We start from the raw sequence: 96,066 nt of genomic DNA on the forward strand, positions 1-96,066 counted from the left end.
TCTTTTCTTGTAATCATCCATAAATCCCCCTAAATCATGATAAACACAGTTAAATTATCCCATATTTATCAAAATTTAGGGGGTATGGTAATTGAAATTATCTCGAAGATTTTTTACTCCTCAAGGCTGACTCGAAAGTCCCAAATAAAAAATGAGCGGATCGTCCGCTCATTTTTTATTCTGTATATGATTCATAATGATATTGGCTGTTTCTTCAACGGCTTTACTTGTTACGTCAATGACATGGCAGCCAATTTTACTGGCAATTTGTTCAAAGTAGTTGATTTCCCTGCGGATTCTTTCTATGTTGGCATAGATCGCGTTATCATCCAACCCGAGTGTGATCAGCCTTTCCCTTCTGATTTCGTAAAGCTTTTCAGCACTGATTTTTAATCCGATACACTTGCTGGAATCAATCTTGAACAGTTCCTCGGGCGGATCGACTTCCGGGACAACAGGCACGTTCGCCACTTTGTATCTTTTATGCGCCAAATATTGGGACAAGGGTGTTTTGGAAGTACGTGAAACACCTATCAATACAATGTCGGCCTTAAGCAAACCCCTCGGATCCCGGCCGTCATCATATTTCACCGCAAATTCGATTGCTTCAATTCTTTTAAAATAGTCTGCGTCCAATTTTCGGACAAGCCCCGGTTCACACGAAGGCTTTTGGCCAAACACCGTTTCAAAAATATTCATGAGCGGGCCCAGCACATCGATTGCATGAATTCCCGACTGCTCCGCTTGATTTTGTAAGTACATTCTGATATCAGGCTTCACGAGTGTATAAATAATGATGCTTCGGCTCATTTTTGCCAGTGATATGACATCATCAATATTCTCCTTTACTTCCACGTACGGAAACCGTTTAATAACGGCATTGGAGCCCTCGAATTGCGTGATTGCCGCCTTCGTAACGAGCTCCGCCGTCTCGCCTACGGAATCCGATACGACATAAATGATTGGTTCCGTCATCCTGATCACCTTCTTCCATCATGTAAACTATTCCCCCTGGTCGGCAAGCGCAACAAATGCTTTCGTAATGTTTGTTTTGGTCAGCCTCCCGATTACTTCAAACCCTGAATTCGTTTCTTTTACTACGGGAACCGCATCTATTTGAACATCGATCAATTTTTTGGCCACGTCAATGAGCAAGTCTTCTTTTTTGCACATCGTGATATTTGGCATCCTGGTCATGATAATGTTCACGGGCAATGTAGATAATTCCTGCTTTCCAAGACTCGCCCTCAACAGGTCTTTCCGTGAAAGGACTCCGGCTAAATGATGGTTATCATCTGTAACAAACAATGTACCGACATCTTCCAAGAAAATTGTAACGATGGCATCATAAACTGAAACGTTTTCATGGATGACGACAGGCATGGACTGGTAGTCCTTGACAACAAGTTTTTTCATTTTATCCGTCAGGAGCTGGGTCCCTGTTTTTCCCGTATAAAAATAACCAACACGCGGCCGCGCGTCCAAATAGCCGGCCATTGTCAAAATAGCCAGATCAGGCCTCAATGTTGCCCGCGTCAAATTCAGCTTTTCCGCTATATGTTCTCCTGTAATCGGACCGTTTTCCTTGACGATTTCCAATATGCGTTCCTGTCTTTTGCTCAGTTCGATTTTGCTCACCACCCATGGACATGGAATATGACATACTTATTATCATTTAGTATATACTATATCGCATTCAATGAGAATCACTTCAATAAAGGGAAAAGGGGTTTTATGTCCCCTTTTCCAATTATTTCACAATAATTTCATTCATTTGGGCAAATGAGCCAATCAAATCAGCAAGTTTTTTCATTTGCGCTAGCCGATTGTTTCTGATGGCGATATCATCTGCCATGACCATTGTATGATCAAAATAATTGGTGATGGCAGGCTTCAATTGTTTCAATGCCGAAAAACGGGATTTTGCACCATGCCGGGCACGGAAAGTGTCACTTAGTCTTATATATTCTTTATAAAGATTCTGTTCTTCACTGCTCTTGAATAAAGCAGGGTCAATCTTATCCTCTTTCCCGGCCTTTTGAGCGATATTCAATACGCGGGCCAAAGATTCAATTGTTTCTTTAAAGTCGGGGTCATCCTTCCTTTCCTCCAACGTTTGGGCCCTTTCCATTATATCCGGCACTCCGTCCATCGCTCCCCCGAGTACAGCATCGATGATGTCATGACGGATATCATGTTCCTGCAGCATGAATTTCATGCGCAATCGGAAAAACTGCAATACATTTTCAAGCAGCCCTTTGCTCTCTCCGATCGAGTCCTCTTTCGTAATGGCAATTGTTTTTTCCAGCAGGTCTGTTAAGGAAATATTCCAGTTTTTATCAATCAAAATATGGATAATCCCGGAAGCGCTTCTGCGTAATGCGTACGGGTCTTGCGAACCTGTCGGTATTAAACCGATGGCAAATGATGAAACGATCGTATCCAGCTTATCGGCGATACCAACGACAGCCCCGATTGTCAACGCGGGGACACTGTCACGGGCATGTCTTGGTTGATAATGTTCCCGGATCGCCCGCGCGACATCAGCAGGCTCCCCTTTTTGCAGGGCGTATTTTTCCCCCATGATGCCCTGAAGCTCCGGGAATTCATCCACCATATTCATGACGAGATCAAACTTGCATATCGCCGCCGCCCGGTCTGCCAATCCCTGTTCGTCTTTTGGCAGGTGCAGTGCCAGGCAAATTTCCTTCGTCATTTTCCGGATTCGTTTTACCTTCCCGGCCAAGGTGCCGATTTTTTCATGATAAATAATCGTCTCCAGTTTTTTAAGAGCATCGTCAATCTCCATTTTTTTATCTTCTTCAAAGAAAAATTCGGCATCGGCGAGTCTTGCGCGCAGTACTTTTTCATTCCCCTTCGTTACTGTATCGATATGATGGGAATTACCATTCCGAACGGACACGAAGTACGGGAGCAGCCGTCCGGACCGGTCCCGGACCGGAAAATACCGCTGATGCGATTTCATGGAGGTAATAAGGACCTCTTCCGGAAGGCTTAAAAACTTCTCCTCGAAACTGCCGAAAAAGACCGTCGGATATTCCACAAGATTGGTCACTTCCTCAAGAAGATCTTCTTCGATTGGAATCACCCAGTTTCGTTCCTCTTCCAACTTTTTCATTTGTTCGAGGATCAATTGCTTTCTTTTTTCAACGTCCGCGATCACATACTGGTCCAATAAGCGCCCTTCATACTCGGCAGGCGCGACAATGGCAGTCTTGTCTCCGAGAAAACGGTGGCCCCTCGTCACCACGTCCGTTTGGACTCCTGCTATGGAAAAAGGAACGGCTTCATTTCCGAACATGGCCACAAGCCAGCGGATTGGCCTGACATATTTAAGGGAATGGCCGGCCCAGCGCATATTATTTGGAAAATGGAGGCCCGCAGCAATATGTTCGAGTTCGGGAAGCAAATTGCTTGTTTGCTCCCCTTTGACAAACCGCTTTACATGGGCATATTCCGTTCCTTTTATTTCTTTAAAATAAATGTCGTCCGTCGTCATCCCGTTCGAGCGGCTGAAGCCAATGGCAGCCTTTGACCAGTTGCCATTTTCATCCAGCGCTATTTTTTTGGCAGGTCCTTTTATCTCTTCTTCACTGTCTTCCTGCCTTTCGGCTGCATCATGGATGATCACTGCCAGCCTTCGCGGCGTGGAGAAAGCTCTCGCTTCGCCGTGCTTTATCTTTTTTTCATCAAGCCAGCCGATCACTTTTTGTTCCAGCTGGTCGATCGCTTCACGGATAAACCTTGCGGGCATCTCTTCCATTCCGATTTCAAGCAATATGTCTCTTTTATTCATGCCCACATTCCTCCTTCTCGGTTTGTAAAATCGGGAAGCCGAGCTTTTCTCTTTCTTCGTAAAAGGTTTTTGCAACACGGCGTGCCATGTTTCTCATTCTTGCGATATACGCGGTTCTTTCCGTTACAGAAATGGCCCCTTTCGCATCAAGCAGGTTAAAGACATGGGAGCATTTTAAAATGTAATCGTATGCCGGGTGAACAAGACCGCCTTCCATTTGCCGCTTCGCTTCTTTCTCATACATCGTAAAAAGCGTAAACAGCATATCCTGATCTGATGTTTCAAAGGCGTATTTGGAATGTTCGTACTCGGGCTGATAGAAGATATCGCCAATTGTAAATCCATCCGTCCACTCCAGCTCAAACACGTTGTCTTTTTCCTGAATATAGGCGGCAAGCCGTTCAATGCCATAGGTCAATTCGACGGAAACCGGCTTGCATTCCAAGCCCCCTACTTGCTGAAAATACGTGAACTGGGTAATTTCCATGCCATCAAGCCACACTTCCCAGCCAAGCCCTGCGCAGCCAAGCGACGGATTTTCCCAGTTATCTTCCACAAACCGGATGTCATGCTCCAGCGGATCAATCCCCAGCTTTTGCAGAGAGTCCAAGTACATGTCCTGAATGTTTTCTGGAGATGGCTTCATGATGACTTGAAACTGATGATGCTGGTACAGCCTGTTCGGGTTTTCCCCGTAGCGGCCATCCGCGGGACGTCTTGATGGTTCCACATATGCCACGTTCCAAGGCTCCGGGCCGATGGCGCGCAAAAATGTATACGGGCTCATCGTTCCTGCACCTTTTTCAACATCATAAGCCTGCATTAAAATGCAGCCGTAATCTGACCAGTGCTTTTGGAGTGTCAAAATCATTTCTTGTATATTCACACATATCACCCTTTCTCATGATAAAAACGCCCGTCCCCATGCTTACAGTCATAAGCATAGGGACGGGCGTTCGCCCGCGGTTCCACCCTATTTGCCGAAAAATCGGCCACTTTCTTTCACGCCTGCTCGGGACTGCCTTCTTCAACGTTCCATCCCCCGGCTTTCACCGTCCCGGGTTCGCTATCATGGAATTGGATTGAATACTACTTTCCTTCTTTGCAGTTTATGTTTTACTAACCACTAAAATAAACGAAAACAAGTTCGTTGTCAACTGTCCATTACAGTTTCCCCCGCAATGAATCAAGCTGGTCCAGAAATCTTTTCGATTTTAAATAAAGGCCGGAATATTCCTCATAATACAGGTCAATGGCCATTTTGAGTTCTTTTTTTGTTTCGGGTTTCACTGAAATCGATCCGAGCCGGTTTAAATCCAAATAATAAAACAACCTGAGAAGCCTGATCGACTGCCGGGAGAGCGGCAGACAGTGAGGATCATGATCCATGCAGCGATGGCAAATCAATCCGTTTTCCCTTATGGAAAACGAGAATGTGCCTTCCGTGCTCCCGCAAATGGCACATTTTCCCATTTCCGGATACAAGCCGAGAACAGGCAGCATCTTCATTTCAAATATAAACGTAAGAATATCGGGATCCAGGCCCTCATCAATATATTGCAGCGTTTGAAGAAGCAATTCAAACAAATAGGGGTTCGGTTGTCTATCCTGTGTGCCCTTATCAACCATTTCCACTATATAGGCGGTGTAGGCCGTTTTAAATATGTCTTCTTTTATACCCTTGAAGGCGGCAATGATTTCTCCCTGCTGCAAGGTGCCCAATCCCTGGCCGGCCTGGAGCAAAAAATGGCCGTATGTAAAGAGCTGGGAAATGGCCGAAAGGCGGCTGTTTGGCTTTTTTGCGCCTCGGGCCACCCCGGAAATTTTCCCCGCTTCCCTGCTGAAAATGGCGACAACTTTATGAGATTCTCCATAATCTGTGGATCTGACCACAATTCCTTCTATTTTTTGCAGCATGCTCATAACCCCTTTAGAGGTATCATACTGCATTGGGCGTTTGAAGAAAAGCAGAAGGTGACGAAATCAAGTCTTTTGTAAATGGTTCATCAAGATACAGGATAATCCACCTCGTCTGGTTCTTCCATCGGCAGAGCATTCATATGTTCCTCTTTCTCAAGTTCCTTTAGAAGCAGGTATGTGTCAATATTTCCTGTCTTCTTAAAAACTTTCCAAGTAAACTCATACATTTGAATCCCGCCTTTCTTGAGTGGTTTCATGAATATGTTTGTCCAGGCAGACCAGGAAGATTCCACGTAAATTTTGTTAAATGACAAACGACCTTTTACGGGATCATTTAGTAATTGTCGTCTGTAAATCCAAAATCTTTCAGGTGTGAAGCTTTATTTCTCCAGTCTTTTTGGACCTTGACCCAAAGTTCTAAAAATACTTTTGAACCAAGCAGGTTTTCAATCTCGATTCGTGCACGTTGTCCAATCTCTTTCAGCATCTTTCCTTGTTTTCCAATGATGATTCCTTTTTGCGAACTGCGTTCCACGATAATCGTGGCCATAATGTGAATGATGTTTTTATTTTCTTGTACTTTCATTTGATCAATGACAACTGCAATGGAATGGGGAACTTCTTCCCGGGTCAGATGCAGCGCTTTTTCCCGAATCAGTTCGGATACAATAAACCTTTCCGGGTGATCTGTCACCTGGTCGGCAGGATAATATTGCGGTCCCTCCGGCAAATATTCGTTTATAAGCTCAAGCAGTTTCCCGACATTGTTTCCTTCCAGTGCCGAAATCGGAATAATCTCTTGAAATGATAGCATATCTTTATATTCTTCGATTGTGGCAAAAAGCTCATCAGGATGTATTTTATCGATTTTATTGATGACGAGAAAAACAGGTGTCCGAACACTTTTTAATTGTTCGATGATAAACTCGTCCCCTCGGCCAAGTTTCTCTTCTGCGTTGATCATGAACAAAATAAGATCCACTTCATTAAACGTATTCATGGCCATCTTGATCATAAAGTCGCCAAGCTTATGCTTTGGCTTATGAATACCAGGCGTATCAATAAAGATCACCTGAGCTTGATCGGTCGTCAGTACACCCTGTACTTTGTTTCTTGTCGTTTGTGGTTTATCGCTCATGATGGCGATTTTTTGGCCAATCACCCGGTTTAAAAATGTTGACTTCCCGACATTCGGCCTCCCAATAATAGAGACAAAACCAGATTTAAACGTTGAATTCCTTTCAATCATGCTGCTCATTCAAATCCTCCCGGGAAAACGCAAACGGAAGCAAGTCCATCACCGTGCATTCCTGAATGTTCCCTTTGCTGTTTGACATGATGATTTTCATATTTTTTGGGCAATGTTCCGCAATGACTTGCCGGCATGCACCGCACGGGGATACCGGGCGGTCTGCATCGGCTGTTACAGCGAGAGCGGCAAACTCACTCACCCCTTCTGAAAGCGCTTTAAATATTGCAACCCTTTCCGCACAGACCGTCACGCTGTAAGCCGCGTTTTCAATATTGCAGCCAAGATACACAGTGCCGTCTTTTGCCAACAGTGCCGCACCCACCAAAAATTTGGAATAAGGTGCATACGCATTTCCCCTGGATCTTTTCGCCTCTTGAATCAATTGCTCAATATCCATCCAAATCTCCTTTGCGTCCTTATCATTATTTTACTACATTTTTCATAAAAAAAGTGATATTTTCCCGGAAAATTTTTTAGATCATTTCATCATTTTTCCCAAAGGAAAAGTGTGCCATTATTTTATCGCATTACAAACGATGTTTCAAATGAGGCCCTGAATGAATCAATAAAACTTAGCCGGCATCTCGTATGTATGCGCTCCCCTTCCTATAATGCATAAAATTTTCCCTAACGTAAGAAAAGCGCAAGCGCCTTGCCCATCGACGTACAGACTGGAGTGCCTCCGACGAGATAAAGGAAACACGGCGACGAAGGCAGGCTCAAGCAGCGACGTCCTCGAAAAAGCTTCGCTTTTCCTTCGTACGATGACGATGCTGCCTAAGCTTTCCTTGTCCTGTCGCTTCGCCTGCACTAGCACATCCTGTGCGTCGGAGCTAGACAACTAAGGGCTTTGTTCAAAATGTTAAACCCTAAAAAAACTTATACTTTCTTTAAAAGCAAAAAAGAAATACCCAAAAGGTATTCTTTCGTCAACCAAATATTTTGGGCAAGAAAATAACGAGCCCGATGATCACTGTCATGATCGTATACATAAAAACCGCACCGGCGGCTAGGTCTTTGGCCTGTTTGGCGAGCTGGCTGTATTCCTCTGAAATCAAATCCACAATCCTTTCAAGCGCTGAATTGATCAGTTCCAGAACAAATATGCCGAAAATACAGATCAATATAAACAGCCATTCCACTTTATCAAGCTGGAATACGAAGCTGCAGACGGTGACCAAGATGGCTGCTGCAATATGAAATCGGAAATTCTTCTCATTTGAATAGGCATGTGCAATGCCCTGGAAAGCGTATTTGAACGAATAGGCGAGCCGGCGCCACGAAAATACGTTCCTATCTTTCCAGGCCATGGCTCTTCAGTATTTCCTCTTGTTTTTGAAACATTTGCTTTTCCGCTTCAGCAGTCTCATGATCGTATCCGAGCAGATGCAAAAATCCATGTACCGCCAAAAATCCCAGCTCTCTTTCGAGCGAATGGCCATATTGTTGTGCCTGCTCTCGGGCCTTGTCAAACGATATGACAATATCCCCGAGTATCCTTGGGATTTCGGGATCGTGTGTAATGTCCACCTCTCCTTCACCCGACTCCTCCATTGGAAACGACAGAACATCCGTCGGGGCGTTTTTGCCCCGGTATGAATGGTTCAGCTCCTGTATCGCTGCGTTGGAAACAAAGGTGACAGACACCTCACCATCGCTGCCTTCACCCATTTCCAATGATGCCGCTCGTTCCAGCAGGCGTTTTATGAGCTCTAATTGCCTTGTCTTTATTTCATTCGTTTCGTCCAAAAAATCAATTTCCAGTCCCATCTAACATCACCTTCTCCTCTTTATTGCCAGGATACTCGATACGCGAATGGAAAATACCGCTTAATGTTTCGCAAAATGTGGCTTTTATTGTCTCAAGCTGTTTTAACGAAATGTTGCACTCATTTAGTTGCCCGTCAAGCAGCCGATCTTGCACAATTTGATGGACAAGTTTTTTTATTTCATCCTGTGTGGGATTTCTCAGGGACCGTACTGCGGCTTCCACACTGTCGGCAATACTGATCACAGCTGCCTCCATCGACCTTGGTTTCGGGCCGGGATAACGGTAGTCTGATTCTGCTACATGTTCATTCATCTTTTTTTCCTTGTGATAGAAAAATGTTAACAAGCTCGTTCCATGATGCTGCTCCGCTATTTCGACTATTTCCTTCGGCAATTTATGTTTTTTCAATTCTGCCACTCCATCCGGCACATGAGCAATGATAATGTCTTTGCTTCTTGACGGGGGCAGCCTGTCATGGGGGTTTTCCATATTTATTTGGTTTTCGATAAAGAAATGCGGCCGTTTTGTTTTACCCACATCATGATAATATGCTCCCACTCTGGCAAGCAGTCCGTTCGCACCGATTGCTTCACACGCGGCTTCGGCCAAATTGGCGACCATGACGCTGTGATGGTACGTTCCCGGGGCTTCCGTAAGAACCTTTTTCAATAACGGGTGGTTGGGGTTTGACAGTTCAATCAATTTAATCGTTGATAAAATGCCGAACGCCGCTTCCAAAAACGGCAAGACACCAATGGCCAAAACGGCAGAAAGAATTCCGGAAACGACTCCGTATATCACGTGGAAAAGGTATTCCATTTTGGCAAACTGTCCGCCCCCGACAAATTGGAGAAAAGAAATGATTAAAATGTTGATGATCGAAACGAGTACTCCCGCCCGCAAAATATTGAATCTTTCCCCTTTATTCGGCAAAAATATGATAGCCGCCACACCGCTGAGCAAAAAATAAATGGCAATTTCCATATTTATCGTTCCCGATATTTCATCCCGAAATACGAGACTCCCGCAAGCCGCTAAAATAGCCGTCATTATTAATGCAAACCGTTCATTCACCAAAACCCTGATCAAAAATGGCGCCATGGCCGCCGGAAAAATATAGCCGATCTCGAAGCGGTCCACCGCTTCCATCAAACTGACAATTTTCATGATCAGGATGGAGGCAACAAAAATAATGCTGATGATAAGCAATAAATTTTGTTTTTGATCTTCAGCCAATTTCAATTTCGTAAAGGGAACGTAAATTGCCCCGACAGCAAGGAAGACAAAAATCGAAAGTCCAATAAAAGGCAGAACGGAAGGCGTATTTTTTAAAAGGCCAAGCAGTTCCAGGTGGCGGTATATCTCCCGGTCGATCAAATGGCCTTCTTGCACGATAATTTGGCCCTGTAATATCTTATAAGGCTCCACCTCTTCCATTGCTTGCCGTTTTCTTTCTTCTGTAAGCTGCGGGTCATACAATTCGTTCGGAACAATCGAATACTTCCCAAGTTCCACTGCAGCCAGTTCAAGTTCTTTCGGCAGCCCCGAAGAGGAGAGGCGACCGGCCAGTTCTCTTTTTGCACCCGTTACCTGCTCATCCCGGATTTTGTCACTCATAATCGCTTCTATGTGGCTGATTAACAAATTCCTTGCCCTTTCCAGTTCGTCTTCATTTGCATGGAGGAGCCGAAGGAGTGATTGATCCGATATGGTCTCGGTCACATTCTCCGTTACATCGGCAGAAAGCTTCTCTTTCAGCAAGCCGAGTTTATCCGGAACTTTCTTTTCCTGTTTTTGATTCTCTTTTTCCGCGTCTTTTGTTTCCTGATTCACTTCTTTTACAAAATCGAAAATGGAATTTAACAGCAATATTCGGTTTTGGGCGATCTCTGTTTTATGAACGTAGACCCTGCCGACTTCATCTGCCGCTTTTTGCCGTTCTTCTTCGGTTTTCACTTCATCCTCTATCGTCTTTGGTGAGCGAATGGTCTTTTCAGCTACGGAAAACAGCTCCATATCATATGTTTCGGGTTTGACATTCGTATAAAGCAAGGCGAACATCAGGATGCCCAAGACGATAAAAATTAGTGTCGTAAAAAGCTTGTAGCTAAGGACTGTCCGTACTTTACCAATTAATTTTTGAAAATCCATATTATCCCCCATAAAACGTTCGGTTATATTCCAAATGATATCAGTTTTATGGCGCAAAAACACGAAATTTTTTTGACAAATGAAAAACCCCGGACTTTTTAACGTCCAGGGGTTGTCTCATTTTGGGCGTAAGCAGTAATAATGCGTCCCACAAGCGGATGTCTGACAACATCACTGTGGTCAAGATGGATAAAAGTGATGCCTTCCACACCTTGCAATATGACTTCGGCTGCAATCAATCCGGATTTGGCTCCCTGGGGGAGATCCACTTGTGTAGAGTCGCCCGTAATCACCATTTTTGAACCAAAGCCGAGCCTGGTCAAAAACATTTTCATTTGCGCATGGGTCGTGTTTTGGGCTTCATCCAGAATAACAAAAGCATCATCAAGCGTCCTGCCGCGCATATATGCGAGCGGAGCCACTTCGATCGTATCCCTTTCTACCAAACGCTGTGTATGTTCAGCCCCCAGCACGTCGTGAAGGGCATCGTAGAGCGGGCGTAAATACGGATCCACTTTTTCCTTTAAATCACCGGGCAAAAAACCGAGGCTTTCTCCTGCCTCCACGGCCGGACGGGTTAAAATGATTTTGTTGACTTTTCCGCTCTTTAACGCATTGACCGCCATGACTACCGCCAAATACGTTTTTCCCGTCCCGGCGGGACCGATGCCAAAAACGAGATCATGTTTTCTGATTGCTTCTATGTATTGGCGTTGTCCAAGGGTCTTTGCCCGAATCAATTTGTTTTTGGCATTCCGCCCGATTTCTTCATGAAACAGTTCTGAAAAATAGTCAATTTTACCCTGCCGGGACATTTTTGCGGCATACGCGGCGTCGCGCGGTCCAATATGAATGCCGCTTCTCGTTACAGCCAAAAGCTGCCTGATCGTCTCTTCGGCATGGGTTACCGCTTCTTCATCGCCGGAAATATTGATCGTTTCTCCGCGCGTGACAATTTTTACTTGAAATTCATCTTCCAATATTTTTAAATTGTTGTCCCCGCTGCCAAAGAGGACGAAAACTTCATCATCGTTCTCAAGCTGAATCTGTTTCTTAAACAAATCCTCTGTCATATACTAATCTCCTTGGGTGATCGGTTTTTCTTTAGCAATGTTTTCTATCACTTGAAAATATACTGTTAGCTTAACTTTACCATTCTCCACTTTCTCATGCAAAACAATTTCCTTGTCGATTTTGGCGTCGTCGGGAATGTTTTTTAGCAAGTCATTTTTCGCCAATAATATTCCTGCCTGAACCGCTTCTTTCTTCGTCAGCTCCCGCTCGAAGCCTTCCTTTTCCCGGACTGTTTTTTCCACATAAGAAATCGGCAGCTGCCATCCCAAAAATCGGACCGGATAATTATTTTTTTCTATTTTCCTGTTTTGGAATGCGATGTTCCCAAAGCCCCAAACAGGAAACTCCACCGAACCGATTTTGATTTCGTGTATGATCTTTTCATTGCCTGTAAACACCTCAAAATGGGTTGTGAGCGGATATTCCACCTCGGACTGATACCATGTTTTGCCCCACACTTCCCCTTTGGCCGGAACAAGCTGTTCCTCGTCTTCTTTGCCGATCATGCCGGATACAAGCATTTGCCCTTTTTTTACAAACTGATTGACCTTAACAAGCGGCTTGCCTTTTTCAATAAACATTTCGGCGATCACTGCTTTTTTGTTGGCAACAAGGTGCTGGGGACCCGGAGGTTTGGACTTTTTCGGCTCATTTTTTTCAACAACCTGAAAGTGGAAGGTTGTCCCTTTTAACTCCACGCCAATCCAGGTAATATTGTTCACGCGGTCCGTTAATTCCCGCTGAAGCTTTTCCAGGTCCTGATTGAAAAAATGAAAAGTGCCGACTTTAATGCCGAGTTTGTCCAGCTCTTTGCGAATATGGTGCTCCGTTTCCGGATTTGCTCCGTTGATTTGTATTCCCCATGTCATGTTGGACAATACGGTAATGAGGGCAAGAAACAGAAATACACCGATGAAAAAGCCGCTGTTTTTTAACAGCCGCTTCCAAAGAAACGGCAGTCCCTCTCCGCGAATAAAGGAAACATTGCAGTCAAAATCACGGGCGATATGCCTGAAATGATGTACATCATGCAGTGAAATATAAAAAAATACGGTTCCTGTTTTCAGTTTCCGGACAGACCATAATGACACTCTTTTCCGCGCACAAATATTGATAAGGCGCTCCACGCCTTTTCCTTCAATTTTTACGAGCACCCTCCCCATTATAAACGTAACCCACCGGTTCTTCATCCGTGCCCCTCCTTACTGTTTCAGGTACAAAACTTCTTCAATACGCCCTTCCAGCAAAATTTCTTCCGGAAGGATCGTTTTTATGACAAATGATTTTCCTTTTATTAAAAGCTGGCCTTGTTTGAGCAGAAGACGGAGTTCACGATCGGAAAAAGCGAGAAGACCTTTGTGGTTTTCTATATATATGTGAATTTGTCCGATAATCGTTACACGCGGGAGATCCATCAGTACATCAGGCGGAAGTTCCATTTTATTTGTCATCCATTTACGGAATCGGTCTGTCATTTTATTGGGCATAAAAAAGAACCTCCCTTCATCTCATATGTATGAAATGAAGGGAGGTTTCATCACTTGTTTCAACATTTAACCAGAAAATTGCCCGCGTCTTTGGCAACATTTTCGTCCGTGCCCTGCTAGCGGATCCGCCGTTTCAGCGCCCTTGGGGGACCGAGCACTTCGTGCATTATGATCCCCCGGACAACATCATTTCGCTGTCCGAATAACAATCCTTGGTGAGCTGGATTTGTTTCTGTCTTGGGAACGGAGGTGTTTTCGGCAACCTTCCTTTGAACAGCCCGGATTTTTTGCTCATAGGCTTCCGCTTGTTTTTTCAGCTCTTCCAATTCCCTTTCGGCCCGAACCTTTTCCTCCTCAATGGCAGGGTTTGATTCGACCTGTGTCAATAATATTTCAGCCGCTTCCCGAAGATTGCGGGGCATTTCGATTTGCTCCATTTTTTTCCTTGGCGATTTTCTTTGTTCCTGCGCGGCATATGGACGGGCAGGCTTCTGTACCGCAGGACGGGCCGGTTTGTTCTCGTTCGCTTTTTGCGGGGCTTTCTTTTTACTGTTCAGCAAAAAACTGATAATGGCTATTGCGATGATTGGCAAAAATTGTTCCAAAGGAGCATCCTCCTTTCAAAGAGCTGCCCAGCTTATTTCTGTTTGTCATCATTTGCCGGTTTCGTCATTTTGCCGATGGAATCACGCATATCCGTATCTGCATCAATATTGCGGAGAGACATGTAATCCATGACACCCAAATTCCCCGATTTCAGGGCTTCTGCCATGGCAAGCGGTACTTCTGCTTCCGCTTCGACCACTTTTGCCCTCATTTCCTCGACTCTTGCCTTCATCTCCTGCTCGCTTGCAACAGCCATTGCCCTTCTTTCTTCGGCTTTTGCCTGGGCAATTTTCTTGTCGGCTTCCGCCTGGTCCGTCTGGAGCTGGGCTCCAATGTTTTTCCCGATATCAACATCGGCAATATCGATCGAAAGAATTTCAAAAGCGGTTCCTGCATCAAGTCCTTTAGAGAGTACCGTTCGTGAGATCATATCGGGATTTTCCAGGACCTTTTTATGATTGTCGCTGGAACCGATTGTAGAAACAACCCCTTCCCCGACACGGGCAATAACGGTTTCTTCACCGGCCCCCCCGACAAGGCGGTCAATATTGGCACGCACTGTAATTCTGGCTTTCGCTTTCACTTCAATCCCATCCATTGCCACACCGGCAATAAACGGTGTTTCAATTACCTTTGGATTTACACTCATTTGAACTGCTTCCAAAACATCGCGTCCGGCAAGGTCGATGGCAGCAGCGCGTTCAAAAGTAAGTTCAATATTGGCACGCTGTGCAGCAATCAGAGCATTGACAACCCTGTCTACATTACCGCCAGCCAAATAGTGGCTTTCCAACTGGTTTGTAGCAACAGGGAGCCCGGCTTTATGGGCTTTAATGAGCGGATTGACGACACGTCCGGGAATAACCCTTCTCAGCCTCATTCCAATCAGTGTAAAAATTCCGATTTTGACTCCGGCCGCAAGGGCGGAAATCCAGAGTCCCACCGGTACAAATGTAAATAGTACGGCAAGTGCAATAATGCCTAAAACAATCATAACCAATAAAAAAATGGTGTCAGGGCCTAACATCAAAATTATTCCTCCTCTTTATTTGTGTTTTCTACAGGGCGTACGACGATGCGGGAGCCTTCCACTTTCACCACTTTTACATCTGTGTTGTTGTCGATGAAACTTCCCTCTGCAACGACATCCACCCTTTCATCGTCAATCAGGACGGTTCCCGATGGCCGAAGCGGCGTTACGGCGACTCCTTTTCTTCCAATTAACTCCAATCTGTTTACATTTGATACATATCCTCTTTCAGTGCTCGTTGAATCCGTTAAAATGAATCTTTTGAAAATATTCATGCGTTTTCCAAACACCTTTACAAGTATAATCATGAAAAGAATGGCCAAAAACAGAGCAGTAATAATGGAAACAGCCATATGAACAATATTTTCGCCCGCAAGCAGCATGCTGCCGATGACAGCAACAGTGCCAAGAATCCCCAAAATGCCTCCAGCCACAAAAAATTCGGCTGCAATTAAAATGAGTCCAAGGACGAAAAGAAGCAATGATTCATATCCGGCCAGTCCGGCGACATAATGCCCGAAAAAGAATAACAGCAAGGCAGACAGTCCCATGAATCCGGGAACCCCGAAACCAGGAGAATACAATTCAAGAACAAGACCCAAACTGGCAATTGTCAGGAGAATGGGTACAACAATGGGGTTTGTGATAATTCGGGCAAGCGATTCGGCGAAAGTCGGCTCAACCGTATGGATTTTTGCATCGGCCATACCGATTTTTGCCAAAAGTTCATCGACATCCTTGACCGTTCCTTCCGAATAGCCTACCTTCAAAGCCTGATCCGCTTCCAGCGTCAGCAGCTTGCCCTTTTCTTTCAGCCCGGGCAAATCAATTTTCCCGCTTGCCATCGCCTTTGCAATTTTTGGGTCGCGTCCGCTTTTCTTTGCAGCGCCTTCCATAGCCGCAAGCCACATGCTTTCGGCCTTTTCCCCGGCGGTATTCCCCGATTGGTCAATGACGGCCGCCGCTCCCATCACTGCATTGGGCGTCATATAAATTTCACCGGTATGAAGTGCAATATAAGATCCGGCGGAGATTGCCCACGAATTGACGAAGGTAACCGTTCTTATTTTTGTTTTGGCAATCCGGTTTCCGATATCCCGCGCGGCATCTACCGCTCCGCCGGGTGTATTCATTTCGAAGATAATCAAATCAGCATTATTTGCTTCCGCTCTGCTGATAGCCCGATCCAGGAATGCATACAGCCCTTTTTCCACATCGTTTTGGATCGGGATGACATATACATTGTTTTTTTCAGCAGATGCCCCTGCCGGCAAAAGCATCAAAAACCCGGCAACAAACAGAAAGACAGCGGTCACGATCTTTTTCATGATATCCCTCCCTTCCAGGTCCACCTGACTGTAATACGAGAGGCTTCTTAAAAAAGTTTCAATCTTTGTCTTTATTATATCGAAAAAAAGCTTCTTTAGCCCTTACCGCGCCACTTAGGTATAGAAAAACCGGAAAGCATTTGCTTCCCGGCTTTCATCATGATAGCAAAAGTTTTTGGACAAGCTTGCTGACAAGCGCGCCGTCCGCCTTTCCTTTCAATTTGGGCATCAGGACGCCCATTACTTTGCCCATATCCGCTTTTGAAGAAGCGCCCGTTTGCTGAATGGCTTCCTGGATGATGTTTTCCAATTCTTCTTCGGTAAGCTGCTCAGGCATATATAAATTGACGTATGTGATTTCGTTTCGCACTTTATCGGCAAGGTCTTCACGTCCTGCCTTTTCAAACTCATGGAGGGAATCTTTGCGTTGTTTCAATTCGCGAGAAAGGACCGTTAATTCTTCGTCTTCAGACAATTGCGCTTTTCCCAGCCTGATCGCTTCATTTTGCAACGCGGCTTTAAGCATTCGAATGACAGAAAGCTTTTCTTTTTCCTTGCTTCTCATCGCTTGTTTCATATCTTCATTCAAACGTGGCAGAAGATTCATGATTTCACCCTCTTAATACTTGCGCTTTCTTGCAGCTTCAGACTTCTTTTTGCGTCGGACACTTGGTTTTTCATAAAACTCGCGCTTTCTGTATTCCTGAAGAGTTCCAGTTTTGGAAACTGTTCGCTTAAAGCGGCGAAGAGCATCTTCGAGCGATTCGTTTTTACGCACAACTGTTTTTGACATCTCTCTTTCCCTCCCTCCGAACATAGCAATTACATGTTCATGCATGGAAAAATCCATGTACTTAGCCATTATATTATAACGGGAAATTCAGGTCAATCCATACATCATGCCACTACAATTATTCGGCATGTCCTCAGGAACTTTCCCATATGATTCATAAGGGGGGAGGACATGCTGTATATTTTTTTGTTTTTTTTATTTGCAGGATGCTTTTTGCTGGGTATGACATGGATGAGGGTCGGACTGTTTAATCTGTCCGGAAGTACAATGGAAAAATGGCTCAGGCAAGTGACGGCAACCCCGCTGAAGGGCATGGCGGCCGGGGTTGCAATGACACTTGTCCTCCAGAGCAGCTCTGCTGTAACGGTCATAGCAGTAGGGCTTGTCTCCGCACGGATACTATCCTTTCCCCAAACAATCGGAATTATTCTTGGAACAAATATTGGAACAACCGTTACATTGGAAATTTTGTCTTTCGAAATGACGAATTTGATCATCCCTTTTTTAGGGATTGGCTGTGTATGCCAACTGTTTAAAAGCGCCAAAACAAGGAGTGTCGGATTTATATTGTTGGGCATCGGCATTATTTTTGCTTCCATGAAAGGGTTTGGATGGCTGTCGGGTCCCCTTTCCGACATGGAAACGGCCCAAGGAATACTTGGGAAAATTCAGGAAAGCATGCTGTGGGCTTTTTCGGGCGGAATGATTTTGACAGCCATCATTCAATCGAGCACCGTTGTAACAGGGATTGCGATGAGCTTTTTCGAAAATCACGTCATTTCTTTGGAGGCAGGCATTCTCATCATGATCGGTTCCAATATCGGGACATGCTCCACAGCGTTATTGGCCGGGATTGGGGCAGGCCGCGAAGCAAGATTGACGGCCTATGCCCATTTATGGCTCAACGTGATGGGCGGTTTGCTGTTTATTCCTTTTATAGATGATTTGGCCGGCTGGAGCCGTTTTCTGACCGGCGATCCCAAAACGCAGCTTGCACACGCCAGTGTCATATTTAACATTCTTTGCTCACTTGCTGTTTTGCCCTTTGCCGACAAATTCGGGAAATTCATCATGATGCTTCATCAACGGTAATTCATCAGTATGTATTTTTCCCTGTCTGTCCCTGGATGATTTTAACGCCAGAACTTGTGCCAAGCCTTGTTGCACCCGCTTCGAGCATTCTTTTGGCGTCTTCCGGGCTGCGGATTCTGCCTGATGCTTTTACGCCCAGTTTGCCGCCGACTGCATGTTTCATTAACATGACATCTTCTGCGGTCGCTCCGCCCGTGGAAAATCCGGTGGAAGTCTTAACAAAATCTGCTCCGGCTTTTTGTGCCAGCTGACACGCCCTCACCTTTTCCTCATCAGTGAGAAGGCACGTTTCAATAATAACTTTTACAATGGCCTTGTCTCTTGCTGCCGTTACAACTGCTTCGATATCCTTCATGACAAAGTTGTCATCACCGCTTTTTAATGCACCGATGTTTAGTACCATATCGACTTCCCGGGCGCCGTTTTCAATCGCATTTTTTGTTTCAAAAGCCTTCGTTTCCGGAGTAGATGCACCAAGAGGGAAACCAACGACCGTACACACGCTCACACCTGATTGATGTAAGAGCTGCGCCGCAAAACCCACCCAAGCCGGGTTTATGCAAACGGAAGCAAACTGATTCACTTTCGCTTCCTCACACAATGTTTGAATCTGCTGTTTGGTTGCATCCGGTTTTAATAAAGTATGGTCAATGCAATGCGCAATATTTTGAACCATTCATGTTCCTCCTCCCGACATTTCCTAGCATAAGTGTACCATTTTTGAAGGCGAACAGTTGGCCTATAACAATAATAAAAGATTGCAGCCTGTTAAGCTGCAATCTTTTCAAATTTTTACCCGACCATGGCTGGAGCGTCGCCTTCTCCCATGACACGGACAAATTGTCCTTTACAATATGGGTATCCGGCTTTTGTAATTTTAACTTTGACCAATTTGCCGACCATTTCCTCGTTTGCAGGGAATACTACTTTCAAATAGTTGTCGGTATATCCTTCATACAGCCCGCTTTCCGGATTTTCCTTGAATGGTTCTTCCGGAATGACTTCAAGCACTTCTTTTTCAAAGCGGGCAGCATATTCTTTTGCCAATTGATCGGAAAGGGCGATTAACCTCTGTACCCGCTCGTGTTTGACGGATTCATCGATTTGGTCTTTCATTCGCGCCGCAGGTGTTCCGGTTCTCATGGAGTACGGGAATACATGGAGCTCGGAAAATTTATGTTTCTGAATAAATTCATATGTCTCCATAAATTCCTCTTCCGTTTCACCCGGAAAACCTACGATGACGTCCGAGGTAACCGCCAAATTTGGCAGAGCTTTTTTCAGCAGTTCAAGACGTTCAGCAAAAAATTCCATTGTATATTTTCGGCGCATTCTCTTTAATACCGTGTTTGAACCGGACTGAAGCGGGATATGCAAATGTCTGACAACGATGTTCGACTTGTCAATGACCTCGATTACTTCGTCTGTAAGCTGGCTGGCCTCGATCGAAGAAATTCTCAGCCGCTTTAAACCTTTCACGTTGGCCTCCAAGTCTCGCAGCAAAGCAGCCAAATTATAATCTTTCATGTCTTCGCCGTAACCGCCGGTGTGAATGCCTGTCAGGACGATTTCCTTATACCCCGCATCCACAAGCTGCTGGGCCTGGCGGATAACCTCCTGCGGATCACGTGAGCGCATTAAGCCGCGTGCCCACGGAATAATGCAAAAAGTGCAGAAATTGTTGCAGCCTTCCTGGATTTTAAGGGAGGCGCGTGTACGGTCTGTAAACGATGGCACGTCCAATTCTTCATAAACGCGATTTTTCATGATGTTTTTGACGCCATTAATCGGCTGGCGTTCCCGTTTATATTGTTCAATATACTCAAGCATTTTTACGCGGTCTTGTGTACCAACGACAATATCAACACCGGGAATGGCCATGATTTCCGCAGGGGATGTCTGGGCGTAACATCCCGTGACACAGATAACGGCATCCGGATTTTTCCGGATCGCCCGGCGGATCACCTGCCGGCTTTTTTTATCTCCCGTATTGGTTACGGTGCATGTATTGATAACGTAAACGTCAGCCGTTGATTCAAAATCAACGCGTTCATATCCACTCTTTTTAAACAACTGCCAAATGGCCTCTGTTTCGTAATGGTTTACTTTACAGCCCAATGTATGGAAAGCTACTAGAGACATGATATCACCCCATTAATTCAAAATGATAGGAAATGGCGGCCAATGCATAGAGCGGCGCCGTTTCCGTCCTCAATATCCTGGGCCCCAATCCGCAGGATATAAAGCCATTGCTTGTTAACAGCTCCACTTCCTTTTCTTCCCATCCGCCTTCAGGGCCAAAAAGAATAATGATTTTTTCCCCTTTCTTTACACCCGCAAGCATATTGGCCAAATTGCTTTGTTCACCTTGTTTGGCTGCTTCTTCATGGGCAACGATCTTGCGGGAAAGGTTGTCGCTCAATGCCAGGATCTGCTCAAAAGTCATGGGCGAAAGCACATCCGGCACGACTTGACGATGGCTCTGCTCCGCTGCCTCCATGGCAATTTTTTTCCATCTTGCCAGCTTCCTTGCTGACTTTTTCTCATCCCATTTTACTACGGAGCGGGCTGCTTTGAAAGGGACAAACTGTGAGGCACCCAACTCGGTCCCTTTTTGGATCACCCATTCCCATTTATCCCCTTTAGGCAGGCCGCTCGCAACGGTCACATGAACAGGAAGTTCAGTGGTCCGTTCTTCCCACTCCATTATCCGCACTTTAACAGCTTGATCTTCCAATGATATAATGGTTGCCTTTGCAGCCAGTCCGTCATTGAATACGACCCAAATTTCGTTTCCCGGCTTCATTCTCATGACGTTGGCAATATGGTGATAATGGTCTCCGGATAATAGAACGGTATCCCGCCCATCATATGGGGCATCCATAAAATAACGCTGCATGTTACACCCTCTCATTTGCTCTTCTGGCGATGATCGCCGTCCAATCTTCCATGATCATTGTTTCCTCTATTTCAAATCCGGCTTCATGGAGCGCATCAGCGACGAAATCTTTTTTCTGCAGAATGATGCCCGAAACAATAAAAAATCCATCGTGCTTGACTGTTTGGGCCGCTGTTTTGGCAAGGCGGACAATGACTTCTGCCAATATGTTGGCCACAATAATATCTGCGTTGCCGTCAACGCCTTCAAGAAGGTTGTTTCGCTTTACAGAAACGCTGTCTTCTACACCGTTTAATGCCGTATTTTGCCTGGCAGCTTCCACTGCCACTTCATCAAGGTCAAGGGCCGTCACCTGTTCGGCCCCCAATAAGGATGCAGCAATGCTTAATATACCGGAACCGGTCCCTACGTCAATGACATAGTCTCCATGCTTGACTGTTTTTTCAAGTGCCTGTATGCACATGACAGTCGTTGGATGGGTTCCGGTGCCAAATGCCATTCCCGGATCCAGTTCAATGATTAACTCGGCACTGCTTTCAGGTTTATAGTCTTCCCATGATGGAACAATGGTCACACGTTCTGATACTTTTACAGGATGGTAATATTTTTTCCAAGCCGTAGCCCAGTCTTCTTCCTTTACTTCCGAAACTTTGACAATATTTTTGCCGATATTTATTTGGTATAGCGGAAGTTCGGAAATTTTTTGTTGAATGTTTTTGATCGTATGTGCATGTTGGGCATTAACAGGTAAATAGGCTTTAATAATCACGCCATCGACCGGAAAATCGGCCGGATTCAATTCATACATTTCCCCGAACTGATCTTCCCGCTTCTTTTCCAGATCGGCACTGTCTTCTATCGCCATGCCGGAAATACCCGCTTCATGCAAAATATGGCTGATCGGCTCAATCGCTTCATTTGTCGTATAAATGCTTACTTCCGACCATTTCACGGTATTAATCCCCTTTAAAAGCGCGCTTCATTTTATCAAAAAAACCTTCATGCTGGTCATCCAGTGATTCCCCGCTCTCTTCGGCAAATTGGCGAAGCAAACTTTTTTGCTGTTCGTTCAATTTGGTAGGCGTCACAATTTTCACGGCGACATGCTGATCTCCTCTTCCGTAACCGCGCACATTTTGCACGCCTCTGTCACGCAGCCGGAATCTCGTGCCAGTCTGGGTCCCGGCGGGTATTTTCAGCTTGACCTTTCCATAAAGTGTCGGCACTTCAATTTCATCCCCGAGTGCAGCCTGCACAAATGTGATCGGCATCTCGCAATAGATGTCATCTCCGTCTCTTTCAAAGAACTCATGCGGACTGACCCGGAAAACAACGAACAAGTCTCCCGGAGGACCGCCATTGATCCCGGGCTCCCCTTGGCCTGGAACACGCATCTGCTGGCCGTCGTCCACTCCTTTTGGAATTTTGACATTGATTTTTTTCCGTTTTTTCACTTTGCCTTCTCCGTGACATGTACGGCACTTTTCTTTGATGATCTTTCCCGTTCCTTGACAGTAGTGGCAAACCCGCCGGTTGACAATTTTTCCGAATGGCGTATTTTGTTCAATGTTTAATTGGCCCGTGCCGTGACAATGATGACATGTATCCGGCTTGGTGCCTGGCTTGGCCCCGCTGCCGCCACAAGTATCACACGTTTCTTCCCGGGGAATTTCTATGATTGTTTCTTTCCCGAAAACGGCTTCTTCAAATGTCAAATTCATATTATATTGCAAATCGGCACCTTGGCGCGGCGCATTCGGATCTTTTCGCCCGCCGCCAAAAAAAGTGCTGAATATATCTTCAAATCCCCCGAAGCCGCCGAAATCGGCACTGTCAAATCCGCCTCCGCCAAAGCCTTGCGGGCCATCGTGGCCGAACTGGTCATATTGGGCCCTTTTTTGGTCGTCGCTCAATACTTCATATGCTTCAGAGATTTCCTTAAACTTTTCATCTGCGCCGGGTTCCTTGTTGATGTCAGGATGGTATTTTTTGGACAAGCGGCGATATGCCTTTTTGATTTCGTCTTTTGTAGCGTTTTTCGATACACCCAACACTTCATAGTAATCACGCTTACTCATGTTTCCACACTCCCGAATCTTTTCACATAACTTTCATATTACCATAATGGACAGACTGGTTAAAAGGGGAATGACTTCCATGATCAAAGAAAAGTCAAAGCCTGTCAATTTGAGGCTTTGACTTTTCCCATCTGCAAACATTTTATTTTTTAGCCTTGTCGTCATCCACTTCTTCAAACTCGGCATCTACGACATTGTCGTCGTTCCCGGCGGCGTTTTGCCCCTCGGCTCCTTGTTGGGATTGGGCTTGCTTGGCAGCCTCTTCATATAATTTCATGGACAGGTTCTGCACAATTTCCTGTAATGCATCTTTCTTTTGTCTTACTTCGTCCATCTCATTTTTCTCAATGGCCGCTTTTAGGGCATCTTTTGCTTCTTCCGCTTTTTTCACCTCGGCTTCATCCACTTTGCCTTCGAGGTCTTTCAATGTTTTTTCGGTTGTGAAAATCAGCTGGTCGGCTTCATTTCTCAGTTCAACTTCCTCTTTGCGTTTTTTGTCTCTTTCCGCATTTTCTTCGGCTTCTTTGATCATGCGCTCAACTTCTTCTTCAGATAAACCGGACGAAGATTTGATGGTAATATTTTGTTCTTTTCCGGTACCGAGGTCTTTGGCGCTCACATTGACGATGCCATTTTTATCGATGTCAAATTTGACTTCGATTTGCGGGATGCCGCGGGGTGCCGGCGGAATGTCCGTCAATTGGAAACGGCCGAGCGTTTTATTGTCGGCAGCCATCGGACGCTCACCCTGGAGTACATGTATATCCACGGCTGTCTGGTTATCCGCAGCAGTTGAAAATACTTGGGATTTGGATGTCGGAATGGTTGTATTGCGTTCAATCAATTTTGTAAATACACCGCCCATTGTTTCAATTCCAAGCGAAAGCGGCGTAACATCAAGAAGAACAACATCTTTGACATCTCCCGCCAAAACACCGCCTTGGATGGCTGCCCCCATGGCGACGACTTCATCGGGGTTAACGCCTTTATGCGGATCCTTTCCTGTCTCTTTCCGGATTGCTTCCTGAACGGCCGGAATGCGGGTCGATCCCCCAACAAGAATGACTTTATCAATATCCGCTGCCGATTTTCCCGAGTCTTTGATTGCCTGACGTGTAGGGCCCATCGTTCTTTCGACCAGTTGGGAGGAGAGTTCTTCAAATTTCGCACGCGTCAACGTAACTTCCAAATGCAATGGGCCTGCTTCACCAGCCGTGATAAAAGGCAGGGAAATTTGCGTTTGAGTGACACCAGATAAGTCTTTCTTTGCTTTTTCAGCGGCATCTTTCAAACGCTGAAGGGCCATTTTGTCCTGAGACAAGTCAATGCCATGCTCTTTTTTAAATTCCTGAACGAGGTAGTCAATGATCACTTGGTCGAAGTCGTCTCCGCCCAATTTGTTATCCCCGGCTGTTGCCAATACTTCAAATACGCCGTCACCAAGTTCAAGAATGGAAACGTCGAAAGTTCCCCCTCCAAGGTCATAAACGAGGATCGTTTGGTCTTCATCTTGTTTTTCCAAACCGTAAGCAAGCGCTGCAGCCGTCGGTTCGTTGATGATCCTTTCAACCTGCAGGCCGGCGATTGTCCCGGCGTCCTTTGTTGCCTGGCGCTGGGAGTCGTTAAAATAGGCAGGGACGGTAATGACTGCTTTTTCAACTTTCTCTCCGAGATAATCTTCGGCATAGGACTTTAAGTGCTGTAAAATAATCGCCGACAGTTCTTGCGGCGTGTAGCTTTTCCCTTCAATATCCATTTTGTAATCCGATCCCATGTGGCGCTTGATGGAAATGACCGTATTGGGATTCGTAATCGCCTGTCTTTTGGCGACTTCGCCGACTTGGATCTCACCGTTTTTAAACGCGATTACCGAAGGCGTTGTCCGATTTCCTTCCGGATTGGGAATTACTTTCGGTTCTCCCCCTTCCAGGACGGATACGCATGAGTTTGTTGTTCCCAAGTCTATTCCGATAATTTTGCTCATTGTGGAAAAACCTCCTTAACAATATGTACCAGCTAAAACACACTATTTGTTTACTTTTACCATTGCCGGGCGAATCACGCGGTCTTTTAAAATATACCCCTTCTGCAATTCCTCAACCACAATGTTTTCGCCTGCTTCATCGTCTTGCGTTTGCATGACAGCCTGGTGGAGATTCGGGTCAAACTCTTTTCCCACTGCCTCGATTTGTTTTGCTCCTTCATTTTTCAGGGCCTCGATGATGCTCTTGTAAACCATGCCAACCCCGTCCAGCAATGCTTTCGTCTGCTCATTATCCGCCTCAATCTGCATCGCCCGCTCAAAATTGTCCAATGCCGGAAGCAAGTTTGTAATCAAATGTTGGGCTCTATATTTTTCATCCGCTTCTTTGTCGATCTTAACGCGCCGGCGGAAGTTATCGAAATCGGCAAGCAGGCGCAAATAGCGGTTTTCGCATTCTTCCAATTTGGCTTCTAGCTCTTCTATTTTTTTAACCTCGGCCCCGGAGTCACTTTCCTCTTTTTGATCAGTCTCCGGATCCTTTTCCTTAATATTTTCATCATGCTCTTCGCCGGATTCCGCGCCATTCTCTGCGGTTTCATTGCTTTCATTCATTTCTTCCGGCTGCAATTGTTCTTGCTTTTCCTCTGGCATGTCTTCACCTCCTTAAAGCCAAAATTTGCATAAAAAAACGCGAAAAGCGGAAATCAGCAGAAATCTGCCGATTTCCCGGAGCCGTTCCATTTACTGTTATCATTCATTAAATAGTTTTGTCAAGGCATCACTCATATCTTTTCTCAAGTAGTCCAGCAAACTGATCACGCGTGAATACTCCATTCTTGTCGGTCCCAAAATGGCAATCGTTCCAACCGGGTCGTCTGCAATCGAATAGGTGGCGGTAATTAAACTGCAGTCCTCCATCGCAGTCATTTCATTTTCCTTGCCGATTTTCACGTGGATGCCGTCCGGAATTTGCCGGAACAGTTCATAAAAGCCTTCTTCCTGCTCAATCATGTTTAATAAAGATTTGACTTTATTAATATTGTGAAACTCGGGCTGATTGAGCATATTTGTTTTTCCGCCAAAGAATATTTTTTCATTTCCCGGTATATCGATGGATTCCAAGATGGATCTTAATATGAAATCATATTGATGAATATTCCTTTGGAGCAATTCCGCCACTTCATGCTGTATTCTTTCTCTTAATTCAGCCACCGGCACTCCTGCCAATTTTTCATTTAAAATATTGACGAGCTTTTCGATATTGCCGGCCGCATAATTTTCCGGCAAGTTAAAGATGCGGTTTTCCACATGACCGGTATCCGTAATGATAATGGCTACGGCTTTTTCTTTGGAGAGCGGCACGATCTGCAATTGCTTTAGCTTGTTTTCTTTGACGGCGGGCCCAAGAAGAATGGCCGTGTAATTGGTCAATTCCGACAAGATGCTGGCTGATTTTTGAACGACGTGCTCCAGTTCATAGATTTTTTCCGCAAAGATGGAGTGAATCATTTTTATTTCGTGATTAAGCAATATTTGCGGGACGAGTAGATGGTCGACATAATATCGATATCCTTTTTCTGATGGAATCCTGCCGGAAGACGTATGGGTTTTTTCAAGAAAGCCGAGCTCCTCCAAGTCTGCCATTTCGTTTCGGATCGTAGCGGAGCTAAGATTGATTCCTTCTTTCTTGGAAAGGCTTCTGGACCCAACCGGCTGGGCGGATCGGATAAAATCATCAATAATCACTTGTAATATAAGAAGTTGACGATCCGTCAGCATTATCGATCACCTCTGTTAGCACTCTCTTTATTTGAGTGCTAAATCTAATATAAAAGTATCAAAATGGCGTGTTGATGTCAACGATATTTGACTCATTACCGAGCAGAATCATCATCCTTTCAGGAATGACTGAAACACTTCATTTCCCAGAAAAAACCCCCGCTTTGTCAATTGGATCCGACCATCTTTTTCGATTAAAAGCCGTTTGGAAATCAACTCTTCGATTTCCTTTCCAAAAACTTCTTTCGGATGGACGGAAAATTTCTTCTGAAAAAACGCGATATTTACCCCGGCCGTTTTCCTAAGACCAAGAAACATTTCTTCTTCCATGGCTTCCCTTGGCGTCACTTCATGTTCCGTAAAAACGGGCAGTCTCCCGCATCCCAGCGGCTCCATATATTTTTTTAACGGCCCGTAATTGGAATATCTTTTGCCATTTACATATCCATGCGCACCTGCACCAAAACCAAAATAGGGGGCATTGTTCCAGTAAACAAAGTTATGTTTGCTTTCAAAGCCCGATTTGGAAAAATTGCTGATTTCATATTGATGGAGGCCGTGATTGACCATATTGTCCATCAGGTCTTCATACATCCGTGCTTCCGATTCTTCGCCCGGCAGGTTCAGTTTTCCCTTTCTCAATAAATTGTAAAACACAGTCTTCGGCTCCACGATTAAAGAATATCCCGAATAATGCGGCAGTTCAAGCGCAAGCGCCTCCCGAAGCGTCTTTAGAAAATCTTCCTCCGTTTGCCCGGGCAAAGCATAAATTAAATCAATGCTGATATTTGTAAATCCTGCCCTGCGGGCCAATCTGATGGTGCGATGCACATCTTTTGCACGATGGGACCGGCCGACCTTTTTTAAAAGTTCATCATTAAACGATTGGACACCGATGCTTAAACGGTTTACCCCAAAACTTTTCAGGATCTTCAGTTTTTCTTCCGTCAGATCGCCGGGATTTGCTTCAAATGTAAACTCCCCTTCCTTGTATGGAAGGAGGTCCCGGATGGCTTGGCAAAGTGTTTCAAGCTGCCGCCCGTTCAAAGATGTCGGAGTCCCCCCGCCGACAAATACGGTTTCCAAACAGGCCTCCGGATACATTTCCCGATAGATGACAAACTCTTTTTTGAGCATGTTCAAATACTCGTCTACAGGCTGGGTATGAAGAAAAAACTTATTAAAATCACAATAATGGCAAATGTGCTCACAAAACGGTATATGGATATAGGCGGCCTTCACTTTGTCACAACCTTGCTTTTAAAGTATGGGGAAAGGGAAAGAGACGGAAACCGTTCCGCCTCCATCCCTTTCTCTGTTATTTGGAACTTTTCCCCGGGTCATCCATTTTCAACACGGCCATGAATGCTTCTTGGGGAACCTCGACGGATCCAACTTGCTTCATCCGTTTTTTTCCTTCTTTTTGCTTCTCCAGCAATTTGCGTTTACGGGAAATGTCTCCTCCGTAACATTTGGACAGCACATTTTTCCGCATCGCCTTAATCGTTGATCTGGCAATGATTTTGTGGCCGATGGCCGCCTGGACCGGCACCTCGAATTGCTGGCGCGGGATAATATCCTTCAGTTTTTCCACAATCACCTTGCCGCGTTCGTATGCAAAATCCCTATGGACAATAAAGCTTAACGCATCCACTTTTTCGCCATTTAATAAAATATCCATTTTGACGAGTTTGGATGGCTTATATCCGACAGGCTCATAATCGAACGATGCGTAACCTTTCGTACTCGATTTTAATAGGTCAAAGAAATCGTAGACAATTTCTGCAAGAGGAATTTCATATACGACGTTCACCCTGATGTCATCCAGGTATTGCATGTCGATAAAATTGCCCCGCTTTTCCTGCGAAAGCTCCATGACGGCCCCGACATAATCATTCGGCACCATCATGGATGCCCTCACATAGGGCTCTTCCACCCGTTCAATTTGTTGGGCGTCAGGCATATTTGCCGGGTTGTCGACATTTATTTCAGTGCCGTCATTTAAATATACTTTATAAATGACACTTGGTGCTGTCGTAATCAAGTCAATTTTAAATTCCCTTTCGATCCGTTCCTGGATGATTTCCATGTGCAAAAGCCCCAGAAATCCGCAGCGAAATCCGAAACCGAGAGCCTGGGAAGTTTCCGCTTCATATTCCAATGAAGAATCGTTGAGTTCAAGTTTCTCCAACGCTTCCCGCAAATCATTGAATTTAGCCGAATCGATCGGATAAATCCCGCAAAAAACCATCGGATTCATTTTCCGGTAACCGGGAAGAGGCTCCGATGCAGGGTTGTCAGCACTTGTAATCGTATCACCTACTCTAGTATCCCCGACGTTTTTAATAGAGGCCGTCATCAACCCTACATCCCCTACCGTCAATTCATCTACAGTAATTGGCTTCGGAGCATGAACTCCCACTTCAGTCACTTCAAATTCTTTTCCTGACGCCATCATTTTGATGCGGTCACCGGCTTTAACCGTGCCTTCCATAACCCGGATATAGGCAATGACACCACGGTATGGATCATAAAGCGAGTCGAAAATAAGGGCTTTTAACGGTGCTTCCGGATCCCCCATCGGTGCCGGAACTTTTTCAACAATTTGTTCCAAAATCTCGTCGATTCCGATTCCTGCTTTTGCCGAAGCCAGAACAGCCTCGGATGCGTCCAAACCGATCACGTCTTCAATCTCTTGCCGGACTCTTTCCGGATCGGCTGCGGGTAAGTCAATTTTATTAATAACCGGAAGAATTTCAAGGTCATTGTCCAGCGCCAGGTAGACATTCGCCAATGTTTGTGCTTCAATGCCCTGTGCAGCATCCACAACAAGAATGGCCCCTTCGCATGCCGCTAGGCTCCGCGATACTTCATACGTAAAATCGACATGTCCCGGCGTATCAATGAGGTGAAGGATATACTCTTCCCCATCTTTCGCTTTATACGTTAACTGAACAGCATTCAATTTTATCGTAATGCCCCGCTCCCGTTCCAAATCCATGGAATCAAGCAGCTGGTTTTTCATCTCACGCGATGAAAGGGCTTCTGTTTTTTCCAATATGCGGTCTGCCAAAGTGGATTTCCCGTGGTCAATATGGGCAATAATCGAGAAATTTCGTATTCTTTCCCGTCTCTTTTTTCTCTCTTTTGGATCCATTATGTTCTTCACTCCTGTTAATCGGCGCATGTACACTAGGATAAATTATACCAGCCGATTATTCAATAAACAAAAAAAAGCGCATGCGCGCTTTACGGCAAGATGCCAGATGATGGCGGATGGATACTAAAATGCATTGACGAAAAGGTCAACCAACTTTTTTGCCGCATTTGTCACGGTATTGCCAAGTGCTTTCCCAAGCGAAGAAAAAAAATTGAAAGACTCCATTTCCTCCATTTTTTGCTTTTTTTCTTCCAATGTTTCCATGGATTTCACTTCATTTCCAAGCAAGGCGGCTTCTATATCCCCGTTATCTCCTTTTTCCCAATAAACGGGCGGCGGGAGTGCGGTGTCCTCGTACCCTTTCATCGAGCGCATTCCTTCATTTGCTTTTTCCATCCCGATCATGACTCCGACGAATAACAGGAGCACTGAAAGGACGCACTTCAGGAAAAACTTCCCCATATCATTACCTCTCTCATAACATGGCTCTATTTATTATTTATATGAATCGATAGAATCGATAGAACAAATCGCCTTATCTTGTTTTAAAACCGGTATCCTCCTGGTCGACGTTCGTATGAAGGGCCGCATTTAACCCGGAAGCAATCAGATTTCCCATGTCTTCAATAAATATATCAACTTCCTTTGGCGTAACCATCAAATTATGGCCCAGCGGTGCCAATACTTCATGAATAAGCCTTCTCTTTTCATCCTCATCCAGCATGCCAACGATCCCCAAAAACGTTTTTCGCCCGGATTCTTCCGGCAAATCTTTGTTCGTCAGCTTTCTTTTTTCCCCAAAAGAGAGACCCGCAGGGGCCAATGAACGGGATGGCCTTCCCGATTCATCCATTTCCCTGCCGAAATGCTTGAGAATAAAATCAATGGTATCACTCGTAATCGTAACCGCATCGACCACAGTGGGCACCCCGATGGAAATAACGGGTACGCCAAGGGTTTCTTTGCTTAACTCTTTCCGCTTATTACCGATCCCGGAGCCGGGATGGATGCCCGTGTCGGAAATTTGAATGGTGCTGTTTACCCTTTCGATCGACCGGGAAGCGAGCGAATCAATCGCTATGATGAAATCAGGCTTGGACTTTTCAGCAACACCAAAAATAATATCACTCGTTTCAATACCTGTAAGCCCCATTACACCGGGGGCAAGCGCACTGACCGGCCGATACCCTTCATCGACCCGGTCCGGCTGTAATTCGAACAAATGCCTTGTAATGATTAAATGTTCACAAACGATCGGACCAAGTGCATCCGGCGTTACATTCCAATTGCCGAGTCCCACAACTAAACAGCTCGCCGTTTTGGAAATATGTAAAGCCCTTAAAAAACGGCTGAATTCCGCAGCAAAAATTGCTTGCACCTTTTGCTGGAGTTCAGTATCCTGAGTGCGGATTCCCTGAACCTCAATGGTTAAATAATGACCGGCTTTTTTCCCGATTTGCTCTTGGGCTTCCTCTTTGATCGTCACTTGGGATATTTTTATCCCATCGACCTCCCTTTCTTCAGTGATGACTCCTTCCAGCCGCTGCTTTCCGGCTGCGTCCTTTTTCTTGCTTGCATGGAGGTCGATGGCCATTTCGTATGCTTCCTTCGCCAGGTCCGTCCTGACGGAATAAGCGCTTAAATCCAACTTTTCCTCTTTCAAAATAACTTGTGCCTCCTTCTGCCAGTTTATTATGATCTCATCTTCTCCTTTCTGCCATGAATTCATTCACGCCTCGGCGGGATGACGATTTATATTGCAATATAAAGGCCTCTTTGATAAAATACTCTTGTTCTATTAAGCAGGGAAACCAACCTCGATGGTGTCAGGAGGTGAATGAAATGCCAAACATTAAATCCGCCATAAAACGCGTGAAAATCAACGAAAATAAAAATGCCCAAAATTCAGCTTTCAAATCAGCAATGCGGACAGCCGTGAAAAAATTTGAAGCTGCTGTTGAGCAAAATGACGATAATGCAAAAGAACTCTTCAGAAATGCTGTCAAGCAATTGGACAAAGGCGTAACAAAAGGGATTATCCACAAAAATACCGCCAACCGTCAAAAAGCACGCTTGGCTAAAAAATTAAGCAGTTTAGGTGCATAATCAAATACAAAAACGACCGCGAAGGTCGTTTTTTATTTAGGCTATTTAAGCTGTACAAGCTGCATCAGGAACAGTTCAATGACGACTTTTTTATCCATGCCTGTCGATTTCAGCTTCAAATCACTCTCTGCCAGCATATCCATAATCCGGATCAAATCTCCGGAAGAAAAAGACCCGGCCTGCCCGGCTGCCAATTTGACACGATAGGGATGGACCTTCAGCATGCCGGCAATTTGCTTTTGGCCGTAACCGCGTGCCGTCAATTCCTTTACCTGGTAAATGAGCCGAAACTGTCCGGACAGAACCGCAAGTATTTTGATCGGTTCCTCATTTTGCTTTAACAAATCATAAAATATCCGTAAAGCTTCCTTGATATCCCGTTTGACTACTTTGTCAACAAGCGCAAATATATTTTGCTCAAGTGAACGGGAAATCAGCTTCTCTACCGCATCTTCGGTAATCCGTTTGGAGTCGGCGGCATAAAGCGCCAGCTTGGAAATTTCTTCGCTCAATATCATTAAATCATTGCCTGCCAATTGCCGCAGCAGGTCGATTGCCCGTTCTTCAATCATGACATCCAGGGAAGCTGCCCGGTTTTTCACCCATTTTTTTAAACTTTTTTCTTCAAGCGGCTTTGCTTCCAAAACTTCCGCATTTTTTTTCAACAGCTTGACCAGCTTTTTTCGTTCATCCAGCTTTTCATATTCGCCCGTAAAAACAAGAACAGTAAAAGGTGCAGGGTTTTCTACATAGGCTTCCAATTTTTTTAAGTCATGGGTTACTTTTTCTTTTGCTTTCAAAGCCGTTAAAAAAACGGGATTATGTAACATAATCAGCTTTTTATCACCCATAAACGGCAATGTTTCCGCATCTTCAATCGCTTCATCGACACTGGCTTCTTCCAAATCGTAACTTGAAAAATCAAACTCCATCTCTTCTTCCGTTAACACATTCGCCATTAATTTCTCTTTTGCCTCATTGATTAAAAATGGTTCGGTTCCATATAATAAATAAAGCGGTGAAAATTTCTTTTCCTCGATTCTTTTCAAAAACGCCATGAACAATCCTTCTCTCTTCGTCATCTTTTAATTCCATCGTAAGAAAAGAGAGAGAGTTTGACAAGTGCAATGGGGACTCCTGCGCTTTTGGCGAAGGGTCCCCCAATCTATATGAACGCTTGTGAATACGGCCTAGGACACGCATTCAGAAGCGGAAAAACGTTTCATTACATAGTGTGACCGCAAGTGAACAAAGTATATGTGTCAAGTCTTGTCAACAGTGGCAATGAAACAGTGGATTTTTTTTGGGCATTCATCTATACTAAAGTGGAAACAGGAGGGGTAGTTGTGAAAGAATTTGAATTTGAACAGAATGTTCAATCAAAAAGAAATGATGCGATCGATTCCGGAGTCGGGTTTATAGTGTCATTTGTATTCTTTACAGCGATTTTTGTGATTGGAACAGTCATTGAAGTGCTTGGAAAATAGCGAGAATAAAGAAGAAGTTTGCACCATGCAAGCTTCTTCTTTATTCTCGTTTGTTTTTTTTATGCAGAACATCATTTTCTGTAATATCATATTGCAAAACAGTCTTAAAGGTTCCCTTGCTGGCGCGCCCAAATATAAAATGGACGGCACCTTGCCGGTCCGTACGGTAAACACGGACGCCGTTGTTCTCAAGAATGTCCAAAACTTCCGGATGCGGATGGCCGTACCGGTTGTTCAGCCCTGCGGAAATAACTGCGTATTGCGGCTGTACCTGTTCTATAAAAGACTGCGTCGACGAGGTTCTGCTTCCATGATGGCTGACTTTGATGACATCCGCATGGAGAGTGGAATAAGCGGATAATAATTCCTCTTCTGCCTCTTTTTCAGCGTCCCCCATAAACAGCCATGTCATGCCGCCAAATCGTCCGTATAAAACGAGCGAGTCATTATTCCCTTCGTATTCCTCATCGAATGGAAAAATAAATTGGAATGTACCTGATTTATTTTTCCAGCCGAATCCAGCCTTTACTTCCCTTACAGCGATGTTTTTCTCCTTTGCCAGCCGGACTGTCTCCAGCATAAGCGGTTTTTCCCATGACCTTGGAGTAATGTATATTTTCCCGATTGACATTTTCCCGATGAGTTCCTTTGCGGCCCCAATATGGTCTGCATCGCTGTGGGTTAAAATAAGCTTGTCAATCCGATTGATCCCATGGCTTTTTAACACCGGAAGCAAAATATCTGTTCCCACTTGAAATGTCTTTTTTCTTTTCTGCCATTCTTCCGTTGGAAAAAAAAGCTGGCCGCCGGTATCAATCAAGTACGTGCCCCGGTTATATGGAAGCCTTATCAATATGCTGTCCCCCTGTCCGACATCAATAAAAACAACCTCCCCGTATGGTGAAAAACGGATGGCAAAACAATGGATGAAAAGGACCAAAACAATCGGCACAGCCGACAAGGCGGGATGGTATTTTCTTTCAGCCAGCAGAAAGTAAAGCAAAACACCGCCAGCCATCAAAATGACACCGATGATGGAAGGCTTCCCTGTCAATACGGTTGCAAACGGAAAAGAACCTGCCCAAATGGCTGCACTTTCCGATACTGCCAACACTTTTTCCAATAAAAAAGCGGGATGCGCGGAAACAGGCGGAAGGATAAAGCTCAAGAAAAACAGCAAAAAAACAGCGGGCAGAAGGAATAGTGTGTAAAAAGGGATAAAAACAAGATTGGCAAGCAAACTGATCACAGAAAACTCATGAAAGTGGAAAGAAAGAATAGGCAGGGAACTTAGCGTGGAAACCATCGAAATGTGAAGCGTCTGCCAAAAGGAAGGAAGATGCCGAAAAAGAGAAACCGATAAAATGATCCCAAAGCTGACGGCATATGAGAGCTGAAACCCAATATCGTAAACCAAATAAGGGTCAAACAATAAAAAAAGCAAAAAGCTGATTGAAAAAGCATCCAGCGTCGACAGCGGCAGCCGCCAGCTTTTGGCAGAAAAAATCAATAGTGCCATCAGCACAGCCCTCACAACAGGCGGGTTTCCGCCACTTAAAAAGCCGTATAACGGAAGCCAAATGTACATGACCCCATACACGGTTTCCCGGGTCCATCCTGCCCGAAGCAGCAAAAAAACGGAAGCGCCTGCAATCAAGCCTACGTGCAGGCCCGAAATGGCGAGCAAATGAATGACTCCGAGCCTTCTGTATCCTTCATTCGCCTCTTCAGAAATGGAGCTCCTATCTCCAAATATCAAGGCTTCTCCATATGCCGCAAGCCTTTCCGGGAAAATCGCATTGATCCGCTTAATCCCATCACTTCTCAAATTTTCCAGGAAATACAGTAATGAAAAAGAAGAAGGTTGACAATCAGCCAGCGGGATGCTGTCCGGCTCAAAAAGCCAGTGGATGTTTTTCCTCTTTAAAAATTGCTCATAATGAAAAGCATGCATGTTTCTCTTGGGCTGGGGCCGGCTGAGCGTACCGCTTAAGTTGCAGGCTGTACCAGCCTGCAAAAGCTGTTGAAATTGATTTTTTTCCGCTTCGCTTTTAATCGTATAGGTTAGCATCAGTTTTTCCTGTTCAGGAGTTGTCGTGACGGCAGTCATTCGGTTGCCGTCGATTTGCGGGGGCTGCTTGAAGGTAACCGAAAGATGGACAGTGCCCGGGGAGGCGAAGTGTGTCACATGAAGGGATTTTGCTTTTTCGGCTGCAAGAAAACAAAACAGAAAGGATCCCGCAGCAAAAATGAGAACATGGCGATTCCGGGTGAAAAAAATTCGGGCCGCAATCAAAGCGGTAATGATATAAACGAGAAAATGGTTTTCCAAAGCGAGCAAAATGCCGGCGAGCGCTGACATTGCGAAAAATATCCATTGACCAGCCATGAATTCCCCATTCCTTTTTGTTTTTGGGGGAGAAGCTGTCAAGCTTCCCCTTCGTCATTGGCAAATGCCAAAAAGATCTTTTTATTGAGGGGCACTTGTTCAACATGAACCCCTGCCTGTCCAAACAGTTCCACCGCGTAAGGATGGTTCCGATAATTTTCAGCGTAATAGACTGACTTGATACCAGCCTGGATAATTGCTTTCGCACATTGAAGACATGGAAAATGTGTCACATATATTTCCGCACCTGCAGTGGCAACCCCAAACTTGGCACATTGGATAATAGCGTTCATTTCTGCATGGATTGTCCGGACACAGTGCCCGTCGATTACGTAACAGCCTTCGTCTATACAGTGGACACCTCCGGCAATCGAACCATTATAACCGCCGGCAATGATGCGGTTATCGCGGACAATCGTGGCACCGACCGTGAGTCTTGTACAGGTGCTCCGATAAGACAATAAATGGCTTTGGGCCATAAAATATTGTTTCCAAGAAATTCTTTCCATCTTTTTCTCCCTTTCCCCTCATATCTTTCATGAATGATTTTCTTAAGTGTATCCGCACATCACCGGACAAGTCAACGGACCGTTATGGAATCCTGCAGCTTTTCAAACGTTTTTTCCCCAATTCCCGAAACATTTTTTAAATCTTCCTCTTGTTTAAAACCTCCCTGCTGTTCGCGATAATCCAAGATGGCTTTCGCCTTGGCAGGCCCTATGCCTGGCAGCGTTTCCAACTGGGAGGCATCGGCTTTATTAATATTGACTTTGCCGCCCTCTTGCCCGCTGGCAGCCTGGCTTCCTCCGCTCTGCTGGCCGGTTTGGGGATAATCCTCAGGCTTTTCCCCTTTTTCCGGAACATAAATGACCATTTCATCATGCACCTTTTGTGCAAAATTTAACTGCTTCTCATCCGCCTTATCGGTCAAGCCTCCGGCAAGAGTGATGGCATCAATCATGCGGTCCCCTTCTTCCACCCGATACAACCCCGGCGTTTTAACGGCCCCTTTTACATCCACATACATCGGCTCGTTTCCTTCTTCCGGCGCGGCCGATCCAGCATCCTGAACTTGTGGTTCTTCAAATAAAGGAATTTCGCTTTGGGCGACGGGTTCCTCTTTGGGCTTGCTGATGAATAGAAAAAGTCCGATGGCCATGGCAGCCCCTGCAATCAAAATGGTTTTATATTTTTCCAAAAAGAGCAACTTATTTACCGCCTTTCTCTAAAAAGCATATTTTTTTACGGTTGAGCATATAGTGTCAGGAATAGTAAATGTGAAGGGGGGAACAGCATGAAGGTTGGCATCATAGGAACCGGCAATATGGGAACCATTCTTACAGAGGCCTTAATCAATGGCGGAGCGGTTTCTCCTTCAGAATTGATCATCACAAACAGGACAATCGGAAAAGCTTACAAGCTGCAAACCAGCTATGAAGAAATCACCGTGGCTCAAAGGCCGGATGAAGTAATAAACGAAGCGAAGCTAATCTTTATTTGTGTAAAACCTCTTGATATTGTGAAAGTCATTCAGGAGAATCGGAAGTTTTTTACCGGGGAAAAGTGCCTCGTCTCGATCACGAGCCCGATTGAGGTGAAGTGGCTGGAAAAGTCCGTCGCATCTTCCTGTGCAAGAGTCATACCAAGCATTACAAACAGGGCACTGTCGGGCGTTTCGCTTTTAACCTTTGGAGAGGGATGCAAAGATCCGTGGCGGGTCATTTTGAAAGAAATGTTTTCGAAGGTGTCAGTCCCGGTGGAAATTGATGAAAGCATCGTTCGGGTTGCTTCGGATATTGTCAGCTGCGGGCCTGCTTTTTATTGCTATTTAACAAGAAAGCTGATTGATGCAGCAGTCAAAGAGACAAATATTGATGAAAAAACGGCGACAATACTATCTGAAAGCATGCTGGCCGGGCTGGGTGAATTGTTGAAAAAAGGTTATTATTCTTTGCCGGCTTTGCAGGAAAAAGTGTGTGTGAAGGGCGGAATCACCGGAGAAGGAATCGATGTGTTGCAGCGGGAAACCGGAGATATGTTTGAAAAGCTTTTCCGGGCAACCCATAAAAAATTCGCGGCAGAAGCGGATGTGATTGAGAAGGCATTTTTCTCTTAATGTATATTTTATATGCTTTTTAACATTCTGGCAATCCTTTCTTGCCATTGGGGAAGAATGCCGATCATATGCAATCGGCATTGCTTCTGCGTTTATTGTTTTCTGCATGTAAAAAAGATCCTTTTCGACGTTTCTACCGGGGGATCATCTGAAAAGTCGGCTGTTACCCGAAGAACATCGAATCCGGCCGCTTCCAGCCAAGCCCTGTATTGTTCAATCGGATACGTCTGCTGATAATGCCACTCATCGATCCGGTCATATTGGCCTGTCTTATGATCCAAAACAAAAAAAGTGAGTTCATGTTCAATAGAATGGCGGGCTGTTCCGGGATAAGAATGCCAAATGTATGAAATATCCTTTTCATTGAATGTGAATGTCCTGTTCGAAAACCCGTGAAATATTTGGAACATGGAGTGGATATCGAACATGAAAAGCCCGCCATTTTCCAAATGGCTATGCACACGCCTGAATGTTTCGTTAACCTGGTGTTCCGAACGCAAGTAGTTTAAGGAATCACAAAAAATGGTGATGAAATCAAAGGCAGGCAGGCCTTCCAACTTGCTCATGTCCTGCTGAAACAAAGGCAGTTGAACCCCTTTTTCGGCTGCCTTGGAGGCAGCCATAACCAACATGCTGTCGGACAGGTCAACGCCCGTAACCTGAAATCCATCCTTGATCAGCCTGATGGATAACTCCCCTGTACCACAGGCCAAATCGAGCAGCCGATTTCCGGAAACTTGAAACCGGCTTTTTTCTTTGTGGACATATTCAACCCATTTGTCATACGGAGCATCATTCATTAAACGGTCATAAATACAGGAAAATTGTTCATAGCTCACGGAGAAATTTCCTTTTGAATGTTTTCCAATGGCGCGTCTCCCCAAAGCCGCTCCAAATTATAGTAATTTCTTTCATCCCTGTGGAAAACGTGGGCAATGACGTCACCCATATCTATAAGGACCCATCTGGCTTCGTCCATGCCTTCAATTCTTTTAATGTCCAAGCCCTTTTCTTCGACAGAGCGGACTACTTCCCTGGCGATGGCCTGCACCTGCTTTTCCGAGCTGCCATGACAAATGAGAAAATAATCGGCAATCAATGAAACGCCCTGCATATTCAAAACAACAATATCTTCCGCTTTTTTATTATCTGCTGCCATAAACGCAGCTTTCAATATTGATTTTGCATCCAAAATCGGAATTCCTCCTTTTTATTTTACCAAGTCGTTATAGGCCTCAAATGTATCCGGAAAAATTCGGGCTGATTTATCGATCAAAAATTTGATTGTGTTGCCAATGGCTTTTTTCAAAGCCAAATCGAGATCCGTTTTGGCAAGATCCCTGACTTCTTCCAATCCGGGAAACTGGCGCCCCGGCTCTATATAGTCAGCCAAATAAATGATCTTTTCCAATAATGACATGCCTGCCCTTCCGGTTGTGTGATAGCGGATGGCATTTCTCACGTCATCATCGCGAATGCCCAACTCCTCTTGAACGATGAACGCGGCCGCCGGCCCATGCCATAGCTCCGAATGGTAATCCAACAATCGTGAATCAAGTTTCTTTTCCACAATGATCGATTGTAATTCACTAACCGGCCGGTGCTTCTCATAATCGTGAAAAATGGCTGCGATCTCTGTTTTTTTCTCATCCGCACCATATTGTTTCGCCAAGTCCAGCGCGGTTTCAAGCACGCGGACCGTATGGTCAAACCTTGGGCCCGATATTCTTTTTTGAACGATTTGTAAAGCTTTTTCACGATCCATACAACCGATTCCCCTCCATATAACGAATCACCTTGTCAGGCAATAAATATTTTACCGATTTTCCTGTCTTTATCCGGTTTCGAATCAAGGAGGAAGATATGTCTACCTGCGGAACTTTGACATATTGAATTGGGTACGGTGTTGCCAGCCGGAAATGGGGGCGGTTCGTACCAACGAATCGAACAAATTTTACGAGTTCATCAATTTTATGCCAGTTCGGCAAGTACTCCACCATGTCCGCACCGATAATAAAATAAAAATCAACGTCCGGATTTTTTTCTTTTAATTCATTCATCGTGTCATACGTATATGAACGTCCCTGACGTTCCAATTCAATTGTTTCCAATGAGAACTTCGGGTGGTCTTCAATGGCAAGTTCCAGCATTTTTAAACGGTCCGACGCATTCGTTCCTGTATTTCTTGTTTTGTGGGGAGGCTCCTGATTTGGCATGAATTTTACTTCATCCAGCCCCAATTGATCAAGCACTTCATTGGCTATGATTAAATGCCCGAGATGAGGCGGATCAAATGTCCCTCCCAAAATCCCGACTTTTCTTTTCATGCTGTCACCCTTTACAGTTAACCTGGCAATTCTATCGTTTTGTTTTCCTTCGATTTTTTATATAAGATGATGATTTTTCCGATCAATTGGACAAGTTCAGCACCGGTGCTTTCGATAATGGCGGCTGCCACCGTCTCCCTGTTTTCTTCACAGTTTTGCAGAACACTGATTTTGATCAGCTCACGGGCTTCCAATGCTTCGTTAATCTGTTTGATCATATTCAAATTCACACCGCCTTTTCCAACCTGAAATATAGGGTGGAGATGGTGTGCCTTTGATCGTAAAAAACGTTTTTGTTTTCCTGTTAACATATTATCCTCCCATATGTGCTTTCACAACCTCGGCCATCCGGCCTGCATCGGGTGTGATGCCTGTCCATTTTTCAAACGCGAGCACACCTTGATGGACGAGCATCCCAACCCCGTTTTGCGTTTTTGCCCCTTTACGGGCTGCCTGCTTTAAAAATGCCGTTCGTCCAGGGTTATAAATAATATCGGATACAAAGGCACCGGCCGTCAACTTGTCGAGCGAAACGGGGCTTTTGCCCTCGGTTGAAGCCATTCCGATCGATGTCGTCTGGATGACTAAAGAATAGTTCCCCATTTCCTTTTCGGCTGCTTCAAGGGTCAGCGCGCGGGAACTGGCCTCATATGGGCTGGATTTAATTATTTTTTTCGCCTTTTCAATGGTCCTGTTGCATATGTCGATATGTTTGACGCCGGCCGAAAGCAGCGAAAAGTAAATGGCCTGTGCCGCTCCTCCGGCTCCGATGATAAGGGCCGGTTCGTCTGCCAAATCTTCTTTCCAGTCCATTTGCAGCGCCCTTACAAATCCCAAGCCGTCCGTGTTATGCCCGACAAATTTGTCATCCTGCCGTACAACCGTATTGACAGCCCCTATTTTTTGCGCAAGCGGGTCTATTTCATCAAGAAGCGGGATGACAGCCACTTTATGGGGTACCGTTACGTTGAATCCTTGGACGCCTATCACTTTCATTCCCTCGATCCCGGAAGGCAAATCCTTTTTAGCAATCCGAAAAGGGTGATAATAAGCGGCGATTCCCAATTTCTCAAATTCTTGATTGTGCATTTGCGGTGATAATGATTGACTGACCGGATCCCCGATAATTCCATATAATTTCTTCACAGTCCAACCCTTCCTCTCCCGATTAAATGAGTGATTTACGAAGCATGACGCCAACGCCTTTCGGAGCGTATGCCGCTACAACCGCGCCTTCGTTGACAGTTACCCAGCCAAGGCCCGAAAACACGATATCCATTTTTTCTTTTTTAATCTTGAATTCGTGGCGGACTAGTTCCGGAAATGTTTCAAGGCTTTTCTTGCCCGGAGGCTGCAGCAGCTCTCCGGCATGGGCCTTATACAATTCATCCGCTTTTTCAAGTTTTGTGCGGTGGATATCCAAGCTGTTCGCCAAATAACAGACAAGCGGTCTCCGTCCGCCCTTTACATAATCAAGGCGGGCAAGCCCGCCGAAAAAAAGGGTCTGTCTCTCGTTCAATTGATAGACCCGCGGCTTGATTTCTTTTTTTGGCGTAATGGCCTTCAAATCTTCTTTCCCGATAAAATGGGCCATTTGATGATCATTGATGATGCCCGGGGTATCGACGAGATGTTTGCCGTCCTCCAGCGGAATATTGATCATGTCCAATGTAGTGCCGGGAACCGGAGAAGTGGTAATCACATTTTCTTCCCCGGCAGTTTCCTTGATGATGCGGTTGATAAAAGTCGATTTCCCTACATTGGTGCATCCGACAACATATACATCCTTCCCATTCCGGAATTTTTCGATCTGTTCCATGGCTTCCCTGATTTGAAATCCTTTTGCCGAACTGACGAGCAGTACATCGATGGGATTGAGCCCCATTTCCTTCGCTTCTTTCTTCAGCCATAATGCGAGTTTTGATTTGTTCGTCGATTTCGGCAGCAAATCCACTTTATTTCCAATCAGCATGATCGGGTTATTTCCGATAAATCGCTGCAAGCCGGGAAGCCAGCTTCCATTTACATCAAAAATGTCTATCATGTTTACAATTAAGCTGTCCGTTCTCCCAAGCTCGTTCAATATGTGCAGAAAATCATCGTCATTCAGGGAAACGTCCTGCACCTCGTTATAATGTCTTAACCTGAAACATCTTTGGCAGATGATTTCTTCCTTTTCCAATGCGGAAGGGGGCGTATAACCCACTTTTCCGGGTTCCGCAGTTTGAATTGCTGCTCCGCAGCCTACGCAATGCATGTCACTGCCGTGATTCACATCTCTTCCTCCCATTGAATCAGCCCTTTTCGTTTTAAGCTGGCCATAATTTTTCTTTCAATCATCCGGTTAAATCGGGTAAAAAATCCATCCGACTGTGCTACAGGAACGACAAGGATCGTGTAAAAACCGGCGCGGTTTCCGCCAAATATATCTGTTAAAAGCTGATCGCCCACGATGACGGTTTCTTCCCTGGACAGCCCCATTTCTTTTGCAGCCTTCCTGAACCCGGAGCCCAATGGTTTTCTTGCTTTATGTATAAATGGTATACTTAGCGGTTCCGAAAAAGCTTTCACACGGCTCTGATTATTATTCGATACAATCGTTATTTTCATGTTATTTCTTTTCATCTCTTCCAGCCAGTCCACAAGTCTCGGTGTGGCATTTGGACGGTCCCACTCAACAAGGGTATTGTCCAAATCTGTAATAATTCCCTTTATACCCTGGTCTTTCAATTTTTCTGGCTGTAAATGAAATATGCTTTTTAAGTACTCGTTTGGCAAAAATTGTTTTAACAAATGCGTGCACCTCGTTATTTCTTTTCATATGTTCATCATATATAATCTTTATGCTTCTTTCAAAATGTAACAAACGGCAAAAAAACGGATGAAATTTTTCGACAAATTACAGCAACTTTCAAACTGTGGGTAACTTTATAAACAGAAAAAAGGTTTCCTTGGCAAGGTTGTTAAATCTTATAAACAAATTAACAACAGTTTATCCACCGCCGGTTGTGGATAAAGGAACGCTTGTTCCAACGCCTTTTATTTGTTAAAGTGAATATAGCATTCAATGTACTAGTGTATTCTTGAAACAACAACTTTAGAACTTGAATTCCTCTGGAGGTGGAGCGGTGAAAAAGTTGTCAGATGAACTATTGATCGAAACGTATTTTAAGGCAAAAAAATTAAACTTAAACCGTGATTTCATTACGTTGATGGAATTGGAAATCAAGCGGCGTTCATTGGCCTCGCAAATAGAAGTATCATGTTGAGTTCCTATGATGTTTAAGCACCTGCTGTTCTCAGGTGCTTAATGATTTTTATCGGAATGAAATTGTCCGATCGGGGTTCCCATTTTTACCTCGAATTTCGGCTTGATCTTATCATTCAGTTTGAATCTGTTTTTTTCAAACAACAGGATTACCGTAGATCCGAACGAAAAATAGGCCACTTCCTCCCCTTTTTGCCACATTTTGTTGTGATTTGTCACGATGACCGAATTGATGAACATGGCCCCCACTTTTATCATGGCGACTGATCCGCCATCCGTCATCATTTCTGTAATGACCCGGTAATTTTTCGACAACGCCGACTTGCCGTATTTTAACCCGAACCGGTTTACCGGGTAAGACCTGCTTCCCCTGGAATAAACGGCCGCCACTTTTCCATTGACCGGACTGTGGATCCTGTGATAATGGGAAGGGCTCAAATAAATGATCATGAAAATGCCGCCCGAATATTTTTCTGCTTTTTCTTTGCTCCCAAGCATTTCGGAAACCGAATAAGTTTTATTCTTTACTATAATTTCCTTCGTCGGATGAATCAACCCGACTTCCTCCAAAACACCATCCACGGGACTCGTAACGATGTCAGGTCTCCGGTCAACCGGGCGTACCGCCGCCTTAAGCTTCCTTGTAAAAAAAGCATGCAAGTTCGGGTACTGGGCTATATCTTCCAACATTTCTTCATGATTAATCCGATAAAACCTCGCATATGATTTAATGAATGGCCTGCTTAACCGGGAACATGAAAACCTTTTAAGTGCCCTGGAAGTCAAAGGCCCGTTCGATAACTCAATGAAAAAGCGATACAGTCTCGCCCTCAACAAAAAATACCTCCAAACAAAATTCTTCTTAACTTTCTGTTATAGAAACCATATAATGATATAATAAAAAGGCTTATTAAAAAAGGGGGAACCACCTATGTTTTTATCAGAAGTCGTCGATCATACAATAAAAAAATTAAAGTCCCAAGTTGCCAATGTGCTTTCCTTGATCAATTTGGGCCTTGGGGGATTTGCCATTATTGCCGGCATAAACGGCCAACTCCACTTAAGCCTTTTACTTATCTTTGTCGCCGCTTTGACCGATCGTTTTGATGGAATGGCAGCCAGAAAACTGCATATTGAATCGGACTTGGGAAAACAGCTGGATTCAATGAGTGACATTATTTCGTTCGGTGTTGCTCCCGCCTTGCTATTATACCAAGGAATTTTGAATTTGTTTGGTTTTCCGGGAATATTTTTTACGGTTTTTTACATTGGCTGCGGGGCATTCCGACTTGCCAGATTTAACATAACCGAGAACAATTGTTACTTTACGGGGCTCCCCATTACTGCCGCGGGCTGCCTGCTGACATTGAGCTTTTTAGCCGTTCCCTATTTACCGCCCTCATCATTTTTATTTATTACCCTTATACTGTCCTTTCTGATGATCAGTACTTTTACCCTAAAAAAGATATAACAAAAAGCCAGTTGCGCGACATGAAGTGCGAACTGGCTTTTTTATTGTGCATGTGCATTATCCGCTTGCATTTTCCGGTTTCCTGCTGTCATAAAGGGCGTCTGTCCTAATCGGCAATTCCTCAAAAACACCTCCTCCCTCATAAATCATCCTTTCCACTTCCAGCTTATATTCAATGAAATGATCGGCATCGGGATGATTGATGATGATCACCCTTCCCTGGTATTTACTTATGAATGCTCGCCTTTCTTTTTAATCTGATTCATTTTATCTTTTTCCGCCCGGTAAAATTCGTGAAACATTTTCATCAAAGCTCTTTTTTCTATCCGGGATACGTAACTTCTGGATATCCCCAATTCTTTTGCTATTTCCCTTTGGGTCCGCTCCTTCTCAAGATTTAAGCCGAATCGGCCGATAATGACTTCTCTCTCCCGTTCATCCAAAACATTAATATATGCCATTACCTTCTCAAGTTCCATATTAAGCTGTATCGTTTCAAAAATATCTTCTGCGTCAGATTTCAACACATCCATCAGGGAAATTTCATTTCCTTCTTTGTCCTGGCCTATGGGGTCATGGAGCGATACGTCTTTCTTTGTTTTTTTCAGCGCACGCAAATGCATGAGAATCTCATTTTCTATACAGCGCGCGGCATAAGTTGCCAATTTTGTTCCTTTACCAGTGGAATAGCTCTCAATTGCCTTGATTAATCCAATCGTACCGATTGAGATCAAGTCTTCGGAGTCTTCCCCTGTATTTTCAAAATTTTTGACGATATGGGCGACAAGCCGAAGATTATGCTCTATTAGAATATTTCGAGCTTCTTCATCTCCGGCTTCCATTCTTTTTAAATATTTTTTTTCGTCTTCAGGAGAAAGCGGCTGAGGAAATGCATTATTCTTTACGTATGAGACTAAAAAAATAAGTTCTTTCCATAACAGGCCGATTGCCGTCAAGATTCCGGACAATTCCTCACCCCCATTTTTTTAAGACTTACAACAAGTATATGTGTATTTGGGGAGACACTTGCTTGTCCTGGCAAAATAGGCCTGATTGCAACATTCACTTCGTTTTTTAAACAAGTATGGAAAACAGCTTTTAAGCATAAAAAAACGGGGCGGTCCTTTGGATCTGTCCCCGATTTCCTTTTACAAAATCTTGATCATTTCAATGACAAGTGCAGCGGAATTGGCCGATGCCTTTTCAATGAATTGATCAAATGATATTTCAGATTTTTTTCCGGCAATGTCAGATAATGACCGAATAATCACGAAAGGCGTTTTAAACTGAAAGGCAGCTTGTGCAATGGCGGCCCCTTCCATTTCAACCGCCTGGAGATCCGGAAATTTCCCCCGGACAAATGCAACCTTTTCCGGGTCGCTCATGAACGAATCCCCTGTTGCGATCAACCCTTGTTCTGTACGTATTCCCATAATTTTTTCCGCTGCTTTAAGGGCCGCTTCCATTAATGCCGGGTCAGCTTTATAAGCAGCCGGCATCTGCGGCACCTGCCCATACTCGTAACCGAATGCAGTCGCATCCACGTCATGGTGGCGCACCTCATCCGAAATGACCAGGTCCCCGATGTTTAGGTCCGGATTATATCCCCCGGCAGATCCGGTGTTAATGACCAGATCAGGTTTGTATTTTTCCAAAAGAATCGCCGCCGACATGGCTGCATTAACTTTTCCAATGCCAGATTTTAACAATACGGCCTCTTTTCCTTCAAGAAGCCCTTCCGTAAATTCAAAGCCGCCAATTACATCCGTCTTTGCATTGTCCATCTTATTTCGCAATAAGGCAACTTCTTCTTCCATTGCCCCGATAATTCCTATTTTCATGGAAACATGACTCCCGCCTGTCTATTGTTTTTTATCATTTTGTATTAATTTTTTTACTTCAGTCGGCTTCCAGCCTTCACCATCGACCCATTCTATAAAGACTCTGTATGTATCTTCACTGCCCCTGGCTGACACAGTGGCGATGGCCTGATTTTGACGGTCTTCCCCGCCTTCAATCCACCACAGAATCATGTTGTCTTCCGGAATGTCGACAGCATGGGAAACTGCCTTTAACTTTTCGTTCCAATCCACTGTACCTTTGTTGTATGATGGCTGATGACCGTTGGTCTGCTCCGTCCCGACCGGTTCCCAATTCGGATCAATGATGACCTTTTCTACATTCGGTTCATCACTTTCCTTTTCAATCTTTTCTTCCGGTTCCTCCTCGGATTCTTTTGGCGCTTCATTTTCTTCATTTAATGATTTTTTTGTTTGATCATTTTTCTCCTGATCCGCTATCTTTTTGGAGTCCGGCGGGTTAGCAGCCACATCCGGTTCATTCGGGTTGTCTCCGCCGAAAAAAATTCTTCCGCCCACAATGAGAATAAGGATGATAACGATCGCAATAAGCGTATTTAAAATGATGTTTGTCTTTCTTCTTTTTGCCCTGAGTTCAGACCGTGAACGCTGATTAAAGTCAACCGGCATAATATCCCTCCGTTTCTCATTGACAATATCATATCATGGCCCGGGATGTACGTGAATTATTTTTATTGGTTTGGAGAAAAATTCGCATGAACCTGATTTTCCTCGTAAATCATGGAAACGATATCAGCGAACAGCTTATTGATCCCCCCTTCATTTGGAGGGACATCCAAATTGACAACTACAAGAGCATATTTCGGATTGTCAAATGGAAAATAGCCTGCAAACCATTTATTGTGAAGCTGCTCCCCATCCTTCATCCTGGCTGTTTCGGCGGTTCCGCTTTTGCCTGCCACTTCATAAGGCAGGTTTTGGAATACATTCCCGGTTCCGTTTGGCTCTGTAACGACCTTCCTTAAAAGCCGTTGTAGTTGGATCGCGGTATAGGGAGCCAATTCCTCCCCTTTTAATCTCTTTTGGTCAAATTTGGCCATAACTGTTCCGTTCCCGTATTGAATTTCCGAGACTGCCTTGACAGTCATCTTTTTACCCCCGCGGGCAATTGTGGCCATCATGTTTGCCACCGAAACGGGTGATAAGCGAACCTCCTGCTGTCCAATCCCGGTTTGAAAAACGTAATTTCGGTCACGTTTGCTCTTTTCATCTGCAAATATTCTCCCTTCATCATGGCCAAATTGCCGAAAATGCTCTATATGGAAAAGTTTGTCTTCCCAAGCGACAGAATCGATAACACCCATTTTCCTGGCATATTTCTCCAACTTCGCCGGGTCTTCTTTAACCAATTTCCATGCGAGTTCCGCAAAGGCGATGTTGCAGCTTTGGGCAAAGCTGTCTTCAAAATTCAAATTGCCCAGTTGTCTGTTGGCGGCTTCCCCCCTGAGACCTTCATCGCAATGATATATTTCTTCTTCCTTGACAAGCCCTTCTTCTATTGCTGCAGCCGCTACCACTGTTTTAAACACCGATCCGGGGATGAGCTGCTTGAACATCCAATTCACCGAACCTTCATCCGAGTATGGGTTTTTCGGATTGATATGAGGCCGGGAGGCTGCAGCCAAAATTTCATTTGTCTGTACATCAAGCAAAATGGCCCCGCCTTTTTGAATGTAATGAAGATCAAGCAATTCTTCTATCTTTTCCTGATAGGCGCGCTTGATGGTTGTCTTCACTTGCAAAGGATAAAAAGGGTTTCCGTCTCCCGTATATTTTACCTGAATACCGAATAACGGGTGACCGAGACCGTCCACATGGTAAACAAGTTTTGATTCTCGTTCGGGAAGCAAAAATTCATCAAAATGGTATTGCAAACCCGTAATTCCGAGTTTTATATTCGTTCTGTCCTTTTTTGGATAACGCCCTTTAAACATTTTTTCATTTTCACCGTAAACGCCGATAAACTGTCCGGCCAGCGGTTTGGCAGCGGGAAATTGTTTTTCCACGGCAAAAACACCCGGCACACGCAGACGTTCTATTTGTTTCTTTTGCTCTTCCGTCAATATGTATGGCTGGTCCAATCCGGCAACAAACGGTTCCTTGGCATTGGCCACCTGCCTTTCCAGTTCCGCCTGCGGAATATTCAATATCCGGGCCAATTCCCCGCTTTTCCAATCAATTGTGTTTATGAAAGGGAACAGTACGAGAACGGGTTTCTTTTCAACTGAGAGCGGGTTTCCCTCCGAATCCAAAAATTGTCCCCGCCCGTCATCAAGCACAAGCTCCAATGTCCGCTGTTTGACACTTTCCTTGATCAGATTCACACGATGCTTTGAAAAATGCTCCGTCTGAAACAATTGTATTTCCATGAGCCTGCCCAGCAACACCGTAAACATAAAAAATATGGCAATGGCCATCACAAGAATCCGTCTTTTCATGGTAAAGCACCTCATCCCCATTGTTGCCGCGGAAACCTTGTGATAACCATTTAATTTAAGAAAAAACGCTGAGGCGTTCTTTCGGAGAAGTGAGTGGTGAGAGGTTGGATTTGATTAAATTGGCAAACTGCCCATTTATACTTTGCTGATCTTCCAAAAAAAACACGGCCCGCCATTTTTTTGGCTGCCGTGCTTTCCTTATTTGATAGATACGATTCGAACCCTCATTTCACCGCCCGGCGTTTGGACGGTTACTTCATCATCGACCTTTTGGCCGATTAAGCTTTTGGCAATCGGGGAGTCATTTGATATTTTTCCCTCAAATGGATCCGCTTCTGCACTGCCGACAATGGTATATGTCTCTTCATCACCATCGGGCAGTTCAACAAATGTCACCGTTTTTCCGAGCGTTACCAGATCGGAATTCAACTCATCATCCTCAATGATTTTCGCATTGCGGATCATGTTCTCCAACGTGGTAATTCGCCCTTCCACAAAGGCCTGCTCTTCTTTCGCCGAATCATACTCCGAGTTTTCGGATAAATCCCCGAAACTCCTTGCGACCTTGATCCGTTCGACGACTTCTTTTCGTCTTACAGATTTTAAATATTCAAGTTCTTTTTCAAGCTTTTCTTTTCCGTCTTTTGTCATAGGAAATACTTTTTCCGTTGCCATAACCCTCACTCCTTATTCATGTCATTTCCCTTTGTATCCGGGAAATGGTCCTTTTAATACATGACAGCGCGCCAAATGAATGGCGCGCCTGCGTTTCCTGCCCATTTCTATATATTATCTATGCTATCGTAATATAAAAATGACTTTTGTTCAAGGAAATTTACCCTGAACGGTGAAAACCGATTTTTTTGCTGACTGCAAGCCCGTCACCCACCGGAATAATGGTCGTTATAAAGTCTGTTTTTTCCATTAACGTCTGATTATATTCCTTCAACTTTTTTACAATTCCTTTCAGCCGTTTATTTTCAACAGATTCTTCTGCAACAAGTCCCTTGAATAAAACGTTGTCTGAATAGACACAACCATTATTTGTCAACAATTTGCTGTACATGTTAAAAAAATTCATATATTGACCCTTCGCTGCATCGATGAAAATGGCATCGTATGGACCAAATGCCGCCGCCTCATCAAACAATTCCAACGCATTTCCCCCAAGCAATGCAATTCTTGCTTCCAGGCCTGCACGCTGAAAGTTTTGTATAGCTTCCTTTGCCCTCTGTTCATCCAGTTCAATCGTGACAATCTTTGTTGCAGGCAGGGCATAAGCCATCCTTAAAGCGGAATATCCGATCGCCGTCCCTATTTCCAATATTCGTGCCGGATTTTGGATTCTCATGATTTGAAGCATGACATTGATGGACATTGGCTCCATAATCGGAACATTGTCTTTTTCGGCAATGCGTTCCAATTCCCGTAAAAGCTCATTTCTTGGAGGAAGAAAAGATTCCACATATTGTCGGACTAATTCATTCATGGGAAAACCTCCGGTCCTAATCTCTTTTGTCTGTAATATATTTTGCCTTTAGCTTGTTATGCTCTTCCAATGTTTTGGCATAATGAACTTCCCCTGTTCCGTACTCCGCCAAGAAATAAAGATATTGGCTTTCGGCGGGGTTTAAGGCTGCCTCAATGGAAGATTCTCCCGCATTGGCGATCGGGCCGGGGGGGAGGCCTTTCATTTTATACGTATTATACGGAGAATCGACCTCCAAATCTTTATACATTGTTCTTTCCTTATGCTTGCCCAATGCATATAATACAGTCGGGTCCGTTTGGAGAGGCATGTCCTTTTGCATCCGGTTATGAAACACACTCGAAATAAGATGGCGGTCGGCTTTTTCAGTAGCTTCTTTTTCAATCAAAGAAGCCAAGGTAAGCAATTCATGAACATCCACCTTTTTTTCCGTCATTTTTTCATTATATTTGGCCACTACCCCGTATGTTTTTTTGATCATCGGATCAATGATTGATTCCAATGGCGGATTTTCTTCATAATAGGAATAGGTTGCAGGATACAAATACCCTTCCAGCGGATGTTTTATATTTTTGTGAAACATATCATCCGTCAGCAGTTCCGGATATTTTGCCTGGAACTGTTTGATCGTTTCTTGATCATCCAGCTTCTCCATAATTTCTTTCTTTGTGTAGCCGGTATGTTTTTCTATCGTTTCGGCAATTTGCTCCAATTGATATCCTTCCGGAACAGTAATTTTAAAAATCGCTTCCCGGGCCAAAATGCCCGTTTGCAGTGTTTTGGATATCTCGTTCAGTGTCATGGATGGCGCCATGTCATAAACACCCGCCTGAAAACCGGAAACATTATTCAGCTTTACGTAATATTTAAATACTGTGGCATTTTTGATAATGCCTTTTTCCTTAAGCAGCTTTCCGATTGAAGTGGTTGACGATCCGATCGGAACCTCTATTTTGACGGTTTTATTGTTTTCCGGATCAACCGGTTTTAAGGCAGATTTGATATAAAATATGCTTCCCAGGACTGTTGCTGTCATCAATATAACCGTAATAAGGGCGATAATAGCCACTATTTTTCTAATGATCATCGCCTCATTTCTTCTTTCAAGCAAATTTTTTCTGATCAGTTCCGCCCTTTTTTCTTTATCCAGTTTTTGTGTCCCCTCTTGCATAGACGGGAATCCCCTCCCGGTATTCTGTCTTATATACCTTTTCTATTATACAATAATTATGGAATTTTTCATTTTTAACGCGATAAAAAATGAATAAAACCGACCCCGGTAACGGGATCGGTTTGTCATGGAAAAATTTACTCTTCATCTTCAGCCAAAAAAGTGTTGAGCATTTCTTCGATCATATCCCATTCTTCTTCGGTTTCAATGGGCTGCAGGCTTCCTTCTTCGCCTTCTTCATTCGGAATAAAGGCGGAAGCATGAATTTCAATTTCATCATCTTCGTCCTCGTCGGCGCCTGCCGGAAAATACAATACATATGACTTATTAAATTCATCGGAGTCAAATGTAAAAAGGATTTCATGCAATTCTTCATTTCCTTGTTCATCTACGACAGTAAAATATTTTTCATCCATTTCCATTTTTTCACCTCATTTTTGTTGGCTGTCCAAGAAACTTTGCAGGATCATGGCTGCCGCCATCTTATCGATGACTTTTTTTCTTTTCTTTCTGCTTACATCCGCTTCAAGCAATACTCGTTCGGCGGCTATCGTACTCAGGCGTTCATCCCAGAGCAGTACCGGGAGTTGAAACTTTTTGGCGAGAAGATCAGCATAGGCCATGGAGGCCTCGCCACGCGGCCCAATCGTGTTATTCATATTTTTTGGCAGGCCCACAATGATTTTCTCGACACCGTATTCTCTTATAATTTCACCAATCCGCTTGAATCCAAACATTTTTTTTTCTTCATTAATCGATATTGTTTCAACTCCCTGGGCAGTCCAGCCCATTTCGTCACTAATGGCCACTCCCACCGTCCTGGAACCAACATCAAGGCCCATCATGCGCATTATTTTTCCTCGCGATGTTGAGATAAATATGATTTGACCAGCTCTTCAATAATCTCGTCCCGTTCCAGCTTTCTCATAAGATTCCGTGCGTCATGATGCCTTGGAATATAGGCCGGATCCCCGGAAAGCAAATATCCGACGATTTGGTTAATGGGGTTATATCCTTTCTCCTGAAGCGCCCTGTACACATGGAGCAAAACCCCTTTTACATCATGGTCCATCGGATCTTCTTGAAAATTGAACCTCATCGTTTCGTCAAAAGAGCCCATTTTTACAACACCTCTTTCATGCGGCCGTTCACGAATGACCTGTCTTCATTGTACATGATTTCGACTTGGAATCAAATGGATTTTATCCAATCACCGACGAAAGATAAAGCCTCGTCCAATTGGCCGGGATTTTTCCCTCCTGCCTGGGCCATGTCGGGCCGTCCCCCGCCTCCGCCGCCGCAGCGGGCAGCCACTTCTTTGACAAGTTTTCCGGCATGGTATTTATTAGTCAAATCCTTCGTAACGGCGGCAATAAGGTTTACTTTGCCGTTTTGGACAGATCCCAGTACAACGATACCGGATCCGATTTGCCCCTTCAGGTCGTCAGCCATGCTTCTTAGTGTGTTCATGTCGGCACCCTGCACCTTGCTGGCGATCACTTTGATGCCGTCTATTTCAGTTGCCTGTCCAAGCAAACTTCCAGCCTCCAGATGGGCCAGTTTATCCGAAAGGGATTCATTTTCTCGCTGAAGCTCTTTTAGTTCGTTTAACAAATTTTGGGTTCTTTCCTCAACATTGTTCGGCTTTATTTTCAGCATGTCGGCCACCATGCGAAGCTTCCTTAATTGCCCGCTCATGAAGCGGTACGCATGTTCGCCTGTCACGGCTTCAATTCTTCTGATTCCGGCGCCAATTCCGCTTTCAGCAACAATTTTAAACAGTCCAATTTCAGCTGTATTGGATACGTGGCAGCCGCCGCATAATTCCAGGCTGTCTCCGGCCTGGACAACCCGGACGGTCTCTCCGTATTTTTCGCCAAAAAGGGCCATCGCTCCCATCTTCTTTGCTTCTTCCAAACTTTTATAAGAAATGTTGACAGGGTGATTGGACCAAATGTTTTCATTGACGATCGCTTCAACTTTTTCCAGCTCTTCTTCCGTAATTGCCCCAAAATGGGAAAAATCGAAGCGGAGGCGGTCAGGCCCCACATAGGAGCCCGCCTGGTTGACATGTTCGCCCAGAACATCCTTTAGCGCCTTGTGCAAAAGGTGAGTCGCAGTATGGTTTTTAATCACCTTCCGCCTCATTTGCTCATCAACCGCGGCGACCACCTCATCTCCTTTTTTGAGTGTCCCTTCTTCTATGAACCCGGTGTGAAGATGCTGTCCGTTCGGTGCCTTTTTTACTTCAGATATTTTCACTTTCAGGCCTTTCCCGACAACCGTTCCTTCATCGGCAATTTGCCCGCCGCTTTCTGCGTAAAACGGCGTTTCTTTTAAAATAATTTGGACGGTTTCCCCTGCATCGGCTTCAGTAACAAGCTCACCCTCTTTCACAATCGCTTCAACGACTGAGTTCACTTGAAGCGTATCATAGCCGATAAATGCGCTTTGTACCTTCAGTTCGCCAAGGACCCCGCTTTGGACCTGCATGGAATCGGCTTCCTGGCGGGCAGACCGGGCTCTTTCCCTCTGTTTTGCCATCGCCTTTTCAAAGCCTTCATGATCAACCTGCATCTGCTCTTCTGCTGCATACTCTTCCGTCAATTCCAACGGAAACCCATACGTGTCATACAATCTGAATACTTGATCTCCGGGAATCGTGTCTCTTCCTTCGGCTTTCGCCTTTTTAATGAAAGAGGCAAGTATCTCCAAACCTTCATTCAATGTTTCGTGGAAGCGCTCCTCTTCATTTTTAATGACGCGTTGAATAAAATCGGCATTTTTTAATACGTCCGGGTAGTAATCTTTCATGATTTCGCCAACAATGGGTGCAAGCTTGTACATAAACGGTCTATGAATGCTGATTTCCTTACCGTAGCGGACTGCCCTGCGCAGCAGCCTTCTTAACACGTATCCTCTCCCCTCATTGGAAGGAAGCGCACCGTCGGATACGGCAAAAGTAACTGTCCGGACATGATCTGCGATCACCTTGAAGGCGGTATCCTGTTTTTCCATTTTCCCATATGTCTGCCCGGAAATTTTTTCGGTTTCCCGAATGATCGGCATAAACAAGTCCGTGTCAAAGTTTGTCGGCACGTTTTGAACAACGGATGCCATCCGCTCAAGCCCCATTCCCGTATCTATATTTTTCTTTGGAAGCGGGGTATAGGTCCCATCGGGATTGTGGTTGAATTGGGAAAAAACCAAATTCCAGATTTCCAGGTATCGCTCGTTCTCTCCACCCGGATATAATTCCGGATCATTTGGATCATCTCCGTATTCCGGCCCCCGGTCATAAAAGATCTCGGAGTTTGGACCGCTCGGCCCTTCACCGATATCCCAAAAATTTTCTTTCAGGCGGATGATTCTTTCCTTCGGCAAACCGATAAGTTTGTTCCAAATTTCAAATGCTTCATCATCTTCCGGATGGATCGTTACAGACAGTTTATCACTGTCAAATCCGATCCACCTGGTGCTCGTCAAAAACTCCCACGCCCATTCAATCGCTTCTTTTTTAAAATAATCTCCAATCGAAAAATTCCCGAGCATTTCAAAAAATGTGTGGTGTCTCGCCGTTTTCCCGACATTTTCAATATCATTCGTCCGAATGGCTTTTTGGGCGTTGACAATTCGCGGATTTTCAGGAATTTCCCTGCCGTCGAAATATTTTTTTAAAGTCGCCACCCCGCTGTTGATCCAAAGCAAGGACGGGTCGTCATGGGGGATGAGAGAAGCACTTGGCTCCACTTTATGGCCTTTCTCTTTGAAAAAATCCAGATACATTTGCCTTATTTGAGTTCCGGTTAGCATGTTCATGGTAAAACCTCCCAATCGATTTTTAAAAATAAAAAAAACTCCTCCCCATCCAGGGGCGAAGCTTCGTCACGGTACCACCCTGATTATCAAAACAATTCATTTGATTTGATATCTCTTGGTACCTTAACGCGGTTTACGGCAGGGATTAGCTGCTCTCAGGATTGGCTCATTGTTGCCCTTCATCCGGAATCTCTTTCAGCCTCGGAAATTCCTCTCTTATGCAGATCTCGCCTGCTTGGATGGACAGCAACATGAATGGATCCATCATAGATTTTTCATTATTGTTATTACAGAAATTATAGGAAATGAATGAACGCTTTGTCAATCATGACTTCATCTTGAATAGATCAAATAATCACGGGTATGGATGATGGCCACTTTTAACACGGCCAGCAACGGAACCGCAATGAGCATGCCCAATATACCGCCTGCCTCACCGCCGATAATCAGTGCAGCAATGATAAAAAGCGGATGGATATTAATCGATTTGCCGACAATATACGGTGATAATACGTTGCCTTCCAAAAATTGCAGCAACACCATGATTCCCAGGGCAAAAACAGCTTGCTTGATGGATGACATGAGCGCTATGGCCAAAACGGGAACGGCTCCAATCACGGCCCCAAAATAGGGAATAATGTTTGTGAAAGCGATGATCAAACCCAGTATGATTGGATAATCAAGCCCGATCACCCAGAACAACAGGCTGGAAATGATGCCGAGGATGGAACAGACAAGCAACTGCCCCCTAATATACCCGCCAAGCGATACATGGACCGCGGATAAAAATGCCACGGCATTTTTTCGCCATTTTTTCGGGGTCATATACCATGCTGCTGTTTTTACGCGCTCCAAATCTTTCAAAAAATAAAATGAAATAAAAGGGATAACAGCAAGGACAATCGCATAGTTGACGAGCCCCACTACAAAGGAAATGGCTTTTTCCATAAATTTCCCGATCCAAAGTTCAAAACTGTCCACCTGCGCCATCAGTTCATTTTTCATGCCATCCGGCCAGCGGGAGGTTGATGCATCCAATTCTCTGATTAATCCTTTGTAATACGCCAATAGTTCGGGCACATGCTCGGAAAAATGTCGCATCTGCCCGATTAATGCGGGAATACCCAAATACAGCCCGTAGCCGATTCCTCCAAAAAATAAAATATAGATGAATAGAATGGCATAGGAACGATTCATGCCAAGCAGCTCCAGCCTCCCAACGAGCGGGTGAAGCAAATAGGCGATAAAACCCCCGATCACAAAGGGAAGAACACCGATCCACAAAACATTCAGGAGGGGCTCCCACAACGGTTTAATTAATAAGAAAAAATAGAGCAGAATAAAAACAATCAAAATCATGCCGAATTGATACAACAGGCGTATGCGTGATTCCTTCAAGGCGTATCCCCTCCCTGTCATTATTTTTTCGACTTTGGCAAATTCTAACCATAATATCGAAAAATAAGGAGGGAAGTTGAAGCGGAAAGCTGCCAAACGGCAGCTTCCTAAATCAACTTGCGTTGCTGTTCATCAAACAAATCATCCAAAGAACTTAAAGACCCGTCTTCTTCCACCTGGTGTGTATATATCATTTGTTTTCCAATGGACAGCTCGATGAAACAGTTCCAGCAATAATACTGGTTGACACCAATTTTACCCAGGTCCTTGCTCTGGCAATTTGGACATTTCATCATGGGCTTCTCCACCTCGTCGAGTTTTTACCGACACGATCATGGCATCTTTTCCGATTTCCGGAGGTTTCGCGGTACGAACGACGCGCTTTCCCTCCGTGATGTCCGAAAAAAAACCGTCTGTCAGTTCATATCCAACGATTGTGCCCACTTCTTCCATAAAATATACATCATCCAGGAGGCCAAGTTTGTCTCCTTGTTGGGACAGGGTGTTTTTTTTGGATAAAGGCTGATGATGGTGCATCGTAAATTCTTCATCGAGCTCATTATATTTTACCAGGCTGTTTTTGCCGTCGATCATGACTCCATCATTCCCGAACGATGTAACAGACTGAATTGGGAGCCGGTACTTTTTTCCGATCAAACCTTTCGCAAGCAGCAAGAGATCTGTTACCAAGCCCTCTTCTCCGATGCAAATGTCGCAAACCTCTCCGATCCGTTCCCCGCCTTTATCATACACCGGCTTGCCCTTCAATAAAGAAAATGTTCGCAAAGAAACACCGCCTTTCCGAACATTTTTATTGTCTGCTGGATTAAAGAAAATCATAAGGCGTAACATTTTCCATGCCGATCATTGGGTCAACCATAAACAGCTTCTCTTCAGGCGACAAATCTCCCTGTTCTTTTGTTTCATTCGCTTGCAAGGGCAAGTTTTTTGGGGCCCCCAATTTTTCAAACAGTGTTGTTTGTCTCTTTTGGTCTTCCACCCTTGAAATGCCCATTCGGAACGCTTCTTCCTCCCCGCACAAAATCAAAAATTCCTTGCTTCGGGTGATCGCTGTATACAATAAATTTCTTCGCAGCATCCGATAGTAATTTCTGACGACAGGAAGGATGACGATGGGAAATTCGCTTCCTTGCGATTTGTGAATGGAGCAGCAAAAAGCATGGGTGATTTGGTTAAAATCCTGGCGATAATATGTGACTTCTGTTCCTTCAAAAGAAACAATCATCATATCCTGCTTTTCTACATTTTCCCTGGCATATAAAATTGAAATAATTTCGCCGATATCCCCGTTAAAAACGTTTTTCTCCGGCTGGTTGACAAGCTGGAGCACCTTGTCGCCAATCCGGTAGGAAACATCCCCAAAAGACAATTCCTTTTTATTGCTGCCTCCTTTCGGATTAAGGACATTTTGCAAAATTTTGTTTAGCTGATCAATCCCTGCCGGTCCGCGGTACATCGGTGCAAGCACTTGAATATCTTTGGCAGAATAGCCTTTTTTGACTGCGCTTTGGGCCACCTTTTCGACGACCTCGCCGATTTGTGAACCATGGCACTTAATAAATGAACGATCGACCTGGGGCTCGGTGATTTGATCGGGGATGTTTCCTTTTTTAATCGTATGGGCCAGTTCAATAATCGAAGATCCGTCGGCTTGACGGTAAATATCAGTCAGCTCTACTGTCGGAATGATATTGGACCTTAATAAATCCTTCAGGACTTGTCCCGGACCGACCGACGGCAACTGGTCCTCGTCACCGACAAGAATGACTTGGATATTATCCGGAAGTGCTTTAAACAGCTGATGGGCCAGCCATGTGTCCACCATCGACATCTCGTCGATAATGACGATTTTTCCTTCTATTTCCCGATCCCCGTCTGCATCCATATCTTCCTGGCCCGTCATTCCGAGAAGCCGGTGAATCGTTACTGCCGGCAGACCGGTCGATTCCGCCATTCGTTTGGCGGCCCGTCCTGTAGGGGCCGCCAATACGAAGGGAAACGGCTCACCTTTATAAGCGTGCAGATCAAGAGAGCAGCCGTGCAGTTCGGCAAAAAGTTCCACGATTCCCTTAATAACCGTTGTTTTTCCCGTCCCGGGCCCGCCGGTTAAAATCATGAGCGGGCTTGTTAGAGCCGTTTGAATCGCTTCTCTTTGGGAGGGCGCATACTGGATGCCAAGCCTTTCTTCCAGTTCTCCCAAAGCAAGCAAAAATTCCGATTCGGGAAATTGTTCTTCATATTGTTTTTGCGCAAGCAACCGTTCGATATTGGTGATAATCCCTATTTCCGAAAAATAAAGGGAAGGGATATAGATCCGCTTTTCTTCACCAATGATTTTCCCCTCTTCTTCAAGCAGAATCACGTATTGGCTGAGTACATTATACGGAATTTCCACGGGCTGGCTGTCTTCCAGCAGTTTCTTGACCTTTACAAGCAGCTGGTCCGCTTCCAAATAAACATGGCCGTTTTGCAGACAATCCTGCTCGAGCACATAAAGACACGCAGCTTTAATCCGGTCAGGGTGGATTCCATCTATGCCGATTTGAATACCAAGTTCATCGGCCCGGCCGAAACCGATTCCTTCCACGTCTTCAATGAGCTGGTAAGGATTTTTTTCAATGATATGCAATGCATTTTCTTTATACACTTGATAAATATTCATGGACAGCTGCGGTCCGAAACCGTATTGATTCAGTCCGATCATGATTTTTTCCAATTCCTGGTGCTCAAGCAAGGCGTCATATAAATCCTTTGCTGTTTCCGAAGACATCCTTGGTATCGTATCCAATAAAGAAGGGTCCGTTAAAATGCGGGTTATCGCGTTTTCCCCGAGTATATCTACAATACGCTCTGCCGTTTTTTTGCCGATCCCCTTAAAAAGGTCGCTGGACAAATAGGCAACAATCCCTTGCTTTGTTTGCGGAAGATCTTTTTTAAAATGCTTCGCATGAAATTGCAGGCCGAATTTGGGGTGCTCTTTTAAGTCACCGTAAAAAATATACGTCTCCTGTTCATGAATTTTGGGGAAATAACCCGTCACAACCGCTTCTTTTTCTTCATATCCGACGTTTGTTTCTTCCACCCTGACCCTGACGACGGAATAGAAATTCCGCTCATTATGAAAAATGGTGACAAGGTGGCGGCCTTTTATAAAATTTTCTTCCTCCGTTCGGATATCAAGAGAATGCTGCTCCATGACAATCTCCCTTTCGGGTTATTCTTGTTTTTCCAAGGCTTGCTGAATCATTTTTTTGCCGTTGGCCGCCAAAAGATGGTCCGGCTGAATGGCAAGTGCCCGTTCGAAACAATCCATTGCCTTGCCAGCATCTTCCAAATGGCCTGCATAGGCCACACCCAGGTTATAAAAAGCATCGGAATGATTCGAATCGAGCTTCGTTACTGTTTTGAACTGCTTGATTGCCTCTTCCAGGACACCCGCCCGGGCCAAAGCAAGTCCGTACTGAAAAGCGGCTTCGGCATCTTTTTCGTCCAGCTCAACGCTTCTTTGCAAATACGGAAGCGCAAGCTCATTTCTCCCCAAATTGACAAAACACATTCCCAGCATATAGTGAACGTCATTCGACTCATGTCCCGAAGATAGCGCTTTTTGAAACATATTCGCAGCTTCCGGATATTTCTCCTGCTTAAAATATAAGTTTCCAAAGCTATAATAAGCGGCGGAAGCCTGCCCATCCAATTCCACGGCCCGTTTTAAAAATTGTTCCGCCCGCGCAAACTCGCTTAACGAGAGCAGAACGTTGGCAAAATTGACATAGGCGGCCGCATCCTTTGGATTTTCCTCAATTGCTTCCGTAAACATTTGAACCGCTTTTTCAATATTACCTTCCTGTAAATATTCAATGCCTTTTACATTTTTATTCATATGTCACACTCCGTACTGGTCAATATAAGCATTATATCATACGAAATAGGTGATCTGCCTGCACATACAAAAACCCCTGTCACTTCACTTACTGACAGGGGGATGGATCAGCCGACGTACGTAAGCCGGCTTTCATTCCGGTAAATCTCATCAATCGTTCCGCCTCCCAGACACACTTCCCCGTCATAAAAAACGACGGCCTGCCCCGGCGTAACCGCCCTTACGGGCCGGTCAAATATCACTTTTACCTGCTCTCCAGGCAGCCGGACAACCGTTACCTTTTCATCCGGCTGGCGGTAGCGGAATTTGGCTGTGCAGGAAAATTCGGCAGGCTTTTCTTTTTCGGATATCCAATTGGCATTTACAGCCAAAATGGCGTCTGAATATAAAGCAGGATGATGAAAGCCCTGCTCAACGTATAGTACATTGCGTTTCAAATCTTTGCCGACGACAAACCACGGGTCTCCCGCACCGCCGATGCCCAGCCCATGTCTTTGACCGATTGTGTAATACATGAGGCCGTCATGGGTGCCGACTTTTTTGCCATCCAGCGTTTCCATATTTCCTTTCTGGGCGGGGAGATAGCCGCTCAGGAATTCTTTAAAGTTCCGTTCGCCAATAAAGCAAATGCCGGTGCTGTCTTTTTTTTCAGCAGTGGCAAGGCCTGCCTTTTTGGCAATTTCCCTTACTTCGTTTTTTTCCAGGCCGCCCAGTGGGAACATGACTTTTTGCAGCTGCTGCTGGCTGAGCTGGTTCAAAAAGTACGTTTGATCTTTGTTTAGGTCAACTCCTCTGAGCATGACCACTTCATCGCCCCTGCGCTCTACTCTGGCATAATGTCCCGTTGCCAAATAATCTGCTCCAAGTTTAAGGGCGTGATCCAAAAAAGCTTTAAATTTGATTTCCTTGTTGCACATGACGTCCGGATTCGGTGTCCGGCCCGCCTTGTATTCATCAAGAAAATAAGTAAATACCTTATCCCAATATTGCTTTTCAAAATTGACAGCATAATAGGGGATGCCGATTTGGTTGGCGACCCTGATCACATCGTTGTAATCTTCCGTTGCGGTGCATATGCCAAATTCATCGGTATCATCCCAATTTTTCATAAAGATGCCGATGACATCGTATCCTTGCTCTTTTAACAAAAGCGCCGCTACCGATGAGTCGACACCACCCGACATACCGACGACGACGCGTGTATCTTCCGGCGCTTTATTCATTGTCATACTTCCTTTCACTCCGAAAGAAGCATGCGGACGATATCCGCTGTTTTTTTGGCGGCTTCTTTCACTTGTTCATCCGTATTTCCGAGTCCAAAGCTGAAGCGGACAGAATTTCTGATTCTGTCGCTTTCCTTGCCGAACATGGCGGTCAGTACGTGGGACGGTTCCAGTGATCCTGCTGTACACGCCGATCCGCTGGATGCCGCAATGCCTGCCAAATCAAGGTTCACGAGAAGCGGCTCCACATCCGTTCCCGGAAAACTGACATTCAGAACGTGCGGAACAGAATGCTCCAAGGATCCGTTAATGGAAAAATGGATTCCTTCTGCTTTTAAGGTTTCCACAAAAGTATCCTTCAGTTCCCTATAATGGGAACTTCTTTCATCCGAAGATTGGGCAGCAATCATGGCTGCCTCGGCAAATCCGGCAATGGAAACGAGATTTTCCGTACCCGGCCGCTTTTTTTGCTCCTGCTCCCCTCCGAATTGCCTTGGGTTTAGGCGGGTTCCTGTTCTGGCATAAAGAAAACCGTTGCCCTTCGGTCCATTGATTTTATGCGCGGACGCCGATAAAAGATCTACATGAAGATCGTTGACATCCAGTTTTTCCGTACCGTATGCCTGGACGGCATCCGTATGAAAATAGGCCTGATGGTCCAAAAGGAGCGTTCCAATTTCTTTGATCGGCTGGATTGCGCCCACTTCATTGTTTGCCATCATGATGGTGACTAGAATGGTTTCAGCGCGAAGAGCGTTTTTTACTTCTTCAGGGTGAATCATCCCGTTTGCATCAGGATCAAGAAAAGTCACATCAAATCCTTCACCTTCCAGAAACTTGCAGGCATCGAGAACGGCATGGTGCTCAAATGATGAAGTAATAATGTGCTTTCCTTTTTCCCGGTTTGCCAGCGCAGTGCCTATAACGGCGAGGTTATCCGCTTCAGTTCCGCCGCTTGTAAAAACAATCTCATTGAACTTTGCGTGAATCGTTTGGGCGATCGCTGTTCTCGCTTCATCCAAAATACGGCGTGCTTCCCGGCCCACAGTATGAATGCTTGAAGGATTTCCGTACACGTCCTTCATCAGTTTAAACATTTTTTCTGCTGCTTGTGGATGTACAGGCGTTGTAGCAGCATGGTCCAAATAGATGATTGTTTTCATTGTTCCCACCAGTTCCCAAAAAATTAAATATAAAACATATAAGGCTCTACATCATCGTCTTCCCGATGATTTGCCAGATCCTCCACCGTTGTGTGGTCAAGAACATCTTTGACCGCATCACGAATTCTTATCCATAATTCCCTTTTGGCCGGCTCCTCATCCTCTATCCCTTCAACCGGGCTGATGGGCCCCTCCAGCACTCTGATAATGTCTCCGGCTGTGATTTCCGAAGGTTCCTTGGCGAGTATATAACCCCCATAAGCCCCCCTGATGCTTTTCACAAGTCCCGCATTGCGAAGCGGTCCAGCCAGCTGTTCCAAATAATGTTCGGAAAGGTTGTGGGCCTGGGCAATCGATTTTAAAGAAATCGGCCCCTGCCCGAATCTTTTGCCGAGTTCGATCATAATCGTTAATCCATAGCGGCCTTTCGTTGATATTTTCATAAACTTGCACCTCGTTTTATTTCTTCCATCATTTGTATTTTTGATTTTTTGTACAGCCATCTATTCGTTAATGCCTGACATTGCGGCAGTGCAATACCGATAAACGTCCCGGCAGCCAAACTGAAAATGATTGTACCAATAAACACGGGGCCGCCCAACAGCCAGCCAATCGCCAAAACGGCGACCTCCATAAAACGTCTCGCATTGGATATTTTCCATTTCGTTTTGGCTGTAAGAGCAAGCATAAAGCTGTCCCTTGGGCCTGCTCCAAGCTCAGCAGATAAATAAATCCCCATTCCGTAGGAATAAATGATCATTCCCGCCATAAACATGAAGATTTTTCCTATCCAGCCTTCAGGCTCTGTTATAAATGGAAGCATCATGAACATATCAATAAAAAGTCCAATTAAAATCATATTTAAATAGGCACCAAACTTGGGCCACTGCCTCATCATGAGGCCGGAACTGCCCAAAATGGCAAATCCCACAATAATGCTCCACGTTCCGATCGTAAGCCCCAGCTGATAATAAAGGCCGACGTGGAGGACATCCCAGGGAGAAGCCCCAAAGTCGGATACAATCATGAGTACCATCCCTAACGACATGACGAGAAGTCCAAAAGTAAAGATGAATAAACGGGCGAGCAGATAATCTGATTTACGCATATACCGAAACCCCTTTGCATTGCTCCATTATATCATAATCATTATCCAATATGCATATTTGGCAGCGATTTGATATGATAGATATATGAAAAACAGAACGGGAGTTTGGAGTGGATTGTATGAGTACACAGCCATTGGCTTATCGAATGAGGCCGCGCGCGATCACAGAAGTAATCGGACAGCAGCATCTTGTGGGCGAAGGAAAGATCATTGCCAGAATGGTGAAGGCAAAACAGTTGTCCTCCATGATTTTATACGGCCCGCCCGGCATCGGCAAAACATCGATCGCAAATGCCATTGCCGGAAGCACCCAATATGCGTTCCGGTCATTAAACGCCGTAACAAATAACAAAAAAGACATGGAAATCGTGGCAGCGGAAGCAAAAATGAGCGGAAAAGTGATCTTGCTGCTTGATGAGGTTCACCGCTTGGATAAAGCGAAACAAGATTTTCTTTTGCCCTATCTTGAAAATGGGATGATTATATTAATTGGCGCAACGACAAGCAACCCTTATCATGCAATTAACCCGGCCATTAGAAGCCGCTGCCAAATCTTCGAGCTTTTTCCTTTGGATGAGGAGGACATGAAGAAAGCGTTGCATCAGGCGCTGGACGATGAAGAAAGAGGGCTCGGAAAGTATGATGTTTTCGTGGACGATGCTGCCTTAAACCACTTTGCCGCCGCATGCAGCGGTGATGCAAGGAGCGCCTTGAATGCCCTCGAGCTTGCTGTACTTTCAACCGAACCGGAAAAAGACGGAGCCATCCATATTACACGCGAAATCGCCGAGGAATGCCTCCAGAAAAAGAGCCTTGCCCATGATAAGGATGGAGATGCCCATTATGATGTTTTAAGTGCTTTTCAAAAATCAATCCGAGGCAGTGATGCAAATGCGGCCCTGCATTATTTGGGGAGGCTGATTGAAGCCGGGGATTTGCCGAGCATCACCAGAAGGCTCCTAGTGATCGCCTATGAAGATATCGGCCTTGCCAGCCCCCAGGCAGGACAAAGGACGTTGGCTGCTGTCATGACGGCCGAAAAAATCGGATTTCCCGAAGCGCGAATCCCGCTCGCCAATGCGGTTATCGAATTATGCCTGTCTCCCAAATCCAATTCTGCCAACAAAGCGATTGACGAGGCTTTGCACGATATCAGGGCGGGGAAGAGCGGGGAAGTGCCGCTTCATCTTAAAGATGCCCATTATAAAGGGGCCAAAGCGCTGGGAAGAGGCAGCGATTATAAATATCCGCACGATTATGAATCGGGCTGGGTCAAACAGCAATATTTGCCGGATAAATTAATCGACAAACAGTATTACAAACCAAAAAAGACAGGGAAATTTGAACAGGCTCTTGCATCCGTTTATGAAAAAATAAATAAAAACCCATGAGAACGGGACGTTGTAATTTTTCCGTCCCGTTTTTCTTATTCATCATGAACCCGCTGAATGTGAATATCTTTCAGTAATTGCCGTACAACATAGCTGGCCATGATCAGCCCGGCTGTCGACGGTACGAACGCATTGGACGAAGGGGGCATTTTCGCTTTGCGAATATGAGATTGCTCATTGCCCACCTCTTTCAATGCTTCTTCCCTCGCCACGATCGGGCTTTCATCCGAAAAGACAACAGGAATCCCTTTATTAATCCCTTCTTTCCTGAGCCTTGTCCGAATGACCTTTGCAATCGGGTCTGTATGGGTTTGGGAAATATCCTTGATCATAAACCTTGTTGGATCCATCTTATTTGCCGCACCCATGCTGGAAATTATCGGTACATTTCTTGTGAGGCACTCTTTCATTAAATGGATTTTATAAGAAATGGTATCTGATGCATCCACGACAAAATCAAGCGGATACCGAAAGAACTCTTCATGCGTTTCTTCCGTGTAAAACATTTTGAGCGCAATCACTTCACAATCAGGATTAATATCTTTAATCCGCTCTTTCATCAAGTCTGCCTTCGGCTGCCCCACCGTTGACAACAGGGCAATGATTTGTCTGTTTACATTCGTAATGTCCACAACGTCTTTATCAACTAAAATTAATTTGCCTATCCCGGACCGGGCCAGCGCTTCCGCTGAAAAAGATCCGACTCCGCCAATGCCAAGAACGGCAACGGTACTGTGTTTTAAAAGATCCAGCCCCTCTTTGCCGATGGTCAATTCATTGCGGGAAAACTGGTGCAGCATGATCATCAACTCCAATTGTTTAGAACTCGGAATAAGAATAATGGAAAAACAGGTTGCTGGCAAGAAAATAAAAAAGCGGCCCAAAATGAAAAAGGCAACCGGCAATATTTTTTGCCCGTTGCGAACCTTCCCCATATAAACGAAAAGTCCCAATTGTGCCGTCTTTGAATCCTTTGTTTTGAACCCGCTCTCGGCAGGTGGGTGCCCTGTTCCAGGCTTCACGCGTCCTTTTTACAAAGGCTTGCCATCAGCCGGGAAACACCAGGCTCCCGTAGTTAAAACTTGTCGGTCAAAACGATAAGGTATGGAGACGTACACATCAGGACTTTTCTTGTTGAATAAATACTAACATACGGTTTTGAATATATCAATTAAAAACAAATGGGAAATTTGTCATCTTATAGTCGGGTTTACTACCGGTAAAATTGACTAAATATTCCCCTGATTTTCTTTTTTCATTTTAAGCTCGTTAATGGCCTGCCCGTCTAAACGCAAATGCAGCTCTTCCAGCTGATCGCTGCTGACCTCATCAGGAGCCTTCATAAGCAAATCGCTGGCGCTGGCCGTTTTTGGAAAAGCAATCGTATCACGCAGGCTTGGGCGTCCGGCAAGGACCATCACCATCCGGTCAAGGCCGAGGGCAATCCCTCCGTGCGGCGGAGTCCCGTATTCAAATGCTTCCAATAGAAAGCCGAACTGCTCTTTTGCCTCTTCGATCGTAAACCCGAGGGCTTTGAACATTTTTTCTTGAACGTCCCGTTCAAAAATCCGCAAAGATCCGCCGCCTAATTCATATCCGTTTAATACGAGGTCGTACGCTTGGGCGCGGACACGGGCAGGGTCCGTCTCCAAATGCGCCAAATCTTCGCGTACAGGCATCGTAAAAGGATGGTGGGCGGCTGTAAACCGTTTTTCTTCTTCGTTATACTCCAGAAGCGGCCAATTCGTTACCCATAAGAAATTGAATTTTGTTTCATCAATAAGATTTAAATCTTTGCCCAGTTTCAATCTGAGGGCACCGAGGGAATCGGCTACGACTTCACGGGTATCCGCCACATATAAAATCAAATCACCGATGTCTGCCTGGAGCGCATCCGTCAGTTGCTTCGTTTTTTCTTCGTCAAAAAACTTGGCAATCGGTCCCTTAATCCCGCCATCTTCCACTTTCATCCACGCAAGCCCTTTCGCCCCGTATCTGCCGGCATATTCTCCGAGCGCATCAATATCTTTTCTTGAATATTGTGCTGCACCGCCTTTGACAACGATGGCCTTCACTTGACCGCCTTTTTGGACTGCGCCTGCAAATACTTTAAAACCGGAGTCTTTAACGATCTCCGATACATCGGTCAGTTCCATTTCAAAGCGGGTATCCGGTTTATCGGAACCAAAACGCGCCATCGCTTCGTCATACGTAATGGTTGGAAACGGAGTGGAAATCTTGATCCCTTTTGCTTTTTCCATCACCCGTACCATCATGTTTTCCACCATGGCCATAATCTCATGCTGATCCATAAAGCTTGTTTCGATATCCACTTGGGTAAACTCCGGCTGGCGGTCGGCCCGCAAGTCTTCATCCCTGAAACAGCGGGCGATTTGATAATATTTGTCAAATCCGCTCACCATCAGCATTTGCTTGAAGATTTGCGGGGACTGCGGCAGTGCATAGAATTCTCCTGGATGCACCCTGCTTGGAACGAGGTAATCCCTTGCGCCTTCGGGTGTACTTTTCGTTAATATCGGTGTTTCAATTTCCAGAAAACCGTCGTCATTTAAAAAGCTGCGAATGGTATTGGTTACGTCATGCCGCAATTTAAACACGTCAAACATTTCCGGACGGCGCAAATCCAAATATCTGTACCGCAGGCGAATATCCTCTGCTGCTTCCGATTTATCTTCAATCATAAACGGAGGGGTCTTCGCCTTGTTTATAATCGTTACTTCTTTGACGATCACCTCAATCGTTCCTGTTTTGATTTTAGGATTAAACGTGCTTTCATCCCTTTTTACGACCGTTCCCTTTACATCAATGACATATTCATTACGGATCGTCTCGGCGATCTGCAATGCTTCTTCCGATGTTTCCGGACTAAAAACGATTTGTACGATCCCCGTCCGGTCACGCAGATCGATAAAGATGAGCCCCCCCAAATCGCGGCGTCTTTGAACCCATCCTTTTAAAACAACGGATTCTCCAATCGCGCTCTCTTCCATTTCGCCGCAATAATGCGTTCTGCCAAACATACAATGCTCCTCCTTATTGATTGCCAGATTTCAATAGTTCAACGATATTTACCAGGTCCAGGCTTTTTTGCTCTCCATTTTCCAGGTTCTTCACAAGAGCCTTTCCTTTTTGTAATTCATCTTCGCCAATAATGACGGCATATTGGGCCTGCAGCCTTTCAGCCGCCTTGAACTGGGCCTTTAATTTCCGGCCCATGTAATCTTTATCCGCTGAAAAACCGGCGCGGCGCAGCTGCTGTAAAAGCGGGACAGCGTAGTCTTCCGCTTCCTCGCCAAGGGCGATGATAAAATAATCAACGGATTCCTCCTGCGGGAGCGTTACACCTTCCGCTTCCAATGCACTCAAAAGCCGCTCTACACTTAGTGCAAAGCCGATTCCCGGTTTATCCGGACCGCCGACTTCCTCTACAAGCCCGTCATATCTTCCGCCGCCGCACAAAGTCGTAATGGCCCCAAAGCCTTCAGCCTCACTCATAATTTCAAACGCGGTATGGTTATAATAGTCCAATCCCCTTACAAGGTTTGGATCGACAACGAAATCAATTTCCATTCCTTCCAGCAGTTTTTTTACCTTCTCGAAATATTCGCGGGAAGATTCGTTCAAATATTCAAGAATGGAAGGAGCTGTTTTCATGAGCTCATGATCACGGTCTTTTTTACAATCCAATATCCGAAGCGGATTCGATTTAAGCCGTTGCTGGCAGTCGTTGCAAAATTCACCGATATTCGGTTGGAAATGGGAAACGAGCGCTTCCCGAAGAGCCGCCCGGCTTGAACGGTCACCGAGGCTGTTGATGACAAGGCGAAGCTTTCTCAAACCCAGCTTTCTGTAAAACTCCATTGCAAGTGAAATCACCTCAACATCGATCGCCGGGTCGTCACTCCCGATCGCCTCGATGCCGAACTGGACAAACTGGCGGTAACGGCCGGCCTGCGGGCGCTCATAACGAAACATCGGACCAATGTAATACAATTTCACAGGCTGAACGGTTTGCCCATACATTTTATTTTCGGCGTAGGACCGGACAACGGCCGCCGTTCCCTCCGGCCTCAAAGTCAGGCTTCGGCCTCCCCTGTCCGTGAACGTGTACATTTCTTTTTGCACAATATCCGTTGAATCCCCGACACTTCTTTGGAAAAGTTCTGTCTGTTCGAACAGGGGCGTTCGAATCTCTTTATACTGGTATTTTCGGCAAATATCCCTTGCCGTTTTTTCAATGAGCTGCCATTTTTCCACTTCTCCAGGAAGTATGTCCTGGGTTCCTCTTGGTATTTGAATACCCAAGCTTACATCCCCCTTGTTCATTTATTCTAAAATAAAAAACTCCCGGTCTCTTGTTTGAACAACAAGGGACGAGAGTTATTTCCCGCGGTGCCACCCTTATAAAAGCATTTCGCTTTCACTTTCACAAATAACGCCTGTTCTCGCGTCCTTCCCCTACCGGGCATCAATGCCGTTCGAAGCGGATTCCTACGGAGTGTCTTTCACCGGAATATTTGTGGAAATATTTTCAGCCGCGATATTTCCTCTCTGCTCAAATAAGACCCCGATTACTTTCTCCATCATCGGTTTTTCATTTTCATTTACTTTCTTAATCATACGAATGCGTAAAAACTTTGTCAACAGGTTTAGCCTTTGGCCAGTTTTCTTTTTAAAGCATTTCGTTCAGAATGCGATAATCCCATTTCCAGATCTTGTTTCGTTTCAAAAATCGGATCATTTTCCAGCATATTCTGAAAATCAAGCCCGGTATAATGGGGAATTTTGACAGAAGCGAGATGGCTTTTCTCGTTTGCCCTCATGTAAAAACCTCCAATAATGATATTATTCCTATTGTTCCCCACAGAAACATTTTCTATAATTGAAAAAGGATTTCTTTTTGAATGAAAAAATGGACAAGCCCCTTCTTAAATTTCCTCCCCCATGAGATAATGTGGCGGAGAAAGAAAGGCGGTTATATTTTGGGTAAAAAAAAGCTTCTTATGATCGTTTTACTTCTGCTGCTCATTGCAGTATGCATTCATCTTCCTTCCTGGATCACTGCCGACTCCATCACAGTAGAAATTACCGGCGATGTGGTGAATGTACGGGAAAAGCCGGGCACCTCACATTCTATCGTTACCCAAATTAAAAAGGGAGAAACGTACCCTGTTGAAAAAGAACAGGGTGATTGGTACGAAATCAAACTCCCTTCCGGAAAGACGGGCTGGATTGCCAATTGGCTGGCGGCAAAACAGGTAAATACCGGAATGCAGTCAGGCATGGTAAATGTGGATGGTTTAAATGTTCGTGCCGATGCCACTGCGAGCAGTGATGTTGTCGGAACATTAAACAGTGGCGAAAAAGTGAAGATTATCCGGGAAAACAGCGGCTGGTACGAAATCTCGTATGAATCGGGGACAGCATGGGTAAGCGCACAATATGTAGAAAAATCCCCCGGCAAACGTGATGCATCCGTTTCCGAAGAGCGCAATATAGCGATTCTTCATGACGGGACAAACATTCGCAAAAAACCCGAATTGGAAGCTCCAATCCTGGGTACGGCACATGCCGGAGAAGTTTATGAGGTCATGGGCGAAAAAAATAACTGGTACAAAATAAAGACGGACAATGGAAAAACCGGCTTTATAGCCAGTTGGGTTGTATCATCGACAAACAGGCCTGTATTGCATCATCAATCCGGAGGCGGCATTTCCGGGAAAACGGTTGTTATCGATGCGGGACACGGGGGCTATGATCAAGGGGCCAAAGGAAGCTTGGGTACGATCGAAAAGGACTTGACCCTGGAAACAGCCAGACTGTTGGACAAAAAGCTGAAAAAAGCTGGAGCTAACGTCATTATGACGAGAAGCCGCGACGAATATGTTCCGCTATACAACAGGACGAATACAGCGATCGAAAACAGGGCGGATGCCTTCATCAGCCTGCATTACGACAGCATCGAAGATACGGTTACAAACGGACATACGACTTATTATTATTATTCCTATGATAAGAAACTGGCTGATACGATTCATTGGCATTTGGGCAATGAGATCAAATTGAAAGACCGCGGTACGAAGTTTGGCAACTACTACGTACTCAGGGAAAACAGCCAGCCTTCCATATTGCTTGAGCTGGGCTATTTGAGCAATGCAGCCGAAGAGCAGGCCATTGATACGAAACGGTATCGTGATACCGTTACAACAGCCATTGTAAAAGGTTTAAAGGATTATTTCTCCAATTAGGAACAAAGGAGGCATCGCCGAAGCACAACAAAAAACCTTTGCAAGGCAAGCGCTGGCTAAACTAAAGGGGCCTTTGCCATCGAAGCAGCTGGCTCAGGTCCTTTCCCTTGTTCCTTCTCGCTTCGACTAGGCTTTAACTTCCAAGCCGGAAGCAGCAAAGCTCTTTAGCAGTATATTTGCCTGAACGAATTTGGCGGCTTACCCATTATGCTTCTTTTCTAAAATCAAGGTCACCGGCCCGTCGTTGATCAAATCAACCTCCATCATCGCCCCAAAAATCCCCGTTTCTACATGTATACCTTTGTTTCGCAGCATTTCGTTGAATTGATCGTACAGCTCCCTTGCCCAGTCGGGCCTGGCGGCCTCCACAAAGCTCGGGCGCCTGCCTTTGCTGCAATCGGCATAAAGCGTAAACTGCGATACAGACAGGATGGCCCCTGCAACATCCTTTAAGGAACGGTTCATTTTACCGGCCTCATCTTCAAAAATACGCAAGTTTACGATTTTATCGGCGAGCCACTCCGCTTCTTTTTCAGTATCTTCATGGGTGATGCCGACAAGCAATACAAAACCTTTTCCGATACGGCCTGCCGTTTCGCCATCAATCATTACTTTTCCTTGTTTGCATCTTTGCAAGACAATTTTCACTATCCGTCATGCCCCTTTAATTCATGATTCTGTGAACTGCATAAATATCCGGAATTTGTTTGATTTTATCCACCACTTTATGAAGATGGCCGATGTTATGAATCGCAATCGTCATCATGATGGTCGCCATTTTATTCCGGTCCGTGCGTCCACTGATTGCCGTGATATTGGTTCTTGTACCGCTCACCGTTTGCAGCACTTCATTCAGCAGTCCATGCCGGTCATAACCGAGGACTTCAATGTCAACATTGTACTCTTTTCGGGAGTTGGAATCTGTTTCCCATTCAACCGGAATGAGCCGGTTTTCATGTTCATTGGCTGCAATATTCGGGCAGTCGCACCGATGGACGGAAACACCTCTGCCCTTTGTAATAAAACCGATGATTTCATCACCGGGTACCGGGTTGCAGCAACGGGAAAGACGAATTAAAAGGTTGTCGGCTCCTTGCACCTTTACGCCCGCTTCATGTTTCTTCGGCCGGACCGTCGTTTTGCTTTCAGTCACGATCTCTCTGATTGCTTCTTCTTCGTTGCGTTTTTTCCTCCATTTCTCCGTCAGCCGGTTGGCCACCTGCTGTGCAGAGATGCCGTTATAGCCAACTGCTGCATACATGTCTTCCTCGGTGGAAAAATTAAATTTCTCGGCCGTTCTTTCAATGTTCTCGGGAGTCAGAATGACTTTGACGTCAAAGTCCAGTTCCCTGATCTCTTTTTCTACCATTTCCCGGCCTTTCACAATATTTGCTTCTTTTAGCTGCCGTTTAAAAAATTGCCGGATCTTGTTTTTCGCCTGGGAAGTCTGGGCGAGCTTCAGCCAATCCTGGCTAGGCCCATAAGAATGCTTGGATGTCAAAATTTCGACAATATCGCCAGTGTTCAATTTATAGTCCAGCGTGACCATTTTCCCGTTGATTTTTGCCCCAATCGTTTTATTGCCGATCTCCGAGTGGATGCGGTAGGCAAAATCAATCGGAACCGATCCTGCAGGCAGCTCAATCACATCGCCTTTGGGCGTAAATACGAACACCATGTCAGAAAACAGGTCAATTTTTAAGGATTCCATAAACTCTTCAGCGTTGGCCGATTCGTTTTGAAATTCTAATATTTCCCTAAACCAGGACAGCTTTTTGTCAAAGGATGCCTGCTGATCCGGGGATTTTCCTTCTTTATAAGCCCAATGTGCAGCAACCCCGTACTCGGCAATCCGGTGCATTTCGATTGTTCTGATTTGTACTTCCAGCGGTTCCCCTTTTGGCCCAATGACTGTCGTATGGAGTGACTGATACATATTGGGCTTGGGCATGGCAATATAATCCTTGAACCTGCCGGGCATCGGCTTCCAGCATGTGTGGATGATCCCGAGGACAGCATAGCAGTCCTTGATGCTGTTAACGATAATCCTCACGGCAAGCAAGTCATATATTTCGTTGAATTGTTTATGCTGCAGGCTCATTTTCCGATAAATCGAATAAATATGTTTGGGCCTGCCGTACAGCTCGGCTTTAATATCCACTTCCCGAAGCCGCTCTTTCATTTCTTCAATGACATTGTCAAGATACTCTTCCCGCTCAGCCCTTTTTCTTTTCATCAGGTTGACAATCCGGTAGTATTGCTGGGGATTTAAATAGCGGAGAGAAGTATCCTCCAGTTCCCATTTTATTTTGGAAATTCCGAGCCGGTGGGCAAGCGGTGCAAATATTTCCAGCGTCTCGTTGGCAATTCTTCTTTGCTTTTCCTGGGGAAGATGCTTGAGCGTCCGCATATTATGAAGCCTGTCCGCCAATTTTATCAAAATGACCCGAATATCTTTTGCCATTGCCACGAACATTTTCCGGTGGTTTTCGGCCTGTTGTTCCTCATGTGATTTATATTTGATTTTTCCGAGTTTCGTAACGCCATCGACGAGCATCGCCACTTCACTATTAAACTCCACAGACAATTGGCGGATCGTCACTGGCGTATCTTCAACGACATCATGGAGAAAGCCCGCTGCCACAGTAGCCGGATCCATTTCGAGATCAGCCAAAATGCCGGCCACCTGGATCGGGTGCATAATGTATGGTTCTCCGGATTTGCGGTACTGATCCTTATGAGCCAATCGAGCGAAATCATATGCTTTTTTGACAAGCTCGACATGTTCCTCGTTTAAATATTTACTTGTACGTGCTAAGACGTCATCTGCTGATAAAACATTATCATTTGCCACAAGGATCACCTTTTTAAAGTTAAATTTAATGAATAGCCGTTTTTTATATATTATCGAGATAGATTGGAAACTTGTAAAGTGCAACGGCCCATTTCCAGTAATTATATCTAATTATAGCGAATACTGATGAAAAAAAGCACCCGGATGAGTGCTTTGACCGAAAGATTTTCCTTTTACCGGGATGTAAATGGCATCATTCCGGCGCGGTCATAGGGCCGGCCGATTTTATTGAGACAATCCAATTGGCAGCCGCTCCCATGAATGGAGTGAAAATCGAACCATATATTTATTTGCACCCGGAACAGGCCGATACGATCACAAAAAATGTAAATCCATGCGATGTCACTGTACTCCGGTTCACTTCCCTATTATTTTTCGGCAGAGTCCCGTAATCATTATGCCTGAAGCAGGATGAAATGACGATCGCAGTACCGCTGCTTTCAATCGTTTATAAAGACAACATACCCATTGAACACATTTCAATAGATTTGTTGGATGCCTCTTTCTTTTTCAATGTCCGTATACATCATTCCTTCCCAACCGCGGCGCCAACGTTGCCGCCCTGAAAAGAATCCTGCCAACATTAGACTAAAACTTGATCAATGATAATAAATCATAACCTTCAAGTTTTTGTCTTCCAACCAAATAAGTGAGTTCAATCAGGAAAGCAATTCCGGCAACGATCCCTCCCAAACGTTCAACGAGTTCAATCGTCGCCTCAATCGTTCCGCCTGTCGCCAGCAAATCATCCGTAATGAGAACCCTTTGACCCTTTTTGATTGCATCTTTATGGATTGTTAAGGCATCTTTTCCGTACTCTTTTCCATATTCCGCTTTAATGGTTTCCCTCGGAAGCTTGCCTTCCTTCCTGACCGGGGCAAACCCGACGCCGAGTGCATACGCTACGGGACAGCCGATAATAAACCCCCGCGCTTCCGGACCGACGACGATATCCACCTTTTTTTCACGGGCGTAACGGACCATTACATCAGTGGCATATTTAAATGCTTCTCCATTATCCATTAGAGTCGTGATATCTTTAAAAAGAACGCCTTTTTTTGGCCAATCCGGAACGATTGTAATATATTGTTTTAAGTCCATGCGTCCACTTCCTCCTCACGCGGAATAGAGTGCGCAACTCTCTCCGAAAACCAATTTTTTAATTCAGGGTAAGATGAATATAAAAAGACATTTTCAAGCTTGATCATCTCTTGTTTTTTCTGAAACGAGGGCGAATCCCCCAAATCTTTTTTCATTTTTGCCTGCTTAAGAGAAATGATCCCATCATCTATTTTAACAAAATCAAGCTCAAGAAACACTTTTGTCATGAACCGGACGGTTTCCTTGGACCAGCCCCTGTGTGCCGCCAAATCTTCTCCGTATTTATGTATATTGAATGTTCGTCTTTTTGCCAGAAAAGCATAGTACCATTTAAAGTGATCCCGCGTCGGGATGGTATGAAAAAAATGTTCCCGTTCATGGAAGAAATGGACATATATCCGGTCCGGTTTTTTACCTTTAACCAAGCATTCGATCACCGCAGTCTCAGGGGGCAAATCAAACAATACGACGTTCTTGCCGTCCATTACATATTGTTTGGCCTGCTCCTGATTTTCAATCAACACAATACGGACATCCTGAAATTCGGGAATGCGGCTTATTGTTTTTTCTTGAAAAATGATCATTTCCGCATCTTTGCCACGAAGCAGGGGCGCCCATGCTTCAAACGGCCGGTTTCCCCGAAAATCAAACAACTGCCATTCGTTGATGGCCATATCCCTAATTAATATTTGCGGTTTCCTCTTATTATTCCATTCATTGATCGACAGTTCTCCAATAACGGACAGTGTTGCATCCGGCGATATATCGTCGGCCAGATCCCCGAGATGAAAGCCGACTCCATCCAATAAAGTACTGTTTTGGCTCAAAGTCAATTTCAGATGGGCTTGATTTCCGCCTATTTTTCTGGCATGACTAACTTTGGCATTTTCGATCAGGAATGCCGGTTTTGGGTTGGCTGTCCCATATGGGGCAAGCCGTTCCACTTCTTTGATAGAGTCCAGAGTAATTTCATCAAGCGGAATTGTTGCATCAAGCTCGGTAACGGGAACCAAATCCTTGGCGCCTAGCTGGCGGTTCGCTGCCCGGTTCAGCCGGCGGCGAAGTTCATCAACATCTTTTACATCCAGTGTCATGCCGGCTGCCATCGGATGGCCGCCGAAATGCGGAAGAATGTCGGCACATTCCAAAAGATTGGCAAACAAGTCAAATCCGGGAATGCTTCGGGCCGAACCTTTTGCCTTGCCGGTATGAGAATCATAGCTTAGGACAATCGCGGGCCGGTAAAACCGTTCGGTAATCCTTGAAGCGACAATACCGATTACACCGGCATTCCAACCTTCTTTCCCGATCACGAGCACTTTATTTTCGGAAAGGGGATAAGCCGCGGCAATCATTTCGATCGCTTCTTTCGTCATTTCTGACACCAATGTTTGCCGCTGTTTATTCAATTCCTCAATTTCATCGGCCAAAAGAACTGCCTCATCCATATTCTTTGCCATCAACAAGTTTACAGCAGGATCGGCACTTCCCAGCCGTCCCGCCGCATTCAGGCGGGGTCCGATTGCAAAGCCTAGCGTTTCTTCGTTCATATCGGCAAACTGGACGCCTGCCAATTTGCCAAGGGCAAGCAGGCCGGGCCTTTTTGTCGCTGACAGCATTTGCAATCCCTTCTTGACAATGAGGCGATTTTCTCCTGTAAGGGGGACAAGATCACAGACCGTGCCAATGGCCGCCAAGTCAAGCAAATCATGCGGAATTTTTCCGTATAATGCATGGGCAAGCTTAAAGGCAACGCCCACTCCCGCCAAGCTTGGAAAAGGATAGGCGCCTGCCTTGAATTTCGGGTGAATGATGGCAAAAGCTTCAGGAATTTCATCCCGCAATTCGTGGTGATCCGTAATAATCAAATCAATACCGAGCTCTTTCGCCACGAATGCTTCGTGTATCGCCGAAATGCCGGTATCAACCGTAATAATCAGTTGAATGCCCTCGGCAAAAGCTTTCCGGAAAGCGGCTTCATTCGGCCCGTAGCCTTCCGTAAAACGGTTTGGTATGTAGAAATCAACTACCGCTCCCATTTCCTTTAAGACAGTCATCAACAACGACGTGCTGGTAACGCCGTCGGCATCATAATCGCCATACACAAGAACAGGTTCTTTTTTGTCGATCGCCCTTTTGATTCGCTCCACCGCATTTTGCATATCAGGCATTAAAAATGGATCGTGAAATTCAGCCTGCTCAACATGCAAAAAAATTCTTGCCTCTTCGGGAGAGTCAAATCCCCGATTGACAAGCAATGCGGCGGCAAGTGTACTGATACCAAGCTGCCGGGCCAGCTCCTGAACCTTGTCTCTGTCTGTACGCCGGACGATCCAGCGGGTTTTCGCTTGTAACATTTCTTCACCTCTCAGAGCATCTATTATACAGAAGAGACCAAGCCCTTTCAACGGAAAGAAACGGCTTTTTCACCACATTATTGTTCTTGTGTTTCATCATCATCCCCAGCATAAAACGGATTAATATGCATCAGGACATTATGGACATTTGGATGCTGGAGAAGCAGTCTTTTCACCTTTTTCCCGACTCGGTGGCCTTCTGCAACAGTCATATCCGGATCAACCGCAATCTTTAAATCAATAACGACGTAATAGCCCGACTTTCGGGCATACAGCTCGTCAATTCGTTTGACTTCAGGAACAGAAGAAACGATTTTTCTAAATTCAACTGTTTCCTGTTCATCCAGCACGTGATCCAATGTATTATATATCGCTTCGGCACCAAGCTTCCATGCCATCAAGACGACCATCAGGGACACCAACAATCCGGCCACGGGGTCGCCGTAAACGAGCCAGTTGATTTGAAAATGCTTGCCGAGAAGGGATGCACCGATCCCGGCCAGGGCCGCCAGCGAAGAATAGACGTCGGAACGATGTTCAAATGCGTTGACAATGAGCGCTTCACTGTTCAGTTTTTTGCCGAGCCGGTATTTATAGCGAAACAGGATTTCCTTTACAACAATCGAAATAACGACGGCATAAATTGCCAATCCCCCCGGCGCTTTGACCGGGTTAAAAAAGGAAGAGAACGAAGACTTTCCGATTTGCAGCCCCGCGATAAATAATATGACGGCAACGATGATCGCGGCGATCGACTCCGCCTTGCCGTGACCATACGGGTGCTCCTCATCGGGCGGCTGTTTCGCTGCACGCAACCCTACATACACCGCCAGTGAACCGGCAATATCGGAAGCTGAGTGAATGGCGTCGGCTATAAGGGCTTTACTTTGTGATTGCAGCCCGATCATGCCTTTGACAATCGTCAACAATACATTAATGATAATCCCGATCCAGGCGGCAAATTCCGCCTGCTTAAACCGACGGTTTTGTTCCATAAAAACATTCTCCTTAAACCTTTGCTGGTATTATACTGCCCTTTTTAACAAGAAAAGCCGCAATATGCGGCTTTTCTTATAAATTTGCTCTTTCGGCTTTTGGCCTCTTACTTCCCAGAAAGAACGCACCAGCGTTTTTTCTTATAAATTGGCAGTTCGCCCATTTAAACAAATCCAACCTGCCGCTCTGACTTCTAAGATAAACGCGCCCGCGTTTTTCCTGCTTAAACCTGCGGCTCATCCGACCATTTCTTTTTCTCTTTTACAGTTACGATCGGACCTTTTTTCTTTAACTCTTTTACTTTCAGGTCATACCAAAGCTGCGCAGAGATAAAAATGGATGAATAGGTTCCGGCAAGCAGCCCTACCAGTAAAGCGACCGAAAAGGCCCTGATGGACTCGCTTCCGAATATGAGCAATGCGACCACTGTAATAATGACCGTTAAAACGGTATTGATGGAGCGTGTCAAGGTTTGCCGCAGTCCGGTGTTGACGATATCTGCGATATCTTCCTCGGTCCGCAGCCGTTTTTTCGCCCTCATATTTTCCCTGATCCGGTCAAATGTAACAATTGTGTCATTGATGGAGTACCCGACTATCGTCAAGATGGCGGCAATGAAAGTCAGATCTACCTCCAGCCTGGTCAGACTGAAAAACGCGACGATGAAAAAAGCGTCATGAACCAGTCCGAGGACTGACGACAAGCCCATCGAAAACTCAAATCGGAGTGATACATATATAATGATGCCAATGGCGGCGATCACGAGGGCATATAATGCATTTTTGGCCAATTCTTTTCCAACTGTCGGCGACACCGTACTTACATTTGGGTCGGAACCATATTTATCATTGAACCGCTCTTTTAATTGGGCTATTTCTTCGTTGGTCATGACACCTTTATATCGGGCGACACCAATTTCCTGGTTAGCACCCGACAGGACGATATCATCTGTTTGAATACCGGCAGCAGCCAATTCCGACTTTACTTCTTCGGTTGTTAACGGCTTTCCGGCATCAAATTCAATCCGGGTTCCGCTTGAAAAGTCAATTCCCAGGTTTAATCGGAACATGCCGAGAACGATGGCGCCCGCCAAAAGCAAAACGATTGACAGCCCGTAAAATTTCTTTCTGTTGTGAACGAAATCAAAACGGTCAAACGGAGTTTTTAAATCATGCGCCGTCACGTTTTCCGCCAAGTCGTGAATTTCCGATTTTTTCACGCCAAACCAGCCCGGTTTCTTATTGAGGAACTTGCTGTTAATCCAAAGTCCAAGCAGGAGCCTGGAACCATAAACTGCCGTCAGAAAACTCATTAAGATGCTCAAAATAAGCATCGTGGCAAATCCTTTTACCGAGCTTGTCCCGAAGTAAAAAAGCACTGCGCCCGCCAAAAGGGTCGTAATATTGGCATCCAAAATAGCAACAAAGGATTGTTTATTTCCCGCCTGAAAGGCGGAACGAAGTGAACGTCCCAGTTTGATTTCTTCTTTTAATCTTTCATATGTCAGGATGTTTGCATCCACTGCCATGCCGACCCCGAGAATCAAAGCAGCAATTCCCGGAAGGGTAAGCACTCCATTCATTAAAGAAAATACGAGTAAAATCAAATAAATATAAATCGATAATGTGATCGTTGCAATGACACCCGGAAAACGGTAATAGAAGATCATGAACAAGAATATGATCGCAATCCCGATGATTCCGGCGGTAACCGTCTTATCCATTGCCTGCTCACCAAACTTGGCTCCCACGGATGTCGAATATACTTCCTTTAATTTCACGGGAAGCGCCCCGGCATTCAACAAATTGGCGAGGTTTTCGGCTTCTTCTTTTGTAAAGCTGCCTTCAATGGAAACATCCGTCTGGTTGAACACCCGGTTTACGTTGGGCGCAGACAACAGTTTCTGATTGCCTTTTACGGCCGCCTCTTTATAAGAGTCTACTCCTTCTTCAAAGTCCATCCAGATCGCCAGCTGGTTGTTCGGTTTCATGCTGAGAATTTTTTTGGTGACTTCCCTGAATTTCTGTTTGTCTTTTAATTGCACAAGGACGATTGGCTGGTTTGTGTCAGGAGAAAAGCTCATCTTGGCCGCTCCTTCGACAAGGTCCGCCCCATTCAGCATGACATTGTCATTTACATCACGAAATGTAAGGGTAGCCTGGGTGCCAAGAATCTCCCTTGCCTGATTTTGGTCTTCCACCCCTGCCAGCTGGACCCTGATGCGGTTATTGCCCTCAATTTGTATGATTGGTTCGCTCACGCCGAGCACATTAACACGCCTGTTTAACGCATCTGTCGTATGCACGAGCGTTTCCCGGGTAATTTTTTGGCCATCTTTGGCCGGTTCCACTTCATATAACACCTCAAATCCGCCTTGCAGATCGAGGCCAAGCTTAATGTGATCGATAATATTTTTTGTAGTGGTTCCGGTAATTCCGGCCAGGCAAATAATGATTAGAAAAAAGGCGATAATCCTGCTTCTTTTTACCATTAAAAATAAGTCCTCCTTGGAAATGAAGAGCATTCAATTTTGAAAAAACTTCCATTTAGATTATGAAACAAGAAAAAAGGTGTGTCAATTAAGTCTTATGCGTTCCGAGCAATTGCTGCAGATCTTCGTTATCCAAATCTTTCAGAAGATCGGGAGATCGAAAGGCTTCTACAGTTGCATAATTCATATAATCTCCCGGCTTGACCGACATGATATCGGCTACAAGCTCGTATATGCGTATCCCTTCTTTTGGATTTTTCCATTTTTTGATCTTTAAAAAATGCCAAATGTCTTCTTTGTTGACCTTGTCGTAGCCGAGGACTTCGAACTCCTCCGCTTTGCTCGCCAAGGCGGGTTTGAGCATACTGAAATAATCATCGTATACATGTTTATCTTTGGACATCTTTTAACCACCTTTCTCTGCAAGGTGATAAGACGAGAACTTGTCATGCTTTGTCCCACATCTTGCATATACATTATTGTAATCGAATTGACCATTTTTGAGAAGGCAGGGAAACAGATGTCAAAGTTTTTAAAGGGTACGATGATCCTAATGGCAGCGGGGCTGATTACAAGGCTCCTGGGCTTTATTAATAGAATTGTCATTGCACGGCTGATCGGGGAAGAGGGGGTCGGACTGTACATGATGGCCTACCCGACTCTTGTTCTCGTCATTACCATCACCCAGTTGGGGCTCCCTGTGGCGATTTCAAAAGCGGTTGCCGAGGCGGATGCGCGCGGGGATCAGCAAAAAATAAAAAATATTCTTGTCGTTTCCCTATCAGTGACCGGAACATTATCGTTCATTTTTACTCCGGCCCTGATCTTGCTGGCCCCGCAGTTAGCAGAAACGTTATTCACAGATCAAAGAATTTACTATCCGCTTGTTGCCATTACCCCCATTATTCCAATCATCGCCATTTCATCTGTCATCAGGGGCTATTTTCAGGGAAAACAAAACATGAAGCCTTCGGCTGTCTCCCAAGTCATCGAACAGCTTGCCAGAATTACTTTGATTGCAGTGCTGACAAATGCATTTATCCCGCACGGCGTCGAATATGCCGCAGCGGCCGCAATGGTTGCTTCTGTTATTGGTGAATTCATTTCTCTTTGTTACTTGTTTACTGTCTTTAAAGTAAAAAAGAAGTTCCGGGTACGCAGAAACTTCCTGAAAGATTTAAAAGCCGGAAGAAAAACACTTTCGGAGCTGATGAGGGTCGCCATTCCGGCAACCGGAAGCCGGATGATCGGGTCATTGTCCTGGTTTTTTGAGCCGATTGTCGTTTCCCAAAGCCTGCTCATCGCCGGTATAGCTGCCGGGGTTGCAACGAAACAGTACGGACTGTTAACGGGGTATGCCCTTCCTTTGCTTTCGCTTCCCTCTTTTATCACTTTTGCTTTGGCTACGTCACTGGTCCCCGCCATTAGTGAAGCCAATGTTGTCAGAAACTATAAACTGGTAGAACACAGGCTCCAGCAGGCATTGCGCTTTGCACTTTTGACCGGCGGTTTGTCTGTTGTTGTTTTGTTTACGTTTGCCGAACCATTAATGGCCACGATCTACGGATCTGATAATGGCGCCCATTTTATTCGATTAATGGCTCCGTTTTTCATTTTTCATTATTATCAGGGGCCATTGCAGGCCATTTTACAGGCACTTGATCTGGCGAGGGCTGCCATGATCAATAGTTTGATCGGAGCCATCGTCAAGCTGGCGGTCATTTTCGCATTGGCTACGAGGCCTGAATTTGGCATTAACGGTGCGGCATTGGGAATCGCTACAGCAACGGTGCTTGTAACCGCCCTTCACTACGCGACAGCCTTGAAAAGAGTTCAGTTTACAGTGTACGTGAAAGATTATGTCAAGTTTTTTGCGGCAGCCATTTTATCAGGGTGGAGCGGAAAAATTTGTTATGGGATGTTGGAAATCGAGCCCATGATTTTCAAGCTGATCGCCGGCATTGGGATTACGGCCGTTATTTATTGTACTTTCATATTTTCGTTCAAACTGGCGACAAAAAGCGATATGCAAAAAATTCCGATCATCGGAGCCATTTTTAAATAAACAATCCCGAAGACGGGATTGTTTATTTGGATCTATCGAAATCGGCGGGAGATGCAAACCAACAATCAGTACGGGACGAAAGCAGCCGATTGATAGAAAGTTTATTTATTTTTTTTGTCGTCATAATCAACATAAAATTGACCATCTTGATAACTGCAGAAAGAAATGTCTTCAATTTCTCCAAATCCTCTGCTATTTAATTCTCTTTTAAGCCATTCTTCTGTTTTATTGGATTCTTTCAAGGCCTGCTGCTGTATTTTTCCCTCCAATATAAGCGGGATTGTAAAAGAGCCTTTTCCTTTCCTTTTGTTGTTGCTTTTTTTAAAAACAGACAGCTCGCCAGACGTCTCCAAAATGGCAAATTCGACATCCCCAATATTGGTTATATCTTTTTGCCGAAGCTGCATGAGCAGGTCATCAAAATTATAGCGGTGTTTTCTCATTTCTTTTTCGTCGATTTTTCCATGTTGAATGATCAGGGACGGCTTGCCGTCAACGATGTCTCTAAATTTGCGGCTTTTTAATGAGCCGAAAGCCATTCCAATTTGGATGAGGAGGAGCACGGCCATGGGGACAATTGTATGCATAATCGGGTCCTTATGCTGTTCAATGGCAATAACGGCCATTTCACCCATCATGATAAAAACGACCAGGTCAAGGACACTTAATTCCCCAATTTCCCTTTTGCCCATTACGCGGAATATGACAAGAATCACACCGTACAAGATCACCGTTCTCAAGATAATGGTTGCAAATTCCATCAACGTGCATCGCTCCTTTTTGATCCTTATTCATAATTTGGTCAATGGCTTTAGAAACATGCAGGAAAAACATTCTAAAAAATTCCCTCGTGAATATGTTGTAAAAGGGACAGGCGTAATATCCCATGCTTAGAAGAAAGGAGTGAGAAATAATCGAAATTAAAAAGTTTGGCGTTTCCGTAGTGTACGGGATTCTCACCATTTTTTTGCTTGCCGTCGTTTCAAGCCTTTTGTTTTCACTCATCTTAACTTTTACAAATACCGAGGAAAAATCCATTAAATTACTTGTTACGATTGTTTCTTTTTTCAGCGTGTTTGCCGGAGGATTTATTTGTGGCGGAAAAGGCAAGCATAAAGGATGGGTTTTGGGGGGAGCAACAGGACTTTTATACAGTCTCATCATTTTTATGTATCAATATTTGGGGCACGGATCCTTATTTTCGTTAGAGCAGCTTGTTTATTTTACTTGTTACACATTAACAGCCATGATGGGAGGCGTTTTGGGAGTCAACCTGATGGGAGGTTCCCGTCAGGATCATTGAGACATAAGAAAAATGCTGGCACGTCCTTTTTATGAAGTCAGAGGTCAGACGAGGTCAGAAGCCGGATTGGTCTAAATTAACGAAAGAGCAAATTTATACTCAAATTAAAAAAAGAAGCATGGTCAATGTGCACCGACACGCTTCTTTTTTTGGATTTCTATGCATCCACAACTTCACGGATGGCATTGCGATCATATGTAAGCCGGCTTCCATCGCCACATAAAATCACGACTTTTCCTTCATCAATTGCATCAATCGTTCCATGAAGGCCGCCGATAGTGATCACTTTGTCCCCTTTTTTCAGGTTGTTTTGCATCGTTTGGATGGCCTTTTGCCGTTTTTGGTTCGGTCTGATCAGCAAGAAATAAAAAAGAACGAACATCAGAATAAACGGTGACAAGTTTACAAGCGTTTGCATAATTTTCCCCCTTCCTTTTTTATAATGGGTATTAGAAATTTTTTGCGTCGGGACGGTTGAATCCATAACGCTCAAAAAATTCTTCTTTGAAGTCTCCGAGACGGTTCTCTTGAATCGCATCTCTGACTTGCTTCATCAATTTTAACAAAAAATAAAGATTATGGTAAGTCGTAAGTCTAATTCCGAACGTTTCGTTGCATTTGATTAAATGCCGGATGTATGCGCGGGAATAATTTTTGCATGTATAACAGCCGCAATCCGGATCGAGAGGTCCGAAATCACGGGCGTACACGGCGTTTTTTACGACAAGCCGGCCGGTACTTGTCATAACCGTTCCGTTTCTCGCAATCCGGGTTGGCAGGACACAGTCAAACATATCAATGCCCCTGATTGCCCCATCAACAAGGGAATCCGGAGACCCGACTCCCATCAGATAGCGTGGTTTGTCAGCCGGCAGGAGCGGCGTCGTAAATTCCAGCACCCGGTTCATGACATCTTTGGGCTCACCGACAGAAAGCCCGCCTATGGCGTACCCCGGGAAATCAAGCGATACGATATCACCGGCACTCATTTTTCGCAGATCTTCATACTCCCCGCCTTGCACGATGCCAAACAATCCCTGGTCTTCCGGACGCTTATGCGCATTCAGGCATCTTTCCGCCCAGCGGGACGTGCGCTCGGCCGATTTTTTGATATAGTCGTACGAAGCCGGATACGGGGCGCATTCATCAAAGGCCATCATTATGTCGGATCCCAGTGCATTTTGTATTTCCACGGATTTTTCCGGTGACAGAAATAAGCGGTCCCCGTTTAAATGATTTCGAAAGTGTACGCCTTCTTCTTCTATTTTTCTGAATTCGCTTAAACTGAATACTTGGAACCCGCCGGAGTCGGTCAGGATCGCCCGGTCCCAATTCATGAACCGGTGGAGGCCGCCGGCTTCTTCCACAATGTCATGGCCCGGACGCAGCCAAAGATGATACGTATTTCCCAATATGATGCCCGCACCCATTTCCTTCAATTCTTCCGGACTCATCGTTTTGACAGTCGCAAGTGTCCCGACCGGCATAAACATCGGGGTTTCATAGGAACCGCGGGGTGTATGAATGATCCCCAGCCGCGCTCCTGTTTGTTTGCATGTTTTGATTAATTCGTATCTAATGGCAGGCAAAAACTTTTCTCCTTTCCACAAGTTCATTTATATGATCAGCATCGCATCTCCGAAGCTGAAAAATCGGTACTTCTCCTTTACAGCACAATGGTATGCATTCAGTATGTGCTCACGTCCGGCAAATGCGCTCACCATCATGATTAGCGTTGATTTGGGGAGATGAAAGTTCGTAACGATCCCGTCAATTGCCTGAAATTCATATCCGGGATAAATAAAAATATCCGTCCAGCCGCTTCCCGGTACAAAACGTCCGTTATTTTGCCCTGCTATCGTTTCAAGCGTTCGCGCAGAAGTCGTCCCGACGGCAATAATCCTTCCCCCTTCTTCCCGGACACGGTTCAAAAGGGCAGCCGTTTTTTCGGTCATGCGGTAAAATTCCGCATGCATATCGTGCTTTTCGATATCCGCCACTTTCACCGGCCGGAACGTTCCAAGCCCGACATGCAATGTAATGAAAGCGACACGGACGCCGCGGGCCTTGATTTTCTCCAATATTTCTTCGGTAAAATGAAGTCCGGCTGTTGGAGCTGCGGCAGAACCCCGTTCACGGGCATATACGGTCTGATATCTGCTTTGATCCCCCAATTGCTCTTTTATATAAGGCGGAAGCGGCATTTTTCCCAGTTCATCCAGAATTTCGTAAAAAACGCCATCGTATGTAAATTTAAACAACCTTCCTCCATGTTCCAGGAGCCCTGTACATACTGCTTTTAATTTTCCGCCGCCAAAGACAATCTCTGTTCCGATTTTGACACGCTTTGCCGGTTTGACAAGCGTTTCCCAGCTATCGCCCTGTACTTGTTTTAATAAAAGGACTTCAACATTTGCCCGTGTATCTGTTTTTTCTCCCATAAGCCTTGCAGGCAGCACTTTCGTGTCATTCAATACGAGGCAGTCGCCTTTTTGCAAATAGGCAGTGAGATGCCGAAACGTATCATGCGCCACTTCTCCCGTCTGCCTGTTTAAAACCATCAACCTGCTTTCATCCCTGTTTTGCAGGGGCACCTGGGCGATTAATTCCCCAGGCAGTTCAAAATCAAATTCATCAATTTTCAAAGCTTATTTAATCCTCCCAATCACATAGAAAATGGCTGATAACACGATGCTGATAAGAATAGAGGTCATTAACGGGAAAAAAAACGTCATATTGCCTTTTTTGACAACGATATCACCGGGGAGCCTGCCAAGCTTTAAAAATTGGATAAGAAAACCAATGATAAAAATGCTGGCACCGGCAATCATTAAAAATTTGGCCATCCCGTTCACTCGCAAGGCACCTCCATTTGAAAGTGTTTATACACATGATGGGTCACCGTACGGCCTCTCGGCGTTCTTTGCAGGAAACCGATTTGAAGCAAGTATGGCTCGTATACATCTTCTATCGTTGCCGCCTCTTCCCCGATGCTGGCCGCAATCGTATCGATGCCGACAGGGCCCCCCTTGAATTTTTCAATGATTCCCCTTAATAATTTATGGTCGATTTGATCCAGCCCCAACTTGTCCACTTGCAAAAGCTCAAGGGCTTCATTGGACAACGCAAGCGTGACCACGCCATTTGACCTGACTTGCGCGAAATCACGCACTCTCCGAAGGAGGCGGTTTGCGATTCTCGGCGTTCCCCTGGATCTCCTGGCAATCTCGACAGCCCCATCCCACTCAATGTCAGTATCGAGTATTTCGGCTGTTCTTATTACAATATCTGTAAGTTGTTCCACGGTATAATATTCCAATCTGCATAAAACCCCAAACCGGTCGCGCAAAGGAGCAGAAACGGCGCCTGCCCGTGTTGTCGCCCCCACAAGCGTAAATGGCGGCAAATCGAGGCGGACCGAACGCGCTTCCGGTCCTTTCCCAATGACAATATCGAGGCAGTAATCCTCCATTGCGGGATATAACACTTCTTCTATGGCCCTGGGAAGGCGATGGATTTCGTCAATAAATAATACTTCACCGGGTTCAAGTGAAGTCAGGATCGCCGCAAGGTCTCCCGGACGCTCAATCGCCGGCCCGGATGTCATTCTGACATTTACGCCCATTTCGTTTGCAATGACCGTTGCGAGCGTCGTTTTTCCCAGCCCCGGCGGGCCATATAACAGGACATGGTCAAGCGTTTCTTTTCTCATTTTAGCCGCTTGGATAAATACTTCCAAATTATTCTTCAGTTTGTCCTGGCCAATATATTGGGAAAGCATTTGTGGTCGGAGACTTTGCTCAAATGAAATATCATTGTCCATCGCCTTGCTGGAAAGCACTCTCTCCTCCATTTCTCTTTTCCCCTTTCCGGTTCACTATTTCATGAGCATTTGCAGTGCCCGCTTAATGTATTGATCCGTCGTCATTTTTTCTTTTCCAAGCTGAGGGCTGATTTTTCTTAACTCCCGTTCGGAATACCCCAGGGCTGCCAGGGCCAGAAGCGCTTCTTCCAAATCTTCACCATGCTCATTTTCGGATGACATCGCTTGTTTTTTTGCCGGGGCAATGTCTGTTTCCAAAGATTCAGGCATGATGTCACCAAGTTTTCCTTTTAAATCCAAAATCATTTGTCTGGCGGTTTTCTTGCCGACACCGGGAAACTTTGTCAAAAATGTCTCATCCTCATTTTCGACGGCACGGACTACTTGTTCCGGCTCTCCGAAAGCCAAAATGGCCAGCGCCCCTTTTGGGCCGATTCCCGATACGCCGATTAGTTTTTTGAACATCTGCTTTTCCTTATGAGTTTCAAAGCCGTACAATGCAATTAAATCTTCGCGAACATGCTGATATGTATAGATGGTCAAACGCGCACCTTTTTTATCCGAAAAAACAAACGGATTGGGGGTCAAAATTTGATACCCGATTCCATTACATTCCACAACAATATATTCCGGCCCGATCAGTTCCACTGTTCCTTTAATATATTCGTACAAGCGATTCTCTCCTCTTTCGTGCTACCCCTTCATTTTAACATATAAATCTCGTTTCTTTTATAAAAAACAACGTATGTTCTAATATCCCATGCACCCTTTATTTCAAATCAGCCTATATCATATACTGCAGCAAATCTGGTACACTAAACATAAAAAAACGAAAGGAAGTTTTTAGTTGATGCGTTTTACCGGTTTTACAGACAGTGACTTTGAGACCTTTCAGATTGAAGGGCTGGAAGAAAGAATGGAAGCAATCGAAGATCGAATTCGGCCGAAATTTCGAACCATAGGACAAGAACTTACGGACGAGCTGTCCGCTAGATTGGGAAGTGAAATGTTTTTACATATTGCCAAACATGCCCGGCGGACCGTAAATCCACCGCAGGATACTTGGTTGGCGATAGCGGCAAACAAGCGCGGATATAAAAAGCACCCTCATTTTCAAGTTGGCCTGTTCGATGATTTTGTCTTTGTTTGGCTCGCTTTTATATATGAGCTGCCCAACAAACAGGAAATGGCCCAAACATTATTGGAGCATATCGGCGTCCTTAAACAGGAAATTCCAAAAGGTTTCGTTATTTCCACGGACCATATGAAAAAAGAGGCGATGCCGATGGGTGAAATTGATTTGGAGGAAACACTCAAACGTTTCCGCGATGTGAAAAAAGCCGAGTTTCTCGTGGGAAAACATATTCTAAAAGGCGATCCGCTCCTAAAAGACGGGGACAGATTCATCGAAATGGTGAAGAAAACATTTGAAACACTCGTCCCGATATATAAATTGGCGTACAAATAGCTCAAAAACGGCAGCCTCTTGTCGAGGCAGCCGTTTTTTCATTCCCGATCAGCTTGTACTTTCCACTGTTTTTTTGACGGAGAGCCACGGCCTTTCATCCTCCCAGCGGACATGTACCGGGATTTCAAATGCTTCAGATAATAATGCATCCGAAATCACTTCTTTCTTCGGCCCTGCCGCGACGATTTTCCCGCTGTTTAACAGCAGCACATGGGAAATCCCTTTGACAAGCTCTTCAATATGATGGCTGACATAAATTACGAGACGTTCATCCCCCATGATTTCCTGAATTAAAGACAAAAGACCTTCCCGGGACTGAATATCGAGACCGGAACATGGCTCGTCCAAAATGAGCAATTTCGGATCATTCATCAAGGATCTAGCAATCAATACCCTTCTTCTTTCCCCTTCCGATAACAGGTTGTAAGGTTTTCCCTTCAGGTACTGTAATCGAAATTGTTCGATTAACTCATCCGCCTTATCCCAATCAGCGGGCTCAACCTCTTCATACAGCCCAAAAGAAGCAAATTTGCCACTGACTATAATTTCTTCAATCGTTTCATGATCCAATATATGGGAAAAGCGTCCGAGTGAGCTGCTGACAAACCCAATCTCTTTTCGCAGCTCCGGCAAACTGGTTTTTCCAAAAAGATTTCCAAGGACTGTTACTTCGCCATGGGAAGGAAAGTGATAGCCTGAAATGATATTGAGCAGGGATGTCTTCCCTGAACCGTTTAGCCCCAAAATGCCCCAATGCTCGCCGGCGTTAACCGTCCAGTTAATTCTGTTTAAAATGTATTTTCCATTTCTTTTCCAATCTACGTCATGAAATGTAATCATTTTTTTCAACATACCAGCCCCGCCTTCCTAAAGTTCATGAGTGATCCGTTAGGATAACACATTCATCCCGCAGTATCAGAGGATACGATATGGTCCATTATACAATTTTCAGCGTCGATTACCAAACAAGATTTTTTCCCCAAAACAAAATAAAAAAAGGCATGTTCTTCCCGAGAAGATGCCTTAATCAAGATTAAACAATTTATTCATATCTCATTGATAAAGCCCTTTGTGCGTTTTGAAGGTCGTTTTTCAATAATCGTTCCAAGTCATAGGCGGGGTATAATCCCTTGGAATACATATAGTTAAAAATGGCTTCGTGCCCTTTTATAGCCCTCAACAAATGATTGGTTAACGTTTTTCTCAAAACGGGCGTTGCTGTTTCTGTGATCGCCAAAGCATAATTTCTTACCAAAGCTTTGCTCAAACCGAGTAATTCCCCGGCTTGTAATGCCGGTGTTTCCCGGTCAGCATTGTCTTCCCGCTGAGGCGGAACAGGCGCAGATGGATAAAATTGAATCAGCTCCTGCAAATTCATTTCCATATTTTGTATGGCACTATGATAAACGTTTCTCAATTGAGAATCTTTTATTTTTTTGATACTCATTTTCAGCCTCATTAAAGCATTTGTCTGGCTGGCGACGAGTTCATGTATTTCAAGCGTTTCGTGCCACCCAAGTGTTCTGCGGTCATCTAAAGACATACCCAATCCCTCCCGAAAATTTTTCGCTGCATTTTACCATATTCATCCCCTGTAAATCGGTTAGCCTAATCGGGAAAAATGGGCACTGTTCAAGATGATCGGTACATCCGTATATTTTTTACTGCAGTTGGATGTTTGTCCAAACGATTCAGATATATATACGTAAACTATTTTAGAACGTGTAAAGGAGGTGTAGTCATGGGCGGTTATGGAGGATCCGGCGGCGGCTTTGCCTTGATCGTTGTTCTATTCATCCTCTTGATTATTGTTGGTGCCTTCTATGGCGGTTTCGGAGGATATTAATTCCCTTTTTTCGAAAAAATGAAGAACCCGGATGGGAGTGATCCGGGTTCTTTTTTAGGATAAACGGATATTATTGACCGGTTTTTTGCTTTTGCTGTCTGCTGCTTCCGCCTTGGCCTCCCATACCCGGCAATTGGGGAATCATGTTTGACAACTGTCCCCCGCGGCCTGTCATCATGCTGTAGGCGGCCGCTCCAATCCCGACCGAAGCGATGATGGGTAAAATTTGGATGTTGTTGCGCATGCTGGATCACCCGCTTTCAGTTTTTGCTCTTTTGAGCATGTTTATATTTTGTCATTCACACGAAAATCACTCAAGAAAATTTTGCCTGAAAAGTTACTGCCCCTAATTCCCGGGTATAAAAAAATTGAAACACCAAAGTATATAAGGGAAAAGAATTAAAGGAGGTTATCAGCAATGAATGAAAACGTAAATCATGGCAGAGCTTTATTATGGAAGGCAATAATGGTTTTTCCGGTTGTATGGATTATATTGTCACTATTTAATACAGTAACCTTTTGGCATTCCACCCTATTGGGAATCGTTCTTTTACTGTTGTCCTATTTTTTAGGCGATATGATGGTCTTGCCTAAAATGGGAAATATAACAGCGACTTTGGGGGATTTTGTGCTCTCGCTTATCGTCATATGGGGAGGATTAAACCTATTGGGATACAGTGAAGCATTTGGAGAGGCGTTGTTTACATCCATTGTACTTGCGATTGGAGAATATTTTTATCATCTGTGGCTGGAGAGAACACAATTCAGAAAACCGGCAAACACAGATGAATTAAGCCCGCGCTAATTTTAGATCTGGATAAGGGGCGTTCATCATGGAAAAAAATTTATCTTATGGCGAAGATTATCAGTATATACCTGCCACTTCATTAGGAAGCGGGACAGGCCGGGAAATAAGGCCCGATCTTTATTACCACACCATTCAAATCGTCAACATTTGCCTTGTCGGAACTCCTGGAACAGATGAATTTGTATTGGTTGACGCGGGCATGCCGCATTCGGCTGACAAAATCATTTCTGTTGCAGAAGAGCGTTTCGGCAGCGGCAGGAATCCAAAAGCGATTATTTTAACCCATGGCCATTTTGACCATGTCGGAGCAATCGTCGACTTATTGGAACATTGGAAAGATATCCCTGTTTATGCCCATAAATCGGAGCTCCCTTATCTTACCGGAGAAAAAAGTTACCCAAAGCCGGATGCCACTGTTGAAGGCGGCATGGTGGCCAAAATGTCCCCGCTGTTTCCGGTGGAACCCATTAATTTGGGAACGAGTGTACAAGCCTTGCCAGAGGATGGGACTGTCCCGTACATGCCGGGATTCAGGTGGATTCACACACCCGGACATACTCCCGGGCATGTATCTTTATTCAGGGATCAGGATCGGGCATTGATTGCCGGGGACGCTTTTGTTACGGTAAAACAGGAATATCTCTATAGGGTTTTTACACAGGAACAGGAAATAAGCGGTCCCCCCAGGTATCTCACTCCCGATTGGCAAGCATCGCGGGAGTCAGTCAGGAAATTGGAAGCATTAAAGCCATCCGTTGCCATTACCGGCCATGGCGTTCCAATGGAAGGTGAAGCCTTAACCCGTAACTTGGAAAAACTCGCACGAAATTTTGATCAAATTGCCATTCCCGACCACGGAAAGTATATAAATTAACCTTGAAGGAAAGAAAAAACATCCCTTTGTTTATTCAGGCTGTCTCCCTCGACAGCCTGATGCTTTTTCAACAGGGCGGTTGTCTCATGATCGATTCATTTACCTTAAAAGGAAATGTTTTTTATGAGACAGGTGTTGGCAGTTTAATTTTTATAGGTATTGTTGCATTATTAATCTTCGGTCCTAACAAGTCGCCTGAACCGGGAAAAGCAGCTAACACCACTAGAGAAAGAAAGGGAGAAGGTAATGGATAGTACTAACCCTTCTTTTTTTTCATTTTTTTGAGGAACTTGTACTGATAAGCGCAAGCCGCATCATATAATGGGAAAAGAATCGCTTAGGAGGAAAAAGATGATTACCTTACTGGAAAAGGCTGTTATTGGGATGGCACTTTTAAGGCTGTTATCCGGAGGGATTGAAATATTTGCAGCTTTGTTGATGATTCGCTTCAATGAAGTTGAAAAAGCGCTGATCATAAACAGCTCGCTTGCACTCATCGGACCCATGATATTGATTATCACTACAACAATCGGCGTTATTGGACTGGCCGACAAAATTTCTTTCAGCAAATTTGTATGGATTTTTCTCGGCGTCGCCTGCATTCTATATGGCGTAAAAAGCAACTAGGGCTGGTACATAAGTTCAAGGCATTAAACGGCTAGTAAAAACCCGTCAACCCTTTTCTGACTCCAGGTAGTTGTATAATGAGACTGCAATAAGCATCCAAATAATTCCTGCCAAGTATCCTCCAATAATATCCGTCATATAGTGGACACCCAAGTAAATTCTGCTGGCGCCAATGAAAACAACGAGGATGACTGTCACGATGACGCTTCCTTTTCTAAGTCTTTCGCTTTTGAGATGAAAACATAAAAGAAAGCAAATGAATCCGAGAACAGCTGCTGAATTCATGGCGTGGCCGCTGGGGAAGCTAAAACCGGCTGCATTGAAAAGAGGATTTATTTCCGGCCTGTCTCTTTCCACCCAATTTTTAATGATACTGTTAATGCCCCTTGACCCCCAAAATACGATCATGAGAAAAAGAACATCGGCAATGCGCTTCCTATACAGCAAATATACCGTTACGAGTCCGGAGATGAACAACAGTCCCTTTATTGAGCCAACATCTGAAATAAATTGAAAGGCTTCTGTTAAAAAATCATTGCGAATGTTCTCGAATTGTACCAACAATTGGTTATCGATTTTTGCCAACCATAATGTCTCAATATTTGCTGCGAGAAGTAAAAATGCCCCCACGAGTACCAGCAATAGCCATTTCATTTTCATACCCATCACCTGAAAGTTTTTTACCAATATTATCAGATTTACGAACGACTGTCAGAAGGCCCGGTATTTCAATGTCGGGATATATCAATCGTTTGAAGAAAAAATGCGCTCTTTAGGTGAAAAACACATTTCCAGTATTGGATTCTAAATGATAT

104 protein-coding genes, 1 other RNA gene and 1 other annotated feature are annotated in these 96,066 nt (G+C 44.9%); of the genes, 17 read left to right on the forward strand and 88 right to left on the reverse strand.

All coding sequences use genetic code 11. The annotated features are described in order from the left end of the window. Window positions 1–168: 168 nt before the first annotated feature. From AB1L08_RS04065 to rpsU, 19 genes are all read right to left on the reverse strand, one after another. The gene (locus AB1L08_RS04065; RefSeq protein WP_413063404.1) at window positions 169–975 is read right to left on the reverse strand and encodes a pyruvate, water dikinase regulatory protein; all 807 of its coding nucleotides are present in this window, start codon (window positions 973–975) and stop codon (window positions 169–171) included. 27 nt (window positions 976–1,002) lie between these two features. Beyond that, window positions 1,003–1,641 (reverse strand): transcriptional regulator CcpN, encoded by a 639-nt coding sequence (gene ccpN, locus AB1L08_RS04070; protein WP_413063405.1) that lies wholly within the window; start codon window positions 1,639–1,641, stop codon window positions 1,003–1,005. Between the two features lie 109 nt (window positions 1,642–1,750). Then, entirely contained in the window at window positions 1,751–3,817 is a 2,067-nt protein-coding gene (glyS, locus tag AB1L08_RS04075) for a glycine--tRNA ligase subunit beta (RefSeq protein WP_413063406.1), read from the reverse strand. Further along, on the reverse strand, window positions 3,810–4,703 hold the full coding sequence (gene glyQ / locus AB1L08_RS04080; protein ID WP_413063407.1) for a glycine--tRNA ligase subunit alpha: 894 nt from the start codon (window positions 4,701–4,703) through the stop codon (window positions 3,810–3,812). Before glyQ ends, glyS begins: the two co-directional genes overlap by 8 nt. A 278-nt stretch (window positions 4,704–4,981) precedes the next feature. Further along, on the reverse strand, window positions 4,982–5,734 hold the full coding sequence (gene recO / locus AB1L08_RS04085) for a DNA repair protein RecO (protein WP_413063408.1): 753 nt from the start codon (window positions 5,732–5,734) through the stop codon (window positions 4,982–4,984). A gap of 89 nt (window positions 5,735–5,823) precedes the next feature. Beyond that, the gene (locus AB1L08_RS04090) at window positions 5,824–5,964 is read right to left on the reverse strand and encodes a YqzL family protein (RefSeq protein ID WP_413063409.1); all 141 of its coding nucleotides are present in this window, start codon (window positions 5,962–5,964) and stop codon (window positions 5,824–5,826) included. A gap of 107 nt (window positions 5,965–6,071) precedes the next feature. Next, on the reverse strand, window positions 6,072–6,986 hold the full coding sequence (gene era / locus AB1L08_RS04095; protein ID WP_413063499.1) for a GTPase Era: 915 nt from the start codon (window positions 6,984–6,986) through the stop codon (window positions 6,072–6,074). After that, window positions 6,979–7,386 (reverse strand): cytidine deaminase, encoded by a 408-nt coding sequence (gene cdd / locus AB1L08_RS04100; RefSeq protein WP_413063410.1) that lies wholly within the window; start codon window positions 7,384–7,386, stop codon window positions 6,979–6,981. Before cdd ends, era begins: the two co-directional genes overlap by 8 nt. 532 nt (window positions 7,387–7,918) lie before the next feature. Next, the gene (locus AB1L08_RS04105) at window positions 7,919–8,299 is read right to left on the reverse strand and encodes a diacylglycerol kinase family protein (protein ID WP_413063411.1); all 381 of its coding nucleotides are present in this window, start codon (window positions 8,297–8,299) and stop codon (window positions 7,919–7,921) included. Continuing rightward, window positions 8,283–8,759, reverse strand: coding sequence for an rRNA maturation RNase YbeY (ybeY, locus tag AB1L08_RS04110; RefSeq protein ID WP_413063412.1), 477 nt, complete (start codon window positions 8,757–8,759; stop codon window positions 8,283–8,285). The genes AB1L08_RS04105 and ybeY overlap by 17 nt, the downstream gene beginning before the upstream one ends. Beyond that, a complete protein-coding gene (locus tag AB1L08_RS04115; protein ID WP_413063413.1) occupies window positions 8,743–10,911 on the reverse strand; it encodes an HD family phosphohydrolase in 2,169 nt (722 codons plus the stop codon). Before AB1L08_RS04115 ends, ybeY begins: the two co-directional genes overlap by 17 nt. A 98-nt stretch (window positions 10,912–11,009) precedes the next feature. Next, window positions 11,010–11,984 carry a PhoH family protein gene (locus AB1L08_RS04120; RefSeq protein WP_413063414.1) on the reverse strand — a complete coding sequence of 325 codons (975 nt, stop codon included), beginning with the start codon at window positions 11,982–11,984 and terminating at the stop codon, window positions 11,010–11,012. Window positions 11,985–11,987: 3 nt separating this feature from the next. Continuing rightward, complete coding sequence (gene yqfD, locus AB1L08_RS04125) at window positions 11,988–13,175, reverse strand: sporulation protein YqfD (protein WP_413063415.1); 1,188 nt, start codon at window positions 13,173–13,175, stop codon at window positions 11,988–11,990. A 12-nt stretch (window positions 13,176–13,187) separates the two neighbouring features. Further along, the gene (gene yqfC, locus AB1L08_RS04130; protein WP_413063416.1) at window positions 13,188–13,472 is read right to left on the reverse strand and encodes a sporulation protein YqfC; all 285 of its coding nucleotides are present in this window, start codon (window positions 13,470–13,472) and stop codon (window positions 13,188–13,190) included. 116 nt (window positions 13,473–13,588) lie between these two features. Then, window positions 13,589–14,077 (reverse strand): hypothetical protein, encoded by a 489-nt coding sequence (locus AB1L08_RS04135; RefSeq protein WP_413063417.1) that lies wholly within the window; start codon window positions 14,075–14,077, stop codon window positions 13,589–13,591. A 32-nt stretch (window positions 14,078–14,109) separates the two neighbouring features. Next, window positions 14,110–15,105 (reverse strand): flotillin-like protein FloA, encoded by a 996-nt coding sequence (floA, locus tag AB1L08_RS04140; RefSeq protein WP_413063500.1) that lies wholly within the window; start codon window positions 15,103–15,105, stop codon window positions 14,110–14,112. 5 nt (window positions 15,106–15,110) lie between these two features. Further along, window positions 15,111–16,436, reverse strand: coding sequence for an NfeD family protein (locus tag AB1L08_RS04145; protein WP_413063418.1), 1,326 nt, complete (start codon window positions 16,434–16,436; stop codon window positions 15,111–15,113). A gap of 157 nt (window positions 16,437–16,593) precedes the next feature. Further along, window positions 16,594–17,043 carry a GatB/YqeY domain-containing protein gene (locus tag AB1L08_RS04150; RefSeq protein WP_413063419.1) on the reverse strand — a complete coding sequence of 150 codons (450 nt, stop codon included), beginning with the start codon at window positions 17,041–17,043 and terminating at the stop codon, window positions 16,594–16,596. A 12-nt stretch (window positions 17,044–17,055) separates the two neighbouring features. Beyond that, window positions 17,056–17,229: a 30S ribosomal protein S21 gene (gene rpsU, locus AB1L08_RS04155; protein ID WP_244704788.1), complete on the reverse strand. Its 174-nt coding sequence runs from the start codon at window positions 17,227–17,229 to the stop codon at window positions 17,056–17,058. A gap of 171 nt (window positions 17,230–17,400) precedes the next feature. Here rpsU and AB1L08_RS04160 point away from each other — a divergent pair, with 171 nt between their 5' ends. Further along, entirely contained in the window at window positions 17,401–18,321 is a 921-nt protein-coding gene (locus AB1L08_RS04160) for a Na/Pi symporter (RefSeq protein ID WP_413063420.1), read from the forward strand. A gap of 4 nt (window positions 18,322–18,325) precedes the next feature. Here the strand turns inward: AB1L08_RS04160 and deoC are convergent, their stop codons facing one another. The 12 genes from deoC to gpr form a co-directional block, all read right to left on the reverse strand. Further along, window positions 18,326–18,997 (reverse strand): deoxyribose-phosphate aldolase, encoded by a 672-nt coding sequence (deoC, locus tag AB1L08_RS04165; protein ID WP_413063421.1) that lies wholly within the window; start codon window positions 18,995–18,997, stop codon window positions 18,326–18,328. A 116-nt stretch (window positions 18,998–19,113) separates the two neighbouring features. Then, window positions 19,114–20,463 (reverse strand): tRNA (N(6)-L-threonylcarbamoyladenosine(37)-C(2))-methylthiotransferase MtaB, encoded by a 1,350-nt coding sequence (gene mtaB, locus AB1L08_RS04170; RefSeq protein ID WP_413063422.1) that lies wholly within the window; start codon window positions 20,461–20,463, stop codon window positions 19,114–19,116. A 4-nt stretch (window positions 20,464–20,467) separates the two neighbouring features. After that, the gene (locus AB1L08_RS04175) at window positions 20,468–21,220 is read right to left on the reverse strand and encodes a 16S rRNA (uracil(1498)-N(3))-methyltransferase (protein WP_413063423.1); all 753 of its coding nucleotides are present in this window, start codon (window positions 21,218–21,220) and stop codon (window positions 20,468–20,470) included. Window position 21,221: 1 nt separating this feature from the next. Further along, entirely contained in the window at window positions 21,222–22,172 is a 951-nt protein-coding gene (gene prmA, locus AB1L08_RS04180) for a 50S ribosomal protein L11 methyltransferase (protein WP_413063424.1), read from the reverse strand. A gap of 4 nt (window positions 22,173–22,176) precedes the next feature. After that, window positions 22,177–23,298, reverse strand: a complete 1,122-nt coding sequence (gene dnaJ / locus AB1L08_RS04185; protein ID WP_413063425.1) for a molecular chaperone DnaJ — start codon at window positions 23,296–23,298, stop codon at window positions 22,177–22,179. A gap of 142 nt (window positions 23,299–23,440) precedes the next feature. After that, window positions 23,441–25,282 (reverse strand): molecular chaperone DnaK, encoded by a 1,842-nt coding sequence (gene dnaK, locus AB1L08_RS04190; RefSeq protein ID WP_413063426.1) that lies wholly within the window; start codon window positions 25,280–25,282, stop codon window positions 23,441–23,443. Window positions 25,283–25,324: 42 nt separating this feature from the next. Further along, on the reverse strand, window positions 25,325–25,933 hold the full coding sequence (gene grpE / locus AB1L08_RS04195) for a nucleotide exchange factor GrpE (protein WP_413063427.1): 609 nt from the start codon (window positions 25,931–25,933) through the stop codon (window positions 25,325–25,327). 99 nt (window positions 25,934–26,032) lie between these two features. Further along, window positions 26,033–27,061, reverse strand: a complete 1,029-nt coding sequence (hrcA, locus tag AB1L08_RS04200; RefSeq protein WP_413063428.1) for a heat-inducible transcriptional repressor HrcA — start codon at window positions 27,059–27,061, stop codon at window positions 26,033–26,035. Between the two features lie 111 nt (window positions 27,062–27,172). Beyond that, on the reverse strand, window positions 27,173–28,303 hold the full coding sequence (hemW, locus tag AB1L08_RS04205; RefSeq protein WP_413063429.1) for a radical SAM family heme chaperone HemW: 1,131 nt from the start codon (window positions 28,301–28,303) through the stop codon (window positions 27,173–27,175). Window positions 28,304–28,379: 76 nt separating this feature from the next. Next, window positions 28,380–30,218, reverse strand: coding sequence for a translation elongation factor 4 (gene lepA / locus AB1L08_RS04210; RefSeq protein WP_413063430.1), 1,839 nt, complete (start codon window positions 30,216–30,218; stop codon window positions 28,380–28,382). A gap of 126 nt (window positions 30,219–30,344) precedes the next feature. Beyond that, window positions 30,345–30,683: a YqxA family protein gene (locus tag AB1L08_RS04215; RefSeq protein WP_413063431.1), complete on the reverse strand. Its 339-nt coding sequence runs from the start codon at window positions 30,681–30,683 to the stop codon at window positions 30,345–30,347. A gap of 73 nt (window positions 30,684–30,756) precedes the next feature. After that, complete coding sequence (gpr, locus tag AB1L08_RS04220) at window positions 30,757–31,884, reverse strand: GPR endopeptidase (protein ID WP_413063432.1); 1,128 nt, start codon at window positions 31,882–31,884, stop codon at window positions 30,757–30,759. A 179-nt stretch (window positions 31,885–32,063) separates the two neighbouring features. Between gpr and rpsT the strand changes: the two genes are divergently transcribed. Continuing rightward, window positions 32,064–32,327: a 30S ribosomal protein S20 gene (gene rpsT, locus AB1L08_RS04225; protein WP_413063433.1), complete on the forward strand. Its 264-nt coding sequence runs from the start codon at window positions 32,064–32,066 to the stop codon at window positions 32,325–32,327. Window positions 32,328–32,368: 41 nt separating this feature from the next. Here rpsT and holA read toward each other — a convergent pair whose 3' ends face one another. Then, window positions 32,369–33,385, reverse strand: coding sequence for a DNA polymerase III subunit delta (holA, locus tag AB1L08_RS04230; protein ID WP_413063434.1), 1,017 nt, complete (start codon window positions 33,383–33,385; stop codon window positions 32,369–32,371). A 288-nt stretch (window positions 33,386–33,673) separates the two neighbouring features. On the opposite strand from holA, the gene AB1L08_RS04235 reads away from it, so the two are divergent. Then, the gene (locus AB1L08_RS04235; protein ID WP_413063435.1) at window positions 33,674–33,814 is read left to right on the forward strand and encodes a YqzM family protein; all 141 of its coding nucleotides are present in this window, start codon (window positions 33,674–33,676) and stop codon (window positions 33,812–33,814) included. Between the two features lie 40 nt (window positions 33,815–33,854). On the opposite strand, the gene AB1L08_RS04240 is transcribed toward AB1L08_RS04235, so the two are convergent. The 3 genes from AB1L08_RS04240 to AB1L08_RS04250 form a co-directional block, all read right to left on the reverse strand. Then, window positions 33,855–36,203, reverse strand: coding sequence for a DNA internalization-related competence protein ComEC/Rec2 (locus AB1L08_RS04240; RefSeq protein WP_413063436.1), 2,349 nt, complete (start codon window positions 36,201–36,203; stop codon window positions 33,855–33,857). A gap of 38 nt (window positions 36,204–36,241) precedes the next feature. Continuing rightward, window positions 36,242–36,712 carry a ComE operon protein 2 gene (locus AB1L08_RS04245; RefSeq protein ID WP_413063437.1) on the reverse strand — a complete coding sequence of 157 codons (471 nt, stop codon included), beginning with the start codon at window positions 36,710–36,712 and terminating at the stop codon, window positions 36,242–36,244. Window positions 36,713–36,783: 71 nt separating this feature from the next. Further along, the gene (locus AB1L08_RS04250; RefSeq protein ID WP_413063438.1) at window positions 36,784–37,410 is read right to left on the reverse strand and encodes a helix-hairpin-helix domain-containing protein; all 627 of its coding nucleotides are present in this window, start codon (window positions 37,408–37,410) and stop codon (window positions 36,784–36,786) included. A gap of 87 nt (window positions 37,411–37,497) precedes the next feature. Here AB1L08_RS04250 and comER point away from each other — a divergent pair, with 87 nt between their 5' ends. Continuing rightward, a complete protein-coding gene (gene comER, locus AB1L08_RS04255; protein WP_413063439.1) occupies window positions 37,498–38,319 on the forward strand; it encodes a late competence protein ComER in 822 nt (273 codons plus the stop codon). A 92-nt stretch (window positions 38,320–38,411) separates the two neighbouring features. On the opposite strand, the gene AB1L08_RS04260 is transcribed toward comER, so the two are convergent. The 8 genes from AB1L08_RS04260 to AB1L08_RS04295 are packed head-to-tail and all read right to left on the reverse strand — an operon-like array spanning window position 38,412 to window position 43,439. Further along, window positions 38,412–39,158 carry a class I SAM-dependent DNA methyltransferase gene (locus AB1L08_RS04260; RefSeq protein WP_413063440.1) on the reverse strand — a complete coding sequence of 249 codons (747 nt, stop codon included), beginning with the start codon at window positions 39,156–39,158 and terminating at the stop codon, window positions 38,412–38,414. Continuing rightward, on the reverse strand, window positions 39,155–39,511 hold the full coding sequence (rsfS, locus tag AB1L08_RS04265) for a ribosome silencing factor (protein ID WP_413063441.1): 357 nt from the start codon (window positions 39,509–39,511) through the stop codon (window positions 39,155–39,157). Before rsfS ends, AB1L08_RS04260 begins: the two co-directional genes overlap by 4 nt. Before the next feature lie 18 nt (window positions 39,512–39,529). Next, window positions 39,530–40,084: a bis(5'-nucleosyl)-tetraphosphatase (symmetrical) YqeK gene (gene yqeK / locus AB1L08_RS04270; RefSeq protein WP_413063442.1), complete on the reverse strand. Its 555-nt coding sequence runs from the start codon at window positions 40,082–40,084 to the stop codon at window positions 39,530–39,532. Then, a complete protein-coding gene (locus tag AB1L08_RS04275) occupies window positions 40,074–40,646 on the reverse strand; it encodes a nicotinate-nucleotide adenylyltransferase (RefSeq protein ID WP_413063443.1) in 573 nt (190 codons plus the stop codon). The genes yqeK and AB1L08_RS04275 overlap by 11 nt, the downstream gene beginning before the upstream one ends. 17 nt (window positions 40,647–40,663) lie before the next feature. Beyond that, window positions 40,664–40,957: a ribosome assembly RNA-binding protein YhbY gene (gene yhbY, locus AB1L08_RS04280; protein WP_413063444.1), complete on the reverse strand. Its 294-nt coding sequence runs from the start codon at window positions 40,955–40,957 to the stop codon at window positions 40,664–40,666. Window position 40,958: 1 nt separating this feature from the next. Then, entirely contained in the window at window positions 40,959–41,792 is an 834-nt protein-coding gene (aroE, locus tag AB1L08_RS04285; RefSeq protein ID WP_413063445.1) for a shikimate dehydrogenase, read from the reverse strand. A 22-nt stretch (window positions 41,793–41,814) separates the two neighbouring features. After that, on the reverse strand, window positions 41,815–42,936 hold the full coding sequence (gene yqeH, locus AB1L08_RS04290) for a ribosome biogenesis GTPase YqeH (RefSeq protein WP_413063446.1): 1,122 nt from the start codon (window positions 42,934–42,936) through the stop codon (window positions 41,815–41,817). Next, window positions 42,918–43,439 carry a YqeG family HAD IIIA-type phosphatase gene (locus tag AB1L08_RS04295; RefSeq protein WP_413063447.1) on the reverse strand — a complete coding sequence of 174 codons (522 nt, stop codon included), beginning with the start codon at window positions 43,437–43,439 and terminating at the stop codon, window positions 42,918–42,920. The genes yqeH and AB1L08_RS04295 overlap by 19 nt, the downstream gene beginning before the upstream one ends. Window positions 43,440–43,774: 335 nt before the next feature. Here AB1L08_RS04295 and AB1L08_RS04300 point away from each other — a divergent pair, with 335 nt between their 5' ends. After that, window positions 43,775–43,915 carry a sporulation histidine kinase inhibitor Sda gene (locus tag AB1L08_RS04300; protein ID WP_413063448.1) on the forward strand — a complete coding sequence of 47 codons (141 nt, stop codon included), beginning with the start codon at window positions 43,775–43,777 and terminating at the stop codon, window positions 43,913–43,915. Window positions 43,916–43,953: 38 nt separating this feature from the next. Here the strand turns inward: AB1L08_RS04300 and AB1L08_RS04305 are convergent, their stop codons facing one another. Then, window positions 43,954–44,748 (reverse strand): phosphatidylserine decarboxylase, encoded by a 795-nt coding sequence (locus AB1L08_RS04305; protein WP_413063449.1) that lies wholly within the window; start codon window positions 44,746–44,748, stop codon window positions 43,954–43,956. Between the two features lie 97 nt (window positions 44,749–44,845). On the opposite strand from AB1L08_RS04305, the gene pssA reads away from it, so the two are divergent. Continuing rightward, window positions 44,846–45,385 (forward strand): CDP-diacylglycerol--serine O-phosphatidyltransferase, encoded by a 540-nt coding sequence (gene pssA, locus AB1L08_RS04310; RefSeq protein ID WP_413063450.1) that lies wholly within the window; start codon window positions 44,846–44,848, stop codon window positions 45,383–45,385. Between the two features lie 57 nt (window positions 45,386–45,442). Here pssA and AB1L08_RS04315 read toward each other — a convergent pair whose 3' ends face one another. The 21 genes from AB1L08_RS04315 to AB1L08_RS04415 all read right to left on the reverse strand — a co-directional run bounded on the left by AB1L08_RS04315 (window position 45,443) and on the right by AB1L08_RS04415 (window position 64,978). Continuing rightward, window positions 45,443–45,598 carry a hypothetical protein gene (locus tag AB1L08_RS04315; RefSeq protein ID WP_413063451.1) on the reverse strand — a complete coding sequence of 52 codons (156 nt, stop codon included), beginning with the start codon at window positions 45,596–45,598 and terminating at the stop codon, window positions 45,443–45,445. A 17-nt stretch (window positions 45,599–45,615) separates the two neighbouring features. Then, window positions 45,616–46,353 carry an RNA polymerase sporulation sigma factor SigK gene (gene sigK, locus AB1L08_RS04320; RefSeq protein WP_413063452.1) on the reverse strand — a complete coding sequence of 246 codons (738 nt, stop codon included), beginning with the start codon at window positions 46,351–46,353 and terminating at the stop codon, window positions 45,616–45,618. 180 nt (window positions 46,354–46,533) lie between these two features. Beyond that, window positions 46,534–47,226 carry a 5'-methylthioadenosine/S-adenosylhomocysteine nucleosidase gene (gene mtnN, locus AB1L08_RS04325; RefSeq protein ID WP_413063453.1) on the reverse strand — a complete coding sequence of 231 codons (693 nt, stop codon included), beginning with the start codon at window positions 47,224–47,226 and terminating at the stop codon, window positions 46,534–46,536. Between the two features lie 21 nt (window positions 47,227–47,247). Continuing rightward, entirely contained in the window at window positions 47,248–47,874 is a 627-nt protein-coding gene (locus AB1L08_RS04330) for a YrrS family protein (protein ID WP_413063454.1), read from the reverse strand. A 62-nt stretch (window positions 47,875–47,936) separates the two neighbouring features. Next, window positions 47,937–49,703: a peptidoglycan D,D-transpeptidase FtsI family protein gene (locus AB1L08_RS04335; protein ID WP_413063455.1), complete on the reverse strand. Its 1,767-nt coding sequence runs from the start codon at window positions 49,701–49,703 to the stop codon at window positions 47,937–47,939. A 198-nt stretch (window positions 49,704–49,901) separates the two neighbouring features. Continuing rightward, entirely contained in the window at window positions 49,902–50,378 is a 477-nt protein-coding gene (gene greA / locus AB1L08_RS04340; protein ID WP_413063456.1) for a transcription elongation factor GreA, read from the reverse strand. Window positions 50,379–50,538: 160 nt separating this feature from the next. After that, window positions 50,539–51,192, reverse strand: coding sequence for an O-methyltransferase (locus AB1L08_RS04345; protein WP_413063457.1), 654 nt, complete (start codon window positions 51,190–51,192; stop codon window positions 50,539–50,541). 16 nt (window positions 51,193–51,208) lie between these two features. Then, window positions 51,209–52,363 carry an endolytic transglycosylase MltG gene (mltG, locus tag AB1L08_RS04350; RefSeq protein ID WP_413063458.1) on the reverse strand — a complete coding sequence of 385 codons (1,155 nt, stop codon included), beginning with the start codon at window positions 52,361–52,363 and terminating at the stop codon, window positions 51,209–51,211. Window positions 52,364–52,500: 137 nt separating this feature from the next. Further along, window positions 52,501–52,785 (reverse strand): DUF1292 domain-containing protein, encoded by a 285-nt coding sequence (locus AB1L08_RS04355; RefSeq protein WP_413063459.1) that lies wholly within the window; start codon window positions 52,783–52,785, stop codon window positions 52,501–52,503. Between the two features lie 9 nt (window positions 52,786–52,794). After that, window positions 52,795–53,214 carry a Holliday junction resolvase RuvX gene (gene ruvX, locus AB1L08_RS04360; protein WP_413063460.1) on the reverse strand — a complete coding sequence of 140 codons (420 nt, stop codon included), beginning with the start codon at window positions 53,212–53,214 and terminating at the stop codon, window positions 52,795–52,797. Next, the gene (locus AB1L08_RS04365; protein WP_413063461.1) at window positions 53,214–53,483 is read right to left on the reverse strand and encodes an IreB family regulatory phosphoprotein; all 270 of its coding nucleotides are present in this window, start codon (window positions 53,481–53,483) and stop codon (window positions 53,214–53,216) included. Before AB1L08_RS04365 ends, ruvX begins: the two co-directional genes overlap by 1 nt. A gap of 71 nt (window positions 53,484–53,554) precedes the next feature. Continuing rightward, on the reverse strand, window positions 53,555–56,182 hold the full coding sequence (alaS, locus tag AB1L08_RS04370) for an alanine--tRNA ligase (protein ID WP_413063462.1): 2,628 nt from the start codon (window positions 56,180–56,182) through the stop codon (window positions 53,555–53,557). A 333-nt stretch (window positions 56,183–56,515) separates the two neighbouring features. After that, window positions 56,516–57,580, reverse strand: a complete 1,065-nt coding sequence (locus AB1L08_RS04375) for an AI-2E family transporter (RefSeq protein WP_413063463.1) — start codon at window positions 57,578–57,580, stop codon at window positions 56,516–56,518. Window positions 57,581–57,687: 107 nt separating this feature from the next. Continuing rightward, window positions 57,688–57,876 (reverse strand): hypothetical protein, encoded by a 189-nt coding sequence (locus AB1L08_RS04380; RefSeq protein ID WP_077110566.1) that lies wholly within the window; start codon window positions 57,874–57,876, stop codon window positions 57,688–57,690. Continuing rightward, complete coding sequence (locus AB1L08_RS04385; protein ID WP_413063464.1) at window positions 57,836–58,366, reverse strand: PRC-barrel domain-containing protein; 531 nt, start codon at window positions 58,364–58,366, stop codon at window positions 57,836–57,838. The genes AB1L08_RS04380 and AB1L08_RS04385 overlap by 41 nt, the downstream gene beginning before the upstream one ends. A gap of 40 nt (window positions 58,367–58,406) precedes the next feature. After that, a complete protein-coding gene (recD2, locus tag AB1L08_RS04390) occupies window positions 58,407–60,797 on the reverse strand; it encodes an SF1B family DNA helicase RecD2 (RefSeq protein WP_413063465.1) in 2,391 nt (796 codons plus the stop codon). 18 nt (window positions 60,798–60,815) lie between these two features. Continuing rightward, a complete protein-coding gene (locus tag AB1L08_RS04395; protein ID WP_413063466.1) occupies window positions 60,816–61,484 on the reverse strand; it encodes a tetratricopeptide repeat protein in 669 nt (222 codons plus the stop codon). A gap of 107 nt (window positions 61,485–61,591) precedes the next feature. Beyond that, window positions 61,592–62,707: a tRNA 2-thiouridine(34) synthase MnmA gene (mnmA, locus tag AB1L08_RS04400; RefSeq protein ID WP_413063467.1), complete on the reverse strand. Its 1,116-nt coding sequence runs from the start codon at window positions 62,705–62,707 to the stop codon at window positions 61,592–61,594. Between the two features lie 14 nt (window positions 62,708–62,721). Next, entirely contained in the window at window positions 62,722–63,870 is a 1,149-nt protein-coding gene (locus AB1L08_RS04405) for a cysteine desulfurase family protein (RefSeq protein ID WP_413063468.1), read from the reverse strand. Window positions 63,871–63,893: 23 nt separating this feature from the next. Further along, the gene (gene cymR / locus AB1L08_RS04410) at window positions 63,894–64,313 is read right to left on the reverse strand and encodes a cysteine metabolism transcriptional regulator CymR (RefSeq protein ID WP_413063469.1); all 420 of its coding nucleotides are present in this window, start codon (window positions 64,311–64,313) and stop codon (window positions 63,894–63,896) included. Further along, complete coding sequence (locus tag AB1L08_RS04415; RefSeq protein WP_413063470.1) at window positions 64,310–64,978, reverse strand: YczE/YyaS/YitT family protein; 669 nt, start codon at window positions 64,976–64,978, stop codon at window positions 64,310–64,312. The genes cymR and AB1L08_RS04415 overlap by 4 nt, the downstream gene beginning before the upstream one ends. 119 nt (window positions 64,979–65,097) lie before the next feature. Between AB1L08_RS04415 and AB1L08_RS04420 the strand changes: the two genes are divergently transcribed. Next, window positions 65,098–66,369 carry a replication-associated recombination protein A gene (locus tag AB1L08_RS04420; RefSeq protein ID WP_413063471.1) on the forward strand — a complete coding sequence of 424 codons (1,272 nt, stop codon included), beginning with the start codon at window positions 65,098–65,100 and terminating at the stop codon, window positions 66,367–66,369. A 35-nt stretch (window positions 66,370–66,404) separates the two neighbouring features. Here AB1L08_RS04420 and AB1L08_RS04425 read toward each other — a convergent pair whose 3' ends face one another. The 5 genes from AB1L08_RS04425 to AB1L08_RS04445 form a co-directional block, all read right to left on the reverse strand. Continuing rightward, a complete protein-coding gene (locus tag AB1L08_RS04425) occupies window positions 66,405–67,169 on the reverse strand; it encodes a tRNA threonylcarbamoyladenosine dehydratase (RefSeq protein ID WP_413063501.1) in 765 nt (254 codons plus the stop codon). A 142-nt stretch (window positions 67,170–67,311) separates the two neighbouring features. Continuing rightward, a non-coding RNA gene (gene ssrS / locus AB1L08_RS04430) (6S RNA) lies at window positions 67,312–67,498 on the reverse strand. 100 nt (window positions 67,499–67,598) lie between these two features. Beyond that, window positions 67,599–69,410: an aspartate--tRNA ligase gene (gene aspS / locus AB1L08_RS04435; protein ID WP_413063472.1), complete on the reverse strand. Its 1,812-nt coding sequence runs from the start codon at window positions 69,408–69,410 to the stop codon at window positions 67,599–67,601. A gap of 13 nt (window positions 69,411–69,423) precedes the next feature. Continuing rightward, window positions 69,424–70,695 (reverse strand): histidine--tRNA ligase, encoded by a 1,272-nt coding sequence (gene hisS / locus AB1L08_RS04440; RefSeq protein WP_413063473.1) that lies wholly within the window; start codon window positions 70,693–70,695, stop codon window positions 69,424–69,426. Between the two features lie 61 nt (window positions 70,696–70,756). After that, window positions 70,757–70,986, reverse strand: a binding site (T-box leader). A 53-nt stretch (window positions 70,987–71,039) separates the two neighbouring features. Beyond that, the gene (locus tag AB1L08_RS04445; protein WP_413063474.1) at window positions 71,040–71,213 is read right to left on the reverse strand and encodes a hypothetical protein; all 174 of its coding nucleotides are present in this window, start codon (window positions 71,211–71,213) and stop codon (window positions 71,040–71,042) included. Window positions 71,214–71,372: 159 nt separating this feature from the next. Between AB1L08_RS04445 and AB1L08_RS04450 the strand changes: the two genes are divergently transcribed. Next, window positions 71,373–72,638, forward strand: a complete 1,266-nt coding sequence (locus AB1L08_RS04450) for an N-acetylmuramoyl-L-alanine amidase family protein (RefSeq protein WP_413063475.1) — start codon at window positions 71,373–71,375, stop codon at window positions 72,636–72,638. A gap of 198 nt (window positions 72,639–72,836) precedes the next feature. On the opposite strand, the gene dtd is transcribed toward AB1L08_RS04450, so the two are convergent. Both dtd and AB1L08_RS04460 read right to left on the reverse strand, forming a co-directional pair. Then, on the reverse strand, window positions 72,837–73,286 hold the full coding sequence (gene dtd / locus AB1L08_RS04455; RefSeq protein WP_413063476.1) for a D-aminoacyl-tRNA deacylase: 450 nt from the start codon (window positions 73,284–73,286) through the stop codon (window positions 72,837–72,839). A gap of 16 nt (window positions 73,287–73,302) precedes the next feature. Next, window positions 73,303–75,492, reverse strand: a complete 2,190-nt coding sequence (locus AB1L08_RS04460; protein WP_413063477.1) for a RelA/SpoT family protein — start codon at window positions 75,490–75,492, stop codon at window positions 73,303–73,305. Between the two features lie 257 nt (window positions 75,493–75,749). On the opposite strand from AB1L08_RS04460, the gene AB1L08_RS04465 reads away from it, so the two are divergent. After that, window positions 75,750–75,884 (forward strand): hypothetical protein, encoded by a 135-nt coding sequence (locus AB1L08_RS04465; RefSeq protein WP_413063478.1) that lies wholly within the window; start codon window positions 75,750–75,752, stop codon window positions 75,882–75,884. A 196-nt stretch (window positions 75,885–76,080) separates the two neighbouring features. On the opposite strand, the gene AB1L08_RS04470 is transcribed toward AB1L08_RS04465, so the two are convergent. The 5 genes from AB1L08_RS04470 to AB1L08_RS04490 all read right to left on the reverse strand — a co-directional run bounded on the left by AB1L08_RS04470 (window position 76,081) and on the right by AB1L08_RS04490 (window position 82,840). After that, window positions 76,081–76,593 carry an adenine phosphoribosyltransferase gene (locus AB1L08_RS04470; protein WP_413063479.1) on the reverse strand — a complete coding sequence of 171 codons (513 nt, stop codon included), beginning with the start codon at window positions 76,591–76,593 and terminating at the stop codon, window positions 76,081–76,083. Next, window positions 76,584–78,950, reverse strand: coding sequence for a single-stranded-DNA-specific exonuclease RecJ (gene recJ / locus AB1L08_RS04475; RefSeq protein ID WP_413063480.1), 2,367 nt, complete (start codon window positions 78,948–78,950; stop codon window positions 76,584–76,586). The genes AB1L08_RS04470 and recJ overlap by 10 nt, the downstream gene beginning before the upstream one ends. A 77-nt stretch (window positions 78,951–79,027) precedes the next feature. After that, entirely contained in the window at window positions 79,028–79,945 is a 918-nt protein-coding gene (locus AB1L08_RS04480; protein ID WP_413063481.1) for a cation diffusion facilitator family transporter, read from the reverse strand. 224 nt (window positions 79,946–80,169) lie between these two features. Then, window positions 80,170–82,437, reverse strand: a complete 2,268-nt coding sequence (secDF, locus tag AB1L08_RS04485) for a protein translocase subunit SecDF (RefSeq protein WP_413063482.1) — start codon at window positions 82,435–82,437, stop codon at window positions 80,170–80,172. An 88-nt stretch (window positions 82,438–82,525) separates the two neighbouring features. Next, window positions 82,526–82,840: a post-transcriptional regulator gene (locus AB1L08_RS04490; protein ID WP_413063483.1), complete on the reverse strand. Its 315-nt coding sequence runs from the start codon at window positions 82,838–82,840 to the stop codon at window positions 82,526–82,528. A gap of 117 nt (window positions 82,841–82,957) precedes the next feature. On the opposite strand from AB1L08_RS04490, the gene spoVB reads away from it, so the two are divergent. Then, a complete protein-coding gene (spoVB, locus tag AB1L08_RS04495) occupies window positions 82,958–84,502 on the forward strand; it encodes a stage V sporulation protein B (RefSeq protein ID WP_413063484.1) in 1,545 nt (514 codons plus the stop codon). A 101-nt stretch (window positions 84,503–84,603) separates the two neighbouring features. Here spoVB and AB1L08_RS04500 read toward each other — a convergent pair whose 3' ends face one another. Further along, window positions 84,604–85,263, reverse strand: a complete 660-nt coding sequence (locus AB1L08_RS04500) for a DUF421 domain-containing protein (protein WP_413063502.1) — start codon at window positions 85,261–85,263, stop codon at window positions 84,604–84,606. A 182-nt stretch (window positions 85,264–85,445) separates the two neighbouring features. On the opposite strand from AB1L08_RS04500, the gene AB1L08_RS04505 reads away from it, so the two are divergent. After that, a complete protein-coding gene (locus AB1L08_RS04505; RefSeq protein WP_413063485.1) occupies window positions 85,446–85,805 on the forward strand; it encodes a TIGR04086 family membrane protein in 360 nt (119 codons plus the stop codon). A gap of 157 nt (window positions 85,806–85,962) precedes the next feature. Here AB1L08_RS04505 and yajC read toward each other — a convergent pair whose 3' ends face one another. The 6 genes from yajC to ruvA are packed head-to-tail and all read right to left on the reverse strand — an operon-like array spanning window position 85,963 to window position 90,300. Further along, a complete protein-coding gene (gene yajC / locus AB1L08_RS04510) occupies window positions 85,963–86,223 on the reverse strand; it encodes a preprotein translocase subunit YajC (RefSeq protein WP_413063486.1) in 261 nt (86 codons plus the stop codon). A 31-nt stretch (window positions 86,224–86,254) separates the two neighbouring features. After that, complete coding sequence (gene tgt / locus AB1L08_RS04515; protein WP_413063487.1) at window positions 86,255–87,394, reverse strand: tRNA guanosine(34) transglycosylase Tgt; 1,140 nt, start codon at window positions 87,392–87,394, stop codon at window positions 86,255–86,257. A gap of 27 nt (window positions 87,395–87,421) precedes the next feature. Then, window positions 87,422–88,450, reverse strand: coding sequence for a tRNA preQ1(34) S-adenosylmethionine ribosyltransferase-isomerase QueA (gene queA / locus AB1L08_RS04520; protein WP_413063488.1), 1,029 nt, complete (start codon window positions 88,448–88,450; stop codon window positions 87,422–87,424). A gap of 3 nt (window positions 88,451–88,453) precedes the next feature. Next, on the reverse strand, window positions 88,454–88,651 hold the full coding sequence (locus AB1L08_RS04525; protein ID WP_413063503.1) for a DUF2905 domain-containing protein: 198 nt from the start codon (window positions 88,649–88,651) through the stop codon (window positions 88,454–88,456). 5 nt (window positions 88,652–88,656) lie between these two features. Further along, complete coding sequence (ruvB, locus tag AB1L08_RS04530) at window positions 88,657–89,658, reverse strand: Holliday junction branch migration DNA helicase RuvB (RefSeq protein WP_413063489.1); 1,002 nt, start codon at window positions 89,656–89,658, stop codon at window positions 88,657–88,659. Window positions 89,659–89,682: 24 nt separating this feature from the next. Further along, window positions 89,683–90,300 carry a Holliday junction branch migration protein RuvA gene (ruvA, locus tag AB1L08_RS04535; RefSeq protein ID WP_413063490.1) on the reverse strand — a complete coding sequence of 206 codons (618 nt, stop codon included), beginning with the start codon at window positions 90,298–90,300 and terminating at the stop codon, window positions 89,683–89,685. Between the two features lie 178 nt (window positions 90,301–90,478). Between ruvA and AB1L08_RS04540 the strand changes: the two genes are divergently transcribed. Further along, window positions 90,479–91,096, forward strand: coding sequence for a YktB family protein (locus AB1L08_RS04540; protein WP_413063504.1), 618 nt, complete (start codon window positions 90,479–90,481; stop codon window positions 91,094–91,096). 48 nt (window positions 91,097–91,144) lie between these two features. Here the strand turns inward: AB1L08_RS04540 and AB1L08_RS04545 are convergent, their stop codons facing one another. Both AB1L08_RS04545 and AB1L08_RS04550 read right to left on the reverse strand, forming a co-directional pair. Next, the gene (locus tag AB1L08_RS04545; RefSeq protein ID WP_413063505.1) at window positions 91,145–91,945 is read right to left on the reverse strand and encodes an ABC transporter ATP-binding protein; all 801 of its coding nucleotides are present in this window, start codon (window positions 91,943–91,945) and stop codon (window positions 91,145–91,147) included. Between the two features lie 193 nt (window positions 91,946–92,138). Beyond that, window positions 92,139–92,639, reverse strand: a complete 501-nt coding sequence (locus tag AB1L08_RS04550; RefSeq protein ID WP_413063491.1) for a spore coat protein — start codon at window positions 92,637–92,639, stop codon at window positions 92,139–92,141. Between the two features lie 198 nt (window positions 92,640–92,837). On the opposite strand from AB1L08_RS04550, the gene AB1L08_RS04555 reads away from it, so the two are divergent. Beyond that, on the forward strand, window positions 92,838–92,942 hold the full coding sequence (locus AB1L08_RS04555; protein WP_413063492.1) for a YjcZ family sporulation protein: 105 nt from the start codon (window positions 92,838–92,840) through the stop codon (window positions 92,940–92,942). Window positions 92,943–93,012: 70 nt separating this feature from the next. Here AB1L08_RS04555 and AB1L08_RS04560 read toward each other — a convergent pair whose 3' ends face one another. Then, the gene (locus AB1L08_RS04560; RefSeq protein ID WP_413063493.1) at window positions 93,013–93,186 is read right to left on the reverse strand and encodes a hypothetical protein; all 174 of its coding nucleotides are present in this window, start codon (window positions 93,184–93,186) and stop codon (window positions 93,013–93,015) included. 174 nt (window positions 93,187–93,360) lie between these two features. Between AB1L08_RS04560 and AB1L08_RS04565 the strand changes: the two genes are divergently transcribed. The 4 genes from AB1L08_RS04565 (at window position 93,361) to AB1L08_RS04580 (ending at window position 95,251) form a co-directional block, all read left to right on the forward strand. Then, a complete protein-coding gene (locus tag AB1L08_RS04565) occupies window positions 93,361–93,747 on the forward strand; it encodes a DUF2512 family protein (protein WP_413063494.1) in 387 nt (128 codons plus the stop codon). Between the two features lie 28 nt (window positions 93,748–93,775). Next, complete coding sequence (locus AB1L08_RS04570; protein WP_413063495.1) at window positions 93,776–94,624, forward strand: MBL fold metallo-hydrolase; 849 nt, start codon at window positions 93,776–93,778, stop codon at window positions 94,622–94,624. A gap of 86 nt (window positions 94,625–94,710) precedes the next feature. Continuing rightward, window positions 94,711–94,878 carry a twin-arginine translocase TatA/TatE family subunit gene (locus tag AB1L08_RS04575; protein ID WP_413063496.1) on the forward strand — a complete coding sequence of 56 codons (168 nt, stop codon included), beginning with the start codon at window positions 94,711–94,713 and terminating at the stop codon, window positions 94,876–94,878. Between the two features lie 97 nt (window positions 94,879–94,975). Further along, window positions 94,976–95,251, forward strand: coding sequence for a YqhV family protein (locus tag AB1L08_RS04580; protein WP_413063497.1), 276 nt, complete (start codon window positions 94,976–94,978; stop codon window positions 95,249–95,251). 45 nt (window positions 95,252–95,296) lie between these two features. Here the strand turns inward: AB1L08_RS04580 and AB1L08_RS04585 are convergent, their stop codons facing one another. Then, window positions 95,297–95,911, reverse strand: a complete 615-nt coding sequence (locus tag AB1L08_RS04585) for a phosphatase PAP2 family protein (RefSeq protein WP_413063498.1) — start codon at window positions 95,909–95,911, stop codon at window positions 95,297–95,299. Window positions 95,912–96,066 lie beyond the last annotated feature (155 nt).

Source organism: Siminovitchia jepli (genome assembly GCF_047228825.1).
Classification (GTDB): domain Bacteria; phylum Bacillota; class Bacilli; order Bacillales; family Bacillaceae_C; genus Siminovitchia.

Bases quoted from the DNA above. Each gene is read 5' to 3' on its own strand.
- AB1L08_RS04065 (WP_413063404.1), bottom strand. From the start codon at position 975: ATGACGGAACCAATCATTTATGTCGTATCGGATTCCGTAGGCGAGACG.
- glyS (WP_413063406.1), bottom strand. From the start codon at position 3,817: ATGAATAAAAGAGACATATTGCTTGAAATCGGAATGGAAGAGATGCCC.
- recO (WP_413063408.1), bottom strand. From the start codon at position 5,734: ATGCTGCAAAAAATAGAAGGAATTGTGGTCAGATCCACAGATTATGGA.
- AB1L08_RS04090 (WP_413063409.1), bottom strand. From the start codon at position 5,964: ATGTATGAGTTTACTTGGAAAGTTTTTAAGAAGACAGGAAATATTGAC.
- era (WP_413063499.1), bottom strand. From the start codon at position 6,986: ATGATTGAAAGGAATTCAACGTTTAAATCTGGTTTTGTCTCTATTATT.
- cdd (WP_413063410.1), bottom strand. From the start codon at position 7,386: ATGGATATTGAGCAATTGATTCAAGAGGCGAAAAGATCCAGGGGAAAT.
- AB1L08_RS04105 (WP_413063411.1), bottom strand. From the start codon at position 8,299: ATGGCCTGGAAAGATAGGAACGTATTTTCGTGGCGCCGGCTCGCCTAT.
- ybeY (WP_413063412.1), bottom strand. From the start codon at position 8,759: ATGGGACTGGAAATTGATTTTTTGGACGAAACGAATGAAATAAAGACA.
- AB1L08_RS04115 (WP_413063413.1), bottom strand. From the start codon at position 10,911: ATGGATTTTCAAAAATTAATTGGTAAAGTACGGACAGTCCTTAGCTAC.
- AB1L08_RS04120 (WP_413063414.1), bottom strand. From the start codon at position 11,984: ATGACAGAGGATTTGTTTAAGAAACAGATTCAGCTTGAGAACGATGAT.
- yqfD (WP_413063415.1), bottom strand. From the start codon at position 13,175: ATGAAGAACCGGTGGGTTACGTTTATAATGGGGAGGGTGCTCGTAAAA.
- yqfC (WP_413063416.1), bottom strand. From the start codon at position 13,472: ATGCCCAATAAAATGACAGACCGATTCCGTAAATGGATGACAAATAAA.
- floA (WP_413063500.1), bottom strand. From the start codon at position 15,105: ATGTTAGGCCCTGACACCATTTTTTTATTGGTTATGATTGTTTTAGGC.
- AB1L08_RS04145 (WP_413063418.1), bottom strand. From the start codon at position 16,436: ATGAAAAAGATCGTGACCGCTGTCTTTCTGTTTGTTGCCGGGTTTTTG.
- AB1L08_RS04150 (WP_413063419.1), bottom strand. From the start codon at position 17,043: ATGAATCTTCTGCCACGTTTGAATGAAGATATGAAACAAGCGATGAGA.
- rpsU (WP_244704788.1), bottom strand. From the start codon at position 17,229: ATGTCAAAAACAGTTGTGCGTAAAAACGAATCGCTCGAAGATGCTCTT.
- AB1L08_RS04160 (WP_413063420.1), top strand. From the start codon at position 17,401: ATGCTGTATATTTTTTTGTTTTTTTTATTTGCAGGATGCTTTTTGCTG.
- deoC (WP_413063421.1), bottom strand. From the start codon at position 18,997: ATGGTTCAAAATATTGCGCATTGCATTGACCATACTTTATTAAAACCG.
- mtaB (WP_413063422.1), bottom strand. From the start codon at position 20,463: ATGTCTCTAGTAGCTTTCCATACATTGGGCTGTAAAGTAAACCATTAC.
- AB1L08_RS04175 (WP_413063423.1), bottom strand. From the start codon at position 21,220: ATGCAGCGTTATTTTATGGATGCCCCATATGATGGGCGGGATACCGTT.
- dnaJ (WP_413063425.1), bottom strand. From the start codon at position 23,298: ATGAGTAAGCGTGATTACTATGAAGTGTTGGGTGTATCGAAAAACGCT.
- dnaK (WP_413063426.1), bottom strand. From the start codon at position 25,282: ATGAGCAAAATTATCGGAATAGACTTGGGAACAACAAACTCATGCGTA.
- grpE (WP_413063427.1), bottom strand. From the start codon at position 25,933: ATGCCAGAGGAAAAGCAAGAACAATTGCAGCCGGAAGAAATGAATGAA.
- hrcA (WP_413063428.1), bottom strand. From the start codon at position 27,061: ATGCTGACGGATCGTCAACTTCTTATATTACAAGTGATTATTGATGAT.
- lepA (WP_413063430.1), bottom strand. From the start codon at position 30,218: ATGGATCCAAAAGAGAGAAAAAAGAGACGGGAAAGAATACGAAATTTC.
- AB1L08_RS04215 (WP_413063431.1), bottom strand. From the start codon at position 30,683: ATGGGGAAGTTTTTCCTGAAGTGCGTCCTTTCAGTGCTCCTGTTATTC.
- rpsT (WP_413063433.1), top strand. From the start codon at position 32,064: ATGCCAAACATTAAATCCGCCATAAAACGCGTGAAAATCAACGAAAAT.
- holA (WP_413063434.1), bottom strand. From the start codon at position 33,385: ATGGCGTTTTTGAAAAGAATCGAGGAAAAGAAATTTTCACCGCTTTAT.
- AB1L08_RS04240 (WP_413063436.1), bottom strand. From the start codon at position 36,203: ATGGCTGGTCAATGGATATTTTTCGCAATGTCAGCGCTCGCCGGCATT.
- AB1L08_RS04245 (WP_413063437.1), bottom strand. From the start codon at position 36,712: ATGGAAAGAATTTCTTGGAAACAATATTTTATGGCCCAAAGCCATTTA.
- comER (WP_413063439.1), top strand. From the start codon at position 37,498: ATGAAGGTTGGCATCATAGGAACCGGCAATATGGGAACCATTCTTACA.
- yqeK (WP_413063442.1), bottom strand. From the start codon at position 40,084: ATGGATCGTGAAAAAGCTTTACAAATCGTTCAAAAAAGAATATCGGGC.
- AB1L08_RS04275 (WP_413063443.1), bottom strand. From the start codon at position 40,646: ATGAAAAGAAAAGTCGGGATTTTGGGAGGGACATTTGATCCGCCTCAT.
- yhbY (WP_413063444.1), bottom strand. From the start codon at position 40,957: ATGTTAACAGGAAAACAAAAACGTTTTTTACGATCAAAGGCACACCAT.
- yqeH (WP_413063446.1), bottom strand. From the start codon at position 42,936: ATGGGAGGAAGAGATGTGAATCACGGCAGTGACATGCATTGCGTAGGC.
- pssA (WP_413063450.1), top strand. From the start codon at position 44,846: ATGTTTTTATCAGAAGTCGTCGATCATACAATAAAAAAATTAAAGTCC.
- mtnN (WP_413063453.1), bottom strand. From the start codon at position 47,226: ATGAAAATAGGAATTATCGGGGCAATGGAAGAAGAAGTTGCCTTATTG.
- AB1L08_RS04330 (WP_413063454.1), bottom strand. From the start codon at position 47,874: ATGCCGGTTGACTTTAATCAGCGTTCACGGTCTGAACTCAGGGCAAAA.
- AB1L08_RS04335 (WP_413063455.1), bottom strand. From the start codon at position 49,703: ATGAAAAGACGGATTCTTGTGATGGCCATTGCCATATTTTTTATGTTT.
- greA (WP_413063456.1), bottom strand. From the start codon at position 50,378: ATGGCAACGGAAAAAGTATTTCCTATGACAAAAGACGGAAAAGAAAAG.
- AB1L08_RS04345 (WP_413063457.1), bottom strand. From the start codon at position 51,192: ATGAATGAATTAGTCCGACAATATGTGGAATCTTTTCTTCCTCCAAGA.
- mltG (WP_413063458.1), bottom strand. From the start codon at position 52,363: ATGCAAGAGGGGACACAAAAACTGGATAAAGAAAAAAGGGCGGAACTG.
- AB1L08_RS04355 (WP_413063459.1), bottom strand. From the start codon at position 52,785: ATGGAAATGGATGAAAAATATTTTACTGTCGTAGATGAACAAGGAAAT.
- ruvX (WP_413063460.1), bottom strand. From the start codon at position 53,214: ATGCGCATGATGGGCCTTGATGTTGGTTCCAGGACGGTGGGAGTGGCC.
- AB1L08_RS04365 (WP_413063461.1), bottom strand. From the start codon at position 53,483: ATGGGCTCTTTTGACGAAACGATGAGGTTCAATTTTCAAGAAGATCCG.
- alaS (WP_413063462.1), bottom strand. From the start codon at position 56,182: ATGAACATGCTAACCGGAACTCAAATAAGGCAAATGTATCTGGATTTT.
- AB1L08_RS04380 (WP_077110566.1), bottom strand. From the start codon at position 57,876: ATGATGAAATGTCCAAATTGCCAGAGCAAGGACCTGGGTAAAATTGGT.
- recD2 (WP_413063465.1), bottom strand. From the start codon at position 60,797: ATGGAGCAGCATTCTCTTGATATCCGAACGGAGGAAGAAAATTTTATA.
- AB1L08_RS04395 (WP_413063466.1), bottom strand. From the start codon at position 61,484: ATGAATAAAAATGTAAAAGGCATTGAATATTTACAGGAAGGTAATATT.
- mnmA (WP_413063467.1), bottom strand. From the start codon at position 62,707: ATGAATAAAGCGCCGGAAGATACACGCGTCGTCGTCGGTATGTCGGGT.
- AB1L08_RS04405 (WP_413063468.1), bottom strand. From the start codon at position 63,870: ATGAAAACAATCATCTATTTGGACCATGCTGCTACAACGCCTGTACAT.
- cymR (WP_413063469.1), bottom strand. From the start codon at position 64,313: ATGAAAATATCAACGAAAGGCCGCTATGGATTAACGATTATGATCGAA.
- AB1L08_RS04415 (WP_413063470.1), bottom strand. From the start codon at position 64,978: ATGCGTAAATCAGATTATCTGCTCGCCCGTTTATTCATCTTTACTTTT.
- AB1L08_RS04420 (WP_413063471.1), top strand. From the start codon at position 65,098: ATGAGTACACAGCCATTGGCTTATCGAATGAGGCCGCGCGCGATCACA.
- AB1L08_RS04425 (WP_413063501.1), bottom strand. From the start codon at position 67,169: ATGCTGCACCAGTTTTCCCGCAATGAATTGACCATCGGCAAAGAGGGG.
- aspS (WP_413063472.1), bottom strand. From the start codon at position 69,410: ATGTTTGGCAGAACGCATTATTGCGGCGAAATGGAAGAGAGCGCGATT.
- AB1L08_RS04445 (WP_413063474.1), bottom strand. From the start codon at position 71,213: ATGAGGGCAAACGAGAAAAGCCATCTCGCTTCTGTCAAAATTCCCCAT.
- AB1L08_RS04465 (WP_413063478.1), top strand. From the start codon at position 75,750: ATGAATGGAGTGAAAATCGAACCATATATTTATTTGCACCCGGAACAG.
- AB1L08_RS04470 (WP_413063479.1), bottom strand. From the start codon at position 76,593: ATGGACTTAAAACAATATATTACAATCGTTCCGGATTGGCCAAAAAAA.
- recJ (WP_413063480.1), bottom strand. From the start codon at position 78,950: ATGTTACAAGCGAAAACCCGCTGGATCGTCCGGCGTACAGACAGAGAC.
- AB1L08_RS04480 (WP_413063481.1), bottom strand. From the start codon at position 79,945: ATGGAACAAAACCGTCGGTTTAAGCAGGCGGAATTTGCCGCCTGGATC.
- secDF (WP_413063482.1), bottom strand. From the start codon at position 82,437: ATGGTAAAAAGAAGCAGGATTATCGCCTTTTTTCTAATCATTATTTGC.
- AB1L08_RS04490 (WP_413063483.1), bottom strand. From the start codon at position 82,840: ATGTCCAAAGATAAACATGTATACGATGATTATTTCAGTATGCTCAAA.
- spoVB (WP_413063484.1), top strand. From the start codon at position 82,958: ATGTCAAAGTTTTTAAAGGGTACGATGATCCTAATGGCAGCGGGGCTG.
- AB1L08_RS04500 (WP_413063502.1), bottom strand. From the start codon at position 85,263: ATGGAATTTGCAACCATTATCTTGAGAACGGTGATCTTGTACGGTGTG.
- yajC (WP_413063486.1), bottom strand. From the start codon at position 86,223: ATGCAAACGCTTGTAAACTTGTCACCGTTTATTCTGATGTTCGTTCTT.
- AB1L08_RS04525 (WP_413063503.1), bottom strand. From the start codon at position 88,651: ATGGCCAAATTTTTAATGATTGCCGGTGCCAGCATTTTTATCATTGGT.
- ruvB (WP_413063489.1), bottom strand. From the start codon at position 89,658: ATGGAGGAGAGAGTGCTTTCCAGCAAGGCGATGGACAATGATATTTCA.
- AB1L08_RS04540 (WP_413063504.1), top strand. From the start codon at position 90,479: ATGCGTTTTACCGGTTTTACAGACAGTGACTTTGAGACCTTTCAGATT.
- AB1L08_RS04550 (WP_413063491.1), bottom strand. From the start codon at position 92,639: ATGTCTTTAGATGACCGCAGAACACTTGGGTGGCACGAAACGCTTGAA.
- AB1L08_RS04555 (WP_413063492.1), top strand. From the start codon at position 92,838: ATGGGCGGTTATGGAGGATCCGGCGGCGGCTTTGCCTTGATCGTTGTT.
- AB1L08_RS04560 (WP_413063493.1), bottom strand. From the start codon at position 93,186: ATGCGCAACAACATCCAAATTTTACCCATCATCGCTTCGGTCGGGATT.
- AB1L08_RS04565 (WP_413063494.1), top strand. From the start codon at position 93,361: ATGAATGAAAACGTAAATCATGGCAGAGCTTTATTATGGAAGGCAATA.
- AB1L08_RS04570 (WP_413063495.1), top strand. From the start codon at position 93,776: ATGGAAAAAAATTTATCTTATGGCGAAGATTATCAGTATATACCTGCC.
- AB1L08_RS04575 (WP_413063496.1), top strand. From the start codon at position 94,711: ATGATCGATTCATTTACCTTAAAAGGAAATGTTTTTTATGAGACAGGT.
- AB1L08_RS04580 (WP_413063497.1), top strand. From the start codon at position 94,976: ATGATTACCTTACTGGAAAAGGCTGTTATTGGGATGGCACTTTTAAGG.
- AB1L08_RS04585 (WP_413063498.1), bottom strand. From the start codon at position 95,911: ATGAAAATGAAATGGCTATTGCTGGTACTCGTGGGGGCATTTTTACTT.